We start from the raw sequence: 114359 nt of genomic DNA, 5'->3' as shown, positions 1-114359 counted from the left end.
GGTTGGTCTGGGGAAAAGGCGTTTTCATCCTTCATCCTCCTTGGGCAGCGGGGCGGCCGCACTCCAGTCCTTCAGCAGTCGGGCTGCCTGTTCAGGGCTGACCGCTTCGCTCAAGCTGAAGCCCTGCACGTTTTTCAACGGTGCGCAGGACACCAGGGCACTGCCCTGATCCTCAGGCGTGACGCCTTCGGCGCTGATGTCGATTGCCAGGTCCCGGGCGAAATTGACGATCGCCCGCAGCCGATTGGCGCCGTCTTCATCCTGAGCCGCATTGTCGATCAGGGACTGGGCGAGTTTGAGGTGATTGACCCGGTAGGTTTTCAGGTAGTCGAACGATGAGTATTCGGTGCCGAAATCATCGATGGCGATGGTCACACCCAACTCGCGCAGGCGCGGCAACGCATCGTTGTGTGTCCATTGGGTCTGGGCCAGTGTGGCTTCGGTGACATCGAAACGCAGATCCCATGGCGCCAGCTCCCAGCGGGCCGTGGTGCGCAACACGTCGTAGATCAGTTCGGGACCGGACTTGAGCTGTGCCAGGGAAATCTTGATCGCCATCACCGGTGGCGCCACTCCCTCGTTTTGCCACTGACGCATCTGCCAGCAAGCGTGATCGAGGATCCAGCGTCCGAGTGGAATGATTGCGCCGGTCTTTTCTGCCGCCGGTACGAAGGCCGACGCCGGCAGCAGGCCAAGCCTGGGATGTTGCCAACTGACCTGCGCGGCCATGCCGAGAATCTTGCCGCTGTGCAGGTCCACTTCCGGCATGTAATCGAGCTTCAGCCCTCCCTGGGTGAGGGCCGTCGTCAACTCTTCGGCAAGGACCATGCGCTCGGCCACCTCCCGGGTGATTTCCTCGGAGTGGAAGTGATACTGATTGCGTCCGGATTCCTTGGCGCGGTACAGCGCCATGTCGGCCTGTCCCAACAGGCTGTCGGCATCGAAGCTGGCGGGGCTATAGCTGCTGATGCCGATGCTGACCGAAATGCGCACGGCGTTGCCGGCCAGTTGATAGGGCGCCTGCAGAGCCTCGAGGATCTTGGTGGCCATGGCGGCGGATTGGGTCGGTTCGCTGACGTCCAGTTGCAGGATCGCGAATTCATCACCACCCAGACGCGCCACTACATCGTTTTCCCGAACGCCGGATTTGATCCGTTGTGCCACTTGCTGCAACAGCAGGTCGCCGACCGGATGACCGAGGGTGTCGTTGATTCGCTTGAAGTGATCCAGGTCCAGGTAAAACACCGCGAATGGCGCCGCCCCCCGACGTGCGGCGGCAAAGGCTTGATGCAGGCGTTCGATCAGTGTGGCGCGATTGGCCAGCCCGGTGAGGCCGTCCGTACGGGCCAGTTGGGCCATTTTCTCCTCGGCCACCCGGCGTTCGGTGATGTCGAGGATGATGCCTTCCACTTCCAGCAGCCGGCCGTCGTGGTCGCGCACCGGGATGTAGCGGTTCTCCACCCAGCGCCAGGTGCCCTGACCGGTGCGCAGGCGAAACTCGATCGAAGCGCCCAGGGCATGCCGGTCCAGCACCCGCGCCATGGCGGCATCGACATTGGCCTGATCGTCCGGGTGAATCAGCACCTGCGCCCAGTTGGCCGCCCCCACCAGATCGGCCGCGACATGTCCGTAGCGGGTGATGTTGTGGGAGATGTACATCAGCGGAAACGATGGCTCGCCGCGCAACCGGTAAAGGATGGTCGGGCTGTTCTGCACGATGATGTTGGCGTCGGACAGCTCCCGCGTGCGGTCCTGCACGGCTTGTTCCAGCAGGTTCATCTTCAGCGCGGCGTCTTCGGTCATTTGCCATTTGACGGTCAGAGCGCTGGCCATCTGGCGGATTTCGATCGCATCGAAGGGTTTTTTCAGGATCAGCAGGCGATCGTTCAGCGGCAACCGCTCGTCGATGTCTTCCCAGGAGTAGTCGGAGTAGGCGGTGCACAGGGCCACTTGCAGCTTGGGATCGACCTGCCAGAGCCGTTCGATGGTTTCCAGGCCGTCCCAGCCCGGTGGCATGCGCATGTCGATGAAGGCCATGGCGTAAGGACGACCAGCGGCCAGGGCGGCCTCGACCTTGTCCAGGGCTTCGCGCCCCTGAAAGGCCGAATCCAGCTCGAAATGTTCTTTTTGCGTGGCAGACGCGGTGGACGGGGTGCCGAACAGCAGGCTTTCGGTTTCGTCCAGGCTGTCGTCTTCAATCGTGGCGGGTTTGAGGATCTTCTCGAAATCGCCGTGGATCGACGCCGTATCGTCGACGATCAGTACGCGACGATTGATTTGCCCGAGTTGCGCACTCATGGCGCAATACCCGCAAGTTCACGCACGTTCGTCATCGGGAGCATCCTTTTCCCCTCATCACACGCCTGCGCGCAGGCCGATGGTGTCGTCCAGCGACTTGAGCATAGTTGCCCCTTCGGCACTTCGCCTTACCCGATGATTTGTGCGGTCTGCGCGAAAAAATCATCTAGCCTGTCACTGAGGCGCGGGCAAGCGAGGAGGTCTGCCGAGACGCCTGTCATGTCCACCGTTTCCCGTGAGGCCTCGCCATGGAAGAGCAATCCGCCCCGACTTTGACCCACCGGCCCACCGTGTTGCTGGTCGATGACGAGGAGTCGATCCTCAACAGCCTGCGCCGTCTGCTGCGTGGCCAGCCCTATGACGTGTTGCTCGCCACCAGCGGTACCCAGGCACTGGAAATGATGGCGCAACGCCCGGTCGATCTGGTGATGAGTGACGCGCGGATGCCCAACATGGACGGCGCCACCTTGCTGGCCAACGTTCACCAGCTGTATCCGGCGACCACGCGGATCATGTTGACGGGGTATGCCGACCCTTCGGCGATCATCAAGGCCATCAACGAAGGGCAGATCGACCGCTATATCAGCAAACCCTGGAACGACGAAGAAATGCTCCTGATCCTGCGCCAGGCGCTGGAACATCAACATCTGGCCCGGGAGCGCGAGCGTCTGGAGCAATTGACCCGGGTGCAGAACGACCAGTTGAAGTTGCTCAACAGCACCCTGGAAAAACACGTCAGCGCCCGTACCGCCGAGCTGCAACAGACCGCCGACATGCTCGACCTGGCCTACGAGGAGCTCAAGCACAGTTATGTGACCGGCACCGAAGTGTTCTCGTTGCTCGCCAACCTGCGCCTGCCGCCGGCCAAGCAGACCAACCGGCAGATCATTGAACTGGTGCGCGGCTACTGCAAGGTGCATCGTCTGGACGAAGCCGCCAGCCGTGACCTGACCATGGCTGCCGCGCTCTACAACATCGGCAAGCTGAGCTGGACCGACAGCATGATGACCACCCCCTCGGACCTGCTGCACAGCACCGAACGCGACCGCTATCGGGGTTATCCGAAGCAGAGTGAGTCGCTGCTGATGACCCTGGACCCGATGAAGGATGCCGCGCGGCTGATCCTGCACCATCAGGAGCATTGGGACGGCAGCGGGTTTCCCGACCGGCTCAAGGGCGAGGCCATTCCCCTGGGCTCGCGGCTGTTGAAACTGGCGGTGGATTTTGTCGAATTGCAGCGCGGTTTGATTCTCGAACGGCAGATGAACAGCGATGAAGCATTGCTGTACCTGCGTCAGTACGCGGGCAAGCTCTATGATCCCGAGCTGATCGAGGATTTCATCAAGGTGTGCGCGATGGTCAGCGATATCACCCTGACCGATCCGAGCGTCAAGGTGCTGGGCACCCGGGAACTGGCGGCGGGAATGATGCTGGCGCGCAACCTCAATGCCGATAACGGCATGTTGCTGCTCAATGCCGGCAAGGTGCTGAGTGCACTGCTGGTGGACAAACTGATCAGTTTCGAAGCCATGGAAGGTGGCAAATACAAGGTATTCGTAAAAGTGCCGGAGGAGGGCGAGGCGGCGCTTCTGGCCCAGTCTTGAGACCGTATGAGGTGACGCTGGCGCCGCCGGCATGGGATCCTTGCGGTTTTTCTCAAGGCCGGTGGCTGCCCCATGACCTCTGTATCCGCTGTTTCCCCCCGCATCATTCGTATTGCCGCCGCGCTGCTGCTCAACCCCGACGGCCAGACCCTGCTGGTGCGCAAGCGCGACACCACGGCGTTCATGCAGCCCGGCGGCAAGATCGAGGCCCAGGAGCTGCCGGTACATGCGCTGGCCCGTGAGCTGGAGGAAGAACTGGGGCTGGTGATCGATACGGCGCAGGCGACTTTTCTCGGCCAGTTCTCGGCACCGGCTGCCAACGAGCCGGGGTTTGTCGTGCAGGCCGAGATCTTTCAACTGACCATCGACGCCGACGTCTACCCGGCCGCCGAGATCGAAGAGGTGATCTGGATCGATCCGGCCACCGACGGCGATGTGGTTCTCGCCCCATTGACACGTGACCTGATCCTGCCGTTTTATCGAGCCTCGCTGACCGCGATCGCCTGATCATTCGTACAAAGGACTTCGTCATGATCCCGCTTCAAGACCTGCTGATTTTTGCTGCCGCTGCACTGCTGATGGTACTGACGCCGGGGCCGAACATGATCTACCTGATCTCCCGTTCGATCTGCCAGGGACGCAAGGCCGGAGTGACCTCTCTGCTCGGCGTGGTGGCAGGGTTCTTCGTGCATCTGTTCGCGGCGGCCGCCGGTTTGACCGCGGTGTTTCTCGCGGTGCCGATGGCCTATGAAGTGTTGAAGTGGGCCGGCGCGCTGTACCTGCTGTGGCTGGCCTGGCAGGCGGTGAAGCCCGGCGCGCGTTCGCCGTTCGAGGCGCAGCAACTGCCAGCGGATTCGTCGCGCAAACTGATCACCATGGGCTTTCTCACCAGCGCCCTGAACCCGAAAATCGCAGTGTTCTACCTTTCGGTATTTCCGCAGTTCATTTCGCCTGAACACGGCTCGGTGTTCACTCAAAGCATCATTCTCGGCCTGACCCAGATCAGCGTCAGTTTCAGCGTCAACCTGTTGATCGCGCTGTTCGCGGCGGGCATCGCTTCGTGGTTCGTCAGCAATCCGACGTGGCTGGCGGCGCAGCGTTACTTCATGGGTTTTGTGCTGGGCGGTCTGGCCGTACGGCTGATGCTTGAACAACGCCGGTCGGCTTGAACATGTGGATCGAACGGCTGGACGCCAGTCATGCGCTGGCCTATCGCGAATTGATGCTGGAAGCGTATGACCGGCATCCGCAGGCCTTCACCTCCAGCGTACGCGAGCGCGCGGCGATGCCCTTGAGTTGGTGGGAATCACGCCTGACCAGCAAGCTCGACGCGGTGTTTGGCGCGTTCGAAGAAGGCCGGTTGGCGGGCATTGTCGGCCTGGCGTTCGAGCCTCGGGAAAAGGCCCGGCACAAGGCAACGGTCTTCGGCATGTATGTGTCGGCTGAGTTTCGTCAGCGCGGGCTGGGCCTGAAACTGATGGAGGCCGTGCTGGGGGAAGCGCAGCAGCATCCGGCACTGAAAGTCATTCAACTGACCGTCACTGCCGGCAACGAGGCGGCGTTTCATCTGTACCAGCGCTGCGGCTTCGTCCAGTTCGGCCTGGAGCCGATGGCGGTGCGGGTCGGCGAGGACTACTTCGACAAGATCCACATGTGGTGCGCGCCTTTCGTGCCATCCGCCAGCCTTAACGAACCGCGCTGACCCCATCCAGCGTCGAGAACGACGTGTCCTTGGCCGTCAGCAGGAAATCGCGCATGTACGGCGCGTCCAGCATGTCGGCACGGATCGCCGCATACAGCGTCGCAAAAAGACCTTTCTCGCCCAGCCGCTTGGCCTTCACGTAACCCCGCGAGCTGTATTCATGCAGCGCCCAATGCGGCATGCCGCACACGCCACGGCCGCTGGCCACCAGTTGCATCATCATCACCGTCAGCTCCGAAGTGCGCACTTGCGCAGGTTCGATGTCGGCCGGTTCGAGGAAGCGGGTGAAGATGTCCAGCCGGTCGCGTTCAACCGGATAAGTGATCAGGGTTTCGGTCAGCAGGTCTTCGGGGACGATGTACGGTTTGCTCGCCAATGCGTGCTGGTTGGCGACCGCGAGCATCGCTTCGTAGGTGAACAGCGGCACGTAGGTGATGCCGGCAATTTCCAACGGATCGGACGTCACTACCAGATCCAGATCGCCCCGGGCCAACGCCGGCAGCGGTGCGAAGGAGAAACCCGAGGCCAGGTCGAGTTCGACTTCCGGCCACGCATCGCGGAACTGGTCGATGGTCGGCATCAGCCACTGGAAGCAGCTGTGGCATTCGATCGCCATGTGCAGACGCCCGGCGGTGCCACCGGCCAGGCGCGCGATATCACGTTCGGCACCGCGCAGCAGCGGCAGGGTCGCGTCCGCCAGTTGCAGCAGGCGCAGGCCGGCGCTGGTGAAACGCACGGGTTTGGTCTTGCGCACGAACAACGGCATGCCCATGCGTTCTTCCAGTTCCTTGAACTGGTGGGACAGCGCCGACTGGGTCAGGTGCAGGCGGTCGGCCGCATCGACCAGGCTGTCGGCTTCGCGCAGGGCGTGCAGGGTTTTCAGGTGACGGATCTCAAGCACCGCAGGCTCCATGAGGAAAATTTGTGATCAACACGAAAAGGTTGAGTTTGTCTCATGTTGTCCTGGCTGTCGACAATGGCGCCATCTTTTACGCAATGGAGAACACTCGACATGGCCGTGGCCCACACCCTTGGTTTCCCGCGCATCGGCGCCGACCGCGAACTGAAAAAAGCCCTCGAAGCCTACTGGAAAGGCGATCTTGATCAGGCCGCTTTGAATCAGGTCGGCCGTGAGCTGCGCGCCAAACACTGGCAACTGCAGAAAGATGCCGGCATCGATCTGCTGCCGGTCGGCGACTTTGCCTGGTACGACCAGGTGCTGACCCATTCGCTGACCTTCGGTGTGATCCCCGAGCGCTTCGATGGCGTGCGCGATGAACGCGGCCTGCCGACCCTCGACACACTCTTCGCCATGGCCCGTGGCGCCACGACCTCCTGCTGTGGCGGCGAACATGGCAAGACCCAATATGCGCAAGAACTGACCAAGTGGTTCGACACCAACTACCACTACCTGGTCCCGGAATTCACCGCAGACCAGTCGTTCAAACTGAGCTGGGAACAGCTGTTCGATGAGGTCGAAGAAGCCAAGGCCCTCGGTCACAACGTCAAACCGGTGATCATCGGCCCGCTGACTTACCTGTGGCTGGGCAAGGCGAAAGGCAACGACTTCGACAAGCTCGACCTGCTCGAGCGCCTGCTGCCGGTCTACAACGAAATCCTCGGTCGCCTCGCCGCGCAGGGCGTGGAGTGGGTGCAGATCGACGAACCGATCCTGACCCTCGACCTGCCGCAGGCGTGGAAAAGTGCGTTCGAACGCGCCTATCACATCCTTCAGTACTCGCCGCTGAAGAAACTGGTGGCGACCTATTTCAGCGGTCTGCAAGACAACCTCGGCCTCGCCGTCGGCCTGCCGGTACAAGGCCTGCACATCGACGCTGTACGTGCGCCGGATCAACTGGGTCAGGTGCTGGATCGACTGCCGACTTACAAGATTCTTTCGGTGGGCCTGGTCAACGGTCGCAACGTCTGGCGCTGCGAACTGGAGCAGGCGCTGGCACAACTGCAACCGGCCCAGGAGCGTTTTGGCGACAACCTGTGGGTCAGCAGTTCCTGCTCGCTGTTGCACAGCCCGGTGGATGTCGAGCGTGAGGACAAGCTCGATCCGGAACTGAAAAGCTGGCTGGCATTCGCCGTGCAGAAGTGCAGCGAAATCTCGGTTTTGCGTGATGCCTTGAACGATCCGCAAGCGCCGAAAGTGCAAAGCGCACTGGCCGAAAGCCGCGCCATCCAAGAAAGCCGCGCCCGCTCGCCACGCATTCACAAGGCCGACGTGCAGGCGCGGATCAACGCGATCGGCGCCAGCGACAGCCAGCGCCATTCGCCGTTCGCCAAACGCATCGCCGCACAACAGGCGCGTCTGAAATTGCCGACGTTCCCGACCACCACCATCGGTTCGTTCCCGCAGACCGGCTCGATCCGTCTGGCCCGTCAGGCGTTCAAGCAGGGCAAGCTGTCGGCCAACGATTACCACGATGCCATGCGCAGCGAAATCCGCCATGCGGTGCAAGTCCAGGAACGTCTGGGCCTGGATGTGCTGGTGCACGGTGAAGCCGAGCGCAACGACATGGTCGAGTACTTCGCCGAGCAGCTCGATGGTTACCTGTTCACCCGGTTCGGCTGGGTCCAGAGCTACGGTTCCCGTTGCGTCAAACCGGCGGTGATTTATGGTGATCTGTCCCGTCCGAACGCCATGACCGTCGACTGGATCACCTACGCCCAGAGCCTGACCGACAAGGTCATGAAAGGCATGCTGACCGGCCCGGTGACCATGCTGATGTGGTCGTTCCCCCGCGAAGACGTGTCGCGCAAAGTCCAGGCACAGCAACTGGCGCTGGCCCTGCGTGACGAAGTGGTGGATCTGGAAAACGCCGGGATCAAGATCGTCCAGATCGACGAAGCCGCGTTCCGTGAAGGCCTGCCGCTGCGCCGTGAGCAATGGCAGGAATACCTCGACTGGGCCGTGGACGCGTTCCGCCTGACGGCCTCGGGCGTGAAGGATGAAACCCAGATTCACACCCACATGTGCTACAGCGAATTCAACGACGTGATCAAGGCCATCGCCGACATGGACGCCGACGTGATCACCATCGAAACCTCGCGCTCGGACATGGAGCTGCTCGAAGCCTTCGAAGCGTTCGACTACCCGAACGACATCGGTCCGGGCGTCTACGACATCCACTCGCCACGGGTGCCGGACACGGCGGAAATGGTCAAGTTGATGAGCAAAGCCGTGAAGCGTATTCCGGCGCAGCGCTTGTGGGTCAACCCCGATTGCGGGTTGAAGACTCGTGCCTGGCCGGAGACTGAAGCGGCATTGGTGAACATGGTTGCGGCGGCACGGCAGTTGCGCAGTCAGTTGGCCTGACAAAGCGGGGGAGCGCATTGACCGCTCCCCCGTTCGTTTTCACAGGTTCTCGAAATGGATCAGTACCGACGAGCGCTTGCCGATGTCGGCATAAGGCAGGGAAGGATCGTCGGCGTGGGTCAATGACCGGTGTTCGGGCAGCTTCAAATGGGCCTTTTCGAATTCGCGAAAGCCGGGGGTTGCCTTGGAATAATGGAAGTGGGCATACCACAGCAGTCGTGGTGGTGCCTGTGTCCTGTCGCGGACTTCATATTCCTGCAGGTAATCGATACGACCGTCCTTGCGTTTGCCGAGATTTTTCAGTGGCTGAACCTTTTGAATATCCACGGCGTGCTGTCCGATCAGGTCGTCGAGCATGCCATCGGTCGGGTTCTTGCTGTTCAGTGACTGCTGGGTGCGCATTTGTCTTCCGCGAATCCGGACTTCGGTCGCTTTGCCGCGCAGGGTAGCGATGATCGGGTGCTGCGCATCGATCTGCTCGATACGTTGTGCGCGGCGAATCAGTTCGTCCGCTTCACTGACCATCATGTGTTCCAGGTCGACCGGGAGCATGTCTTGCCGGGCATGGTTGTTCACCTTGGTCTCGTAAGTCGGCAAGCGATCCAGTCGCGTGCGCGCCTCGGTGACTAACGCGTCCAGATTTCGCTCGATGGGGGAAGTCGATCGGGCAGGGGTGTTCAAGAGACGGTATTTGCCGTTGCTGCCCTGTTCCCACACCTCATCGACACCGCCCTTGCCGGTCAAGTGATAGCGGCGTGTCTGGGTGGTCGACTCCCAGTGTTCGACACCGATCAGTAATTGATCGTCTTCGGTGATGAAGATCTTTTTGTTGCTGCGCCCGGTGGGTGCGGACACTGTCGGCAGTTCAAGGGTTCTGCGGGCCCGGTCGGCCATTTTCTCGATGCCGGCCAGCAGGGCAGGGACGTCTTCCATGTAAAAATGTTGGGAGTAACTGGCCGTCCACGCGGTCATGGCTCGCCGAAACTGTGCATACGTATCGAGGCAGTCCTGCAGGATCTGATTGCGTTGGCCTCGGGTCGCGCCGGTCTCGGGCAGGCTGAACTGGATGTAGAGGGCACGATCCATCCCGGCGCGCAACTCTCGTGCCTGACTCTGCAGAAAGTGCCAGGACAGCTCGCTCAGGTTGTCGTAGCGCTGGACGATCTCCAGCAAGCTGCCGGTCTTGAGATAGAGCAGGTTGCTCTCGCTCAAGCGCTTGTTCAAACCCTCGACTTCGGCACGGAGATGCGCTTTGTCCCGGGGCAGGCTGATGCGTTCGTACCATTGGTTGAGATCGCGCATCAGGCTTTCGATCTCCTCGGTTTTTTGCATCGTTTCCAGGCGCAATCTGCGAATCTCCCGGTGAATGGAGATGTGTTCATCGAGCAGCTCTGCTGGCAGGTCGATCAGACGCTCGATCAGCGGGTCAATCCGGTCCAGCAGCGGGCTGACCTGGTGATTGACGTGATGAACGCGCAGTTGAACCCGATCAGTCACTTTCCAGGCGTCCAGGCTCATGCATTCGATGACCTTGCGTCGTTTGTTGCCATGGGTCAGAGGCAACAGATCGGTCAGTAACCGGTAACGCCGGCTGGCTATTTCGATATCGCCGATGCAGGCCGCATCGGCGGTCGCTCGCAAGGCCGGGCGTTGATCGAGGGGGGCGTCGTTGTAGCGGGTGATGGCGGCGTGGCTTTCGGCGAATCGGGCGTCGATCTGCCGGGCGAGGTCATCAGTCTGCCGGGTCAATTGGTGATGGCGACGAAACACCCGGTCACCCCACCAGCGTGGCAGACGTTGACGAATGCTCATGGGCCAGACAGGATCCAGCGCATCCGCGAGGTGCCCGAATACGTTGCCGCCTCCTGCGCCACCGCCGTCGAATGTCGTTCCATACACCCCGAAATGGGTGTCCCAGTTACCCGCTTCATCCAGAGCGATTGGCTGCTTGTAGGTTTTCTGCGAACTTCCGGCCAGGCGCCAGCCCCGTGAGTCCTTGCTCAGTTCGACCTGATAGATCCGTCCCTGACGGATAACAAAATCGCCGTCGGCATGTCGGTAGACGTTGCGAAACAGACCTGCGCTGGCCGGTTCCATGCCGCTCAGGAAAATGGGCTGCTGGCACTCGTAGCCGGCAAACCGCGCACTCAGATGTTGCGCGCTGCGCCTGTCGGGTACGTGAAACGTGGCAGGGCTGGCAGCCAATTTGCGCAACTGCCGGCCACGCGTCACTGTTGCGGCCCCGGTGCCTGCGCCTACGGTGGGCAGAATGTCCATCGCCGCATCGATCAGCGCCAGCAGCAACCCTTCGATTTCCGACAGTCCATCGCCCACAGCACCCCGCAGAAATGCAGACACGGCCTGATTGGCGCTGGTCCAGGCGTCGTACAGGCCAATGGCAGTGCCGACAAATGGCACGAGACTCAGCGCCAGTTTGATGTAGGTAAACACTCTTGAGCCGCTCAACGCGTAACGCTCACCAGCCAGGTCGGCATTGAAGTGCGAAGTGCTGCGATGGGCCTGGATCAGTCGCCCCATTTGCGCATTGAGCAGGTGCGCGGCCAAAGATGTTGTCGCCGGCCAGCGTTCACCCACTCCGATCAGGGCATCGAAACGCTTGAACACGGCTTGCCCTATACGGTGCTCGTGGGCGCGTACGTCGCCTTGCACAGCCCGGCCGGCCAGGTAACCAGACCATTTTTCCTGCATGCACAGGTTGAAGAGCGCCTTGCGCGCGGTTTCCAGATTGTCGTAGCGACGCAGACATTGCCCATCGGGGCTGTCGGTCAGGTACAGCAATGTTGTCCCGCTGACCTGTTCCTCTATGAAGCTCACGCCGGAGATCGTCACCGGGCCTTCGTTTGGTGTGTCCCTGCCGCCGGAAGTCAGCAGGGCCGGCAGCAAGACGATGTGCCTGTTATTCGCACGCCAGGCAGGGGCGGTATCGGCATCAATGGCGATGTCGAGGATTTGCAGGTCCTGCGCGTTGATGTGTTTTTGCAAGCGGGCGCATTCGCCTTGCAGTCTGAGTACCAACCGCCACGGTTCCAGCAGGCACTCGCGGCGATGTTCGTTGACGAACGGCGTGTCATCGTTCGATCCCATGAATACCTGGTGGATCAGGGTTTCGTAAGCTTTGGGCAGGTCCAGGTCGGGCAGTGTTCTGGTCAGGTAAGCCTTGGTAATACCGGCGGCCAGGATTTGGCGCTCGGTCTCGTCTGATGCGGTGACGTCGACTTTCATGAAGCCCAGGCGTAGCGCCAGGGGCTCCATGCTCATCGACGGTGTGTTGTCGATATTGCTCTGGGCGAGGGTTTCAAGGGACATCTTGCTGCGTGTCTTGCTGGGTACCAATACCAGTTTCTTCGGGGTGCCCGGCGCGCCAGGGGCGTTGAACGCATGGTGTTCCATCGCGACTGAATCGGGCAGATCCAATTGCACATCGAAAATTCCCTTGAGCGAAAAATCCTCGCGCAGGCGGGCTTGCAAATGTTTTCGGGTGAATTCGTCGCGCGGTGGCAGGGCCGTTTCCATCAGGGTCTGACTACGTTGCATGGCTTTGATGTATGCCTCGACCAGCCACCTGAGTTCGCTACGGTCGATCCCGGACAGATTGCTCAGCCAGTCCGGCAGGCTGGAGGCCAGAGCAGCGCTGGTGTCTTGTTCTCCAAGGTGCGACAAGGCCAGTTGCCGTGCGGCGCTGACGGGCACTTGCAGTCTGGCGACAAACTGCCGGCGCAAGGTTTCGAGATATTCGGCACGTAGCGCCGACCGGGGTGTTTCACTGTCGTTCCGGCGTAGGGCGCCTGCCTGCTCTTCGAACTCGACGGACACCTGATTCAGGACATGCTGCAACGGATCGCCTGTGATCCGGCTCAGTTGCAACATCAGCAACGGGTCTTGCTCCTGTACCTTGAACACCTCGCACTCCAGTTCACGACGATTGTCGAACCGTTGCAATCCGCCACCAGTACCCGGCCAATACAACAGCAGAGCATGAGGCGCAGCGGGATCCGACAGGGCGGCCTCGTGGGTGATGACCAGCGGTCCGTTGAGCGTCTGTCGGGAGGCGTTGGGCCGGTCGCGCGCCGATAGCGATATCTCGGCTGCGCACCAGTCGGCATCGGCGTCGCCGGAGGTGTCCAGAACAGACATCAGTGCCACGTACTGTTCTTCACTCAGTTGCTTGAGTGTGTGCTGCAGTCCGGCTTCGGCGAGCAGCCCTTTTTTGTGCGCCTGGTGCAGGGCGGTGAATTCGCGATCGAGGGTAACCGTATCCAGTGCGCGTTCGCGGTACAGCATGGCTTGAGCTGCCATATCGGCCGCCAGTTCAGCAGCTTCCAGACGCTGGAGCTGATCCTTGAACGCCTGGCGCTCTTCATTTCTGGCAACGGTTGACCAGATTTGCAGGGCGTCGCGCTGTCGCTCGAGTGCAGCCTGGCGCACTGGCCATGGAATATCGGTGGTCAGCGCACCGAACAACGGTTGCTCTTCATCCCGGGTCGCCGGCCTCCACTCCGGCACAGCAGGAGGGGAGGCCGGCGACCCCGCAATGCGCAGTTGGCGTTCCAGCCTGTCTGTCTGGTCCAGAGCCTGAGCGCCATGCTCGGCCAGTCCGGACTTGCCGGCCGAGCCCTGACGCAAGGTATTGATCCGGGCCTGTTGCATCTGGGCCAGCACGTCCGTCATGCCTGTGGTCAATGGCAGGGCTCTGGCACTGTATTCAAAGCGCAGCCCGGTTGTGAGCAGTCCGTTCGGAACGAGTCCCAGGCCAGACAACCAGGCCTCCATATCGCTGCGTCCGTCGAAGGACTGCAAGGGCACCGGATGATGGGGCAAATACAGGAGTTGCCGCCCGGATTGTCGGTCTCCGACGCTGATCACCCACGTACCGGGAATTTTGCCCCGGGAGTCGTTGCCGAGCACCAGCTCCAACCCTTCGCTATGCACGGGTTGATCACCCAGGCGTGGCGGGGACGACGAGGCATTCATGAGCAGCCATAACGGTTCTAAATGGTCGGCGGTCAGGCTGCGCTGCGCCAGCGCTACCTGAGCGGTTGCCTCCAGATGAGACTGGTACAGCCGGCCGGCCTGTTCACGACGTGAAAAAGCCGTCCCGGGCGCTCGGGCATTCCAGTACGACTCCCAGCGCCGGTTCAGTTCAGTTTCCGGGGCCAGCGCCGTGATCCGGACCAGCAATTGAAGGGGGGTAAGGGACGCCATCGCATGGTTGCTGTCGAGGCCGGTTACTGCACAGGGGCGGGCGAGCGTCGTTTCCGGTTGGTCTTTTGGATAGATGAAGGCAAGCAGCGGCGTGAAACCGACAAATTGCTCGGGGTATTTATCAGTCGCCGGAAAGAGAAGGCCTGAATCCCGCTCCCCCAGATCGAGCTCACGTTCCAGCAGGTCAGTCAGCGAAGTGCGGATGGACGGTACGCCGTCAAACAGGTCACGCAAACCATGACTGGCACTGCGCCAGCGATCCATGGCGCTGTGTAACAGCGCGCTGTCGATGTTTGTCGGCAAAGGCAGCGAAGCAGGCCAGACGTGCGGTGCAGGCATCGGGTGATCGGTAAAAATGTGTTCGGACATGCTCAAGTGGCTCGCGACGGGGAGCGGGAGATCCACTCCATATAACGAACCATTGAAAAGAAATGCCTGGGGCAGTGGTGTTGCATAGTTATCGCGCCTGGAAATGACCGCTCGGCACTCTTCATCAAACTGTCATCGAACTGTGGCAGCGCGCTTGAACAAACTTCATCAGACTCGCGCTCTACTGGGGTTCTGCGTTTCGGTGTTTTTCATGTTCAAGGGATTTTTTGCAATCGCGGCGTTGTTGGCCGCGGTTTTTTTCGGGCAGGCGTCTTATGCGGCGTCGCGTTGCGACGTCAATGTACCGACCGAACGGGTCGATCTGCAGCAGGTGAGCCTGGCGTACCAGAGCATTGGTCGTGCGTCGGATCCGGCGTTGTTGCTGGTGATGGGGCTGGGCGGGCAGTTGATTCACTGGCCTGACGAAGTGGTGATCGCCCTGTGTCAGCAGGGTTTTCGGGTGATTCGCTATGACAATCGTGACGTGGGTCTTTCGACCTGGCGCCAGGCGCCGGCCGAGGCCAACCTGACGTTTGAAGTGCTGCGTTACAAGCTCGGTCTGCCGGTGGCGGCGCCTTACAGCCTGACCGACATGGCCGAGGATGCGCTGGGCCTGATGGACGCGTTGCACGTCGAGCAATTCCACGTGCTCGGCGCGAGCATGGGCGGGATGATCGCCCAGCACCTGGCGGCCATGGCGCCGCAACGGGTCGAAAGCCTGACGCTGATCATGACCAGCTCCGGTGCCGAAGGCCTGCCGGCACCGAGCGCGGCGCTGGTGCAGTTGCTGTCGCGACGCGGCGCACCCAATCGCGAAGTGGCGCTGGAACAACAGGCCGATCTGCTGGCAGCACTGGGCAGCCCGACGGTCACCGATGATCGTCAGATGCTGTTGCATCAGGCGGCGGTGTCCTATGACCGGGCGTTCAACCCCGAAGGCGTGAAGCGTCAGATCATGGCGATCCTTGCCGAGCCGAGCCGCGTGGCATTGCTCAATCAATTGCGGGTGCCGACGCTGGTGGTGCACGGCACGGCCGACCCATTGCTGCCGGTGATGCATGGCGTGCATCTGGCGGCGCACATTCGCGGCAGCCAGTTGAAGCTGATTCCAGGTCTGGCCCATCGTTTCCAGGAGGCGTTCAAGGCGCCGTTGCTGGCGGCGGTGTTGCCGTATTTGCAGCAACACCGTGAAGACACTTCGCACTGGGCGCAGATCGAACCGGTGACCGAGCGCAATCTGCTCTAGCGGGTGTATCGTGCAGGTCTTTGGCCACGATTGAACGCGCGAGGTGAGTCATGAGTTCTGCCCTTAAAATCGATTTTGTCAGCGACGTGTCCTGCCCGTGGTGCGTCGTCGGTCTGTACGGTCTGCTGCGGGCGCTGGAGATTCTGCGCAACGAGGTGCAGGCCGAGATCCGTTTCCAGCCGTTCGAGCTGAACCCGAAGATGGGACCGGAAGGGCAGAACATCGGCGAACATATCCATGAAAAATACGGATCGACGCCAGAGCAGTCACAGAAGAATCGTGAAGTGATCCGCTCCCGTGGGGCCGATGTCGGTTTCAGTTTTCGCACCGATTCGAACAGCCGTATCTACAACACCTTCGATGCTCATCGATTGCTGCACTGGGCCGGGGAGGAGGGTTTGCAGTTGCCATTGAAAGAGGCGCTGTTCAAGGCGTATTTCACTGATGGCGGCAACCCGTCCGATCACTCGCAACTGGCGCAGATTGTCGAAAGCGTCGGCCTCGACCGACAGCGTGCCGAGGCGATTCTGGCATCCGACGAATTCGCCAGCGACGTGCGCAAAGAAGAGCAATTGTGGCTGTCGCGCGGCGTAAGCTCGGTGCCGACCGTGGTGTTCAACGGGCAATACGCGGTCAGTGGCGGGCAGCCGGTCGAGACCTTTGTCGGGGCGATCCGGCAGATCATGAGCGAGGCGAAGGGCGGCACGGTGAACTGATGCTGCGAGGGTTCCCGGGCACTGTCCGGGAACCGTGGCTAGCGGACGATCTTGTCCACGTGAATCCCCAGTTTTTTCAGTCGATACCAGAAACTGCGCTCGGAAATCCCGATCAACTGCGCTGCCGCAGCCTGCACGCCGTTGCTCTGCGCCAGCGCGGCGAGGATGTAGGCTTTTTCCACCTCGGCCAGTGCCGCTTCCAGGTCGGCCGGCACGCTGCCTTCAGCGACCAGGGCGCCGGGCTCGGTCGGCTGTGAGGCAAACAGATAGGCCGGCAAGTCCTGCTCTTCAATCTCTGCGCCGGACGCCACGATGGTCGCGCGTTCGACGCAGTTCTGCAGTTCACGAATATTGCCCGGCCACGAGTAGCGGGCCATTGCCTGCAACGCTTCGGCACTGAAACCGCTAAAGCGCTTGCCCGCCGCGGCGCCCAGGGTGTGAGCGAAATGCCGGGCCAGCGGCGCGATGTCTTCGACCCGCTCACGCAGGGCCGGCAACGGAATCGGGAACACGTTGAGGCGGTAATACAGGTCTTCGCGAAACTCCTTGTTGGCCACCGCATCCAGCAGGTTCTTGTTGGTCGCGGCGATGACCCGCACATCGACCTTGCGCTCGCGCGGATCGCCCACCGGTTCGATGATGCGTTCTTGCAAGGCGCGCAGGATTTTCGCTTGCAGCGCCAGCGGCATTTCGCCGATTTCGTCGAGAAACAGCGTGCCCTTGTCCGCCTGCTGGAAACGCCCGACCCGGTCCGCCACCGCACCGGTGAACGCGCCTTTGCGGTGGCCGAACATTTCACTCTCCAGCAGCCCTTCCGGGATTGCCGCGCAGTTGACTGCGACAAACGGCTTGTCGGCGCGGTTGCCGTGCTTGTGGATGGCCCGGGCGACCATTTCCTTGCCGGTGCCGCTTTCGCCGGTCAGCAGGATGGTGGCGTTGCTTTCGCGCACCGAGTCGATCGCGCTCAGTACCCGACGAAAGCTCGGGCTGTCGCCGACCAGGCTGTCGATCTGCTGGTGTTCGTCGAGCTCGGCGCGCATGCGCTGGTTGTCTTTGAGGATGTCGCGAAATTGCAGGGCCTTGCTGACGGTGATGTCCAGTTCATCGATGTCGAAAGGTTTGGCGATGTAGTCGAAGGCGCCGTTGCGCATCGACTGCACGGCGTTTTTCACCGTGCTGTAGGCGGTCATGACGATCACCGGCAACTGCGGGAAACGGTTTTTGATTTCCGCCAGCAGTTGCGGGCCGTCCATGCCGGGCATGCGCCAGTCGCTGATCACCAGATCGATGTCTTCGGCTTCCAGCACCTTGAGCGCGTGCAGGCCGTTGCCGGCGGTGAACACCACAATGTCGTTCTGACTCAAGGCCGATGCCAGCAGGTCGCAGAGCTTGGGCTCGTCGTCGACCACCAGTACGTTATGCGTCATCGCTGTCCTCGTCGAAATCTTCACCGTTGGCCGGAATGTACAGGCTGAACGTGGCCCCGGCATCTTTTTCGCTGACGCATTCGATGCGCCCGTCATGGCTTTCCATGATCGAGAACACCTTGGCCAGGCCGAGCCCGGTGCCGGACGCCTTGGTGGTGACGAACGGCGTGAAGATCCGCTCGAGCATGTCCGCTTCGATACCCTGGCCCGTGTCGCTGACGCTGATGACCGTATTGTGCTTATCGCTGTGGATGCCCAGGGTCAGGCGACCGCCGTCGGGCATGGCGTCGATGGCGTTGACGATCAGGTTCAGGCCGGCCTGCTTGAGTTGCCGCGCATCGGCATACAGGGTGGCGGCGGGAGCGCGGTCGTCGATCCGCACATCGATATTGTGGCTGGCCAGTTCCGGGGCGCAGAAGCCCACTAGCTCATCCACCAGCGGCCGCGCCAGTTGGGTCGAGCGTAGCGGCGCGCTGGGCTTGGCGAAGTCGAGAAATTCGGTGATCAGGTCGTTGATGCGGCTGACTTCGCTGACCACGTATTCCAGATGACGCTTGTCGGTCTCCGGCAGGTCGGCGCGCCGGTGCAGCAGTTGCGTGGCGGTCTTGATGATGCCCAGCGGGTTGCGGATTTCATGGGCCAGGCCCATCGCGACCTCACCCAGCGCATGCAAGCGGTCGCGGCGTCGCAGTTGCGATTCCAGGTGCTGCAACTCGCCGAGGCGTTCGCTCATGTGGTTGAAGGTGCTGCTCAGTTCCGCCAGTTCATCGCCGCCGGTGACGGGCAGGCGCTGACGGTAGTCGCCGGCGATCACCGCTTGCACGCCTTTGGCCAGACCGCGCAGCGGCATGGTCAGGCGCTGGGATACCAGCCAGCCCACCGCGAGCGAAGCCGCCGAGCTGAGGATAAAGATCAGGATGAACAGGTTGCTCTGGTTCACCAGCCCGACCAGTGTCGTGTGGCGCAGCAGACCGCTGAAGACCACGCCTTGCAGTTCACCGTTTTCGTTGAGAATCGGTCGGTAGATGCCGCTGTAGCGGTTGGTCGACTGCTCGATCGGCAACTTGGTGCTGCGCAGTTGGTCCTCGATTTTTGCAGGCACGATCGCCGGGTGATCTTCAAAACGCTGAGTGGAAAAGATTTCCGAGAAGTCGGCGCCCTTGGCCAGGTACAGGCGCAGATCCAGAGAGTGCACGTCGGCGACGCTGGTGAGGAAACTGTTATCGAGGTAGGTCACGACAATCAGTTTGTAGTCGGTGCCGTCCTGATCGCTTTCGAAGGTTGAAACCACGGCGCCGGTCGCCACGCCGCCGACCTGCAGAGTCTGCAGCACGGCTTTGGGCGCGGTGCTGATTTGCCGCACGATGTCATCGGCGGCAGTGCTGAATACCACTTTGTGATCGCTGTTGCGCACCAGGGCGACCACGTCGATGCCCATGGAGTCAGCGATGTCAGCGGTGAGCTTGTCGCGTCTGGACGACTGCCGGTCCGTGGGCGGGCGGGTGTAGCGCAGGAACAACTGTGCGACGCGGGCGTTGTCGCGCACGATCTCGCGAATCTCGTCCTCGACGATCTTGGTCGATTCCTGCAGCCAGATCCGCACGTTGCTGTCGAAAATCTGCGACAGGGTGGTGGCCGCCAGTTCCGCGGCGATCATGGTCGGGATCACGCTGACCAGCCAGAACGCCAGCACCAGTTTGCGTTGCAGGCTCCAGCCGGAGAGGGCGAAGGGTCGGGCGGTGGCGCGTCGGTCGTTGATCATCATGCTCGCTTATTGTTGTTCGCTTATCGCAGTCGCCATGGCCGGGTCGGTACGATCCGGGCGGATGAATAACTTCACCAGCCGCAGCAGTTGATTGAGCACGGGATGGCGGTGGCGGAAAAACACGGTGTTGCCGACGAACGAGCAACCCAGGCGCAGCTTACTGGCATAACCGGCCTGGCCGCACGCGTAGATCGGGATGCGGTGTTCAATACAGTAGCCGACATTGGCCAGCCAGCTGCGCATGTACAGTTTGTGCTCGCGGGTCCGGGCCAGATCGTGGGCAAAGAACTTGTCGACCAGCCGTTGTTCGTCCAGCAGCACCAGGTTGAACGCTACCAGCTCATCGCCGACCCAGTACAAAACGCAGGCGGCACGCTCGTCGAGGTGTTCCAGCACCTGGCGAAAGTACGCAGCCGGCAGGCACTCGAACGTCAGGTCGCTGCGGGCCAGGGTCGCTTCGTACAGACGCATCATGGTCGGCAGCAGGTCGTCGACCGAGCGCCGCCATTCGATGCGCGGGCCCGAACCACGCAGGGTCCGGCGCAAGTCCTTGCGGGTGGATTTGCCCAGGGTGCCGAGGTAGGCGTCGACCGATGCGAAGGTGATCGGCAGCTCGGCACCGGGCAACCCCGGCATGCTCTGCAACCCGGCCTCGCGACAGGCCTGGAGCCATTGCGGATTGCGGTGGGAAGCATCCTTGACCGCCAGCAGGCCGATTCCGGCCTGGTCCGCGTCCTCGCGAGCCAGTTTCAGCAGGCGCGCGAACAGGTCAGGCCAGCGGGTCTGATCAATAGACGGGAGGGTGCCGACGTGGCACTGCTCCGCCACCGGCGAACCGAGGGCGTACAGGCGGATGTCGAACAGCCCCGGCCAGCAATTGCGCAGCCATTGGCTCAAGCGTTTGCCGGTGCCCTGCAGGGTGGTGTCGAGCGAATAGGCGGTCGTGAAGGCCACGACCGCCGCAATCAGGTGGTTGTCTTCAAACAGCGCCAGGTAGCGCCACTGGAAGCCGTCGATGCCGGCCTGTTCGACGGCGCGATAATAGGCCCAGTCTTCGAGCTCCTCGGGAAAGCAGGCATTCCATGCGTCGCGATCAATCGCTTCGATGGTTGAAAAGGCTTGGGCCGTGATCACGTCGTTTCCTTAACCGGCAAGGCATATCGTTTTGCAGTCGACTCACGCCCGCTGCCGGTATTCCTCGGCCGGCAGGGAGGGCGCGGTGAGCGGCAGGTCGGTGCGGTGGTTTTGGACGAATTGCACACTCAGTTCCACGACGCGTCGGTACTGCAGGTCGACCGTGATCATGTGATAGCAGTCGTCCAGCAGGATCTTCACCACTTCGCCACCGAGCTTGCGTTCCACGTAGTCGGCGTTCCAGCGGCTGGTGATGTCGTCCTCGATGGAGTGCAGCACCAGGGCCGGCACCGTGATGGAAGGCATGCGTTTGCGCACCACGGCGTTCATCCGATGCAGTTCGCGCACGGTCACGCCCTCCATGGTCAGCAGGCCGGCCTCACTGCTGTGGCCTTCCTTCATCTGCCGTTCGACGATGGCCCGCAGGCGTTCATTCTTGATGCCGTAGGGTGGTTTCTCCTCGAACTTGCAGATGTGCACGCCGAACGGGATTTTCATCAGCAACGGCGTCAGGAACGCCAGTTTGTGGATGCTCCAGCCGTCGTATTTCAGGGTCGTGGAATACATCAGCAACCCGGCCACCTGACCCGGATGCTCGGACGCCACGTACATCGACATCACCGCACCCATCGACAGGCCGCCGACAAACACTTTGCTGTGCTGGCGACGGATGCCGACGAAAGTCTTGCGCACGCCTTCGTACCAGTCGCGCCAGCCGGTGGCCTGCAAATCGGCATTGCCGCCGCAGTGCCCGGCGAGGGTCGGCACGTACACCGTGCAACCGGCCTTGGCCAGTCCCACGGCGACCCGACGCAACTCCGTCGGGGTGCCGGTGAGGCCGTGGATCAACAACACCGCGACCTCCCCTGTGCCGAGAACGAAACCGGCGTCGCCTTCGCCCAGATCGATCCCGGCAGCGTTCATCGTTTCATCGCCCGGGCCAGCAGACGGTCGAGCAGGGCGATGCCCAGGTCGATTTCCGGGTAGCTGATTTCCAGCGATGGCGCGAGGGTGATCACGTTCTTGTAGTAGCCGCCCACGTCGAGGATCAGGCCCAGTTTGCGGCCGTCGATCTCGATGTCGCCTTTCATGCCTTCTTCGACCATGAAGTCCAGGGTGGCCTTGTCCGGGGTGAAACCGTCCGGGCCGCAGATTTCGCAGCGCAGGGCCAGGCCCAGGCCATCGACGTCGCCGATGATCGGGTAGCGTTTCTGCAGGTCCTGCAGGCCTTCGAGGAAGTATTTGCCCTTGGCCATGACCATCGCGCCGTAGTCGACTTCGCTGGTCATCTTGAACATTTCCAGGCCCACGGCGGTGCCCAGCGGGTTGGAGGCGAAGGTGGAGTGGGTCGAGCCTGGCGGGAAGACTTTCGGGTTGATCAGTTCTTCCTTGGCCCAGATGCCGCCCAGCGGGTTGAGGCCGTTGGTCAGTGCCTTGCCGAAGACGATCACGTCCGGTTTGACGTCGAAGTGTTCGATCGACCACAGCTTGCCGGTGCGATAGAAGCCCATCTGGATTTCGTCGACCACCATCAGGATGCCGTGCTGGTCCAGCACATGCTTGAGTTCGCTGTAGAAGTTCATCGGTGGAATCACGTAGCCGCCGGTGCCCTGGATCGGCTCGACGTAGAACGCTGCGTATTCGCTCTGGCCGACTTTCGGGTCCCAGACGCCGTTGTATTCAGTTTCGAACAGACGGGCGAACTGCTGCACGCAGTGGCTGCCGTACTCTTCCTTGGTCATGCCTTTCGGGCCGCGGAAGTGGTACGGGAACGGGATGAAGTTGGCGCGTTCGCCGAAGTGGCCGTAGCGGCGGCGATAGCGGTAGCTGGAGGTGATCGACGAGGCGCCGAGGGTACGACCGTGGTAACCGCCCTCGAAGGCGAACATCAGGCTTTTGCCGTTGCTGGCGTTACGCACGACTTTCAGCGAGTCCTCGATGGACTGCGAACCGCCGACGTTGAAGTGCACGCGACCGTCGAGGCCGAACTTCTTCTTGGCGTCCACGGCGATCATTTCCGAAAGCTCGATCTTGCCTTTGTGCAGGTATTGGCTGGCGATCTGCGGCAGGGTGTCGATTTGCTGTTTCAGCGCGTTGTTCAGGCGCGGGTTGGCGTAACCGAAGTTGACCGCCGAGTACCACATTTGCAGGTCGAGGTAGGCCTGGTCTTCGGTGTCCCAGACGTAGGAGCCTTCGCAGCGGCTGAAAATACGCGGCGGTTCGATGTAGTGAACGGTGTCGCCGTAGGAGCAGTACTTGGCTTCTTTTTCCAGAAGAATCTGGTCTTCCGCAGTAGCAATTCGAATATCAGACATGGTGGAAGAGTTCCTGTGTTTCTGTATTGAAAGTTTCCGAGTTGAAAGCTTCGGCATTGAAAGAGGTGGCGTTGGCGGCGCTGGCCTTTGGCAGCAGGGCCAGCAGCGCCGGCAGTTCAGCGAAGCTGTCGAAGCGGGCGTAAGGGATCGCGTTGCGTTCGCAGTATTCGGCGAGGCGACCCTTGGCGAAGACGAAGTCGGCGGTGGACGACACGCACATGTCGGACTGGCCGTCACCGATCACCAGCACCCGTTTGTTGCCGGGCGTGGATTTGCATTTGCAGTTGCCGGAGGCCGCGCGGCAGGCATCGCTGGAATACGGAAAGTCGATGCGCCAGCTTTCGTGATCCAGCTGTCGCAGGCGGTTGGCGAGGATCGGCAGCAGGGTCACGTAGTTGCGCGAAAGAATCCGCGCGATGCCTTGTTCGATGCCGTCGCTGACCACTTCGAACGATGCGCCCAGGCCGATGGCGTGGTCGACGAAGTCGGGGAAGTCCGGATCGATCTCGATGCTGTCGAAGAATTCCAGCAATTGGCCGGGCGTGGCCTTGACCAGCGAGAGCTGGCGGCTGAGGCATTCACGGGAACCGATTTCACCGGCCAGCCACTGGTTTTCGATCACTTCCCAACTCGGGTCGGCGAAGCGTTCGAGAATGCTGTCGATCACGTCGGTGCGGGTGATGGTCCCGTCGAAATCACACACGATATGCCAGTCAATCATCTGCATTACCTATTGGTCAGAGCGCGTTGTGTGCGCTTGCCGAGGGGTAGAGCAGGGACTGTGCCAAGTGCTTCGGCCCCCTTGTTGGCGGGGCTGATGAGGTGCTTTGGCGATTCGAAGCTACAATTTTTGTAGCTTGCTACAAACAACATGAGTGCTTGCGCGGTGGGCGGCATCCGGGGATTGATGCGCGCATGTTCAATTAAAGGAATGGCCTCATGAAGAGGAAGACACTGCTTTTACTGGCGGCGCTGAGCGCTTTTTCAGCAGGCGCAATGGCGCAGGGGATTACCGGGGAGGCGGGCGTGGGCCTGGGTTATCAGCCTCATGATCCCAGCGGCAGCCGTTATGAAACCCGACCGATACCGTATCTCGATCTGGACTGGGGCGATGTCAGCCTCAGCACCGACGATGGCCTGACCTGGAGCGCCTTGAAGGCCAACGGTTTCAGCGCCGGTCCGTATGTGAATTACCTGCCGGGCCGTACCTCCAACGGCGAATTGCGTGGGTTGCGCGATGTGCCCGACATGGCCGAGGCCGGTGGTTTCGTGCAGTACGCCCCGGCCGACTTCTGGCGGGTGTTCGCGTCCGTTGGCCAGGCCATCGGCGGTGGCGGCGGGCAGGGCGGCGTGCTCGGTCGGGTCGGTGGCGAGATCGGCTATCCACTGGGCGGCGGCGTGATCGGCAGCAGCAATCTGACCGCGCATTTCGCCAATGCCCGGCAGAACAACACGTTCTTCGGCGTCAGCGACAAGGAAGCCCTGGCCTCCGGCATCCGTGCGTACAACGCCGGCGGCGGCTTGCAGAATATTGCGCTGACCCAGAGTTTCGAGTTCCCTATCGCGCCGCAGTGGTCGCTGGTGGCCAGCGCCAGCTGGATTCACCTGACGAACTCGGCGGCCGACAGCAGCATTGTCAAAAGCGTCGGCGATACCAATCAGGGCGAGGTGCAGATGGCGATCGCCTATAAATTCAAGTGAGCCAGGCGGGAACTGGTCTGGCCTTTGCAGACAGCCGTGTCGAACCCATTGTTTCAGGATGTTCTTCATGGCTCGCCCTGTTTATCGTCTGCTGGCTCACTCGCTGTGGGACCTGATTCCCATCGCCCTCGGCCTGGCCCATTTCGCTTTTGTCGTGTGGCTGGTCACAGCCTTTCATGCGCTGTCCTGGTGGGCGTTGCTGCCTTTGGCGCTGGGCTATGCGGTGAGCCTGTCGTGGAGCATCAACAGCATTTCCCACAACCAGATCCACAACGCCTACTTCACGCCGGCGTGGCTCAACCGAGCCTTTGACCTGCTGCTGTCGGTGACCATCGGTTTCTCCCAGACCCTCTACCGCGACATCCACAACCGCCATCACCGGGGCAATTCGGACCGGCCGGGGGCGGATGGCAAGACCATCGATCCGCTGTCGATCTACCAGCGGGGCAAGGACGGCCAGCCCGAGAATCCCTGGGCCTACACTTTTTTGAGTTTCTTTCGCGACGACCCCAAGCCGATCTACGACGAGATGCGTCGCAAGCGTCCCGACGATGCGCGCTGGGTCAAAGTGGAAATCGGCGTGACAGTGGCGTTTTATCTGGGGCTGGCTGCGTATGACTGGCGGGCGGTGCTGGTGTTGTTGCCGTTCTGGTATCTGGGTCAGGCGCTGTCATCGCTCAACGGCTACTACGAGCATTTTGGCGGCAACCCGGATTCGCCGATTGCCTGGGGCGTCAGCGCCTACAGCCCGCTCTACAACCTGTTGTGGATGAACAACGGCTACCACGCCGAACACCACTACCGGCCGAAAATGCACTGGACCCGGGTCAAGGCCTTTCACCGGGAGATTGGCGAGCAGCAGCGGGAGGCGGGGGTGAAGGATATTCCGGTGGCCCATGGCCTCGGGTTTCTGGTGGCGCATCGCAAGGATTGAACCGTACACAACGTGGGAGCCAGCAGGCTCCCACCGTCGATTTCCTCAGTTTTCCTCGCCCTCGGCCAGCAGCGCAATGCCGCCCATGATCACGGCCACACCCACCCAGTGCAGCACGCTGATCTGTTCTCCCAGCCCCAGCCACGACCCCAGCAGTACACCGACGAACACCAGCGAACTGAGTGGAAACGCCAGGGACAGGCTGCTGCGTCGCAGAATCAGCATCCAGACAAAGAACGCACCGATGTAACAGGCAATCGCCAGCAGCACACCGGGTGCCTGAGCGACGTTGAGCAGCCATTGCAGGGTGAAGTCCATTTGCCCCAGTTGATCGCCGCCGACCTTGGTTGCGATCTGCCCGCCACTTTCCAGAATAATCAGCAACGCCCAGAGCACCACGGTGCCGAGGCGGCCGTGAAGCCAATCCATCGAGCCATTCCTTTTGAGTATCAGTTGAGAATCAGGCATGGCCGACACACACGAGCATCACGCCCGCCGTAATCACCAGTGTGCCCATCCAGCGACGGCGGCTGACGGTCTCGCCAAGGAACAGCTTGCCGGCCAGCACCACGCCGCAATACGCCAGCGCGGCGGCGGGAAACAACAGGCTCAGCGGCGCCCGGGACAGCGCTTCGAGCCAGACGAAAAACTCGATCACGTAGGCGCCGATCCCGCACCACAGCAGCGGTGCGTTGAACACCTGGCCCCAGAACGCGCCCAGCCGAAAACCGCCCTCAAGCTCAGGCAAACGGTCCAGGCCGAGTTTGAAACAGAGCTGGCCGATCACGTCGAGCACGATGGAAAACGCCACCAGCAAAATCACGGTCAAGGTCATGGGAACAGCTCCTCGAACAACTCGATCAACGCTTGATTGGTCGCCGAGTTGCGCAGCAGATCGGTTTCGCTCCAGCGCTCGGCCGGCGGCTGGTCGGACTTGGCTTCCCAGCGTTTGAACGCGTTGCTGAAGGCCGGGCGGGCGAACTCGCCACAGATGTCGATACCGAGGATGCGCTTGCTGGCGGCCAGGCTGCGGATCGCCTGGAGCAAGTGGCTCAGGCGCATCTGGCCCTGATCCCAATTGGTCGCGGCGTCTTCGCTGGCCAGCACGTCCTTGTCGATGGTGATCCAAACCGCCTGGGTGGGCAGGCTGGCGATCATCCGGTCGAGAAACGCTGTCCAGTCCTGATCGGCCAGGTTGTGCCAGTGCAGCAGGTTCTCCTGTTGCTGATGACCGGCGCCATCGCCGACCCGGCCCCAGACTTTCGACGGCGGGTGCTGCCACGGGAACAGCTGCAACACACCGCGTTTCAGGGCACCGAGATTGCCGCCCTTGATCTGCGGATTTTGCAGATCGTCGCTGCACGGCCCGAGGGTGACGATGCGTTCGATGTTCGGCAGTTTCAGCGCCTGATTGACCCACGAGCCGCAGTGGCGACGGGGGGCAAAGTGAACCCAGTCGGGATGATTGTCGAAGTGGATCAGGCTTACCGGCTCGGGCAGGTCAGTCAGGAAGGCCGGCGTCAGATGGTGATAGTCGCCGGAGCCGACGAAGAAGATTTCCGGTGCAGGGCCGCTGTGCCGGGGCCGCTCACGCAGGCGTTCGGTAAAGCGGCGAAAGGTCCGTTCGCTGGACCAGAGCCGCAGTTTCGGGCCGAGGTCGAGCAGGTCCAGGCGTTGGGCGCGGCCGCTGTCGAGCAGCCGCGCGATGGACGCCTGACCGGTCAGGCTGTGGTCGAGATCTAAAATGTTCAAGGTCGCAATTCACCCTTGGCAGACCCTCCCAGACACCGGCCTCATCGAACATGAGCGCCGGCCGGGCGGGCTTTCGGGGGTAAATGCAAGGGACGGGCCAGACCCTCTGCCACACGGCAGCTGTCAGGCGTGCAGACGTACCCAGACGCTGACCAGTACCGTCGCCGCCATCAGCCACGCGACAGCCGCCACGGCCAGTGAAGCTTCCAGACGCATCCGGTCAACCATCACGTACAGCGTCGCCAGGTACACGAAGTACGGAATGATCGACCACATGCCGAACACGATAGTGGTCTTCAGGTCGTCGACCGAGCGTCCCTTGCCGACGATGTAATGGGCGATCAGGGCGAAGGTCGGAAACAGCGGCACCAGGCCGGCGATGTAGTAGTTTTTGGTCTTGGCCAGCATGGCGAGGATCACCACCACCGCCGCACCGATCATTGCCTTGAAAATCAGATCCACATCGTTCTCGCTTAATGGCTCAGGCCGTATTTTTTCACTTTGTCGAACAGCGTGGTCTTGGCCATGCCCAGTTCCAGGCTGGCCTGGGTCAGGTTGCCGCCGCTGCGTTGCAGGGCGTCGCTGAGCAGGTTGCGTTCGAAGGCTTCGACCGCTTCGGCGAACGCCAGGCCCTGGCCGCCACTGCCGGCACCGGACTTCTTGAACGCTGGCAAACCGAGGGCGAAGCGTTCGGCGACGTTGCGCAATTCACGCACGTTGCCCGGCCAGTCGTGGCTCATCAGGCTGGACAGGGTCTGGTTGTCCAGCTCCGGCAGCGCGCGGTCGAAGCGCAGGGCCGATTGCTGGGTGAAGTATTCGAACAGTTGCAGGATGTCTTCGCGACGCTCGCGCAGGGGCGGCAGTTCCAGCGTCACCACGTTGAGGCGGTAGTACAAGTCGCTGCGGAATTCCCCGGCCTTGCTCGATTCGTCGAGGTCGGACTTGGTCGCCGCGATCACCCGGCAATCCACCGCCACGCTCTGGTTCGAACCGAGGCGTTCGAGGGTGCGTTCCTGCAACACCCGCAGCAATTTGATCTGCAGTGGCAGCGGCATGCTTTCCACTTCATCGAGGAACAGCGTGCCGCCGTCGGCGTGTTCGATCTTGCCGATCCGCCGCTTGCCGGCGCCGGTGAAGGCGTTGGCCTCGTGGCCGAAGATTTCGCTTTCGAACAGGTTTTCCGGCAGGCCGCCGCAGTTCAGCGCGACGAATTGTTTGGTGTGGCGGCGACTGAAGTCGTGCAGGCAACGGGCGACCAGTTCCTTGCCAGTACCGGTTTCGCCTTCGATCAACACGTTGGCCGAGGTGTCGGCGACATTGGCGATCAGTTCGCGCAGGTTCTGCATCGCAGGCGAGCGACCGATGATCCGTCCTTCAAGGGAGTCGCGCTCGGCCAGTTGCCGACGCAGGGATGTGACTTCGCGGGCCAGGCTGCGTTGCTCCAGCGCACGCCGGGCGACGTCCACCAGCCGTTCCGGGGAGAACGGTTTTTCCATGAAGTCGTAGGCGCCTTTCTGCATCGCGCCGACCGCCATGGAGATGTCGCCGTGACCGGTGATCAGCACCACCGGCAGGCTGCGGTCGCGTTGCTTGAGACGGGTCAACAGTTCCAGGCCATCGATGCCGGGCAGGCGAATGTCACTGATGACGATGCCGGCGAAATTGTCGCCGACCCGCTCCAGCGCTTCTTCGGCACTGCCGACGCCGATGCAGGGAATGTCTTCCAGGGTCAGGGCCTGCTGGCAGCCGAGCAGCACATGGGGATCGTCTTCGACGATCAGCACACTAAGGTCGTTGTTCATATTGGCTCGGCAGGAGTAGGGCTTACCAACGGTAAACTGAGGACGAAGGTGGTACCACCGCTGGCCGGGTGTTCGACACCCAGGTGTCCGCCGGTGGCGGCGGCCAGGCTGGCGGAGAGGGTCAGGCCGAGGCCCAGGCCCTGTTCGCCGGGTTTGGTGGTGAAGAACGGCTCGAACAGATGTTTGCGCGCTTCGGCGTCGATGCCGTGGCCGTTGTCGCGTACCCGCAGGCGATATTTGCCGTCGAATTCTTCGCCTTCCAGCCACAGCTCCGGCAGCGGTTGTGCCTGCATGGCGTCGAGGGCGTTGCCGATCAGGTTGACCAGAATCTGCTCCAGCCGTGTCTGGTCGATCTGCACTTGCTCATCAATGAACTGACGATGCACTTGCAGGGCGGCTTTTTCGACACGGGCACCGAGTACTTGCAGCGCGGCGTCCACGGCTTTGCCGAGGCTGGCGCGACCCTTGTCGTCGCCGCGCCGGGCGAACGAGCGCAGGCTGGCGGTGATCCGACCCATGCGGTCGATCAGGTCATTGATGGTTTTCAGGTTGGTGCTGGCGACGTCGAGCTGACCACGTTCCAGGAAGCGAATCGTATTGCCGGACAAGGTGCGCATCGCTGCCAGTGGCTGGTTCAGTTCGTGGGCGATGCTGGTGGACATCTGGCCGATGGCCGCGAGTTTACCGGCCTGCACCAGTTCGTCCTGGGCACGGCGCAAGGTTTCTTCGGCCTGACGGCGTTCGCGGATCTGACTCTTGAGCCGGTCATTGCTGGCGCGCAGGTCGGCGGTGCGTTCGGTAATCCGACGCTCCAGCTGATTGTTGGCTTCCTGCAGGGCTTCCCGGGCGGCGAGGCGGGTGGCGATGACCTTGCGACGCTCGTTCCAGGCAATCAGCAGGAACGCCACGAGGGCAAAGGCGACCGCCACCAGAATCCCCTGATTGATCGCTTCGCGCCGCAGGTCCTGCAACGGTGTGAGCAGGGTGAAATTCCACGGTGTGTCGCTCAGCGGCCGGGTTTGCGCCAGGTAACTGATGTTCTCCTCGTCGGCATCGACTTCGCTGTTGGCCGGGAAGGTCAGTTTTTCCACGCCTTCGGCCAGGGTTTCCCGGGCCAGCGGTTGCAGTTCGTTGAGCGGGAACCAGTAGTACTGGAGGCTGCGGGCGAGTTTTTCCTTGGTCTCGTCGCTCAATGGCACCACGGATTTCAGGCGGCGGGCCGGATCGCTGGAGAGAATGATGATGCCGTTCTCGTCACTGACGAAGGCTTCCAGGCGCGCCCGTTGCCAGCGTTCTTCCATGGCTTCCAGGCGCACTTTGACCACCGCGACGCCGATGATCTTGCCGTGTTCTTCCAGGCCGTGGGCCAGGTAATAGCCGGGTTCGCCGTTGGTGCTGCCGATCCCGTAGAAACGTCCGGGCTGGCCGCGGATGGCGTGCTGAAAATAGGCGCGAAACGACAGGTCTTCGCCGAGGTAGCTGTCGACATCGCGCCAGTTGCTGGTGGCCATGACGCGGCCGGTGGTGTCCATGACGTAGATGGCCCGACTGCGGCTGCGCCGGTTCAGGCCTTCCAGGTAATCGTTGACCGTTTGCCGGTGTTCCGGGGTCGGGTCGTCCAGCAACTGCGAAACGCTCGATTCGAGTTCCAGCAGGCTGGGCAGGTAGGTGTATTTGCTGATTTCGCTTTCGACGGCACGGGCGTTCAGTTCGAGCTGACGCTGGCCGTTTTCGCTGAGGCTGCGAATGCCGAAGTGTTCACTGATCCAGAAGCCGGCGTAACCCAACCCGACCATCAGGATGATGACCAGTGGCGGCAGGAACAAATGGCGGATCAGACGGGGTTTCACGGCAAGTGATGGCGTGGTTGCGCGATAGAGATTGGGGTCGCATTTCATCACAGATGCCTTGGGTCAACCACCCGGATTCCCCGACAGTTGCTGTCGGGGAGTCCGGCAGGTTTTTAGTGCTGCAGGATTTTCTCGAGGAAATGCTGCGCGCGTTCGGAGCGTTGGCTGATGTCGCCGAAGAACTCTTCTTTCTTGCAGTCTTCGATGATCTTGCCGGCATCCATGAAGATCACCCGGTCGGCCACTTTGCGGGCGAAGCCCATTTCGTGGGTCACGCACATCATGGTCATGCCTTCGTGGGCCAGTTGCACCATCACGTCGAGCACTTCGTTGACCATTTCCGGGTCCAGCGCCGAGGTCGGTTCGTCGAACAGCATGACGATCGGGTCCATCGCCAGCGCACGGGCAATCGCCACACGCTGTTGTTGACCGCCGGACAGTTGGCCCGGGTGCTTGTGGGCGTGAGCCGACAGGCCGACGCGCTCCAGCAGTTGCAGACCTTTCTTGGTCGCTTCTTCCTTGCTGCGGCCCAGCACCTTGATCTGCGCGATGGTCAGGTTTTCGGTGATGGTCAGGTGCGGGAACAGTTCGAAGTGCTGGAACACCATGCCGACGCGCGAACGCAGTTTCGGCAGGTTGGTCTTCGGGTCGGCGATCGACGTGCCGTCGACCACGATGTCGCCTTTCTGGAACGGCTCCAGTGCGTTGACGCACTTGATCAGGGTCGACTTGCCCGAACCGGACGGACCGCAGACCACGATCACTTCACCCTTTTTGACCTCGGTGCTGCAATCGGTCAGCACCTGGAAGTCCCCATACCACTTGTTGATGTTCTTGATAGAGATCATACGGCGAACCTTTTTTGCAGACGCTTGACCAGCACCGAGGCGGCAAAGCTGATGGTGAAGTACACGAGACCTGCGAAGATCAGGAACTCATTCGAGCGGCCAATGATGTCGCCACTGGCGCGCGAGGCGTTGAGGAAGTCCACCAGGCCCACGGTGTAGACCAGCGAGGTGTCCTGGAACAGGATGATGCTCTGCTGCAGCAGCAGCGGGGTCATCTTGCGGAACGCCTGGGGCAGGATGATCAGGCGCATCATCTGGCCGTAGCTCATGCCCAGCGCCTGTGCGGCACCCATCTGGCCCTTCGGAATCGACTGCACGCCGGCACGGACGATTTCGCAGAAGTACGCCGCTTCGAACATCATGAAGGCCACGATGCACGAGGTGAACGCGCCGATCGGGGTGTCTTCGCCGGTGATCCAGCGCAGCACGAACGGCACCGCCAGGTAGAACCAGGTGATGACCAGTAGCAACGGGATCGAGCGGAAATAGTTGACGTAGGCGCCGGCGAGGTTCGACAGCAGTTTGTTATGCGACAGGCGGCACAGCGCGAGTAGGGTGCCGAGAATGATCCCGCCGACCACGCCCAGCGCCATCAGCTTGAGGGTCATCAGCATGCCGTTCCACAGGCCGGGAATGGCCGGGACGATGCCACTGAAATCGAAGTCCATCATTTACCCCCTACGGAGATCAGGCCGGGCACGGAGACTTTCTTCTCGACCGCGCGCATCAGCAGCATCAGGCTCATGTTCAGGGTGAAATAGATCAGGGTCGCCAGGGTGAAGGCTTCAAACAGGTTGGCCGAGAACTCGGCGGTCTGTTTGGTTTGCGCCAGCAGTTCCATCAGGCCGATCAAGGACGCCACGGAGGAGTTCTTGAACACGTTCAAAAATTCCGAGGTGAGCGGCGGAATGATGATCCGGTAGGCCTGGGGCAGCAGCACGTTCCAGTAGATCTGCGGCAGCTTGAAACCCATGGCGCGGGCGGCGGATTCCTGGCCACGTGGCAGCGCCTGGATACCGGTGCGAACCTGTTCGCAGACACGGGCGGCGGTGAACAGGCCCAGGCACACGACAACGCTCAGGTAGGCCGAGGTGGTCGGGTTCAGGTCCTGCTTGTACCACTCCTGCAGATCCGGCGGCAGCAGGTCCGGTACCAGGAAGTACCAGATGAACAGCTGAACCAGCAGCGGTACGTTACGGAACAGTTCGACGTAGCAGGTCGCGATGCCCGATACGATGCGGTTCGGCACGGTGCGCATGATGCCCAGCAGCGAGCCCAGCAGCAGGGCGATGATCCAGGCCACGATGGCGATGGCGATGGTCCAGCCCAGACCGGAAATGAACCAGTCGAGATAGGTCTCGCTGCCCACGCCGGTGGACTTGAAGAACACGCCCCAGTCCCAGTTGTAATTCATTAGGGTCTCCCCTCGATTCGATCGATGTACAAGTGCCCGCCTGGGGAAGCTCCGTTCCCAGCCTGATCTTGACGGTCAGGCACACGCGATCGGCTCGACAGCCACCGGTTCGAGTGTTTCCAGAAAATGCCAGCAGGGAGTGACCATTCCCCGAGAAGGCAGGCGCCTCCTCAGGGAACAAGGTTAGTCAGAAATCAGGCTTTCTTGTCGTCGGCCGCTTTGTCGGTTGGCTCGGCGATCAGCTTCTTGAGCTCGTCGCTCATCGGGAAGTTCAGATTCAGGCCTTTTGGCGGAATCGGCGACATGAACCACTTGGTGTAGATCTTGTTGATCTCGCCCGACTTGTAGACGGAGACGATGGCGTCATCCACAGCCTTTTTGAACGGCTCGTCGCCCTTGCGCACCATGCAGCCGTAGATTTCATAGGACTGTGGAGTGCCGGTCACGGCCCAGTCGGTGGCTTTCTTGGCCTTGGCGGCTTCGCCTGCCAGCAGCGCGTCGTCCATCATGAACGCAACGGCACGACCCGATTCCAGCATCTGGAAGGATTCGCCGTGGTCCTTGGCGGAGATGACGTTCATGCCCATCTGCTTGTCGGCGTTCATCGCCTTGAGGATGCGCTCGGAGGTGGTGCCGGCGGTGGTCACGACGTTCTTGCCTTTCAGATCGTCGAAATCCTTGTACTGCGAACCGGCCTTGGACAGCAGACGGGTACCGATCTCGAAGATGCCGACGGAGAAGTCGACCTGTTGCTGACGCTCGACGTTGTTGGTGGTGGAGCCGCACTCGACGTCCACGGTGCCGTTCTGCACCAGCGGGATACGGGTCTGCGAGGTCACGAGGTTGTATTTGACCTGCAGGTTTGGCAGGTCCAGGTCTTTCTTGATCGCTTCGACGATGGCCAGCTGGATATCGTGGGAGTAGCCGACCGGCTTGCCGGAGGCGTCAGCGATGTAGGAAAACGGAATGGAGGCGTCGCGGTGCCCCAGGGTGATGGTGTTGGACTCTTTGATCTTCTTAAGGGTGCCGGTGAGTTCGGCAGCGAAAACTGGTGTGCTGATCAGAGCGGCAGCAATGGCTGCGCCCAGGATATGGGGAACGATGCGCATCAAATTTTCCTCGACATTGTTTTTTTTATGGAGCCGGTTGAGCGGGCCCTTTTGTGCTTCGAATGCCTGACGGCTCCTGCTGTGTTGGCGCAACAGGCATTCGTCGAAGGAGTGTAGAGCATGACTCGTGCCAGACCAGTTGCTACAAGTTAACTTGTTGATTTATTTGATGATTAAGGTTTTGTGATGGTGTTTTTATGCGTTTCTGATCCGGTTATCCGAATCGACTGACAGGTCGCGTTCGGAAAACCGAACGGCATTCGTCATCCCGTGTTTCAGCCGGGATGCAAAAAGCCCCTGAATCTCTCGATTCAGGGGCTTTTCGTTTTACGGGCGGATCGATCAGGCCGCTTCGATCTTGCGGTTCTGCTCGACCTTGTTCAGGTACGCCGCGAGTTTTTCCTGCTCGGCCGGGGTGGTGAACAGCCCCAGTTTGCTGCGGCGCCACAGGATGTCGTGGGCGGTGGTGGCCCATTCTTCGCTGCACAGGTAATCGACTTCACGGGTGTAGAGACCGCCGCCGATGTGTTCGCCCATGTCGGCGAGGGTGTCGACGCCTTCCAGCATGCGCCACGTGCGGCTGCCGTAGGTGGTGGCCCAGCGGCGGGCGATTTCGGTTGGCACGAAGTCGAACTTGTCGCGGATCAGCGCGCTCAGGGCCTGCGGCGTGGTCATGTCTTCGCCGCCCGGCAGGGTGGCGCTGGCGGTCCAGCTCGGACGCATCTGCGTGAAGAACGGCATCAGTTGCGCCATCGCCGACTCGGCGAGTTTGCGGTAGGTGGTCAGCTTGCCGCCGAACACCGACAGTAGTGGCGCTTCTTCGGTGCTGCCGGACAGCGCCAGGGTGTAGTCGCGGGTCACGGCCGAAGGATTGTCGGATTCGTCGTTGCACAGAGGGCGCACGCCCGAATAGCTGTGCAGGATGTCTTCCCGGCTGACTTGCTTCTTGAAGTGGGCGTTGACCACTTTGAGCAGGTAATCGGTTTCGCCGTCGGTGATCGCCACTTTGGCCGGATCGCCGGTGTATTCGCGGTCGGTGGTGCCGATCAGGGTGAAGTGGTTCAGGTACGGAATGGTGAAAACGATGCGCTGATCTTCGTTCTGCAGGATGTGCGCGTGATCGCCTTCGTACAGTTTCGGCACGATGACGTGGCTGCCCTGAATCAGGCGGATGCCGTACGGCGATTCCATCTTCAGGTCGTCACGGATGAACTTGGCGACCCACGGGCCGGCCGCGTTCACCAGTGCCTTGGCGGTGATCGAAAACAGGCTGCCATCGGCGCGTTCCAGGTTCAGGTGCCACAGGCCTTTGGCACGGCGGGCGCTGACGCAACGGGTCTGGGTGTGGACATGCGCGCCTTTCTCGCGGGCAGCCATGGCGTTCAATACGACGAGGCGAGCGTCATCGACCCAGCAGTCGGAGTATTCGAAGCCTTTGGTGATTTCGCTTTTCAACGCGCTGTCGGCGCCGAACTTCAGGCTCTTGGAACCGGCGAGTTTTTCGCGCTTGCCGAGGTTGTCATAGAGGAACAGGCCGGCACGGATCATCCACGCCGGACGCAGGTGCGGACGGTGTGGCAGTACGAAACGCATCGGCTTGACGATGTGCGGGGCCTTGGCCAGCAGCACTTCGCGTTCGGCCAGGGCTTCGCGCACCAGACGGAATTCGTAATGTTCGAGGTAGCGCAGGCCACCGTGGATCAGCTTGCTGCTGGCCGACGAGGTGTGGCTGGCCAGGTCGTCCTTTTCGCAAAGGAACACCGAAAGACCGCGACCGGCGGCATCCGCTGCGATCCCCACGCCATTGATCCCGCCGCCGATGACGGCGATATCGTAGATCTCGGAGATAGGGGGCGTACGCAAGGTAGATGTGGACATCGGCTGGCCTCGGGCTCTTTTGATTTTCTGTCTTGGAAATCGAACATGAATGTTCATTTGCGAAAATGGTAGCCCATAAAGACGCGCACAGCCAGCCGACTTCGATTGAAAAAACTCATCGAAGGGCGGAGAAAGGAAAATATTCGAACATTCGCGGGCGGATCGCCCTACGCGAGCGATTGATCGTTCCCACGTCGAGGCGTCGAACCGTCTGCGTGGGAATGCATACATTGACGCTCTGCGTCAGCGCTTGGGAGGGGACGCGGAGCGTCCCGGGCTGCGTTCCCACGCGGAGCGTGGGAACGAGAAATAAAAGGAGGGGGGGTTAAACGACTTCCAGGCGAATCTTGTGCTGGCTCAGCAGTTGCGCCAGGGCTGGCACCGGCTGCTGGTCGGTGACCAGGCAATCGATCAGGCTGATCGGGCCGAGGCGGATCATCGCGTTACGCCCGAACTTGCTGGAGTCCGCCGCGAGGATCACCTGCCGGGCATTGGCGATGATCGCCTGGGACACCCGCACTTCCTGGTAATCGAAGTCGAGCAGGCTGCCGTCTTCGTCGATGCCGCTGATGCCCACCAGCGCAAAGTCGACCTTGAACTGATTGATGAAATCCACGCTCGCCTGACCCACCACGCCGCCGTCGCGACGGACATTGCCGCCGGTGAGCAACACATCGAAATCATCCTTCGCGCTGAGCATCGAGGCGACGTGCAGGTTGTTGGTGATGATTTTCAGATGACTGTGATTGAGCAGGGCGCGGGCGATGGATTCGGTGGTCGTGCCGATGTTGATGAACAGCGAGGCGTGATCGGGAATCTGTGCGGCGATGGCTTCACCGATGCGTTGTTTTTCATCGCGCATCTGATCGGCGCGCATCGCGTAGGCGGTGTTTTCGACGCTGGAATCATAGGCGGCGCCGCCGTGGTAGCGACGCAGCAGATTGGCTTCCGCCAGTTGATTGATGTCGCGGCGGATGGTTTGCGGGGTAACAACGAACAGCGTGGCCATTTCCTCGATGCTCACATAGCCGCGTTCGCGGACCAGCTCGAGGATTTGCTGCTGACGGGGAGGCAGATTCATGGGGCTTCCTTTGGGCTGCCGTGCAAAATTTGCCCATGATGCCGCAGGAATCACCTCCCGACCAGTTACAACCAGATACGAGTACTCAGGTTGGCTTATTCAGCGTCTTCACGTGCCCAGTCACGGGTACGGCTGACGGCTTTTTTCCAACCTTTATAGAGCTTCTCTTTTTCGACTTCGTACAGGCTCGGTTCGAACTCGCGTTCGATCACTGCCTTGCCGCGCAGTTCTTCCAGGCTGCCCCAGAAACCGCACGCCAGACCAGCCAGGTAAGCGGCGCCCAGTGCAGTGGTTTCGCGCATTTGCGGGCGCTCGACCTGCGTGCCGAGGATGTCGGCCTGGAACTGCATGAGGAAGTTGTTCGCCACTGCACCGCCGTCCACGCGCAGGGCCTTGAGGCGTTCGCCGGAGTCCTGTTGCATGGCGTCGAGCACGTCGCGGGTCTGGTAGGCGATCGATTCCAGTGCTGCGCGGATGATGTGATCCACACGCACGCCGCGAGTCAGGCCGAACAGGGCGCCACGGGCATACGGGTCCCAGTACGGAGCGCCGAGACCGGTGAAGGCTGGCACCAGATAGACGCCGTTGCTGTCCTTCACTTTATTGGCGAAGTATTCGGTGTCGTGGGCGTCGTTGATGATTTTCAGTTCATCGCGCAGCCACTGGACGGTCGAACCGCCATTGAACACAGCGCCTTCCAGTGCGTAAGCCACTTCGCCGCGCGGGCCGCAGGCGATGGTGGTGAGCATGCCGTGCTGGGATTTCACCGCTTTGTCGCCGGTGTTCATCAGCAGGAAGCAACCGGTGCCGTAGGTGTTTTTCGCCTGGCCGGGCTCCACGCACATCTGGCCGAACAGTGCAGCTTGCTGGTCACCGGCGATACCACCGATGGCGATGCCGCTCTTGGTACGACCGTAGATTTCCGAGGAGGCTTTGACTTCCGGCAGCATTTCGCGCGGGATGTCGAGAATCTCCAGCATCTTCGCGTCCCACTCAAGTGTGTGGATGTTGAAGAGCATGGTGCGCGAGGCGTTGGTGTAGTCGGTGACGTGAACCTTGCCGCCGGTGAATTTCCAGATCAGCCAGCTGTCGACGGTGCCGAACAGCAGTTCGCCGTTGCGCGCACGTTCGCGGCTGCCTTCGACGTTGTCGAGGATCCACTTCAGTTTGGTGCCGGAGAAGTACGGGTCGGTGACCAGGCCCGTGGTGTCACGGATATATTCTTCGTGGCCGTCGCGCTTGAGCTGCTGGCAGATCTCGGTGCTGCGGCGGCATTGCCAGACGATCGCGTTGTAGACCGGGCGGCCGGTGGTCTTGTCCCAGACCACGGTGGTTTCACGCTGGTTGGTGATGCCGATGGCGGCCACCTGGTCGTGATGCAGACCGGCCTGGGCCAGCGCTTCGACCATCACGGCGCTCTGGGTGGCGAAGATTTCCATCGGGTCATGTTCGACCCAACCGGCTTGTGGGTAATGCTGGGCGAATTCGCGCTGCGCGGTGCAGACCACGTTCGCATCGCGGTCGAAAATGATCGCGCGGGAGCTGGTCGTACCCTGATCGAGGGCAATGATGTAGTTCTTATTCTGAATGTCGGTCATGTCGATTGCCTTGGACGAAATAAGGGAGAGTGGGCCTTGGCGCAGGTTCGAATGGGCAGGAACCTGCGCCGACTGTTTCAAGAAGTTCTTGGTTTGCCGTCAATGGCCGGTTCTGCATCCTTTGTAGCAGGTGTGGCGCCGGTCAGGTGACGGGCAATCAGCCCGCGATACCCGGCAGCGCCGAGGCAGGCACCGACAATCGGTGCAAAAATCGGAATCAGGAAGTACGGGATTTCACGTGCGCCGGTGAAGGAAATTTCACCCCAGCCCGCGAAGAAAGTCATCAGTTTTGGACCGAAGTCACGGGCCGGGTTCATCGCGAAGCCGGTCAGCGGGCCCATCGAGCTGCCGATCACGGCAATCAGCAGGCCGATCAGCAGCGGCGCCAGCGGGCCTTTCGGCAGGCCGTTGTTGTCGTCGGTCAGGGACATGATCACGCCCATCAGGATCGCCGTGATGATCACCTCGACCAGGAACGCCTGGGCAGTCGACAGCGCAGGGTTCGGGAAGGTGGAGAACACCGACGCCAGTTCCAGGCTGGCGGCCGAGCCACGAACCATATGGTGAGTTTGTTCGAAATCGAAGAACAGGTTGCTGTACAGCGTGTAAACCAACAGCGCGCCGCAGAAGGCGCCGGCAACCTGAGCGAGGATGTAGAACGGCAGTTTGCGCTTTTCGAAGTCGGCGAAAATGCTCAGGGCGATACTGACGGCAGGGTTCAGGTGCGCACCGGAAACCCCGGCGGTGAGGTAGATCGCCATGCTCACGCCGACGCCCCAGATGATGCTGATTTCCCACAGGCCGAAGCTCGCGCCCGCGACCTTGAGCGCGGCGACGCAGCCCGTACCGAAAAAGATCAGAAGTGCAGTACCCAGAAACTCGGCCAGGCACTGGCTCGAGAGCGATGGTTGCTGTAACGCAGTTGTCATTGAAAACCTCGGTTTTTGTTGTTGTCTGGCGCGTTTGCCGACAGGGCAAGGCGCGATTTTCGCCGGGGCAGGATCCCCATCCTGTTCCCGGTTTACTGCTGGGTGCTGCGGTGACGATAATTCTTACATTATTCAGATTCGAAAAAATATAGACAAGAAACAAAGCTGTCAAAGGTCGAAAGTGAACCGTCAGTCACAAATAAACTATCAGCCGTGTGAATGATCCTGCGGGTCACTGGCCTGACGATCCTGTTATCGGCCTGCAAGCCCCGGGAAACGTGGCGCGTGGTAGAGCCTTTTGTATGGCGATGGCCTAGAATCCGGCGCAGGATTTTTTGCCACTGCCGAGCCCGGAGCTGCCATGACCCCTGCGTTGGACTTGTTGAAAAAAGTTCGTGCCGAACATCGCGTGCACAGTTACGAACATGACCCCAAGGCGGCGTCCTACGGGCTGGAGGCCGCGGAAAAACTGGGCCTGGAGCCGGCGCAGGTGTTCAAGACGCTGCTGGCGGCCAGCGAAAAAGGTGAATTGCTGGTGGCGGTGGTGCCGGTCGTCGGAAGCCTCGACCTCAAGGGGCTGGCCCACGCCGCCGGCGTGAAAAAAGTGGAGATGGCCGACCCGGCCGCTGCGCAGCGTTCCACCGGTTACCTGTTGGGCGGCATCAGTCCGCTGGGGCAGAAAAAGCGCCTGCGTACTTTCATCGATAATTCCGCCCAGGCTTTTGCGACCATTTATGTCAGTGCCGGGCGACGTGGACTGGAAGTTGAGCTGGCGCCCGCCGTTCTGGCCGAGCACACCCAGGCCAAATTCGCCGACATCGGCCGTTCCTGAGGTCTGTATGAGGAAAATTGACCGGTTCTGTCACTGGCGATGAACGAGCCGTAGCGGCATGCTCCGTTGACGAATTCAGGGAGAACGTTATGCAGCTAGAGTTTCATCAGGTCGACGCCTTCAGTGATCGGCCGTTCAGTGGCAACCCGGCGATGGTCTATCGGCTCGACGCCTGGCTCGCGGACGACTTGATGCAGAAGATCGCCGCCGAGCACAACCTGGCGGAAACTGCGTTTCTGGTGCGCGAAGGCCAGGCCTGGCATATCCGCTGGTTCACGCCGACCACCGAGGTGCCATTGTGCGGTCACGCGACGCTGGCCAGCGCGTATGTATTGTTCGAGATCTATAAGGAAACGGCCGAGCGTCTGGATTTCACCTGCAAGTCCGGGCCGTTGAGTGTCAGTCGCGAAGAGGGTCGTTTGTGGCTGGATTTCCCTTCGATCGTGCCGTCGGAAATCGGTGTGACGCTGGATGTCGAGCGGGCGCTGGGCGTCGAAGCCGTGGACGTGCTCGGTTCCAACGAGCTGTTCGTGGTGCTGGAATCGGAGCAGGCGGTGCTCGATTGCACGCCGGACATGGTCGCCCTGGCCAAACTGCCTTGGCTCGGCGCCATCGTCACGGCCCGGGGTAACCAGCATGATTTCGTCTCGCGCTACTTCGCTCCGGCCATCGGTATCAATGAAGACCCGGTGACCGGCTCGACCCATTGCAGCCTGATTCCGTATTGGTCAAAACGTCTGGGCAAATCCAGCCTGACCGCGTGCCAGCGTTCGGCGCGGGGCGGGGAGTTGTTCTGTCGGCTGGAAGGCGAGCGGGTGAAGATCGGCGGAAATGCGACGCTGGTCGCCAGCGGCACATTGATGCTGGGCTGAGGCCAAAACAATGAGGGAGCCATCAGGCTCCCTCTTTGTTTTTGTGTAGATCAGTGTGCGGTGCTGTACCGGCGAACACCGTTTTCCACCGCCGGGATCTGCGCAGCCGTGCTGCCGGATGCCTGGAACAACACCAGATGCTCCGCCGCCACGCGAATCCCTACATCCACACCGACCTGATGGTCTGCGTGGCTCGGGAAGATCGACTCCAGTTGCGCGCCGGTTGGCAGTTGCAGGCGATACAGGGTCGAGGCGCCGAGGAAGGTCTTGCCGACGATCCGTGCTTTCAACCCGCTGTCCGGTGCATAAACAATGTCATCCGGACGCAGCAACACATCCACCGCACCGCCGATCGGCCAGGTGTAGGCGCGATTGCCGCGCAGTTCACCGAGTTCGGTGTGCACCGATTCCGGGCTGCCGAGCTGGCCGCGAATGAAGTAACCCTGGCCAATGAAGCTGGCAACAAACGGCGTCGCCGGTTCGTGATAGAGGTTGTAGGGCGTATCCCACTGCTCCAGCCGGCCTTCCTTGAACACACCGACGTGATCGCTGACGGCGAAGGCTTCTTCCTGGTCGTGAGTCACCAGAATCGCACTGGTGCCACGGGCCTTGAGGATGTCGCGCACTTCATGGCTGAGCTTGCGTCGCAGCTCGCCGTCGAGGTTGGAGAATGGTTCGTCGAGCAGCAGCAGTTGTGGCTCCGGCGCCAGGGCGCGGGCCAGGGCGACACGTTGTTGCTGCCCGCCAGACAGTTCGTGCGGGAAGCGCTTGCCGAGGTTCTTCAGGTTGACCAGTTCCAGCAGCTCTTCGGTGACGCGCTCCTTGTTCGGGTGCTTGCGAATGCCGAAGGCGATGTTGTCCGCAACACTCAGGTGCGGGAACAGCGCGTAGTCCTGGAACACCATGCCGATCCGGCGTTTCTCCGGGGCGAGGGTGAAACCAGCGCTGGAGATCACTTCACCGCCCAGCTGGATTTCCCCTTCGTGCACCGGTTCGAAGCCGGCAATGGCGCGCAGGGTGGTGGTCTTGCCGCAGCCCGAAGAGCCGAGCAGGCAACCGATGTCGCCGGCGTTGAGGTGCAGATTGAGGTTCTGCACCACACGTTGATCTTGATAGCCGCAAGCGAGGTTGCGCAGGTTCAGCAGTAATTCATGGCTCATGCGTGGTGATATGCCGGTTCAACGAGGAACTCGAGCAGGGCCTTCTGTGCGTGGAGACGGTTTTCTGCCTGATCCCAGGCGACGGAGCGCGGGTCATCAAGCAGGTCGAGGCTGATTTCTTCGCCGCGGTGGGCAGGCAGGCAATGCAGGAACAGCACGTCCTCGGCGGCCAGGTCGAGCAGGGCGCGGGTGACCTGGAACGGCGCGAACAGCTTGAGGCGCTTGGCGGTTTCCTCTTCCTGGCCCATGGAGGTCCAGACATCGGTGCTCACCAGATGCGCGCCGCGCACGGCGTCCTTCGGATCGCGGACGATGGTCACGCGATCACCGGCCTTGGCCAGGAATTCAGGGTTTGGCTCATAGCCTTCAGGGCAGGCGACGCGCAACTGGAAGTCGAACTGGATCGCCGCTTCTATATAGCTGTTGCACATGTTGTTGCCGTCACCGATCCAGGCCACGGTTTTGCCCTGGATCGAGCCGCGGTGTTCGAGGAACGTCTGCATGTCGGCCAGCAACTGGCACGGATGCAGGTCATCGGACAGGCCGTTGATCACCGGCACGCGGGAGTTGGCGGCAAATTCGGTCAGGGTGCTGTGGGCAAAGGTACGGATCATCACCGCATCGAGCATGCTCGACATGACGATGGCGCAGTCGCCGATGGGCTCGCCACGGCCCAGTTGGGTGTCGCGGGGCGAAAGGAAGATCGCCTGGCCACCGAGCTGGATCATGCCGGCCTCGAAGGAGATCCGGGTGCGGGTCGAGGATTTCTCGAAGATCATCCCCAGGACGCGGTTTTTCAGAGGCTCGAACAGTACGCCGCGGTTACGCAGGTCCTTGAGCTCAACGCCTCGACGGATCACGCTGACCAGCTCTTCGGGCGTGCAATCCATCAGGGAGAGAAAGTGCCTTGCGCTCATCATTGACTACCTTTTTGCTACAAACCGCAGATGCTCAAAGCCTTGTTTATCGGAACAACGGGCGAGACCTGCGGCGTAAGCCGCACGGGGCGACGAAATAGGGGGAGGCGCGATATTGACACTAAATGTCGCGTTTTTCCAATAGGCTACGATTTTTGCGGATTGTGCGGGGGTGACGAGGTCACACGAAGCGCTGGTTTGAAGCCGGATTTCCAACCCTTTGTACACTGGCGCCGCAGGGCTTGGCAATCAGGCGGGGCGGGGATGGAGCAGACCTGGTCGGTTTGCGACCGGCCAGCCATGGATTCGCCGGTCGGATGTCAGACCTGAAACATTTGCTAAAGCAAAGTGCTGGGTTATAAATAACTCACGAGCGACGCAGGAAGCCTCCGCATGGAATCGAAAGAAAAACTGTTAATGGAATTGCTGGGCCACACGGCTCGCTCACTGACTCATCTGACCGCTTCGGTCACCTCATTGTCCTTCGAACTGCTGCGCAGTGAAGACGAAGTGGTCAAGACGGCCGGCCGCCACATGATCGATCGCATGGCCACCATCAGCACCGGGCTCGACGAGCACTGGCGACTGATCGGCGAACTCACCGGGGTGCACGTCGCCCACGAGCAGATCGAAACCATCCAGGAAATCCAGCTGGCAGCGCCGCCCCAGTTACCCTCCAGTTGATTGCGTCGGGCTATCGGCTCGCCTGATGGTCGTCGATTCACAAGACGAACGTCGCTGGCGCCGCGCCCGGCCAAGCGCCATAGTTTTGTTCCCGCAGGCGTTATTACCTGCCCAGAACAAGACAGAGACTGGCCATGACCAAGACTCTCCACCACCGTGCCTGCCACCTGTGCGAAGCCATCTGCGGCTTGAGCATTGAAACCACTGAAACCGACGGCCAAGTGCAGATCACCTCGATCAAGGGTGACGCACTGGATACCTTCAGTCGCGGGCATATCTGCCCCAAGGCTGTGGCGCTGCAAGATATCCAGAACGATCCGGATCGCCTGCGCCAACCCATGCGCCGGGTCGGCAGTGAATGGTTGCCGATCGGGTGGGAAGAGGCTTTTGAGCTGGTGGCTGAAAAACTGTCGGCGATTCAGGCGCGTCATGGGCAGAACTCGGTTGCCGTGTATCAGGGCAATCCGAGTGTGCACAACTATGGGCTGATGACCCACAGCAATTACTTTCTGGGCCTGCTGAAAACCCGCAATCGCTACTCGGCGACCTCGGTCGACCAGTTGCCCCATCACCTGACCAGTTACTTGATGTACGGCCACGGTTTGCTGCTACCGATCCCGGATATCGATCACACAGACTTCATGCTGATCCTGGGCGGCAACCCGCTGGCCTCCAACGGCAGCATCATGACCGTGCCGGACGTGGAAAAGCGTCTGAAGGCGATTCAGGCCCGGGGCGGCAAAGTGGTGGTGGTCGATCCGCGGCGCAGCGAGACAGCGGCGATGGCCGACCAGCACCTGTTCGTGCGTCCCGGTGGCGATGCGGCGTTGCTGTTTGGTGTGCTCAACACCCTGTTCAGCGAGGGCCTGACAACGGACAGCCATCTGCCGGTGGACGGTCTGGACGACGTGCGCGCAGCGGTGGCGGCGTTCACGGCCGAGGCCATGAGCCCGCTGTGCGCCGTTCCTGCCGAACAGATCCGCCAACTGGCCCGGGACTTCGCCGCGGCGCCAAGCGCCGTCTGCTACGGCCGGATGGGGGTTTCCACCCAGGCTTTCGGCACGCTGTGCCATTGGGTCGTGCAACTGATCAATCTGGTGACCGGCAACCTCGACCGCGTGGGCGGTGCACTGTGCACCGAGCCGGCGGTGAATCTGGTGGCGTCCACTTCGGGCGGGCACTTCAACAAATGGCAGAGCCGTGTCTCGGGCCGTCCCGAGTACGGCGGCGAGCTGCCTGTCTCGGCGCTGGCCGAAGAAATGCTCACCGAAGGCGAGGGCCAGATTCGTGCGTTGATCACCGTGGCCGGCAATCCGGTGCTGTCGACGCCCAACGGCCGGCAACTGGAGCAGGCGCTGGACGGGTTGGAGTTCATGGTCAGTGTCGACCTCTATATCAACGAAACCACCCGTTATGCCGACCTGATCCTGCCGTCCACCTCAGCGCTGGAAAACGATCACTACGACACCACGTTCAACCTGTTCGCGGTGCGCAACGTTACCCGTTTCAACCGGGCGATCCTCGCCAAGCCCGAGGGCGCGCTGCATGACTGGGAGATCTTCGTCGGCCTGGCCAAGGCCTTTGCAGCGAAGACCGACAAGGAACTGAAGCCGACGATGCCGCCGGCGAAGATGATCGACATGGGTCTGCGCATGGGCCTGTATGGCGATGCATCCGAACACAAGTTGTCGCTGGCGACGCTGTTCGATCATCCGCACGGCGTGGATCTGGGGGCGCTGAAACCCAACCTGACACCGCGATTGAAGACCACCAATCAACGAGTCCAGGCGGCACCGCCGGAAATTCTTGCCGACCTTGCGCGCTTTTCCGCATTGCAGGCGCCGGCTGCCGATGAGCTGTTGATGATCGGCCGTCGCCATGTGCGCAGCAACAACTCGTGGATGCACAACTATCATCGACTGGTGAAGGGCAAGCCGCGCCATCAGTTGCTGATGAACCCGGAGGATCTCGCCAGTCGCGGGCTCAGCGATGGCCAGCTTGTGCGCGTAAGCTCACGGGTCGGACAGATCGAGGTTGAAGTGCTGGGCAGTGCGGACATGATGCCGGGCGTGGTCAGCCTGCCACACGGTTGGGGCCATGCGCGCCCGGGCGTGCAGATGGCGATTGCCAGCGGCCAGCCGGGCTCCAGCGCCAACGACCTGACCGATGAATGTCAGCTCGACGAGCTCTCGGGCAACGCGGCGCTCAATGGCGTGCCGGTGACCGTGGCAGCGGCTTGAGCAAGTCTGTCGGGGAGACCGAGCAGGGCGCTCGGGATTCCGTTACAATGCGCCACCGTGCCGACCCATGAGTCGGAAAGTTCAGCCGAGGTGCTCCATGGATATCATCGAAACGATTAAAGAGCAGATTGCCAACAACACCATTCTGCTTTACATGAAAGGCTCGCCGAATGCCCCGCAGTGTGGCTTCTCCGCGAAAGCTGCGCAGGCTGTGATGGGCTGTGGCGAGAAGTTCGCCTACGTCGACATCCTGCAGAACCCGGAAATCCGTGCCAACCTGCCGAAGTACGCCAACTGGCCGACTTTCCCGCAGCTGTGGGTCGGCGGTGAACTGGTCGGCGGCAGCGACATCATGGCTGAAATGTTCGCCAACGGTGAGCTGCAGACTCTGGTCAAGGAAGCATCCGCCAAGGCTGCTGCGGCCAAGTCCGAAGCCTGATTGGTTTCTGCCCGGATTTCGGCGAGTCTGAAGTCCGGGCAATAAAAAGCCCCGCCTCTCGAAAGAGGGCGGGGCTTTTTAGTGTCTCGAGTTTAGCGCTCGCTAATTACTCGTCTTCGCCCATCTGCGATTGCAGATAGTTCTCAAGACCGACTTTATCGATCAGGCCCAGTTGGGTTTCCAGCCAGTCGATGTGTTCTTCTTCGGATTCGAGAATGTCTTCGAGCAATTCGCGGCTGCCGAAGTCACCAACCGATTCGCAATGAGCGATGGCGGCCTTCAGATCGGCATGGCCGGTGCGTTCGATACGCAGGTCGCACTCCAGCATTTCCTTGGTGTGCTCGCCGATGTGCAGCTTGCCCAGGTCCTGCACGTTCGGCAGGCCTTCGAGGAACAGGATGCGCTTGATCAGCTTGTCCGCGTGCTTCATCTCGTCGATGGATTCTTTGTACTCGTGCTTGCCGAGCTTGTTCAGGCCCCAATCTTCATACATGCGCGCATGCAGGAAGTACTGATTGATCGCGACCAGCTCATTGGCAAGGATCTTGTTGAGATGCTGGATGACTGTTACGTCGCCTTTCATGATGGGAGTCCTGCCCTAAGTAGCGGTATATAAGGCGGAGTTTGAGCTTGGTACTTATAAGTGTCAAACCTAAGTTATTGAATAATATATGAAAATTAATCGGAATAAGAATGTTTGTGTTCCGCGTCTAGTCGCTAAGCAATTGATTTTCAGGCATAAAAAAACCGGACATAAGTCCGGTTCTTTGAAATGGGTGCAGTTACGCGGCAGTAAATTCTACAGGGTAGGGGATCGCGGCCTGGGCGGTTTGCAGCTTGGTCAGGGTTTCGCGTACCACTTCCTTCGCAAGGCAGGCACATTTGCCGCATTGGCTGGCTACGCCGGTGGCCTGACGGACTTCTTTATAGCTGCAGCAACCTTCATAGATCGCTTCGCGGATCTGTCCGTCGGTGACGCCAGTGCAGAGGCAAACATACATAAGTGAGAACCGTCGCTGGTTGTGGCTCAATTGCGATGGATCTTAATGTTAACGAGAATGATTGTCAAAGTGCTTTCCCAACGGTTTTCATCGCCAACGGCTGTGACTGACGAACGGTGGTGCATGGCTGAATGCCAGCCGGGATTTCGCGAAAAACCGTTAAGGACAGTCGAAAAACGCAGTGTATGATGGTCGGCCCTTGCGAAGGGGGTTCGTGTCACAGGGCTGTCGCCTGAGGGTGACAGGCTGACGCGAACCCTGAACTTCAAGTTTCTACACCAGGAGATATCAATGAGCGTACTCGTAGGCAAACAAGCCCCTGACTTCACCGTCCCGGCCGTACTCGGCAATGGCGAGATCGTTGACAGCTTCACCCTGTCCTCGGCCATCAAAGGCAAATACGGCCTGGTGTTCTTCTACCCGCTGGACTTCACCTTCGTCTGCCCGTCCGAGCTGATCGCTCTGGACAACCGCATGGCCGACTTCAAGGCACGCAACGTAGAAGTGATCGCTGTGTCGATCGACTCGCACTTCACCCACAACGCCTGGCGCAACACCCCGGTCAACAATGGTGGCATCGGCCAGGTGAAATACACCATGGCTGCCGACATGAAGCACGACATCGCCAAGGCCTACGACGTTGAGTCCGAAGGCGGCGTGGCTTTCCGTGGCGCGTTCCTGATCGACGACAAAGGCGTTGTCCGCTCGCAGATCATCAACGACCTGCCGCTGGGCCGTAACATGGAAGAGCTGATCCGTCTGGTCGACGCTCTGCAATTCCACGAAGAGCACGGCGAAGTCTGCCCTGCCAACTGGAAAAAAGGCGACAAAGGCATGAACGCTTCGCCAGAAGGCGTTGCGGCTTACCTGACCGAGAACGCTGCTGCCCTGTAAGGCGCAACGTCGAGGTACAAAAAAACCGGCTCTTGAGCCGGTTTTTTCATGCGCGGGATTTAATCCGACGACCCTCAGTCGTCGAAGTCTTCCCAGCCGCCCATCTGTTTCCAGCGGTTGACGATGCCGCAGAACAGCTCGGCCGTCTTTTCCGTGTCGTAACGCGCGGAGTGCGCTTCACGGCCATCGAAATCGATGTCGGCTGCCTGACAGGCCTTGGCCAGTACGGTCTGACCGTACGCCAGACCCGCGAGGGTTGCGGTGTCGAAACTGGAGAACGGGTGGAACGGGTTGCGCTTCATGTCCAGCCGCGCAACGGCAGCGTTGAGGAAGCCCAGGTCGAAGCTGCTGTTGTGGCCGACCAGGATCGCCCGTTTGCAACCGTTGGCCTTCAAGGCCTTGCGCACGCCACGGAAGATATCGGTCAGGGCCGTCTCTTCGCTGACCGCCATGCGCAACGGGTGATCGAGCTTGATCCCGGTGAACTCCAGAGCGGCCGCTTCGATGTTGGCGCCTTCGAACGGCTCGACACGGAAGAAGTAGGTGTGATCCGGGTAGACGAAACCCTTTTCATCCATGGCGATGGTGGTCGCGGCAATCTCCAGCAAGGCGTCGGTGGCCGAGTTGAAGCCACCGGTCTCTACGTCGACGACAACCGGCAGGTAGCCGCGAAAGCGTGCTGCCATTGGATGGCGCGAACCGCCGCCACCTTGACCGTCCAGTTCGTCGTCGAAATGGTCTTCACTCACGCGTGTTCCTCCAGCAGGCGCCAGCGCAGTTTTTCACCGGCGCGCAGCGGGATAACGGTCAGCTCGCCGAAGGGCAGGCTGGTCGGGGCGGTCCATTCTTCACGGACCAGGGTAATGCGATCGGTGTTCGCCGGCAGGCCGTAGAAACGCGGGCCGTTGAGGCTGGCGAAGGCTTCGAGCTTGTCCAGCGCATTGCGCTGTTCAAAGGCTTCGGCATACAACTCGATGGCGGCGTACGCGGTGTAGCAGCCGGCGCAGCCGCAGGCGGCTTCCTTGGCGTGCTGGGCGTGCGGCGCCGAGTCGGTGCCGAGGAAGAACTTCGCGCTGCCGCTGGTGGCGGCGTCGAGCAGGGCTTCCTGGTGGGTGTTGCGCTTGAGGATCGGCAGGCAATAGAAGTGCGGCCGGATTCCGCCTACCAGCATGTGGTTGCGGTTGTAGAGCAGGTGATGCGCGGTGATCGTCGCGCCAACGTTGGCCGAAGCCTCGTTGACGAACTGCACGGCGTCGCCGGTGGTGATGTGTTCGAACACGACCTTGAGCGTCGGGAAACGCTCGACCACACGACGCATGTGCTCGTCGATGAAGATTTTCTCGCGGTCGAACACGTCGACGTCGCCACGGGTGACTTCACCGTGGATCAACAGCGGCATGCCGACTTCGGCCATGGCTTCCAGCGCCGGGAAGATCTTGTCGATGCTGGTGACCCCGGAATCGGAGTTGGTGGTGGCGCCGGCCGGGTACAACTTGGCCGCGTGGACAAAACCGCTGGCCTTGGCTTCACGAATTTCTTCGGGCTGGGTACGGTCGGTGAGGTACAGCACCATCAACGGCTCGAAACGACTGCCGGCCGGGCGGGCAGCGAGAATCCGCTGGCGATAGCCGTCGGCTTCAGCGGCGTTGCGCACCGGAGGTACCAGGTTAGGCATGATGATGGCGCGACCAAAGGTGCGCGCAACATCTGCAACGGTATTGGTCAACACGGCACCATCGCGAAGATGAATGTGCCAGTCGTCGGGACGCAGCAGGGTCAGGCGGTCGGACATGAGGGGATTCCAGGCGGGTCAAACTGAGGCGAATGCTACCGGAAAAGACTCTTGCAGGCACTCGCTATCAAGTTTTGCGACGAGCGTCCGATATCCCATAGGTATGCCGTAAACATGTATGTATCGGTCTTTTTGTTGTAGAAGCCAATGGAGCCTCCCGTGCGCCAGCGTTATTTAGCCTTGCTCAGTGTGTTTGCCAGCCTTCCGGCGATGGCGCTGACCTACCAGACCCGTCTGGAGAACATTGAGTGGACGGTCGAGGGCGACAAGTTCGAATGCCGCCTGACGCAGCCGATCACCGATTTCGGCTCGGGCCAGTTCGTGCGCAAGGCCGGCGAGCAGGCGACTTTCCGCCTGAACGCCTACAACGCCATGCTCGGCGGCGGTTCGGCGACCTTGATGGCGGCAGCGGCGCCCTGGCAGCCGGGCCGTGGCGATATCAATCTGGGCACGGTCAGGATCGGCAGTGGCAATATCCTGTTCAACAGTTCTCAGGCGCAGGCCGGACAACTGATCAGCGGCCTGATGGACGGACGCAGCCCCGTGGTGCGCCATGCATCGGGCGATGGCCGTGTGTCGGAAGTGCGTCTGTTGCCGGTCAAGTTCAGCAAGGCGTTCAACGACTATCAGGCCTGCGTGGCGAAACTGCTCCCGCAGAATTTCGAGCAGGTCAAACAATCGCAGATCGGTTTCCCTGGCGAAGGCATCGAACTGGACGCCGCCGCCAAGGCCAAGCTGCAAGTCATGCTCGAATATATGAAGGCCGATCCGACGGTCAACCACATCGAGCTCGACGGCCACTCCGACAACAGCGGCAATCGCCTGACCAACCGCGAGCTGTCGCGCCGGCGCGCCCTGGCGGTGGTCGATTTCTTCAAGGCCAACGGCATCCAGGAATCACAGATCACCGTGCGCTTCCATGGTGAGCGTTACCCGTTGGTGCCAAACACCAATGCAGCCAACCGGGCCAAGAACCGTCGGGTCAACGTGCACCTTGCGCGGGTGGCACCGACCACCGCTCCTGCGCCTCAGGCCAGCACACCGGCCAACGCTGCGGCGACTTCCTGACCTGCCGGTCATCGTCGCCCTCTCGACAGATTCTGTCGCTTTGTCGTCTTAAGCTGTCGCGCCTCTGTAAATTATCGCGTTTGAGCGGTAGACTCCTCGGCTTTCCGTAGAACCCCGTGGAGTGATGGCATGGCGGACGTAAACAAGGTCGTTCTGGCGTATTCCGGCGGCCTGGACACTTCGGTGATCCTCAAGTGGCTGCAGGATACTTATAACTGTGAAGTCGTGACCTTCACCGCTGACCTGGGTCAGGGCGAAGAGGTCGAACCGGCTCGCGCCAAGGCTCAGGCCATGGGCGTCAAAGAAATCTACATCGACGACCTGCGCGAAGAATTCGTGCGTGACTTCGTGTTCCCGATGTTCCGTGCCAACACCGTTTACGAAGGCGAGTACCTGCTGGGTACTTCCATCGCGCGTCCGCTGATCGCCAAGCGTCTGATCGAAATCGCCAACGAAACCGGCGCCGACGCCATTTCCCACGGCGCAACCGGCAAGGGCAACGACCAGGTCCGTTTCGAACTGGGTGCCTACGCGCTCAAGCCAGGCGTAAAAGTGATTGCCCCTTGGCGCGAGTGGGACCTGCTGTCCCGCGAGAAGTTGATGGACTACGCCGAGAAGCACGCGATCCCGATCGAGCGCCACGGCAAGAAGAAATCCCCGTACTCGATGGATGCCAACCTGCTGCACATCTCCTATGAGGGCGGCGTGCTGGAAGACACCTGGACCGAGCACGAAGAAGACATGTGGCGCTGGACCGTCTCCCCGGAGAACGCACCTGACAAGCCGCAATACCTGGAACTGACCTACCGCAACGGCGACATCGTCGCTCTGGACGGCGTCGAAATGACTCCGGCCACCGTACTGGCGACCCTGAACAAGATCGGTGGCCAACACGGCATCGGCCGTCTCGACATCGTCGAGAACCGTTATGTCGGCATGAAGTCCCGTGGCTGCTACGAAACCCCGGGCGGCACCATCATGCTGCGCGCTCACCGCGCCATCGAGTCGATCACCCTGGACCGCGAAGTCGCTCACTTGAAAGACGAGCTGATGCCGAAGTACGCCAGCCTGATCTACACCGGTTACTGGTGGAGCCCGGAGCGTCTGATGCTGCAACAGATGATCGACGCCTCCCAGGTCAACGTGAATGGCGTCGTGCGCCTGAAGCTGTACAAGGGCAACGTGATCGTGACCGGCCGCAAGTCCGACGATTCGCTGTTCGACGCCAACATCGCGACCTTCGAAGAAGACGGCGGCGCCTACAACCAGGCCGACGCGGCGGGCTTCATCAAGCTCAACGCGCTGCGTATGCGCATTGCTGCCAACAAAGGCCGCAAGCTGTTCTGAGTCCTTCGGACCAGACGTGAAATAGCGGTCTTGTCGCTCTGACAAGACCGCTATGCTGCAAAACCCTTCTGTTTACCTGATCGTAGTGGATCAGCGTTCCCGAACTCATCTGTTGTACTGTGCGCATCGTATTGATGTACTTCGTGTCTCTGCGCCTCAATTTAAACTCTTCCCAATACACTGATGTTCAGCGAGTGAACGTCGTAAATAATACAGTACGTCGTTCCCATGGCTTTCCTTCCTCGCTTGAGCGATTTGGCGATGTTTTCTTTCGGTAAAATCTCTGACATATCATCCGTTAAAACGAGGAATATTCTGAGCGAGTGCTTGGCGGGTTGTGGGACTTTTTCCAGAAGTGTGTTTATTTTTGATTCGGTGTTCATGCCTCGAATGTCAATGATGCACAGCGTACTCAGCGGTTTTGGTAGTTTTACAGTCTGAATTTCGGTAGTTGATGGGTCAGTCGATTCGCCGGGGAAATCAGCGTTGTTATCTTCAAAAGCTTTCAGGAAGTTCTTGTCGTCACCAAAATCCGAAGGTGCATAAAGGGATCGGTAGTTGAAGTTCAAGGTGATGAAAAACAGGAACAGTAAATAGAATGGAAAGCTGATCAGAAACCAGATGTAGATTTCCCGTTCGTCATTGTCAAGGAAGGGCAGGGACACTGCTGCGGACGTTTCGGAGATGAACGCGAATATGGCAATGACACTGATGGGGTTGGTGATTTTCTTGTTGATCTTTAACATATTCTTTACTCATGAGTATGGTCTTTCTCTTTATGTTGGGTCGTTTAAGTTTCTGTAAGGGGGTGGAGATATTTTTGTCCCCGATGTCTGGTATTTATATTAAAAGTGGCCGGTTGGATATAAGTATGTTGTTTCGGTTTTTTGTCGTATCGAGTTTCTCTTGTCAGGGTTCGTTACTCGATAAGCGAGTGTCGCAGGTCAAATAATTTTCAAGTGGTCACTTGGTCTGGATGACTTGTCGCTATATTTATGAGTCTTTTCTGTAGGAGAAATCTTTATTGCCTGTAGGAAGTGTCTCTCGCTGCCAATGCAAGGGAACTTCGCTATGCCATGGGTGAAATGACTACGTTATTGTGCCGGTTCTAAAAATTCGAACAGCGAAACTGGACTTGCCCATGAATAAAGTGCTGATCGTGGATGATCACCCCGTCATTCGTCTTGCGGTGCGTATGCTGATGGAACGTCATGGCTACGAAGTCATTGCAGAAACGGATAACGGAGTGGATGCATTACAACTGGCTCGCGACCAGATGCCTGATATTGTCATTCTGGATATCGGTATACCGAAACTTGATGGACTGGAAGTCATTGCGCGTCTTACAACCAGTGCGATGCCTCTGAAGGTGCTGGTGTTGACGTCCCAGGCCCCGGGCCATTTTTCCATGCGCTGCATGCAGTCGGGAGCGGCGGGATATGTTTGCAAACAACAGGATCTGACCGAACTGCTCAGCGCTATCAAGGCTGTGCTGTCCGGGTACAGCTATTTTCCGAATCAGGCGTTGCACACCGTACGCACCAGCCTGGGCAATGCCAGTGAAGCCGACATGGTCGATCGTTTGTCCGGGCGCGAGATGATGGTGTTGCAGCAGTTGGCACGCGGCAAGACCAACAAGGAAATCGCCGATGGCATGTTTCTCAGCAACAAGACCGTCAGCACCTACAAGACGCGGTTGCTGCTGAAGCTCAATGCGCGTTCACTGGTGGATCTGATCGAACTGGCCCAGCGCAATGGCCTGGTCTGACCGCTTCAGTCGCTGACGGATCCTGGGCAGGTCGGCATCAGCTTGCAGCAGAAACGAAAAAGCCTCCGTTGCGGGAGGCTTTCAAATGTCAGAGATCAAAGTCGTAATCGGCCAATTGCTTCTGCAGTCGGCGTTCCTCAAGCATGTTATCGATGGTGCGGCGTTTGCTCAGGTTGGTCTTGGCGACCTCAACCACCGGTTCGTCGTCCGACTCCGCGACGAAATCGTCTTCTACGTCCACTTGCTCTTTGCTGGTGCTCATAAGGTTAACTCCAGGCTAAGGCTGCCTTTGGCGCTCCTTATATCGATATTCCAGCAGATCGTAAAAAAGATTTTTTCAATCGCAATATCAATAAACTTAATAGACGCTCAATCGTCCGAAGTTTTGTCCTTGTATTCGCACAAGTCTTCGATCCGACAGCTGCCGCACCGCGGCTTGCGGGCCAGGCACACGTAGCGCCCGTGAAGAATGAGCCAGTGATGCGAATCGAGCAGGTATTGCTTGGGTACAAACTTCATCAGTTTGTTCTCCACCTCGACCACGTTTTTGCCCGGTGCAATGCCGGTGCGGTTACTGACCCGGAAAATGTGGGTGTCCACCGCCATCGTCAATTGACGGAACGCGGTGTTGAGCACGACGTTGGCAGTCTTACGGCCGACGCCGGGCAGGGCTTCCAGCGCTTCGCGCGTCTGTGGGACTTCGCCATTGTGCAACTCGACCAGCATGCGACAGGTCTCGATCACGTTTTTGGCCTTGCTGTTATAGAGGCCGATGGTCTTGATGTACTCGGACAAACCTTCGACGCCCAAGGCATGAATGGCGGCCGGCGTGTTGGCCACCGGGTAAAGCTTCGCCGTCGCCTTGTTCACCCCGACGTCAGTCGATTGTGCGGACAGAATCACCGCGATCAACAACTCGAAAGGCGAAGAGTAGGCGAGTTCGGTCTTGGGTTCGGGATTATCCTCGTGAAGCCTGCGGAAGATCTCCAGACGTTTTGCGGCATTCATGGGTGATGCGTTTCCTCGGGTAGGGCGGCAGGGCGAGAACAGGCCTGACGGGCGGCGAGCACCAGCCCCAGCAGTATGAAGGCGCCGGGAGCCAGCGTCGCGAAATGCAGGCCGTCGCCGAACAGAATAAAACCTTGCCAGTGATCCGACAGGTGATGGCCGATGCTGCCCTGACCGAGCAGCTCGCGCAACACCGCCAGCACGGTCATCAGGGCGGTAAACACGCCACAGATTTTAAGACGCCATCGGGCTGGCAGTCGAAAGAATCCATTGTGTTCGAATATGACGCACTGCAGACCGATCAGGCCGGCGTACAGGCTGATCATCTGATGCCACTGCACAGCGGCGCGTTGCAGCAGAATATCGGCGCACCCGGCCAGGGTCGCGGCGATTACCAGACTGACCGGCAACAAGGTTTCACTGCTCAGGCGCGACCGCAGTGGTGCCATGCACAAGCCGTACATGCTCACCACAACGGCGAACATCATCAGGATCGCCAACGCGCCGGCCACTGAGTCAGTGGCGCCGATCAACAGCACCAGCATCATTGAGTTCGACAGGGTCGCTGATGCGTTCATGGCGCGCTCCCCTGCAGGGTCGTCCGGTGGTCGTCGAAGTAACGCAGGGCATCGTGGATGGCGTTGATGGCCGCGCGAGATGTGATGGTTGCGCCAGCGATCTGGTCGAATTGCCCCTGATCCTTTTTCAAGGCCCATCCGGCATCTGTCGGCTGGCTGCTGGATTTGCCGATAAACGCCTGCAACCAGCTATTTGGCCAGTCACCGAGATGCCCGCCCAGCGCCGGCGTTTCAGTTTGCTCAAGGGGTTTCACGCCGAGCAATCGGCCATTGGCATCGATGGCAATCAGCAGCTCGATGCGACCCGCATAACCCTCGGTCTGGCTGCGCAGCAGCACCGCCACGGGTTGGCCGGCCCTGGTCGCCCGATAACCGCCCAGCAACTCGCTGTGGCTCAGGTGGGTGTCGGTCAGCGCCAGAGGCTGTTCCAGAGGCTGATTGTCATAGGCGTCGACTGAAAGCACATCCAGCAGTTTGCGACTTTCGAGCTGGCGCTGTTCGGCGGCGATCTGCGGCGCATTGCTGCGTTGCACAACATAAGTCGCGCCGACACCAATCGTTGCCAGCAGCGCCAGGGTGATCAGGCTGCTTGTGCGGTTCATGGCATCACCTGCGACTGACGAGCGGCTGCAATGCGTTCCAGCGCCGGCACGCACAGATTCATCAGCAATACTGCGAACGCCACGCCATCCGGATAGCCGCCCCAGGTGCGAATCAGATAGGTCAGCAGGCCGACGCCCGCGCCGAACAACAAGCGGGCGAGCGGACTCTTTGCCCCCGACACCGGTTCAGTGACGATGAAGAACGCACCCAGCATGGTCGCGCCACTCAGCAGATGAAACAGCGGCGAGCCATGAGCGTCGGACCCCGAACCGTTCCAGCACAGCAGGCTGATGACGAACAGGCTGGCAAGCATGCCGACCGGTGCGTGCCAGCCGATCACCCGGCGCTGTAACAGGAACAATCCACCGGCAAGAAATGCCAGGTTCACCCACTCCACGCCATGCCCGCCGAAGCGGCCGAATGCCGGGTTGCTGGCAAACAATTCATCGATGGTCAGGCTTTTGTTGATGCGCAGGCTGTCCAGCGCCGTGGCCTGGACCCAGGCGTCCGGCGCCACGCCCAGGTTGAACACCTGTTCAATGGCCGTCGTCAGATCCATGCCATGGGCCGGCCAATGGGTCATCGGCTGCGGGAACATCACCATCGCGAAAGCAAAACCGAGCATGGCCGGATTGAAGGGATTTCTGCCCACGCCACCGTACAAATGTTTGCCCAGCAGCAGGCCCGAGCCGATCGCCGTGACCGTCAGCCACCACGGGCAGTAAGGCGGCAAGGCGATTGCCAGCAGTGTGGCGCTGACTACTGCGCTGCCATCGGTGAGAGTGGCTTGCACCGGCTGCCGGCGCAGACGAGTCACGGCGGCTTCGACGCTCAAGGCTGTGACGACGGACAGGATCAGGTTGATCAACACACCCCATCCGTAAAACCAGAACAACGCCAACAACCCCGGCAATGTCGCCAGCAAAACCAGCTTCATTGCCTGTTGCAGGCGTTCGTCTCTGGTTTCAATGGATGACATGGGCTTCTACCTGCCGCTCCGCCTCTTGCAGGCGGGTGCGGGCCTTGTCGAGGATCTCGGCTGGCGTGCCGTCACGTCGTTGCAGTTTGTTCAGGTCGGCGCGAGCGTAGGCCAGTTCGGTTTTCAGCTGACGAAGCTGGTTGTCGATCGGACGTTTCTCCACGCGCACAAGGTCGGGCAGCGGTTGATCGCTCGTGGCTTCGGCGTCGTGCAACGCTTGTTCGGCGTCACGCAGCGCTTGTTCCAGCGCTGCAATCTGCTCCGGCGGAGCCTCTGCGGTCTGCGCCTTTTTCAGCTCGGCACGGCGCATCGCCAACTGGATTTTCGCTCGTTTCAGGTCGGCGTCTTTTGCTGGGGCTGTCACGACCGGCGCAGGTGCGGCGCTGCTTTCCAGTTTCGCCAGCGCTTGTTCGGCGGCTTCGAACTGCTGTTGCAATACGATCAATTGCGACTGTTGTTCGAAGGTCGGCGGATGACCGAAGGCTTTCAACGATTTGTGCAATTGAGCGCGGCTCATCGCTACATCGATCTTGGCCTTCTTCAGCGCGGCGTCGGCTGTCGCGGCTTTCTGCGCACGTACCCGTTCAAGCGCCGCTTGCACCGGATCGAGCGTGGTGGCTGCGACTTCAACCTGCGCCGCACGTTTCGCACGGGCTTCGCGTTCGGCCTGCTTCTGCTGTTCTTCTCTTTGCAGCCGGGCGTTACGCCGTTCGAAGCGTTGCCGGGCGTGATCGCGCTTGGCGGTACGCGCCTGTTGTTCTTCGAGGCTGTTGGCCAGGCCGCCCACCACTGGCAGCGTTCCGAGCGGCAGCGGGTGCATCTCGATGCAATCGACGGGGCACGGCGCCACGCACAGATCGCAACCGGTGCACTCGTCGATGATCACCGTGTGCATCAGTTTCGCCGCGCCGACGATGGCGTCGATCGGGCAGGCCTGTATGCACTTGGTGCAGCCGATGCACTCGGCTTCACGGATGAACGCCACTTGCGGCGGTGCCGCGCCACGGCTGATGTCCAGCTCCAGCACCGGGACTTTCAGCAGTTCGGCCAGCGCCGCGATGGTTTCGTCACCACCCGGCGGGCATTTGTTGATCGGCTCGCCGTCGGCGATGCCTTCAGCGTAGGGTTTGCATCCGGGATGGCCGCATTTGCCGCATTGGGTCTGCGGCAGCAAGGCATCGATGCGTTGAATCAGACTCATGTTTTGATCAGTCCACTGAATCCGAGAAAAGCCACGGCCATCAATCCGGCGCCGATCAACTGGATCGGCAGGCCACGAAAGGGCAGGGGAATATCGTTGTCGGCCGTGCGCTCACGCAAATCGCTGAACAGGCTCAACACCAGCCAGAAACCCAGGCCGGCGCCAAGGCTCAGCGCAGTTGCATGAAACAGGCCTTTATCCGTTTGCGCGTTGATCAGCGTCAGCCCCAGCACACCGGCATTGCCCAGCAGCAACGGCCACAAACCGTCGAACGGCAGGGCGGGTCGCCAGCGCGCCAGCAACTTCAGCAACGGTGTGATCAGCAGGACGCTCAGCGGCAGGAATACGAATAGACGCAGGAATTCCAGTTGCAATGGCACCAGCAGCCAATGCCAGATCGCGTAACCCGCCACACCGACAATCAACATCAGACACAACGTCGCCAGCCCCAGCGCATGCACCTGACGGCGCTCGCCAGCCAGCAGCGGATCGACGCCCAGCGGCCGGTGCAACACGAAGTTGTTGATCAGCGCAGCACTGAAGAGCGTAAGCACGAGTTCGGTCATGGTTCTGCCGGTGAGAGCGGGCGGGTGTCACTTAAGATTAGGCATTATCCGGCGGCCATGACGGGTGGGCCAGATATGAAAAATCCCACAGGCGCACGGGGTACGCCTGTGGGATCGGTCAGTGCAGAACCTTACTTGATGCGCTGACCCGGCTTGGCGCCGCTGTCCGGGCTCAGCAGGTAGATTTCTTCACCGCCAGGGCCGGCCGCCATCACCATGCCTTCGGAGATGCCGAACTTCATTTTCCGTGGCTTGAGGTTGGCGATCATCATGGTCAGGCGACCGTCGAGTTTCGACGGATCCGGATAGGCGCTCTTGATCCCCGAGAACACGTTGCGTTGTTCGTCACCGATGTCGAGGGTCAGACGCAGCAGCTTGTCCGCCCCTTCAACGTGTTCGGCCTTGACGATCAGCGCGACGCGCAGGTCGACGGCGGCGAAGGTGTCGAAGTCGATTTCCGGCGACAGCGGATCCTTGGCCAGTTCGCCATTGCCGGCAGGCGCGGCGGCGCCGGTGTCGGTCTGGCTGGCGGTCAGGTCTTCTTTCGAGGCGTCGGTCATGGCTTGCACTTTTACCGGGTCGATGCGGGTCATCAACGGTTTGAATTCGTTCAACTGGTGGTTGGCCAGCAGCGTGGTGTGGTCGTTCCAGGTCAGCGGGGCGACGTTGAGGAACGCCTCGGCATCGGCGGCCAGCACTGGCAACACCGGCTTGAGGAAGATCACCAACTGACGGAACAGGTTGATCGCCGTGGCGCAGACCGCCTGGACTTCATCCTGCTTGCCTTCCTGCTTGTTCAGCGACCACGGTGCCTTGTCGGCGATCCAGGCGTTGGCGCGGTCGGCCAAGGCCATGGTTTCGCGCATGGCACGGGCGAAGTCGCGGGCTTCATAGGCGTCGGCGATGCTCGGCGCAGCGGCCAGGAATGCTTCGGTCAGTTCCGGTGCGGCGTTGGTGTCCACCAGCAGACCGGCGTTGCCCTTCTGGATGAAACCGGCGCAACGGCTGGCGATGTTGACCACTTTGCCGACCAGGTCGGAGTTGACCTTCTGCACGAAGTCTTCGAGGTTCAGGTCGAGGTCGTCCACGCCACGGCCCAGTTTGGCCGCGTAGTAGTAACGCAGGTATTCCGGCGACAGGTGATCCAGGTAGGTCCGGGCCTTGATGAAGGTGCCGCGGGACTTGGACATCTTCTGGCCGTTGACGGTCAGGTAGCCGTGCACGTTGATCCCTGTCGGCTTGCGGAAACCCGCGCCTTCAAGCATCGCCGGCCAGAACAGGGCGTGGAAGTTGACGATGTCCTTGCCGATGAAGTGGTACAGCTCGGCGGTGGAGTCCTTGCCCCAGAACGCGTCGAAGTCCAGCTCCGGCGTGCGGTTGCACAGGTTCTTGAAGCTGGCCATGTAGCCGATCGGCGCGTCCAGCCACACGTAGAAATACTTGCCTGGTTCGCCCGGGATCTCGAAACCGAAGTACGGCGCATCGCGGGAGATGTCCCACTGTTGCAGGCCGGCGTCCAGCCATTCGGCGATCTTGTTGGCCACGGCGTCCTGCAGGGTGCCGCTGCGGGTCCAGGTCTGCAGCATCTGCTGGAAGTCCGGCAGCTTGAAGAAGAAGTGCTGGGAATCCTTGAGCACCGGAGTGGCGCCGGAGATTGCCGACTTCGGATCCTTCAGGTCGGTCGGCGCGTAGGTCGCACCGCATTTTTCGCAGTTGTCGCCGTACTGGTCCTCGGTGCCGCATTTCGGGCAGGTGCCCTTGATGAAGCGGTCGGCCAGGAACATTTTCTTTTCCGGGTCGAAATACTGGGTGATCGAACGTTGGGCGATGTGTCCGGCGTCACGCAGCTTCAGGTAGATCTGGCTCGACAGCTCACGGTTTTCTTCAGCGTGAGTGGAGTGGAAGTTGTCGAAGTCCACCAGGAACTCGGCAAAGTCGGCGCTGTGTTCAGCCTGGACGTTGGCGATCAGTTGTTCCGGGGTGATGCCTTCCTTTTCCGCGCGCAGCATGATCGCCGAACCGTGGGCGTCGTCGGCGCAGACGTAAATGCACTGATTGCCGCGATGCTTCTGGAAGCGCACCCACATATCGGTCTGGATGTATTCCAGCATATGGCCAAGGTGAATCGAACCGTTGGCGTAGGGCAGGGCGCTGGTGACGAGAATCTTGCGTGGTTCGGACATGTGGGGCTTCGCTACTTGATGAAACGGAGGTCGGCCACTATAAAGCGCCGGGAAAGATATTTCACCCCTGCAAATCGTTGCCGGGCATGCCGTCCGGAGGACAGAAGGGGTAGGATACCCGCCATCTTTTCCCAGTCTTGTTATCGGAGTTGCCCATGAGCGCCGTCACTCGCGCAGCGGTGGAAGCCGTCCTCAGCCAATACACCGACCCTTACCTGAACCAGGATCCGGTCAGCGCCGGTTGCGTGCGCAACATCGAAATCACCGGTGATCGCGTCAGCGTGCAGCTGGAAATCGGTTATGCCGCCGGTCTGTTCAAGAGCGGCTGGGCGCAATTGCTGCAACTGGCCATCGAAAACCTCGACGGCGTAGTGTCGGCCAAGGTCGAGGTCAACAGCGTGATCGCCGCGCACAAGGCCCAGGCGCAGATTCCGGGGCTGGCCAACGTCAAGAACGTGGTCGCCGTGGCGTCCGGCAAGGGCGGCGTGGGCAAATCCACCACCGCCGCCAACCTGGCGCTGGCACTGGCCCGTGAAGGCGCGAAAGTCGGGATTCTCGACGCCGATATCTACGGCCCGAGCCAAGGCATCATGTTCGGCATTCCCGAGGGCACCCGCCCGCAGGTCAAGGATCAGAAGTGGTTCGTGCCGCTTCAGGCCCATGGCGTGGAAGTCATGTCGATGGCCTTCCTGACCGACGACAACACGCCGATGGTCTGGCGCGGGCCGATGGTCTCCGGCGCGCTGCTGCAACTGGTCACGCAAACCGCGTGGGGCGACCTGGATTATCTGGTGATCGACATGCCGCCAGGCACCGGCGATATCCAGCTGACCCTGGCGCAGAAAGTCCCGGTGGCTGGCGCCGTGATCGTCACCACGCCGCAGGATCTGGCGCTGCTCGACGCACGCAAGGGCGTGGAGATGTTCCGCAAGGTCAACATTCCGGTGCTGGGCGTGGTGGAAAACATGGCCGTGCACATCTGCTCGAACTGCGGACACGCCGAGCATCTGTTCGGTGAGGGCGGTGGCGAGAAGCTGGCGACCCAGTTCGGCGTCGAACTGCTGGCGTCGCTGCCATTGTCGATGCTGATCCGCGAACAGGCCGATGGCGGCAAGCCGACGGTGATTTCCGAGCCGGACAGCCAGATCGCTATGGTCTATCAGGAACTGGCCCGCCACGTTGGCGCGCGGATCGTGTTGCAGGAAGCGGCATCGCCGGCGATGCCGAACATCACCATCAGCGACGATTGATGCCTGTGGTTTAAACAAAAACGCCCCGGTGCTTAAGCACCGGGGCGTTTTTCATTCCGCGACAGAGGTCAGATGCGCAGCCCGCCGTCCATCTCCAGAATCCGGCCGGTGTAGTAGTCGTTCTCGAAGATGTACGCCGCCGAATGGGCGATCTCTTCCGGCTTGCCCATGCGCTTGAGCGGAATGCCCGAAGTCATTTTCTCCAGCGCTTCCGGTTTCATGCCCAGGGTCATCTCGGTTTCGATGAAGCCCGGCGCGATGCCGGCCACACGAATGCCGTAGCGTGCCAGTTCCTTGGCCCAGGTCACGGTCGCTGCCGCCACACCGGCCTTGGCGGCGGAGTAGTTGGTCTGGCCGACGTTGCCCGCGCGGGAGATCGACGAGATGTTGATGATCGCGCCACTGTTCTTCAGCTCGACCATTTTCGCCGCCACTTCACGGGTGCAGAGGAACACGCCGGTCAGGTTGACGTCGATCACCGCCTGCCATTGGGCCAGGCTCATCTTGGTCATTTCGCCGTCCTTGACCTTGAGCAGCAGGCCGTCGCGCAGGATCCCGGCGTTGTTGATCAAACCGTGAATCGCGCCGAAGTCCTCGGCGACCTGGGCAACCATGTGCGTCACTTGCTCTTCATTGGCGACGTTGCACAGATAGCTGCGCGCCTCGACGCCCTTGGCCTTGCAGGCCGCGACGGCGTCATCGAGTTTTTCCTGGTTCAGGTCGACCAGTGCCAGCTTCGCGCCCAGGCCTGCGAAATACTCGGCCATCGAGCGGCCCAAGCCTTGGCAACCGCCAGTGATAATGATTACTTTGTCGTTGAGTTGCATTCGCATGTCCCCGAGAGCAGGTCAGAGTGGTGTCCTTTAGAGAGCCTCTCGATCTGCGCCTGACATAGCCCGGCTGCACATGAGAACTGCCCCTGTGGCGACTGATACTTATCCGTGTCGCCCGTCCGTTTTTTCGACGGATTCTATTTAAGGAGTCATAAATTGAGCGTTGAAGCGGCTAAGAATGCCCGAGAATTGCTTCTCAAGGAATACCGTGGCGTGCTGTCGACCCACTCCAAATCGATGCCCGGTTTTCCGTTCGGCTCCGTGGTTCCCTACTGCCTGGACGAGCAGGGCCGGCCGCTGATCCTGATCAGCCGCATCGCCCAGCACACCCACAACCTGCAGAAAGATCCGAAGTGTTCGCTGCTGGTGGGCGAGCGCGAGGCCGATGACGTGCAAGCCGTCGGTCGCCTGACCTATCTGGCCGAGGCTCAAAAGCTCGAAGATGCGGCTGCCATCGAAGCCGCCGCCGAGCGCTACTACCGCTATTTCCCCGACTCGCAGAATTATCACAAGGCCCACGATTTCGACTTCTGGGTGCTCACTCCGGTACGTCATCGCTACATCGGCGGTTTCGGCGCGATCCACTGGGTCGATCACCTGACCCTGGCCAACCCGTTCGCCGGCAAGGCCGAAATCAGCATGGTCGAGCACATGAACAGCGACCACGCCAAGGCCATCGCGCATTACGTCGACCTCGCCGGGCTGCCGAAAACCGTCCCGGCGCAAATGGCCGGGATCGACACCGAAGGCATGCACCTGCGCATCGGTCAGGCGCTGTACTGGCTGCCGTTTCAAGCGCCTTGTCATACGCCGATACAAGTGCGCGAAGCCTTGGTTTCTCTGGCTCACGCCGAGGTCTGGCCAAAAAATGCGGTGGCCGACGCTTGAATTCACGAAAGGGCGACGTCATCTAAGGCTTACTGCAAGGCATTTCTTGCGTTGAGGAAACTTTGATGCGCCCTTTTTTGTTGCTCTTTCTGCTGTTCCCGGTGTTGGAGCTGTTCGTATTCGTCAAAGTGGCAGGTTCGATCGGATTTTTCCCGGCCCTGCTGCTGATCATTCTCGGCTCGATGTTCGGCGTATTTGTGCTGCGCGTCGCCGGACTGGCAACCGCCCTGCGTGCCCGTGAAAGCCTGAACCGCGGCGAACTGCCCGCGCAAACCATGCTCGAAGGCCTGATGCTGGCCCTGGCCGGCGGCCTGTTGATCCTGCCGGGTTTCATCAGCGACGTGGTCGGTCTGGTGCTGCTGCTGCCATTCAGCCGTCGTCTGGTCGCCAACAAAATGCGTCAGCGCGCCGAAGAACAGGCCATGCGTCAGCGCGCGTTCGCCGATGACCTGCAACCTCGCGGCGGTCCCGCACCGCGCCAGCCTCTGGGTCGCGAAGGCGATGTGATCGAAGGCGAGTTCGAACACCGCGACACCCAGTAACTTCTGCATCGACACGGCACCTTCGGGTGCCGTGTTCGTTTGTGGGGCCAATTCATGAAGCCGCAGTGAAATTTTTTTAGCACCGCCCTTGTAATAAGCTTATGCGCCCTTATGTATCGGTCACCGAAAGGTTTCCGACATTTGAGTCGGACAGACTTCCGCGGTTCGCTCGACGAGCCGCAACCGGCGCAGGCCGGATTCGTTAAACCCGCCGGGACTACACCGGCCGATGAAAACCACAATTAGGAGAGATCGACAATGAAGCTTCGTCCTCTGCATGACCGCGTCGTTATCCGTCGCAGCGAAGAAGAAAAGAAAACCGCTGGCGGTATCGTCCTGCCAGGTTCGGCTGCTGAAAAAGCCAACCACGGTGTGATTCTCGCTGTAGGCCCGGGCAAAGCTCTGGAAAACGGCGAAGTGCGCGCACTGTCCGTTAAGGAAGGCGACAAGGTTGTGTTCGGTCCTTACTCCGGCAGCAACACTGTGAAAGTCGACGGCGAAGACCTGCTGGTAATGAGCGAGAACGAAATCCTCGCTGTTATCGAAGGCTGATTACCCCCGTTCATTTTCCCGCTACTACAAAGTATTTAAGGAATATCGATCATGGCTGCTAAAGAAGTTAAATTCGGCGATTCCGCCCGCAAGAAAATGCTGGTTGGCGTAAACGTCCTGGCTGACGCGGTAAAAGCGACCCTGGGCCCGAAAGGCCGTAACGTGATCCTCGAGAAGAGCTTCGGCGCTCCGACCATCACCAAGGACGGCGTTTCCGTCGCCAAGGAAATCGAACTCGAAGACCGTTTCGAAAACATGGGCGCGCAGCTGGTCAAAGACGTTGCCTCCCGTGCCAACGATGACGCTGGTGACGGTACTACCACCGCTACCGTTCTGGCTCAGTCGATCGTCAACGAAGGCCTGAAAGCCGTCGCTGCCGGCATGAACCCGATGGACCTGAAGCGCGGTATCGACAAAGCGACCATCGCTGTCGTTGCCGAGCTGAAAAAACTGTCCGCGCCATGCACCGACACTAAAGCGATCGCTCAGGTTGGCACCATCTCCGCCAACTCCGACAACTCCATCGGCGACATCATTGCCGAAGCCATGGAAAAAGTCGGTAAAGAAGGCGTGATCACCGTTGAAGAAGGCTCGGGCCTGGAAAACGAACTGTCGGTTGTAGAAGGCATGCAGTTCGACCGTGGCTACCTGTCCCCATACTTCGTCAACAAGCCAGAGACCATGGTTGCCGAGCTGGAAGGCGCGCTGATCCTGCTGGTCGACAAGAAGATCTCGAACATCCGCGAAATGCTGCCAGTACTGGAAGCCGTTGCCAAAGCCGGCCGTCCACTGCTGATCGTTGCCGAAGACGTTGAAGGCGAAGCCCTGGCGACTCTGGTAGTGAACAACATGCGTGGCATCGTTAAAGTCGCAGCCGTCAAGGCTCCAGGCTTCGGCGACCGTCGCAAGGCCATGCTGCAGGACATCGCCGTTCTGACCGGCGGTACCGTTATCTCCGAAGAGATCGGCCTGAGCCTGGAAAGCACCACTCTGGAACACCTGGGTAGCGCCAAGCGCGTGACCCTGTCCAAGGAAAACACCATCATCGTTGACGGTGCTGGCGTTGAAGGCGACATCCAGGCGCGTATCGCTCAGATCCGTGCCCAGGTTGCCGAGACTTCCTCGGACTACGACCGTGAAAAACTGCAAGAGCGTCTGGCCAAGCTGTCCGGCGGCGTTGCAGTGATCAAGGTTGGCGCCGGTTCCGAAGTAGAAATGAAAGAGAAGAAAGCCCGCGTTGAAGACGCCCTGCACGCAACCCGTGCAGCCGTTGAAGAAGGCGTGGTACCTGGCGGTGGCGTTGCGCTGATCCGCGCTCTGAACGCGATCATCAACCTGAAAGGCGACAACGCCGACCAGGACGTAGGTATCGCTGTTCTGCGTCGTGCCGTTGAAGCACCGCTGCGTCAAATCGCTGCCAACAGCGGCGACGAGCCAAGCGTTGTGGTCAACGAAGTCAAGAACGGCAAAGGTAACTTCGGTTACAACGCTGCGACTGGCGAATACGGCGACATGATCGAAATGGGCATCCTGGACCCAACCAAGGTAACCCGTTCCGCTCTGCAAGCTGCATCGTCGATCGGCGGTCTGATCCTGACCACCGAAGCTGCTGTTGCTGACGCACCGAAGAAAGACGGTGCTGCTGGCGGCGGTATGCCAGACATGGGCGGCATGGGTGGCATGGGCGGCATGATGTAAGCCAGCCTTACCCCGAAACGAAAAACCCCGCCTGCGATGAGCAGGCGGGGTTTTTTATTGCCCTGATTTTATAGGCAGAGCTTCAAGTACTCAGGCGTTTGCCGGTTGTGCCTGCGTGACCGCTTCCGCTTTGACGATCGGGCGATAGAGCACCCAGTAATACGACCCCAGGCAGATCAACCAGCAGAAAATCGCCGTCCACACGTTGTGCGAAAAAAAGTGCGCGCCCTGCATCATCCGGCTGATCGAGAACACCGAGCCTAGCGCAAAGGCAAAGATGAATGCCTGCCGCGCCAGTCGCGGGCGACGGTCACGCAGCACGAAGAACAGCGCAAACAAGGTGAAACCCGTTGCGGCATGGCCACCGGGCCAGCAGCGTCCGGGCTTGTCGGTCGGCGGGCGGTGATCCAGCAGTTTGCTGTAGGTTTCATGGCCGCCGAACTGCTCAAGGCTCCACGGGCACTGCACGGCAGTCACGGCTTTCATCGGTGTCACGAATGACGTTGCCAGGCCCAGCGACAGCACCAGGCAACCCAGCTCACGCTTGAAGGGCTTGAGCCGCGCGATGAAGAACGCCGCAATGAAACCAATGACGGAAAACACCGAAAACGCGATCACCACCTGTTTGGCGCGGTCGTGAAGGATGTTTTCCAGGAAGTAACTGTGGCGCCCGATGAAGTCGCCGGCGGCGGGGTCGTAAAACATCCGGGCCAGGTTCATGTCCAGATCGGTCAGTTCGAGCAAGACCAGAATGGCGGCCGCGACGGCGGGTATCCCCAGGCACAGCCAAAAGTTCAGCGGGCGAGGGGCAGGGCGTACAACGCTTGATGACATGAGGGATCCAGAACGGGAAAACGCCCCGGGGCATCAGCCCGGGGCGCTTCGATTAACGATCGCTGACTTGCGCGGCACCCTCCTTGGGCGCTTTCCAGCCAAGCAGCTGTTGCTTGAAGCCATAACTGGCGGTTTGGTAATACGTGATGGCGCGACTCACCAGCGGGTCGTCGCTGTTGACCCGGGACTCGCGGCTTTCGGTCAGTGCGTCGTCATGCCGGCGCAGGCCCTGGCGTGGACTGAGGATCGCCAGATCCTTGCCGTCGAACAGCCCCAGATGCTGATAGTTGCCCACCACGACCCGAGGCGGCAGCGGGTTGTCCTGCAGCAGATTGCGACCGAAGAAGGTCGATTGGTAATCCAGGTTCAGCAGCCCCAGCAGAGTCGGCGCGAGGTCGATCTGGCTGGCCAGTTGCGCGTTCTCCCGTGCTTCGATCAGCTTCGGTGCATAGATGAACAGCGGGATCTGGTAGTTGGTGATCGGCAGGTCTTCCTTGCCCGCGCTGCCGGCGGTGTGGTCAGCAACGAAGATGAAGATCGTGTTGTCGAACCACGGCTTCTCACGCGCCTGCGCCAGGAACTGGCCGATGGCGTAGTCGGTGTACTTCACCGCACCATCACGACCGTTGCCGGACTTGATATCGATCCGGTTATCCGGATAGGTGTACGGACGATGGTTGGAGGTGGTCATCAGCTGCAACAGGAAAGGCTGCTGCTTGGCGTAGTCGGCGTCCGCCAGCTTCAGGGTCTGTTTGTACAGATCCTCGTCAGCCATGCCCCAGGCGTTCTTGAAGTGAATCTCCGACTCATCGACGCTGCTCTGATCGACAACGCGATAACCGTTGCCACTGAAGAACGCGTTCATGTTGTCGAAGTAGCCACGCCCGCCGTACACGAACACGCTGTCATAGCCGACAGCGCTCAATTGCTGGCCGAGGCTGGCGAAACCGCTTTCGCGACCGATGCGCTTGACGATCGAACGGCCCGGCGTCGGTGGAATGGCCAGGGTGATGGCTTCCAGTCCACGGTCTGTGCGAGTGCCGGTGGCGTAGAAATTGTTGAAGTACAGGCTCTGCTTGCGCAAGGCGTCGAGGTTCGGCGTCAGGTTGCGGCCATCACCATTGCTGCCCAGGTATTTGGCGCTCAGGCTTTCGATGGTCACCAGCACGATGTTCGGCTTGCGGGTGACGCCGGGGTTATCGATATTGCGACGGATGTCCTGCGGATCCTGGCCGACGAAACGGGCATTGGGCTCGTTCAGTTCGGCACGAATCTGACCGGCAACCTTGTCCGCTGGCAGGCTCTTGTAGAACTGGCTGTAGTCCAGTTCGTTGTTACGGAACGCGGCGAAGAACTGATACGGGCCATTGCTCGCCAGTTCATTCTGATAGGCGTTGCCGCCCTGGGCACGCGGTGCGTCCTGACTGACCAGTTGCAGGCTGAGGCCCGCCACCACCAACAGCGCCAAGGCATTCAGCAGCCGACCGCGCAATGGCGGTAGCGGAGCGTTGAGCGCTGCATTGAATGCCTTGCGCAAGACAAGACTCAGCCCCACGGCCAGAACCGCCAGGATGCTCAGCAACTTGCCGATCGGATATGACTCCAGCACGTTGTTCAGCACTTCGTCGGAGTACACCAGGTAGTCGACGGCGATGAAGTTGAAGCGCACCCCGAACTCATCCCAGAACAGCCATTCGGCCACCGCCGTGAACAGCATGGCGTACAGGCTGACGGTCAGCAGTCCCTGCAGGAACCAGCGGTGACCGCGACGGCGCCACAAGGCCGGCGGGCACAGCAGCAGATACAGGCCCATCGGCAAAGCGGCATAGGCGAGGAAGCCCAGGTCGTAGACCAGACCGACACCGAACACGGACAGCGCACCGCCACCGGCCTCATCCAGATGAGTCAGCAGCAGTACGATACGGGTGAGGAGAAACACGACCAGCCAGGCACCGGTGACCAGCAGCAGATAGCGCATAGGCGCTGTCTTGAAGAAACCCATTGTTTTCTTTTCCTTTTATCAATGGCGCGGGAGTTTCGCGAAGCCACTGTAATGAGGTTGTGAACCGATAGTGAAAACTTTGTTAAAGATTTATGTTGGTTGAGCAAATCGATCTGTCGGGGCTGCAACCCTAGCCCTGAGCCGAAGTTGGCCGTAAGCTGCGCGGGCCATGACGGCCGTTACTGTGTACGGAAGAGGTGCCCATGCGAATTCTATTGGTCGAAGACAACCGCGATATCCTGGCCAACCTGGCCGATTACCTGGGCCTGAAGGGCTATACCGTCGATTGCGCCCAGGACGGTCTGTCGGGCCTGCATCTGGCGGCTACCGAGCACTATGACCTGATCGTGCTCGACATCATGTTGCCCGGCATCGACGGCTACACCCTGTGCAAACGCCTGCGCGAAGATGCGCGCCGCGACACGCCGGTGATCATGCTCACCGCCCGCGATCAACTCGACGATCGCCTGCAGGGCTTCAAGTCCGGGGCTGACGATTACCTGGTCAAACCCTTTGCGTTGTCGGAACTGGCCGCGCGGGTCGAAGCTGTGATGCGCCGGACCCAGGGCGGCGGTCGCCGTTCCCTGCAGGTCGGTGACCTGAGCTACGACCTCGACACACTCGAAGTGACCCGCGAAGGCAAGCTGCTCAAGCTCAACCCGGTCGGCCTCAAGCTGCTCGCGGTGCTGATGCAGAAGAGCCCGCATGTACTGCGTCGGGAAATTCTCGAAGAAGCCCTGTGGGGCGATGACTGCCCGGACAGCGACAGCCTGCGCAGCCACGTCCACCAATTGCGTCAGGTGATCGACAAGCCGTTCGCCAAACCACTGCTGCACACTGTGCACGGCGTGGGTTATCGCTTGGCTGAGGGCCGCGATGGAGTTTAAGCAAAGCCTTGCCCAGCGGATCATCATCGCCTTTGCGCTGATGAGCGCACTGGTGGCAGGGGCCTTCGCCATGGGCATCGTCGCGACCGTGCACCTGGTGGAAGAAAAACTGATTTCCGCAGGACTGGGCGGCGACTTGCAGCGCCTGTTGTTGATGGACAACGTCTCGGACTGGAGCCATCGGCCGGAGCCGGATCAACTGTTCTATTTCAGCGGCGGCCCGGGTGACTTCGAGTTGCCCAAGGATCTGCGGCATCTGGATTCCGGGTTCCACGAAGTCTTCCGCGAGCAGCTGTCGTATCACGCGATGGTCGAAATCGTCGACGGCCGGCGCTATGTGCTGCTGCAGGATCAAAGCGATTTCGAAGAGCGTGAGCGCGTACTGTTTGCCGTGGTGCTGGTGGGCTTCGTGCTCAGCCTGGCGCTGGCGGTTTTCCTCGGCTGGGTGCTGGCACGCAAGGTGATGGCGCCGGTGGTCCGGCTGGCGCGTCAGGTGCGTCATCGCGATCAGTTGCTGGGGCTCGCACCGCCGCTGGCGCCGGACTACGCCGCCGATGAAGTGGGTGAACTGGCGGTGGCATTCGATGCGACGCTGGGGCGTTTGCGTCAGGCGCTGACGCGTGAGCGGCTGTTCACCAGTGACGTCAGCCATGAGTTGCGTACACCGCTGATGGTGCTGGCCAGTTCCTGTGAGCTGCTGCTGGAAAACCCGGGCATCGATCAGCGCGGCCGCGCCCAGGTCGAACGCATCGCCCGTGCCAGCGAAGAAATGCGCGAACTGGTGCAGACTTTCCTGATGCTGGCCCGTGCCCAGCGCGAAGATGCGGGGGCAGCGCCCCAGCACAGTCTCGGCCAGGTGGCGGACAATCTGTTGGGCCTGTGGCGCGAGCCGATCGAGACCAAGGGCCTTAATCTGATTTTCGAACCGGGCAACCCGCCGGATACCCGCTACAACGCCACCCTGCTCAATGCCGTGATGGGCAACCTGCTGCGTAATGCGTTGCACTACACCGAGCATGGCTTCATTCGGCTGACGCTCAATGACAACGGCTTTGTGGTCGAGGACTCGGGCGTGGGCATTCCCGAGGAGAAGCGTGAGGCGATGTTCCAGCCCTTCGTACGGGGCAGCGAAAAGCGTGGAGAGGGTCTGGGGCTCGGTCTGTCATTGGTGCAGCGCATCTGCGAGAACCAGGGCTGGAGTGTCACATTGAGTACGATGGAGCCCAATGGCTGCCGTTTCGAGGTAGATCTGGGCAAACAGGAACCCCTCCCAAATGGCACAAAAAAGCTGCCAACCTGAACGAATCCTGTATAACCTTGAAATAGTTCGGGGGTTTACGCGACGTTTTTTTCACAAAGGGATGACCTGACGCTGACACTCCCGTGCCTAAGGTGGAGCTATCAGCATTCAGGAGTCCCGACGATGGCCGGCCCGATCAAACTCGATTTTTCCGAAAAGTACGACGACAACCACGCGCAGAAATACCTGCGCAAGCATCAGGATGGTCTGGGGCGTCGTTTGTCCAACTGGCGAGATCAGCAGTTGGCTCGCAAGGCACTGACCCTGGTCGGTGAGCCGGGGCTGGTGCTGGATCTGCCGTGCGGTGCCGGGCGTTTCTGGCCATTGCTGGCAGAGAAGCCCAATCGGGTGATCATCGGGGCAGACAATTCCGAGTCGATGATCAAGACGGCGATGCAGGCCCAACCGGCGGATGTGGTGAAACGGGTACAACCCTTGCACACTTCGGCGTTCGACATTGCGTTGCCTGACAACTCCGTGGACAGCATTTTCTGCATGCGTCTGCTGCACCACATCGGCGAGGCCGAGCATCGGCAGACGATTTTGCGTGAGTTCGAACGCGTTACCCGGGACAGTGTGATCATTTCGTTGTGGGTAGATGGCAATTTCAAGGCCTGGAAACGCAAGCGCGCCGAGAAAAAACGCGGGCAGGAAGGTTACCAGAATCGATTTGTGCTACCGGCCGCTACGGTTGAAAAGGAATTCGAAGAGGCAGGATTCAGGATCCAGGAACAACTGGACTTTATTCCGCTCTATGCCATGTGGCGAGTTTACGTACTACGCAAGAGGTAAGAGGATGGCAGTGCAATTTGCAGCAGAAACGGGAGTCGCTCCCCAGGATCGCTTTGACTACTACTGGAACCAGCGCGGTGAATGGGTGGAAGAACCCAACGTGCGTCGTGGTGGTGAAAGTGGTGTACAGCGGGTGGTGGGGCGCGATGGTCAACTGCTGTATGCCAAGCGCCAGACAGGCCATATCTATCGCAGTTGGCTGCACCCGTTCGGGCGACCGACTGTTTTGCGTGAACTGGATGCACTGACCGGTGTAACGAAACTCGGCGTCCGGGTGCCGGAAATTGTCTTTTGCGGTGCTCAACCTGACCCGCAACACAAGTGGCGGGCGTTGCTGGTCACCAAGTCGCTGGACGGCTTTCAGGAGCTTGAACAGTGGGAAGCGGCAGGCGGCCGCGAGCAGTACGGTGAAGCGGTGTATGAGCGTGTACTCAAGGATCTCGCGGAGAACCTGGCTCGCATGCACAAGGGTCGCTGGCAGCACAGCTGCATTTACATCAAGCACGTATTTGTCCGCGTCACCGGCGAGGGTGAGTCAGCCAAAGTCGAAGTGGCCCTGATCGATCTGGAAAAGTGCCGTCAACGCCTGACCGCTCATCGCGCGGCCTCCCATGACATGAAACAATTGCGCCGCCACTCGTCGTTCAGCCCTACGGACTGGAAGAAACTCGTCTATTTTTATGAGACGGCGTTTGGCAGCGCTATCAAAGGTTTATAGCGATGAAACTAGAAATTGCGCGAGGTTTGTTTCTGGTAGGAGCCTTGGCAGTTGCATCTTTGGCGGTGGCGGCCTGGGAACAGCCACGCATGCAAGTGATCGGGGCATCGACCAACGATGCCCATTGTCCGATGCCGCGGGTGGCGAAAGCCTCTGCGGCAACCAAGCCCGACCATGATTTGCTGCTGTTCATGTTCGGACTTTCTCAAGGGATGAGGCCGCAGAGTTGAAACGTCTACAAGAGCCAAAGGCCTCGCACATGCGAGGCCTTTTTTTATGCTTGCGTGGAAGTGGCGGTCAGGTGGAGGGTTTGGGATCGGGTTTGGCCAGCACGGTGTAGACGCAGGGCAAGACGAACAACGTAAACAACGTCCCGATCGACATCCCGGTGGCAATCACCGTCCCGATATCGAAGCGGCTCACCGCACCCGCGCCACTGGCGAGGATCAACGGCACCATGCCGAACACCATGGCAGCGGTGGTCATCAGGACGGGTCGCAAGCGAATCGCCGCCGCTTCCTCGACCGCTTCACGGGGCGTCAGGCCCTTTTCCTTGCGCAGTTGATTGGCAAATTCGACGATCAGGATCCCGTGTTTACTGATCAGGCCGATCAGTGTCACGAGCCCGACCTGGGTGTAGATGTTCATGCTCGACCAGCCGAGGAACAGCGGAATCAGCGCCCCGCAAATCGACAGCGGTACGGTCACCAGGATCACCAGCGGGTCGCGGAAACTCTCGAACTGCGCCGCCAGCACCAGGAAAATGATCGCCAGCGCCAACGCGAAGGTGACCCACAGCGCGCTGCCTTCCTGTACGAACTGCCGTGAAGCGCCGCCGTAATCGAAAGCAAAACCGGCGGGTGCCTCTTCCCGGGCGATCTGCACCACGCTCTCGATGGCCTCGCCCATGCTGACCAGTGGGAACCCGGACAGCTTCGCCGCATTGAGCTGCTGGAACTGGTTGAGCTGTCGCGGTCGTGCCCGGTCGGTCACGGTGATCAGGGTCGACAGCGGCAACAACTCGCCCTGGGTGTTTTTCACGTAGTAATTGTTCAGCCAGTCCGGATTGTCACGGTAGGCCCGTTCAACCTGGGCGATGACCTTGTAACTGCGACCCTCGATGGTGAAGCGGTTTATCTCCGCTTCGCCAAGCAGGGTGGCGAGGGTGCCGCCCAGATCCTGCATCGACACGCCCATCTGCGCCGCCTTGGCGCGGTCGATATCGACCACCACCTCCGGTTTGTCGAAGGCCAGGTCAAGGTCGACGAACGCGAACTTGCCCGACTCCATCGCACGCTTCTTGATCCGGTCAGCCACCTGCAGCAACAGCTCGTAGTCATTGGCCGTGTTGATCACGAATTCGAACGGAAGACCCTCGCCGGTGCCGGGCAGGGAAGGCAGGTTGAAGCCGAAGATCTGCAACCCCGGGATGTTGCCGAGTTTGCCCTGCACCTCGGGAAGAATCTGCATCTGTGTACGGCTGCGTTCGTTCCACGGTTTGAGCAGGAAACCGCCGATACCGGTCTGTACACCGTTGTAGCCGTTGATCTGGAACGAGGAGTAGTACTCCGGGAACTCCTTGAAGATCTTCACGAACTCGTCGGTGTAGGTGTTCAGGTAATCAAGGTTGGTCGGCTGCGGCGCGTTGGCCATCATGAAAATGATGCCTTGGTCTTCATCCGGCGCCAGTTCCGATTTGGTGAACTTGAGCAGTACCGGAATCAGGCACAGCACGATCACTGCGAACACCAGCACCACTGGCCGGGTGTTGAGGGTGCCGTGGAGCATGCTCTGATAGCGTCGCTTGAGGTTTTCGAAGATCCGGTCGAGTCGGTGGGCAAGTCCGCTGGGGTTTTCTTCATGTCGCAACAGAAAGGCACACATCATCGGTGACAGGGTCAGGGCGACGATGCCGGAAATCACCACGGCCCCGGCCAGAGTCAACGCAAACTCCTTGAAGAGTGCCCCGGTCAGCCCGGTGAGGAAACCGATCGGCGCATACACCGCTGCCAGGGTGATGGTCATCGAGACCACCGGCATCGCGATTTCCCGGGCGCCCTCAAGTGCGGCGTCCAGCGGTGTCTTGCCTTCTTCGATATGCCGGTGGATGTTTTCCACCACGACGATGGCATCGTCCACCACCAGACCGATGGCCAGCACCATCGCCAGCAGGGTCAGCAGATTGATCGAGTAGCCCATCATCTGCATGAAGAACATCACGCCGATCATCGACAGCGGAATGGTCACTACCGGGATCACCACTGAACGCAGGGCGCCGAGGAACAGGAACACCACCACGATCACGATCAGCACCGCTTCGAACAGGGTTTTCACCACTTCGTCGATGGAGGCCTGGATGAACAGCGTCGCGTCGTAGGCGATCTCGCTCTTGAGGTTGGGCGGCAACTGGGCCTCCAGCTCGGGCATGATCTTGCGCACTTCCTTGATCACGTCGAGCGGGTTGGCGCCGGGCGTCGCCTTGATCCCGATGTACACCGAGGGTGTACCACCGAAGGAGCTGATGGAGTTGTAATTCTCCGCACCCATTTCCACCCGCGCCACATCGCTGAGCAGCACACGGCTGTCACCACTGACCTTGAGCGGAATCTTGCCGAAGGCCTCGGCCGACTTCAGTTCGGTGTTGGCGTTGATACTGGTGACCACGTACTCGCCTTTTACCTCGCCGGCGGCGGAGAGGAAGTTGTACTGGCGCACCGCGTTGCTCACGTCGCTGGCGCTGAGGCCGAAACCGGCGAGTTTCACCGGGTCGATCCACAGGCGCATGGCGAACACCTGGTTACCCAGAATCTCGGCTTCGGCCATGCCTGGCAGCGTCGCCAGTTTTGGCTGGATCACCCGCGACAGGTAGTCCGTGATCTGCGGGTTGCTCAGTTCCTTGCTGAAGAAGCTGATGTACATCAGTGCCGAGGCATCGGCGGCTTCCTTGCTCAGTACCGGGTCTTCGGCATCCTGTGGCAGTTTGTTTTTCACCTCGTTGGCCTTGGCCAGCAGTTCGGTGAACAAGCGGTCGCTGTTGGAACCGATGCGTGCGTAGATCGAAATCACCGAGAAGTTCTGCCGACTGACCGAGGTCATGTAGTCGATGCCCTCGGCGCTCGCCAGGCTCTGCTGCATCGGCTGGGTGATGTAGCCCTGGATGGTTTCGGCGTTGGCCCCGGGGTAGGCGGTGGTCACCGTGATCAGGGCGTTTTCCATTTGCGGGTACTGGCGCAGCGGCAGCTTGCTCCAGGCCTGGAAGCCCAGCAGCACAATCAGCAGGCTGACCACGGTGGCGAGCACCGGGCGGCGAATGAACGGATCGGTAAAGGCCATGAGGATTCCTTGATCAGTCAGCGCGGCGCGGACTGTTCTGCTCGCCGAGGGTCTTGTCGTCACTGATGGCGATGTGCGCGCCGTTGTCCAGTTTGATCTGGCCGGCCGTCACCACTTGTTCGCCGCTCTGCACGCCCTTGTTGATCATCACCAGCCCCTCGCGGCGCTCACCGGTTTCAATGAAACGGCGCTCGGCGATCAGTACCGGTTGGCCCTTGTCGTCTTTCTCGACACTGCCGTCCTCGGCTTTCTTCTGCCCGACCACGTAGATCGAGTTGCCGTAAAGGGTGTAGGTGATCGCGCTTTCCGGCACGACGATGTGCTTCTGCGGGTCCGGCAGCAGCACTTCAAGGCTGGCGAACATGCCCGGCAGCAACTTGCCGTCGGGATTGGCCAGCGTCGCGCGGACCAGAATGTTGCGGGTGGTGCTTTCGACAATCGGGTTGATCGCGCTGATCGCGCCAGGGAAGTTCTGCCCGGGATAGGCGGCAACCGAAATCTGCACTGGCTGACCGATGGCCAGCTTCGGCACAGATTGCTCAGGCACATAGAAGTCGGCGTAGAGGCTGCTCAGATCCTGCAGGGTGGCGATTTTCGTGCCGCTGGCGAGATAGTCACCGACGTCGACCTGACGGATGCCGATGGTGCCGCTGAACGGTGCGGAAATGCGTTTTTTTGCCAGCGATGCATTGAGCTGATTGACCGTGGCCTTGTTCTTTTGCAGGACCGCCGAGAGTCGGTCGTACTCGCCTTTTGAAATGGCACTGCTGCCAACCAGCTGGCTGCCACGGCCGAAGTCCAGTTGCGCCAGACCGAGGTCGGCCTTGGCGGTTTCCAGCAGTGCGGATTCGACGGCGCTGTCGAGTTGCAGCAACGGTTGCCCGGCCTTGACCTTCTGGCCTGATTCGAACTTGAGTTCGGTCACGGTGCCGGCGACTTCCAGGCTCAGCTCGACACCCTGCAGCGCCTTGAGCGTGCCGACGGTAGGCAGGCGCATCTGCCACGGGCGCTCGGCGGCGGTGGCCACGGCGACGCTGATCGGCGGCTTCGGTTTGGCAAAGCCCTGGATCATCGTGTAGATCGAGAAGGCCTTGTAACCGGCGAGGAGCAGAACGATCAGCAGTACAACACCCAACATGATCAGCATGCGGCGACGCAGCATATTCCAGTTCCTTGGAGAAAATCAGGCGAGACAGGCGGGCACATTACCCCGACTCCGGCAGGGATTCCAACTGCCAGTTTTTACAGGGTGTGATGGAGGAAGGTGTAGAAAAGCGGTGCCGCCGACCGAGCGGTCGGCGGCGAATTTCAGGCCATCAGATGAAGATGGTTGTCCCAGAGCCCTGCGGGCAAATCCAGCGGTTTGGCCAGCAGTTCGTCCTGGCGGCAATCGTAATAACGGCAACGTCCTTGCCCCGAGGTCACGACAAAACCGTCCTTCACCGCACCGACACCGGCGCAGTCGGGTAACGGTGCATCGAGGCGTACTTCGCCGCTGTCCAGATCCCAGATGAAGAAGCGGTTGCCACGCGGTGCGGTCAGCGCCACCAGACGCAGGTCGCTGTGCACGGCGACGCTGGCGGTGTAATGACCCATCGACTGCAACTGATGCTCCGGCACCGGGAACGGCACGAACGGCTGGCCCGGACGTTTGATCGCCAGCAACTCGGAACGCTCCTGGGAAGGCCCCATGAATTGCTGGCCGGCGACGATGGTGCCGTCGCTGGCGATCCCCAGGTGCCGCACGCTGTTCATCGACTGGGCGAGGGTTTCCTTGCTCAGCAGGGTGCCGTCGCGTTGCATCAGGACCAGGCTCGGTTCCATGGCGTCGAGGTTCATGTCGACCCGGCTTTCGGCTTCGGTGCGGATCCCGCCGTTGGCCACCACCAGGGTTTCACCGTCGGGCATCCACGACACTTGATGCGGGCCGAGACCGTGGGTGGAAATCTCGCCGCTGTGCACCAGCCGTTCACCCTCGAACTTGTACACCCCGAGCAGGCCGCGGCCCGGATCGGTGGTGTCGTTCTCGGTGGCGTACAGGTAATCGCCGCTATGGTGGATCACCGCGTGGCCGTAGAAGTGCCGGTTCGGCTGCGAGGTCACGGTTTGCAGCAAGGCACCGTCGCGCAGGTCGATCAGGTAGCTCTCGGTGCCCGGACGCCGGGCGACGAACAGCGCGATCGGCAGCGTCGGGTGATTGATGATGTCGTGGCAGCGCTGGCCGACTTCAGTGGCGAACACTCGCGTGCCGTCCAGTCGATAGCCGACGGCGTAGTGCTTGCCGTCGGTGTCGTCCCGCGCCGACAGCAGCAGCGGGCTCTGATCCTTGCGCTTGAACAGCGTCCAGCCGCCCAGTGTCACTGCTCCCAGCAGCAAACTACCTAAAGTCAGAGCCTGGCGTCGCAGCATGGCACTTGCCCTCATCAGTCACCGTCGTTGGCGTTGAAGCCCAGTTGGATGCCCAGCGCCTTGGCCAGTTCGCCTTCGTGCAGGCGATGGACGACGTTGAGGCTGTCGTAGATGTCGTTGAGCTGCTGGCGACCGGCGTCGTCTTCGAGCATTTCGGTCAGCGAGCGCTGAGTGCTGCCGAACAGTTTGAGCGAGGCTGCGTAAGCGGCGTCGATCTTGTCCGCCAATGGTTTCTGCTCAGTTGGCAGCAAGCCGCGCAGGCCTTTGTTGTCGACGCCTTCCCAAACGGTCTTGGCGGCGGCGAGGCTGGCTTCCATGGCCGTCAGAGACGACTGGCTGCGCCACGCATCGGCCTGGAACGGTTGCGGTACGCCTTTGCTCTGGCGGCCCATTGGCGTACCGAGCTTTTTCTTCAGGGTGTCGAGGGCGGTGACCTGTACCCGCAGCAGATCAGCGATCGCTTCGTGGGAGTCGGCGTAGCGCTGGTTCGGGAACTTGCTCATCTGCGCAAGCATGCCGTCGGTGTTGTTCCAGCTGCTGAGGATCTCTTCGGCCAGGAGTTTCTGGCGCTCGCCGATGGCCACCAGCAGCGGGCAGTACTTGGCTTTCTGTGCGTCGTTGGCCACGTCAGGCTTGGCGTCGAACAGGATGTACTCGTAGGCCGACAGGCCCTGGACCACGACGCTGGATTTGGCCAATGCAGCGGCATCGATCTGCGGCTGGGCGGTGACCAGTTGCTCGACCTGACGGCCGACCAGGTTTTTCTTGTCCGGCCAGAACTGCACCTGCCACGAGCGATTGCCCTCGGCCAGTGGACCGATCAGCAGCGGTTGCAGCTCGGCCCAGGCTTTCTGCGCGTGCAGGAAGTCGGCGCGGGCGGTTTCCAGGTTTTCCTTGCCCTGGCAGTAGGCGAGGGCGCTGACAGCCAGTTGCTTGTCGGCTTCGACCCAGCGGGTGTAAGTCGGCAGGATCACCGATTTGGCGATGGCGGCGGAGGTGACGGCTTGCGGATCCTGCGGCGAGCACGCGCCGAGGGCCAGTGCGGCAAGGCTGGTGAACAACAGCTTGGGACGGAACATGTCGGGCTCCCGATTCTTTTAAGTGTTTAAAGTGAATTCAAAAACGCCAGCAGCGCGGCACGCTGCTCGGCATTGAAAGACAAAACCTGTTGCTGCGCCGCCCTGGCTTCGCCGCCGTGCCAGAGCACGGCTTCGAGCAGGTTGCGGGCGCGGCCGTCGTGCAGAAACTGAGTGTGACCGCTGACCGCCTGCGTCAAACCGATGCCCCACAACGGCGGCGTGCGCCAGTCGCGGCCGCTGGCCTGGAATTCGGTGCGGTTGTCGGCCAGGCCTTCGCCCATGTCATGCAGCAGCAGATCGCTGTACGGGCGAATCACTTGATTGGCCAGTTCAGGTTCGGCCGCGTTGGCGGCGGTGGTGTATTTCGGCGTGTGACAGGACTGGCAGCCAGCCTGGAAAAACAGATTCTTGCCGGCCAGCACCTGGGCATCGTTGACGCCACGGCGTGCAGGAACGGCGAGGTTGCGGCTGTAGAACAGCACCAGGCGCAGGATGTTGTCGCTGACTTCAGGTTCACCGTCCGGGCCATTGCCATTCGGCGCCTGTTTGCAGGCGATTTGCGCGTCGGTGCAGTCATCAAACGGTCTCAGGCTCGTGGTGAGGCCCATATCACCAGAAAACGCGTGAACATTTTGTTGATTGAGGTTCGGTTGGCCGGCTTTCCAGCCAAATCGCCCCATGACCGTCTTTTGCTGTGCGTCATCCCAGACCCGGTTGGGCCGGCCGTTGATGCCGTTGTTCTCTTTGGCTTGCGCGGCGGCGTTGGCGAGAATCGCTTCCTCGGGGATCGCTTCGAGCAGACCCAGGCCGATCATCGGTGGCGCAACGCGTGCGGAGAAACGTGTGTCCGGGTGCATCGGGCCGTAGCCGAGCTGGGTGATCTGCAAGACCGGCTTGCGCAGCTCGATTTCGGTGCCGTCCTTGAAGCGCACCGGCACTGGCGTGTAATCGACCCGCACCTTGCCTTCCGGCGCAACGCCGGGCACGGCCATGTCCTGGAACTGCCCACCGTAGACCGGCTCCGGCACCACGCCGACCTGCTCGATCAATCTGGCGTACTGCGGCGCATCGGGAATCGACAGGCGCACCAGCATCGATACGGCGTTGGGCGCATCCGGCGTCGGCGGATGGCCGCGGCCGTCCTTGATGTGGCAGCCCTGGCAGGCGTTGGTGTTGAACAACGGGCCGAGGCCGTCGCGGGCGGTGGTGGTCGACGGTGCGATCACCCAAGGGCTGCGAAAGAAGCTGTTGCCGACGCTGAAGTCCACCCGACGCGAGGGCGGAAGATTCGCGGAGGGCAGGGAAAATGAATTCTGATCCGTCTTGCGTACCGTCGCGGCACCGCCGGAGCGGGCTTCGCCGGGCTCGGCCTTGGTGAAACGCGGGGCGTCATCGCAGGCACTCAGGCCCAGGGCCAGAAACAGTGCGGACAAGCGAAGAGGCAGCGAGGGCATCAGACTTCCTGCAAGAGGGGCGAATTTAAAGGCGCAAAGTCTAACAGGGCGAGGGGGTTTGAATAAGAGGAATTATCGTTTGCTTGATACACGTCAGGTCAGCCAGAACGAACAAGGCGACCCGGAGGTCGCCTTGTTCAGTCAGACGCGCTTGATCAGAACTCGTGATCAGCGTTGTCCGGGTTCAGGTCGCTGATACCCAGCTTGCCGGCCGCCGTTTCGATCGAACCGGTCTGCTTGACCAGCGAGGCGATGGCGTCACGAACGATCTGGTTGCCAGCGGTGTTGCCGGCGGCGATCAACTGGTCGTAGTGCTCACCCTTGTTGGCGTGATCGACCATGACCTGGATCTTGGCTTCGGTAGCGGCCAGATCGGCTTTCAGGGCGGTGTCGGCAGCCGGGTCAACCTTGGCCACCAGCGACGACAGGCTGGCGCCGGTCATTTTGGTGCCGTCGACGCGGGTGTATTCGCCCAGGTAAACGTTACGAATGCCTTTGGCATCGTAGAAGTGCGAGTTGTGGGTGTTGTCGCTGAAGCAGTCCTGTTCGTCTTCCGGGGAGTTCGCTTCCAGGGACACCTTCATGCGCTCGCCAGCCAGCTCGCCCAGAGACAGGCTGCCCATGCCGAACAGCATTTTGCGCAGGCCGCTTTCGGCCGGTTCGGCTTCCAGGGTGGCGCGGTAGTTGTCGGCCACGTTCGGCTTCCAGTTGCCGACCATTTCTTCCAGGTCGCTGACCAGCAGTTGGGTCACGGCTTTCAGGTAGGCACGACGACGATCGTTGTGACCGCCGGTGGCGCCAGCGCCTTCCAGGTAATCCGAAGCTGGACGGTTGCCGGCGCCAGGGCCGGTGCCGTTCAGATCCTGGCCCCAGAGCAGGAATTCGATAGCGTGGTAGCCGGTGGCAACGTTGGCTTCGGAACCGCCCAGCTCGTTCAGGCTGGCGAGTTTTTCCGGAGTGATGTCCTTGACGTCGACCTTGTCTTCGCCGACCTGTACTTCGGTGTTGGCGATGATGTTGGCGGTGGCGCCCGGGTTGCCCAGTGCGTGTTCGTAGGATTTGTCGACGTAGTCGATCAGGCCTTCGTCCAGAGGCCAGGAGTTAACCTGACCTTCCCAGTCGTCGATGATGGTGTTGCCGAAGCGGAACACTTCGCTCTGCAGGTAAGGAACGCGGGCGGCAACCCAGGCTGCACGTGCGGCCTTCAGAGTGTCGGCGTTCGGCTTGGCGAGGAAAGCGTCGATAGCGGTCTGCAGGGTTTTCGCGGTGGATTCGGCATCGCTGTAAACGGCGAAGACCATGTCGGCGTAGTGCGCGACCACAGCCTTGGCAGCGGCCTCGTCGACTTTACCGGCAGTGGCAGGAGCCGCCGGCGCGGCGGTGCTGGCGGCTGGCGTCGGCGCTGCTGGAGCGGCGGCCTTGTCTTTGCCTTCGCCGCAACCGGCGAGGGAAATAGCGATGGCCAGCAGACTGGCGGTAGCCAGAGGCATACGAATCATGGCGAACATCCTGCTTCGGTAATTGAGTGGACAGGCGCGGGGGTGCGCAAAAGCTGCGACATAATGCAAATCTTTCGCATTATGTGTAAAGGGTTGTGGCTGGAAATATTTCCTATTCGCGCGGGGTTTGCGCTGGATCAACGGTGCCGGGCACAAGGCGTGTGGCGGCCCTTGCCGGCAGCGTTCAGAGGATCGCCGCGTTGCTGCGCTGGGCCTGTTTGAGATAAACGCTCAACTCCCGCGCCGGCAGCGGCTTGCTGTAGTGATAGCCCTGACCTTCATGGCAGCCTTCGGAGATGATGTAGGTCTCCTGTTCGGCGGTTTCCACGCCTTCTGCGATCACCTGCATGCCCAGGCTCTTGCCCAGTTGAATGATGGCGCGAACGATGGTCGCGTCATCGTCGTCATCCAGCAGATCCTGGACGAAGCTCTTGTCGATCTTGATCTTGTCCAGCGGCAGACTCTTGAGATAGCTCAGCGAGGAGTAGCCGGTCCCGAAATCGTCGATGGCGATCAGTGCGCCGGAGCGGCGCAGGCTCAGCAAGTGCTGGGCGGCGGTGCTGATGTCTTCCATCAGGCCGGTTTCGGTGACTTCCAGTTCCAGGCTGCGCGGCGGCAGGCGATACATCTGCAACAGGTTGTTGACCACTCGCGGCAACTCGGCGTGGTGCAGTTGCACGGTGGACAGGTTGACCGCCATGCGCAGGTCGACGAAACCCTGATCGTGCCATTCGCGCAGTTGTTTGCAGGCCTGATCCAGCACCCACTCGCCGATGGCGATGATCGTGCCGTTCTGTTCGGCCAGCGGAATGAACAGGTCCGGCGGCACCAGTCCGTGCTCCGGATGTTGCCAGCGGATCAGGGCCTCGACACCGACCACGCGGTGATCGCGGTAGCTGATCTGTGGCTGATAGACGAGGTAGAACTGATCCCGCAGCAAGGCATCGCGCAGGTCTTTTTCCAGTTCGCGACGGCGGCGCATTTCGCTGTCGACGCTGGCGATATAGAACTGATAGCGGTTGCGCGAGCGGGTCTTGGCCAGGGTCATGGTCTGCTCGGCTTTCTGCAACAGCTTCTCGGTGCTGTCGCCGTCCTCCGGGAACAGGGTGATGCCGATGGTGGCGCGCAGGCGGATTTCCTGATGGTCAAGGGCGAATGCCGCTTCCAGATCATCGAGGATGCTTTGCGCCAGTTCCGCCGCTTCGTAAGGTTGTTCGATGTCGGCCTGTACCAGGGCGAACTGGTCGCCGCCCAGGCGGGCGAGGGCGCCGAGACGGCCGCTATGGGCGCGCAGGCGATCAGCGAGGGCCAACAGCAATTGGTCGCCGGTCTGGTAGCTGAATTGTTCGTTGATGCCCTTGAAGTCATCCAGCCCGACGCACAACACCGCGACCCGGCGCTGCAGCTTGCCGGCGTCCACCAGAATCTTGTCCAGCTGTTGCTGCAATTGCTGACGGTTCGGCAGGCCGGTGAGGAAGTCGTACTGGGCCATGCGCAGCAGACTGTTTTCCGCTTCGTGGCGCAGATGGGTGTTGCGTTCGATGGATTCGAGCAACTGGTTGGCGGTGTTGATCCAGATGCCGAGTTCGTTTTTCTCGTGACCCTTGAGCTGTGGAATCTTGTGTTCGCTGGGGCGGTCCGGGTTGATTTCCGTGAGGTGCTCGATGATCCGCGACAGCGGCTTGGTCAGCAGCCAGTGATAGACCAGATACAGCACCAGGCCCATGGCCAGGGCGCGCAATACGCCGGAAATGAAGATGATCACTGAACTGACGATGAAACCCTGACCGTAGGTGGCGGTGTCGAGGGTGATACTCAGGTCGCCGTAATATTCGCTGTAGGGGCCGCGACCCACCAGTTGGGTGGTGAACGTGCGCTCCTGGCCGAGAATCAGGTCGGTCAGCCAGCGGCTGTTGGAATGCTGCAATTCACGGGATTTCTGCGCGAGCATCGCTTCGTTGGGATGCCCGATGGAGGCCTGGCGCACGGCGTCGTCCTGGAACAGGCCTTCGATCACCTGCATGCCCATCTCCCGGTCCAGGCTGTAGACGGCCTGGGTTGAAGGATCGCGGAACATGTCGAGGATGCGTTCGGCATCGCTGGCGACGGCCTGGCGTGTTTTATAGGCATCGAAAACGATCTGCGCGCAGCTCAAGACTACGCCGACGATCAATGCCGACAGGAGCACGACCCGGAGCAACTTCACCGACAAGCTGTTCTTGAGTTCCAGCTTCAAAGGGTTATTCCTTGTTCCGTGCGGGTAGCGTCAAGTTGCCATGAGTATTGGCAATCCCGTGTTGGCAGTCAAAGGGACAATCGAGCCGCGGAAAATTTGTCCGTGGCCTTGGCCGAAATGCTGCTGCCTGGAGTATTTGCCCTGGTTGTACTGTGTCGGTAGTTTTGGCCTCCAACTTGAGGGGCGTCGGACATTTTTTCCTCTGTTTGATGTTAGTCCGCTGTGGCTCGGGAGCAAGGGGACAAGGGCTGCTTTGCGTGTGGGAAATGGCCCTGTTTGCGATCAGATTCACCTTCGTGTTTTTCGCCGGCATAAAAAAACCCGGCAATAGCCGGGTTTTTTGTCTGGCGCGCAGCTTAAGCGGTGAAGGTCTTGCCTTCGAACTGCTCGGCCACGAACTTCCAGTTGACCAGGTTCCAGAACGCCTCGACGTACTTAGGACGCAGGTTACGGTAGTCGATGTAGTAAGCGTGTTCCCAGACGTCGCAGGTCAGCAGCGGGGTGTCGCCGCTGGTCAGCGGGTTGCCGGCGCCGATGGTGCTGGCCAGGGCCAGGGAACCGTCAGCCTTTTTCACCAGCCAGCCCCAGCCGGAACCGAAGGTGCCGATCGAGGTTTTGCTGAACTCTTCCTTGAACTTGTCGAACGAACCGAAAGCAGCGTTGATGGCTTCAGCCAGTGCGCCGGTTGGTTGACCGCCGGCGTTTGGCGCCAGGCAGTTCCAGTAGAAGGTGTGGTTCCAGACCTGAGCGGCGTTGTTGAAGATGCCACCCGAGGAAGTCTTGACGATTTCTTCCAGGGTCTTGCCTTCGAACTCGGTGCCTGGCACCAGGTTGTTCAGGTTCACGACGTAGGTGTTGTGGTGCTTGTCGTGGTGGAATTCCAGGGTTTCCTTGGAAATGTGCGGCTGCAGGGCATCGTGTGCGTAAGGCAGCGGCGGCAATTCGAAAGCCATGATGATTCTCCTAATCAGGTCTGTTGCGGTGAGCGCAAGGCCGATCACGGGCGGCCAGAAATGCACCGGCGAGTTTTTACTCTTTGCGGCGCAGGGTTCGGATCATAGCACCGGGGGTGCGGCATAACCACGCAACAACTGTGTGGGATAGAGGTTCCAGAGCCTTTTGGAATAAATCACGAAGCCAATATCAATTGCCCGGCCACCGTAAACATCATCACCGCCACCAGCAGATCGAGAATTCGCCACGTACCCGGCCGTGCCAGCCACGGTGCCAGCCATGCCGCGCCGAACGCCAGAGTGAAAAACCACAGCAGCGAAGCGCTCGCCGCGCCCACGACATAAGCGCCGGGCACTGACTGTTGCGCGCCAAGGGAGCCGATCAGCAGCACGGTGTCCAGATAGACGTGCGGGTTGAGCAGGGTCACCGCCAGTGCACTGAGCATCACCGCGCGCAATGAACGCACGGTCTGGTTTTCACCCTGTTGCAGGCTCTGTTTCGAGCAGGCCCGGCGCAACGCCTGGCTGCCGTACCAGATCAGGAACACCGCGCCGCCCCAGCGGGCAACCGCCAGCAACGTCGGGTTCTGCGCCAGCACCGTGGCCAGACCGAACACGCCCGCCGCCACCAGCAGCGCATCGCAGGCGACGCACAGCGCGGCAACCGGCAGGTGATGCTCACGACGCAGGCTCTGGGCCAGGACAAAAGCATTCTGGGTGCCGATCGCCATGATCAGCCCGAACGCCACCAGCAAACCGTTGGTATAGCTTTGCCACATGACAATTACTCCGCGTTGGCTGCGAGATCGCGCAGCACTTGCATGGCGCGTTCGGCGTCGGCCTGACCGACGAACAAATGGTCGTGGTAGTAGCCGGCAATCACGTTGCAGCTGATACCGGCCTTGCCCAGTGCGGTGGCGAATGCGGCGGTCAGGCCGACGGCTTCCAGCGCCGAATGCACGTTCAAGGTGATCCAGGCCGCAACGTAGTCGAAACTGAAACCGGCGCGTTCGGCGTGGGACCGTTCCAGAATCACCGTCAGGCCTTCCTGTTCGCGGAAACTGCCCACGACCTCCAGACCGCTCGGCAACTGACCGTCGCGCAAGGTGCAGAACACGTATTCGCCGGCATTGAGCTGCGGGCTCATGCTGCGCAGCAGGGTGGTCAAAGAGGTTTCGCCAGCCATGGGGGTGGTCCTTGATAAAGAGTGCTTGCTGGCTATTCTCCGGGCAGACGCTGTATAAGAAAAACCAATAGTGCTGATCGCTCATTAGGAAAACTGATGTTCGACTACAAATTGCTTTCCGCTCTGGCCGCCGTGGTCGAGCAGGCCGGATTCGAACGGGCGGCGCAGGTGCTGGGCCTTTCGCAATCGGCGATTTCCCAGCGGATCAAACTGCTGGAAGCGCGGGTTGGCCAGCCGGTGCTGGTGCGAGGGACGCCGCCGTCACCCACCGAAATTGGCCGGCGTCTGCTCAACCATGTGCAGCAAGTGCGCCTGCTCGAACGGGATTTGCAGACGCTGGTGCCGGCGCTGGACGAAGAGGGCCTGCCGGAACGACTGCGTATCGCGCTGAACGCCGACAGCCTCGCCACCTGGTGGGCCGAGGCGGTGGGCGACTTCTGCGCCGAGCAACATCTGTTGCTGGACCTGATCGTCGAAGACCAGACCGTCGGCCTCAAGCGCATGCGCGCCGGTGAAGTGGCGGCCTGTGTCTGCGCCAGTGAACGGCCGGTGGCGGGCGCCCGCAGTGTGTTGCTCGGGGCGATGCGCTATCGGGCGCTGGCCAGCCCGGCATTCATCGAACGGCATTTCCCCGACGGCGTGCGGGCCGAACAACTGCCGCGCACCCCGGCGCTGGTGTTCGGTCCGGACGACTTTCTGCAACACCGCTACCTTGCGTCCCTCGGTGTCGATGGTGGTTTCGAACATCATTTGTGTCCGTCATCCGAAGGTTTTATCCGCCTGACCGAAGCCGGGCTCGGCTGGGGACTGGTGCCGGAATTGCAGGTGCGCGAGCAACTGGAACGCGGCGTATTGCGCGAACTGTTGCCAGATAAACCGATCGACGTGCCGTTGTACTGGCATCATTGGCGCAATGGCGGCCAGTTGCTGGGGTTGTTGACCGACCAACTGGTGCGTTCGTCGTCGCAATGGCTGGTGCCGTTGGACTGACGGCCAGCGTCAAGACTCACGAATCAGGCAAAACGAAAGACAGCGGAGCTCTACATGAAAATTCTGGTCACCGGCGCAAGCGGCTTCATTGGCGGACGCTTTGCGCGTTTTGCCCTGGAGCAGGGCCTGGACGTGCGGGTCAACGGTCGCCGGGCCGAAGGTGTCGAGCATTTGGTGCGTCGGGGTGCCGAGTTCGTTCAGGGCGACCTGAGCGATCCGGAACTGGTGCGTGCGCTCTGCACCGACGTTGAAGCCGTGGTGCATTGCGCCGGCGCGGTCGGGTTGTGGGGCCGTTATCAGGACTTTCATCAGGGCAATGTGCAGGTCACCGAAAACGTGGTCGAAGCCTGCCTCAAACAACGGGTGCGGCGCCTGGTGCACCTGTCGTCGCCGTCGATCTACTTTGACGGCCGCGACCACCTCGGCCTGACCGAAGAGCAAGTGCCCAAGCGCTTTAAGCACCACTACGCGGCGACCAAGTATCTGGCCGAGCAAAAGGTCTTCGGCGCTCAGGAGTTCGGCCTCGAAACCCTGGCCCTGCGCCCGCGTTTCGTCACCGGCGCCGGGGACATGAGCATTTTTCCGCGCCTGCTGAAGATGCAGCGCAAAGGGCGTCTGGCAATCATCGGCAACGGCCTGAACAAGGTCGACTTCACCAGCGTGCACAACCTCAACGAAGCGTTGTTGAGCAGTCTTCTGGCGGCCGGTTCGGCACTGGGCAAAGCCTACAACATCAGCAACGGTGCCCCGGTGCCGCTGTGGGATGTGGTCAATTACGTGATGCGCAAAATGGAAGTCCCACAGGTCACCAAGTACCGTTCCTACGGGCTGGCCTACAGTGTGGCGGCGCTCAACGAAGGCGCATGCAAACTCTGGCCGGGACGTCCCGAGCCGACCCTGTCGCGGCTGGGCATGCAGGTGATGAACAAAAATTTCACCCTCGACATCAGTCGCGCCCGGCATTATCTGGACTACGATCCGAAAGTCAGTCTCTGGACGGCCCTCGATGAGTTCTGTGGCTGGTGGAAGGCCCAGGACATTCGTTGATACGAAGTGCTGAACCCAGCCACGGGTTGGGGGTCAATCCCTGCGGCTGCGGGGTTTATACTGCGCCGCAATCAGCCATTACCGGGTTTCACAAAGGTTGCCTCAATGTCCATGCGTAACGATGCACACGACGACGATTTCGACGATGTTCCGAGCCTGCGTGCCGACACACTCGATGACGACGATTTCCCTACCACCACTCGCACTTCCGTGCATTCGCGCACGCCACCCGTGGTCAAGGTCAAGTCGGCCAGCACCGGGCCATTGTGGGCGCTGGTCGGCGCATTGTTCTTTGCCTTCATCGGTCTGGCCTGGTGGAGTTTCCAGCAGATCTCGCTGATGGAGCAGCAACTGGTGGCGACCCAGGAAAGTTTCGCGCGGATCAGTGAAGAAGCGGCGGGGCGCCTGCAGGACATTTCCGGCAAGGTCGTGGCCAGCCAGACCAACGTCAACACCGACAGCGAAGCCCTGAAGCTGCAGATCAAGCAGTTGCAAAGCGCACTGCAGGATCAGAGCAAACAGCAGCAGGGTGTGGCGGGTCAGGCGACGGATCTGGACAAGCGTCTGGCGCAGATGACCGCCCAGACCACTGAACAGCAGAACGCCAACACTCAGTTGCAGGCTCAGGTCAAAGCCCTGAGTGCAGAGCTGGCAACGCTGAAAAGCACGCCGGCCGACACCAGCAAGGTCGATGCCCAGCTGAAAAGCTTCGATGCACAGGTCAAGGGTTTCGATGCGCAGTTCAAGAGCCTCGGCGCCGACATCACGGCCCTGAAAAAACAGGGCGGGTCGAACGCCGCGATCGATCGTCTGGAGCAGGAAATCGTTGTGCTCAAGAGCGAGCAGGACAACCGTCCGGCTTCGGCACAGGGCGGCTCCAGCACCGCCGAGTTCGATGCGTTCCGTGGGCAGATGACCCGCAACCTCAACACCCTGCAGGCGCAGATCCAGAACCTGCAACAGCAGATCAACGCCCGGCCGTGAGCCCCTTCTGTGGCGAGGGCGCGAACGCCCTCGCCACACACCCATCGCAACATTCAGAAGCTTTCTGAATATCCATACCTGCCGTCAGGCCGTCTACGCTCTTGAAACACCAACAAGAACGAGGGATGCGTCATGGGGTTTGTGCAAAAACTGGCCTGGCTCGGCGCGGTGCTGTTTTTGAGTTTCGGACAGGCCAATGCGGCCACGGAAAAGGATGACAGCAAGGCCGCCATCGCCTTGCTGGAAAAGGCTCTGGCCTACTATCACGACAATGGCGACAAGGCGTTCGCGGCGTTCAGCCGCCAGGGCGAATTCGTCGACAAGGATCGCTACGTGTTCGTGGTCGATACCAAGGGCGTGATGCTCGCCAGCGGCGGGCCGTCTTCGGCGCTGATCGGCCGGGACGTGAGCGAAGTGCTCGGGCCGGATTTGCAGAAAGCGTTCAAGGACGCGCTGAAAGTGCCGGAAGGCAACGGCATCCAGCAGGCCGAATATCGCTGGCAGAATCAGGCCGACGGCAAGGTCGAGCGCAAGCATGTGTTCTATCAGCGCATCGGCCAGCGGATTCTGGCGGTCGGTTACTACTTGCCGCGAGCATCGGCAGAACAGGCGAAATCATTGCTCGACAAAGCCGCCACTGATTTGACCAAGGACGAAAAGGGCACGCTGATGGCGGTCAACTCGCTCAAGGGCGGTTACCTGCAGGACGACCTTTACGTGTTCGTGGTGGACCTGAAAACGCAACGTTACGTCGCCCACGGCACCAACCTGCGGTTGATCAATACCGACTTCGCCAAGGTCAAGGACCCGGAAGGCAAACCGGTGGGCGAGCCGATTCTGGCGCTGATCGGCAAACAGGATGAAGGCGAGTATGAATATCGTTGGAAGAACCCGGTGACCGGCAAGGTCGAGGACAAACATGCCTACCTGAAGAAGGTCGGGGATTTCCTGGTGGCGGTCGGTTATTACAGCGCTTGATCCCAGTGGGCTCCCACGCAAGGCGTGGGAGCTATCGGCATCGGTCAGCGGGCGCCGTGTTCACGCCCGCGCAACAAACGGTTCGGCATGGCAAGCGCCGCTGCCAGCCCGAGCAGCGACACCCCGGCGCTGACCATCAGCAAATGCCGGAACGTCACCAGCAACTCGGCACGCAAGGCATTCTGCGCATCGCCGGGTGCCGCGTTCAGGCCATCGAGCAGCACATTGCCGGAATGACCTTCGCCGATCAGCGATGCGCCGGTCAGGTGAGCAAAACTGGAGTCCTGCAACAACGCCAGCAACAGTGCTGACATCAACGCCACGCCCACCGCACCGCCCAAAGAGCGGAACAGGTTGGTGGTGCTGGTGGCGACGCCAATGTCCTTTTGCTCGACCGAGTTCTGCGTGCCGACCAGCGAGGTCGGGAACTGCATGCCCCCGGCGATACCGCTGAGCAACATGAACACACTACTGATCAGCGTCGCATCGGGCGGGCTGAAGGCCATGCCGAGGATCGAGATCGGCATCAGCAGCGCACCGGTGAAAATCTGTGGCTTGTAGCGCCCGGTAATCGACGTGCGACGACCGGCGAAATAGGCACCGATCGGCAAACCCATCGCCAGTGGCAACAAGTGCAGGGCCGCGCTGTCCGCCCCGGCGCCAGTCACGCTCTGGAAGCGCAGCGGCATCAGCACGATCAACGAAATCGCTTGAAAGCTGCAGAAGAAAATCGTGCACCAGCACAGCAGGGCGCTGCGGTTGGTGAACAGGTGCATCGGCAGCAACGGCTCCCGGGCACGTCGCTCATGCCAGACGAACACCGCCAGCACCGCCACAGCACAAGCGAACAGACCGAGGACTTCACTGCTGCGCCACGCATGGCCTTGGCCGACCTGAGTGATCGCCAGCAACAATGCCGTCAGGCCGATGATCATCAGCAGTGTGCCGAGGTAGTCGATGACCGGTTTGCGCTGGGGAATCGGCAGGCCGATCAGATTGCGTCGCGCTACCCAGTAGGCGCCGAGGCCCAGCGGCAGGTTGATCAGGAACACCCAGCGCCACGACAGGTACTCGGTCATGTAGCCGCCCAGCACCGGACCGGCAACACTGGCCACTGCGTACATGCTGGAGAAGTAGCCCTGATAGCGCCCGCGCTCCCGGGGCGGGACGATGTCGCCGATGATCGCCTGGCTCACCGAAATCATCCCGCCGGCACCGATGCCCTGGAAGATCCGCGCCAGCACCAGTTGCTCCATGCTCTGAGCCATGCCACAGAACAGCGAGGCAAGGGTGAACAGGCCCATGCCGAACAGCATCAGTTTGCGCCGCCCGTACAGATCACCGAGCTTGCCGTAGATCGGCACCGCCACGGTCATCGCCACCATGTAGCCGGAAATCACCCAGGCCAGCAGGCTGACGTCCTTGAATTGCGCGGAGATGGCCGGCATGGAAACGGCGACGATGGTCTGGTCCAGCGCGCCAAGAAAGATCGCCATCATCAGCGCGACCAGCACGCTGCGAATGGCCGGTTTGGGCGTTTCGGGATGGTTGAGATTGGTCACGGGCAAAACCTGCGGGCAGTGAGTGTCCCGCAGATCGTCAGGCGAGCGGGGATGCTCGCCAGTGTAAGTCGGTAGCAGGCTATTCGATAGCCTCATAAGGAAGTCCGACGTAATTTTCTGCAATGGTTTTTTGACCCGCCTCTGAACTGACAAAGTAGTCCAGTTCCGAAGCACTGATCCGCTGGCTGAAATCATCGTGTTCGTCGAAACGGTGCAGCATCGAGGTCATCCACCAGGAGAACCGCTCGGCTTTCCACACCCGACGCAGGCAGATTTCCGAATACTTCTCCAGTAAATCAGTGCGCCCTTCGCGGTAAACCTTCAGCAGAATCCTGAACAGGGTGCTGACGTCGCTGGCCGCCAGGTTCAAACCCTTGGCACCGGTCGGCGGAACGATATGCGCCGCATCCCCCACCAGAAACATCCGCCCGTACTGCATCGGCTCGACCACAAAACTGCGCAGCGGCGCGATGCTCTTTTCAATCGACGGACCGGTCACCAGCTTCTGCGCCAGATCCGCCGGCAGGCGATTGCGCAGTTCATCCCAGAAGCGCTGATCCGACCAGTCGTCGACGTTCTCCTCGGCCGGCACTTGCAGGTAATAGCGGGTGCGGGTTGCCGAACGCATGCTGCACAGGGCGAAGCCGCGCTCGTGACGGGCGTAGACCAGTTCGTCGTGAATCGGTGGTGTGTCGGCGAGTATCCCCAGCCAGCCGAACGGATAAACCCGTTCAAAGACCTTCAGGCATTCCGCCGGGATCGACTGTCGGGCCACGCCATGGAAACCATCGCAACCGGCGATGTAATCGCAATCGACGCGCCAGGTTTCGCCGTCCTTTTCAAACGTGACGAAGGCCTCGTCGCTTTTCATGTCACAGGGAACGACATGGCTGGCTTCGTAGATTGTCTGTCCGCCGGTCTCCCGACGAGCGGCCATCAGGTCGCGGGTGACCTCGGTCTGGCCATAGACCATCACGGTTTTTCCACCGGTCAGCGCCTGCAGATCGATGTGCACCCGACGCCCGTCGAGGGCCAGTTCGAAACCACCGTGGACCAGCCCTTCGGCGTCCATCCGCTGACTCACGCCAGCCTCGCGCAACAGCTCTACCATGCCCTGTTCAAGGACCCCGGCGCGGATTCGGCCGAGTACATAGTCAGGTGTCTGGCGCTCGATAATCAGGGTGTCGATGCCGGCGTTGTGCAGCAGTTGGCCGAGCAATAATCCGGACGGACCGGCGCCAATGATGGCGACTTGGGTTTTCAGCGTTTTCATTGTTTTTATGACTCGCAAGCTTCACGCGACAACGGCCGGTGAATGATTTTCAGGATTCGAGTGCTTGCATTTTTCCCTTGCGGGTCTGTCAATTGAAGGTGAAAACTGAGCCGATACCTGTACATTCTGCCAATCGGTGCGATTATCGCCCGCAACCTTCGAGGCCTGGATTGAAGTGATGAACAAGCCTGACCTGCCTTCGATTCCGGTGTTCAAGCTCTACGGTGAAAGCCTGGACTGGCCAACCCCTGACTTGCTGCACTGTGAAACCATTTCCAAACGCAGCCGCGAACATCAATGGGAAATCAAACCCCACCGCCACGCCGATTTGTGCCAGTTGCTCTTCGTATTCAAAGGTCAGGCAGAGCTTGAAATCGAAGGCCAACGCACGCAACTGAACGAAACCGCGATCCAGATCCTGCCGCCGTTATCGGTGCATGGTTTCCGTTTTTCCGAGGACGTCGAAGGATTTGTCGTCACCCTGGCCACGCCGTTGATCAACCATTTGCAGGCGCAACTGGGCAGCGCGGTGCAGGCTTTGGCCCAGGCCGAAAGCTACCCGGCGGGCAAGGACGCGGACTACCTCAACAGTCTGTTTGCCGCGTTGCAGGCCGAGTACAACGGTCATCAACCGGCGCGGGAAATGCTCATGCATTCGCTGGTCAGCGTGATCATGGTCTGGGTCAGCCGCCAGGCGATCCACCGCCACAACGCCACGCAACGCCCGCAGCGTCAGCGCGAATACCTTAATGGCTTTATTCAACTGGTAGAGGAGACGTACCGACAGCACGTCAAGGTCGAGGACCTGGCCCATCGCCTGGGGATTTCCGTCTCGCACCTCAACGGCACCTGCCGCGAACTGGCGGGGCAGCCGGCGTTGCAGATCATGCATGAACGTCAGTTGCTGGAAGCCAAGCGTCTGCTGACGTACACCAGCATGACCATTTACGAGATGTCCGACGTGTTGGGTTTTTCCGATCCGACCAACTTCACGCGCCTGTTCCGGCGCCGGGTGGGGATCTCGCCAAAGGCGTTCCGCGACCGCTTGAAGGCCGAGCAGAACGACGACGCCTGACGTCCTGTATCAGCGCAGGGCGTTGAGGGTGGCGTTGTGAGGGATGCAGCGCTCGAAGTTGCAGCTCGCGTACTCACGGGGCAGTTGCCGCAACTGCTCCACGCGCCATGCCGCGGTGCCGTACAGCGCCAGCGTGGCCGCGCAGGTGATGAAAATCGCGAGGTATCTTCTTGTTCTGGTGCTCATGATCATGGCGTTGACCTCTGAACGAATACCCTTGGGTACTACTTTCAGCATAGGTCAGCGCCGTGGAGTTGCCAGCCGCGCGGCGAACGGGTTTACAAGCCGACATCCCATTGCGGGTTTTCGGGAAACCGCAGTACCAGGAAATCCAGCATGCTGCGCAGCGCCACCGGCATGTGTTTGCGCGAGGCGTACACCGCATAGATGTTCATCCGCCGAGGCTCGGCGTGCGGCAGCAGGCGCACCAGTTCCCCGCTGTGAATATGTACGCCGGCCTGATAGGTCGGCAGCATCGCCACCCCGGCACCGGCCAGTGTCGCGCGCAGCAGGGTGCTGGCCTCGTTGGCGCTGATGTTGCCCTGCACCGGCACCGACACCGGTTCGCCATCCTCCTCGAAATGCCACAGGCTCTTGCCGAAATAGGAATGGGTCAGGCAGTTGTGTCGGCTCAGATCTTCTACGCGCTGCGGCTGCGGGTGTTCCCGCAGATAGGCAGGTGCGGCGCAGACCACCGAGCGGCAGACGGTCAGGCGCCGGGCGATCAGGTTGGGATCGAGATCGTTGCTGGTGCGGATCGCCAGGTCGATGCGCTCGTCCACCAGATTCACCGTGCGGTCGAGCATTTGCAGGTCGATGTTGACGCCCGGGTAGCGTTTGACGAACGCGGCCATGGCATCGGCCAGTTGTGCCTGGCCGAACGAGGTGCTGACGCTGATCCGCAACAACCCCCGTGGCGCATCGTCGGGTTCGCTGACGGCGGCCTGCATGTCGCTCGACAGTTCGAGCATCTGCCGGCAGCGCGGCAGGATCTCGTTGCCGGCGGCGGTCAGGCTCAGTTTGCGCGTGGTGCGGTGCATCAGGCGCGCGCCGACCCAGTCTTCCAGTTCCGCCAGATACCGCGACACCACTGGCCGCGACAGGTCCAGGTGATCGGCCGCCGCCGACTGGCTGCCCAGATCCACAACCGTGACAAACACCCGCATTGCTTGGAGACGATCCATGATTTGCCCGCTTTCAGAAACAAACTATGTTTAAGCATCGCATTTTTTGTAATGAGTCTGGCAACTAAGCTCTGTCCCATCGCCAAGCACGGCATATGAACAGCGGAGCAACCCATGATCGGCTTCACCACTCTCAAGCGCGTTTTACTGGCCACCGCCACCCTCGGTTTTGCTGCCCACGCAGCGGCCGCGAACCTGAGCCTCGATGTCTACAACCCGGGCACCAACGCAATCTTCCCGGTGACCTCGGTGCTGGTCAGCGGCGAGAAGGACGCGATCCTGGTGGACGCCCAGTTCGGCAAGTCCCAGGCCGAGCAAGTGGTGGAAAAGATCCGCGCCAGCGGCAAGCAACTGACCACGATCTACATCAGCCACGGTGACCCGGATTACTACTTCGGTCTCGACACCCTGACCAAAGCCTTCCCGAATGCCAAGGTACTGGCTTCGCAGCCGACCGTTGATCACATCAAGCAAACCGTCGACGGCAAACTGGCGTTCTGGGGCCCGAAAATGGGCGCCGACGTGCCGGCCAAAACCATCGTGCCGGGCGTGCTCAAGGGCGACAGCCTGATGCTTGAAGGCCAGAAACTGCAGGTAGTCGGCCTGGAAGGCAAGCAACCGGATCGCAGCTTCGTGTGGATTCCTTCGCTGAAAGCCGTGGTCGGTGGTGTCGTTGTCGCCGAGAACATCCACGTGTGGATGGCCGATACCCAGACTGCACAATCCCACGCCGACTGGCTGGAAACCCTGCACTCGATCGAAACCCTGAAACCGAAAACCGTGGTGCCGGGTCACTACCTGGGTGACAGCGCCCGCTCGCTGGCGGCCGTGAAGTTCACTGCCGACTACATCAAGGCGTTCGACGAAGAAACCGCCAAGGCCAAGGACTCTGCCGCGCTGATCGCCGCGATGAAAAAGCGCTACCCGAAGCTGGGCGAGGAAAGCTCGCTGGAGCTGAGCGCCAAAGTCGCCAAGGGCGAGATGAAGTGGTAACCCGATTCTGAAAAACGCAGCACTCTCAAGCCAACTGGAGAATGTCATGAGCAAGATCGCAATCATTGGTGCCACCGGCCGTGCCGGCAGCCAATTGCTGGAAGAAGCCCTGCGTCGCGGCCACAGCGTCACCGCCATCGCTCGGGATACCTCGAAGATCGGCGCCCGCGCCGGTGTGGTCAGCAAGAACGTAGACGTTTTGAATGCCGCCGCGCTGCAAGACGCCGTCGCCGGTCACGATGTGGTGATCAGTGCCGCGCATTTCGCCACGGTCCCGGCCAGCGCGCTGATCGGTCCGGTGAAACAGGCCGGGGTGAAACGTCTGCTGGTGGTCGGCGGTGCCGGTTCGCTGTTGCTGCCGGACGGCACCCGAGTGATCGACAGCGCCGGTTTCCCGGCCGAGTACAAGGCTGAGGCCAGCGCCGGTGCGGCGTTCCTTGATGCGCTGCGTCAGGAGAAGGAGCTGGACTGGACGTTCCTGTCGCCGTCGGCGCTGTTTGTCGAAGGCGAGCGCACCGGCAAGTTCCGCGTTGGCAAGGATGACTTGCTGGTGAGCGCCGAAGGCCAGAGCTCGATCACCTTTGCCGACTACGCGATTGCGCTGATCGACGAAGTGGAAACGCCGAAGCATTCGCGGCAGCGGTTTACTGTCGGTTACTGATGTAACCCGATCAAACGTTCCCACGCCTTGTGTGGGAACGTTCAGTAACAGGCTCACCGCGTATGAGCCTGCTCCACCAACCACCCCATCAATTCCTGCAACTTCGCCGACGGCTCCGACGCCGGCGCCACGATGTAATAGCCCAATCCCGTCTTCACCTTCAGATCGAACGGCATCACCAGTCGCCCGGCGTTCAAGTCATCGCCGATCAACGACCAGTCGCCGATCGCCACCCCAGTCCCGTGGGACGCCATCGACATCGCCTGATCCAGGGTTTCGAAATGCTGACCGCTGCCGATGTTGCTCAAGTGCAGTTCGGCGGCCTCCAGCCACAGCGTCCAGTCGTCATCGGTGTGCGTCGGGTGCAGCAGCAAGTGCTGTTGCAAGTCGGCTGGCGTGTGCAGGGCCGACGACCCCTTGAGCAGCCCCGGTGAACAGACCGGCGTCAGTTGTTCATCGAACAGGTGCAAGGTCGCGGGCGAGTCGTGGGGCGCGGTGCCGTAGGTCACTGCGGCGTCGAACTGCTCGCGATGAAAGTCCACCCCGTGCTGCAACGACGCCGTGAGTTTCACCGGCACGTCCGGGCGCTCGCGCTGCCATTGCAACAGCCGCGGCAACAACCAGCGCATCACGCAGCTTGGCGCCTTGAGTTGCAGGGTTTCGCGTTTGGCGCCGATCAGCTCCACCGAGTCGCCGATCAGGCTGAACACCTGCTGCACCCGTGGCAGCCATTCGCGACCTTCGGCCGTCAGTTCCAGGCCCCGGGCCAGGCGAATGAACAACTCATAGCCCAGATGTTCTTCAAGCCCGGCGATCTGCCGGCTCACCGCACCTTGGGTGATGTGCAACTGCTCGGCGGCCCGGGTGAAGTTGCAGCACTGCGCGGTGATCAGAAACGTGTGCAGGGCGGGCAGGGGAGGCAGTCGTTTCATGTGGATCCAAGGTATGACGTGAGGACATGGCTAGTATGAGCTTTTATCGATTGTTGCGGCTACGGGTCGCCCGTTTCAATGAGGCCAATCACCGGTTCCTTTAAAGCCCGGTGCCTCAACGAACAAGAAGGGCAAAGACATGGCGACGTGTGGCGAAGTACTGGTCAAGTTACTCGAAGATTATGGGGTCGAGCAGGTGTTCGGCATTCCCGGGGTGCATACCGTGGAGCTGTATCGCGGGCTGGCCCGTTCGAGCATCAACCACGTTACCCCACGCCACGAGCAGGGCGCCGGTTTCATGGCCGACGGCTACGCCCGCACCAGCGGCAAACCGGGCGTGTGCTTCATCATCACCGGCCCCGGCATGACCAACATCACCACCGCCATGGGCCAGGCGTACGCCGATTCGATCCCGATGCTGGTGATCTCCAGCGTGCAGTCGCGCAGTCAACTGGGTGGCGGTCGCGGCAAGTTGCATGAACTGCCGAACCAGAGCGCACTGGTCGGCGGTGTGGCGGCGTTCTCCCACACCCTGATGTCGGCGTCCGAGTTGCCGGGCGTGCTGGCCCGTGCGTTTGCGCTGTTCCAGGCCGGGCGTCCGCGTCCGGTGCACATCGAAATTCCGCTGGATGTGCTGGTCGAAGAAGCCGATGAGCTACTGGCCAGCGTGCCGGTCAACATCGACCGCGCCGGAGCTGCGCCAGCCGCCGTGAGCCGCATGACTGAACTGCTGGCCGGTGCCCAGCGTCCGCTGATCCTCGCCGGTGGCGGCGCCATCGATGCCGCTGCCGAACTCACCGAACTGGCCGAACTGCTCGACGCGCCAGTGGCCCTGACCATCAACGCCAAAGGCATGTTGCCGTCCAATCATCCGCTGTTGATCGGTTCGACCCAGAGTCTGGTGGCGACCCGCGCCCTGGTGGCCGACGCCGACGTGATCCTGGCGATTGGCACCGAACTGGCGGAAACCGACTACGACGTCACCTTCGCGGGTGGTTTCGAGATCCCCGGCAAACTGCTGCGCGTCGATATCGATCCCGACCAGACCGTGCGCAACTACCCGCCTCATGTGGCGCTGGTGGCGGACTCGCGCAACGCGGCGCAAGCATTGCTGAGCGCGTTGTCGCACAAGCCGCTGGCCGAGCGCCGCAACGACTGGGGTCAGGTGCGCGCCGCGCGTCTGCGTGAAGACCTGGCCGCGACCTGGGACGCCCCGACTCTGGCCCAGACCCGTTTCCTCGAAACCGTGCTGCACGAACTGCCGAACGCGGTGTTCGTCGGTGACTCCACGCAACCGGTGTACACCGGCAACCTCACGTTCAACCCGGAGCGTCCGCGCCGCTGGTTCAACTCGTCCACCGGTTACGGCACCCTCGGTTACGCCTTGCCGGCAGCCATCGGCGCCTGGCTCGGTGGCCCACTGGAACACGGCGCTCGCCCGCCGGTGGTGTGCCTGATCGGCGACGGCGGCCTGCAATTCACCCTGCCGGAACTGGCCAGCGCCGTGGAAGCGCGCACGCCGGTGATCATCCTGCTGTGGAATAACCAGGGTTACGAAGAGATCAAGAAATACATGGTCAACCGCGCCATTGAGCCAGTGGGCGTGGACATCTACACCCCGGATTTCATCGGTGTCGCCAAGGCCCTGGGTTGCGCGGCGGAAGCGATCAGCTCCGCCGAACACCTGCGCGGTGCCCTGCGCGCCGCCACCGATCGTCAGGGCCCGACCCTGATCGAAATCGACCAGACCCAATGGATGAAGGCGGTGGCCAAATGATGAATTTCCCGACCACACTCGACGGTCTGTACATCAACGGCCAATGGGCCGCCGGCCGCGAGCACCTGCGCGTGATCAACCCGGCCACTGAAGCGCTGCTGACTACGGTCAATGGCGGTGATGCAAACGCCGTCAACCAAGCGGTAACGGCCGCGACTGAAGCCTTCAAGGACTGGTCGAAAACCACCGGTGCCGAGCGCGGCGCGATCCTGCGCAACATCGCCAATGGCGTGCGCAACGGTCGTGATCACTTGATGAAATTGCAGTCGAGCAACAACGGCAAACCGCAGTTTGAAGCGGGCATCGATGTCGACGACGTGATCGCCACATTCGAGTACTACGCAGAACTCGCCGAAGGCCTCGACGCCAAACTCGACAGCGATGTGCCGCTGCCGAGCGACGATTTCAGTGCACGTCTGCGCCGCGAACCGTGTGGTGTGGTCGGGCTGATCGTGCCGTGGAATTTCCCGATGGTCACCACCGCGTGGAAACTCGCGCCGGCCTTGGCCGCCGGTTGCTGCGTGGTGCTCAAGCCTTCGGAAGTCACGCCGCTGCCGGAACTGGAACTGGCGGCGATCATCGCCGAATCCGGTCTGCCCAAAGGCGTGTTCAACCTGGTGTGCGGCACCGGCCTGGCGGTCGGTGCGCCGCTGTCGGCGGACCCGCGCATCGCCAAGGTTTCCTTCACCGGCAGTAACGCCGTGGGTGTGCAGGTGATGCAGCGCGCCGCGGAAACCGTGAAGGGCGTGAGCCTGGAACTGGGTGGCAAATCCTCGCTGCTGATCCTGGAAGATGCCGACCTGGATCTGGCGGTGGAGCTGGCCTGCGGCGGTGGTTTCTTCAACGCCGGGCAGATGTGCTCGGCCACCAGCCGGGTGCTGGTGGCCGATGAACTGGCCGATGAATTCCTGATTCGCTTGAAGGCCCGCGCGGAAAAAATCCGTGTGGCCGACCCGTTCGATCCAGAAGTCGAGATGGGCGCACTGGTCAATCAGGCGCAGTACCAGCGTGTGCTCGGTCATATCGACCGCGGTCTGAGCGCCGGTGCCAAGCTGATCTGTGGCGGCAATCGCCCGGCGGATCTGCCGCGCGGTTATTTCTTGCAGCCGACGATCTTCACCGAGGTGCCCCTCGACAGTGCGCTGTGGTGTGAAGAGATCTTCGGCCCGGTGATCTGCGTGCGCAGTTTCGCTTCGGAAGCCGAGGCGATTGCCCTGGCCAACGACAGCCAGTTCGGGCTGGTCGCCAGCGTGGTCACGCGCAATGCCGAGACTGCGGATCGAGTCGCCAACGCCTTGCAGGCGGGGCTGGTGTGGCTCAACGCGCCGCAGGTGATCTTTCCGCAGACGGCGTGGGGCGGCTACAAACAGAGCAGCATCGGTCGCGAACTGGGGCCGTGGGGCCTGGCGGCATTCCAGGAAATCAAGCACGTGATCCGCGCGCTCTGAATGCCCGAAAAAGGTCAGCGCATGCCTCGCAACGAGGCATGCGCCGGCGTCATGGCTCCAATGAGTTTTTATCGATAGTCAGGTGTTTTGCACGACCTCAGGATGAACCCGCTGATCACGTTCAGGCCCTTTGAAATCGGGGGCTTGGGCGGTTCCGATCACGCACGGCAAGGGTTGCGGTCAATCTCATACTTACAAGAATAATGGGAGTCCTAAATGGGCGAGCACGATCTGAACAGGCGTCAATTCATCAAAACCGTCGGCGTGGCCTCGGTGGCTGCGGCGGCCATGAGCATGCCCTTCATCCGGGCCAGTGCCAGCGACACCCGTTTTGCCGGCAAGACCCTGCGCCTGCTGACCTGGTCCGATGACACGGGTCTGGCCGCACTGCGCAACATCGCTGCAACGTTCGAAGCCAAGACCGGCGCCAAAGTGATTGCCGACCGCACCGGCAGCACCTCGGAAATGGTCGCCAAGCTCAAGGCCGGCGGTGACCGTCCGCAGTACGACATCATCACTCTGGCCGGTGTTGGAGCTGAAGGTCTGGCCGCTGCCGGGCTGTTGGAAAAACCCGATCTCAACCGCATTCCCAACCTGATCGATGTCCCGGAAAAATACCGCACCGGGGCCAACGGTCACGGCATCGGTTACCTGCTGTGGTGCAACAGCCTGGTCTACAGCACCCGCACCCAAAAGGAAGCGCCGGACAGTTACGCCGCGCTGTGGGACGCCGATCTGGCACCGAACATTTTCCTGCCACCACCAAACTGGACCGAGGCGATGGACCTGATCATCATCGCCGCCAAACTGGCCGGTGGTGACGAGCACAACATCGAGCCGGGCTTCAAGAAACTCGCGGAGTTGAAAGACCGCGTGGTGACCCTGGGCGAAAACCCCAACCAGATCGCCGAGCTGTTTCGCACCGGTTCCCTGGACATGGGCGGCCTGTATGCCCCGGCGTTTTTCCCCAAGCAGATCCGCGACCCGAACTACGGCCTCGGCGCCACGTTCGGCATGAAAGAAGGTTTCTATACCGACCTGATGCTCTCGGTGATGCCGAAGAACCGTCCGGGCGACACCGACCTGGCCTACGCCTTCATCGATCACTCCCTCGACCCGCTGGTGCAGGGCAAGATGGCCGAAGACATCTTCAACGGCCCGGTCAACGCCAAGGCGATCATCTCCGCCGAAGCGCGCAAGAGCCCCTTCATCCTCACGCCGGAGCAGATCGCGGAGAAGGCGATCATGCACGACAACGCCTTCCTGGCGACCGTGCATGACCAGTGGATTCGTCGCTACACGGAAATCTTTTCTTCCTGACGCCGACCTTCCGGGGCACCGCATGATCGGGGTGCCCGGGAGATTCGTTTTCCATTGACGAGATCATTGCTATGGAACATCAATCCCTGACCCAACCGGTCGGCGCGGGTGACGTGCGCCCGGCGCGCGGTGTTTCGCCAACCGCGCGGGCGTGGTTTTTTCTCACGCCGTCGATGCTGTTTCTAGGTGTGCTGATTGCCGCCAGCCTTTTGGTGTTGCGCATGAGCGTCGGTACCAAGGGCGCGGAGTGGTCCGGTTTCAGCCTGGCCAGTTACGCCCAGTTGCTCGAACCCTACTACCTCAAATCGTTGCTGCTGACCTTGCGTCTGGCGCTGATCAGCGCGGTGATCGCCGTAGTGCTGGCGATCCCGGTGGCCTACACCATGTCGCGCCTGACTTCACCGTTCGTGCGGCGGATCTTCCTCGCGGCGGTGCTGTTGCCGTTGCTGGTCAACCTGCTGCTGCAAAGCTACGGCTGGCTGGTGATTCTCGGCCCCGGCGGCATGCTCAACCAGACGCTGATGGGCCTCGGTCTGATCAAACGCCCGATCATGTTGCTGTACAACCAGAACGGCGTGTTGATGGGTCTGGTGCAGACCGCGTTCCCGCTCGCTGTGCTGCCGATTGCCAGCGCCATGCGCGGTGTCGCCCGCAGCTACGAAGAAGCTGCCGCGACGCTTGGCGCCAGTCGTTTCCAAGTGTTCCGTCAGGTGGTGTTGCCGATGAGTCTGCCGGGGATCATCACCGGCGCGACGCTGGTGTTCGCCTACAACGCCAGCAGCTTCGTGGTGCCGCTGTTGCTCGGTGGCCGTCGCGTGCCGATGCTCGCGGTGATGGTGCATGACCAGATCGCCCCGCTGATGAACTGGCCCGCCGCATCCGCCGCTGGCGTGGTGCTGATCGTCACCACGCTGGCGATCATGACCCTGTCCGAATACATCACCGGCCGCCGTCGCCGTCTGCTGGAGGCTTCGCAATGAGTGCCCTGATCAAGAAGCGTCAGTCGCTGTTGCCGGGAGACACCGGCAAGTTCGCCGGTATTCTTTCCGGGATCATTTTGTTCCTGGCAGTGTTGCCGATCCTGACCATGATCGTGATGTCGTTCAGCGGTGCGTCGAACCTCGACTTCCCGCCGAGCAGCTACAGCCTGCAATGGTACAAGGCGGCGTGGCACACCTTTGTGTCGCCGGACGCCAGTGATGTGCTGAGCCTCGGCCAGGCCATGGGCACCAGTTTGCTGGTGGCGTGCCTGACGATGATTTTCGCCACGCTGATCGCGGTGCCGGCGGCCTACGCGCTGACCCGTTGCGAGTTCCGCGGCAAGGGCGTGGCGCTGCAATTGATGTCGCTGCCGCTGGTGTTTCCGATGGTGGTGCTGGGACTGGCCTTGCTGCTGGTGTTCGACAGCCTGCCGTTCCACATGACCACCTCGCGGCTGGTGATTGCTCACGTGATTCTGGCGCTGCCGTTCGTGGTGAAGAACTGCACCGCGGCCATGCTTTCCATCGGCAGCGAAGTCGAAGAGGCCGCGCAGATGCTCGGCGCCTCGCCGTTGCGGGCCATCGTCGATGTGGTGGTGCCGCTGATGAAATCGGGGATTCTGGCGGGGATGCTGCTGGCGTTCATCGTCTCGTTCAACGAATTCACCGTGACCTATTTCCTCTACACCATCGACGTCATGACCGTGCCGATCTGGATGTACAGCCGCACCGTGTCATCGCTCGACCCTACTGTGTTCTCGTTTGCCGTGCTGATCGTGCTGATCGACTTCGTCCTGATCTGGGCGCTGGAGAAGCTGGTGGGCGAGGGCGGCGTTTCCTTTTGATTGTGAGGTGCAACATGACTGGACTGATTCTGGAAAACGTCGAGAAACACTACGGCTCGGCCTGCGCGGTAAAAGACGTCAACCTGCATTTGCCCGAGGGCAAACTGGTGTGCTTCCTCGGCCCGTCGGGCTGCGGCAAGACCACGTTGCTGCGAATGATCGCCGGGCTGGAAACCCTTACCGGCGGCGAGATTCGCCTGGACGGCGAGGACATCGGCCACACCCCGGCGCACCTGCGCAACTTCGGCATGGTGTTCCAGTCGCTGGCGCTGTTCCCGCACATGACCGTGGGCGAGAACATCGCCTATCCGCTGAAACTGCGCGGTGTGAGCAAGGCTGATCAACAGGCGCGGGTGGTGGAGTTGCTGGAGCTGATCCAGCTGCAAGCGATGATCGACCGCCCGGTGGCGAAACTCTCCGGCGGTCAGCGTCAGCGGGTGGCGATTGCCCGGGCGATTGCCTCGCACCCGAAAATCCTTTTGCTCGACGAACCGCTGTCGGCGCTGGATGCCAAGCTGCGTGAGTCGATGCAGGTGGAAATCCGCCAGCTGCAACAACGCCTGAACATCACCACCATCATGGTTACCCACGATCAACGCGAGGCCATGACCATGGCTGACATCGTGGTGGTGCTGGGCGAGCATCGGGTGCAGCAGGTGGGTACGCCGATCGAAATCTACCGCCATCCGGCCAACGAGTTCGTCGCGGATTTCATTGGCTCCGGCAATATCTTCCCGGCCACCGCGCTGGGCGATGGCAAGGTCGTGCTGCCGGGCGGCGATGCCCTGCAAGTGCCGATCTGCAGCAGCATCGTGGTCGGGCAGAAAGTGAAGATGTTGATTCGTCCTGAAGACCTGCAACTGTCGGCGCCCCAGGCCACGGCAGGCAATCGCCTGCTGGGCAAGGTGACGTTTGTGCGGGATATCGGCGCGACTATCGAGACTACGGTGGAATGTTCCGGGGTGACCTTCACGGCGCTGAGCACGCCGTGTCAGGGCATCGGGCTGGGGATCGGGCATCCGGTGTCGGTGACGTTGCCGAGTGAGGCGTGTCGGGTGTTGGGCGCCTGATCAGACCGTGAGTCGCAAGCGCGCCAGATCCCTTAGCGGCGGCGCGCCGAACAACCGGCTGTACTCACGACTGAACTGCGACGGACTTTCATACCCCACCCGATACCCCGCCGCCGATGCCTCCAGCCCTTCAGCCAGCATCAGGCGCCGCGCCTCTTGCAGGCGCAGTTGCTTCTGATACTGCAACGGACTCATCGCCGTCATCGCCTTGAAACGGTGATGCAGGGTCGAGACGCTGAGGTTCACTTCCTTCGCCAGATCATCAATGCGCAGCGGTTGTTCGAAGTTGCCGTTGAGCCATTTGATCGCCTGGCTGATGCGATGGCTCTGGCTGTTGGCGATGGCGATTTCGTACAGCCGATGGCCCTGCGGGCTGCGCAACAGGCGATAGAGAATTTCCCTACGGATCAGCGGCGCGAGCATGGCGATGTCTTTCGGCGTGTCGAGCAGACGGGCCAGACGCAACACCGCATCGAGCATCGCGCTGTCGATCTTTTCCACATACAGACCGCGCCCGGTCGGCCGGGTCGGCACGCCCATGGGCCCGGCGTCGGCGATCAGCGCGGTGATTTCCGCCGGGTCGATGTCCAGGCGCACGGCGAGGATCGGTTCCAGAGGCGAGACATTCACCACCCGACCGCTCAACGGCATCGAAACCGAGACCACCAGGTAATTCAGCGGGTCGTAATTGAAGTACTCGTCCGCCAGCCGCACCTCTTTGCGCCCCTGGGCCATGATGCACAGCGCCGGTTGCGCGAGCACCGGGGCGAAGTCATGGGATTGGGTGTGGCGCGACATGAACAGCGAGCCGACGGCGGTGGCATAACTGCCATCTTCGGATGTGTTGCGGCGGATGATGGCCGCCAGTTCCGCGCGCTGCTTTTCCATGTCGGCATCGGGCGGCGCCTGAAAACGATCGAATGACGTCATGCACAGCCTCCTCGGCAAGGGATGGAATGGGAGCAGAGCATAAGTTTGTGCAAGCGCAAGCGGTAGACACATCCTGCGAAATGCTTGCCTGATCCTGCATGGCGTTGCTTGCCTGCCCAGACATGACAGGGCGCATTCCGGAAAACTTGCTCGAAACCGGTGTGACAGGACGGTGACAGCAATTCACGATCTGTTACAGGTATGAAAGACAGTCTCGCAGGATTGTGCAACGCGGCGGCAGGAATCGACTAACGGCGAACGCTGCCCGGCCCTTAACCTTGGATCCTGTCGCAGCCCGTCCCCGGCTGCCACGCGACTCCCTGGGAGGGTTGAACATGTCCAAGCAGATTCCCGTCAGTCATATGGCCTTCGTTCGAGCGCGCGCCGGGCGCTCGGCGGAACTCGGCATGCGCCTGAGCGCGCTGATCGAACCGTCCCGTGCCGCCGCCGGTTGCCTGAGCTTTTCCTTGCAGCATTCGCAGTGTGATCCGGAGCTTTGGCTGGTTTCCGGTTTCTGGAATAACCAGCAGTCGATGACCGCGTATTTCAGCAGCCCGTCGATGGAAGTCTTTGCCGAGCTGGTGCAGGACCTGGTGGTCAACAGCCTGGATTTCCACACGTTTAAAGACGTGTCGGCGGCGCAGGCGCTGGGTCAAAGTTGCGCGCCGATACACAAACTCGCCGGTTGAGGGTTTAATGGCCAGCCTATTTGACTGAGCCAGGACCTGCGACATGGCACGTAAAGAGTTCGAACACTTCGAAGCGGTTTCCGCTGTAGTCCCCGTCGAGTTGGGCAGCAACAAGGGTTATCACGCGGCAATCGCGGTCAAGGCCCTGGTCGACGGCGGTGCGCCACGCTTTCACAAACTGTTGAATGACCAGGTCTTCCCTGGTGCCATTGCCGCCGATGAAGCGGCCATCAATGAGCTGGACAAGCTCAAGGGCGTCACTGATGACGCCGAGCTGATCTGGTAACCGCGTTTACTTGACGGCGCCCGGGCGCCACATCTTGAACAATGCCTCCGGCCCCAGCTGGAAGTAGTCCGCCGGCCCGCCGCCGCGCAGAATCGGTTCTGCGGCGGCGGTGTCGTAGATCCCGTCCTTCAACAGCCATTTGGCGATGTGCACGGCGACCACTTCGCCGAGCACCAGCCAGCTCGGCACCGTCTCGCCGTCGGCCCGCTGCAACTGAATGATCTGCGTGACCTTGCACTCGAAGGACACCGGGCTTTCGGCCACACGCGGCACGGCAATCACCTTTGACGCCACCGGCGTCAGCCCCGCCAGTTCGAACTCGTTGACCTCGGGCGCGACGGCTGCGCAGCTCTGGTTCATCTGCTCGGCCAGCGGCCGGGTCGCGAGGTTCCAGACGAACTCGCCGGTCTGCTCGATGTTGTTCAGGCTGTCTTTGCGCCCGACACTGGAGAACCCGATGATCGGCGGAATGTAGTTGAACGCGTTGAAAAAGCTGTAAGGAGCCAGGTTCAACCGGCCCTCGGCATCCTGCGAAGAAATCCAGCCGATGGGGCGCGGACCGACGATCGCGTTGAACGGATCGTGGGGCAGGCCGTGGCCGTTGGCCGGTTCGTAGAAATGGATGTCATCGGGCATGGCGGGGTGTTCCTGAAGGCTTTTATAAGCGGCCAATAGTGCAAGTCCGGTCCGCGAAGATCAAATGCCGACCTTTGGAAATGAACAAGCCCGGCAATGGCCGGGCTTTGGTGTTTGCATTGCGCCGATCAGCTAATGGCTGCGGCAGTACCGGTTTTATCGAAACCGTCAGCAGCGATGGCAGCGGCGGTGCCGGTTTTATCGAAACCGTCGGCAGCGATGGCAGCAGCAGTGCCAGTCTTGTCGAAGCCATCGGCAGCAACCGCTTTGCCAACGTTGGTTTTATCGAAACCATCGGCAGCGTAGGCGCCCGAGTGGCTGGTTTCGATAGCGGCGCTGGCGCCGGAAATGAAATCGGCGGATTTGGTTTTGTCCGAGCCATCGGCGGCGAAGGTGTTGGCGGCCAGTACGGACAAGGTCAGGGCGAGGATCAGTTTGGTTTTCATGGTCGTTCTCCAGATTCGAAATTCGTTGGCGATGTGTTTCGCATGGGGTTCATGCTACGCCAACTAAATTGATTAAAAAGCGCAAAATAATGCTAAAAACAATCGATTAACTTGATATTAAGGGCGACGCATTCAATTCGCTTTCGTCGTCGGAGCGAGCGTCGCGCAGGTCATCGATCAGGTAGGTGCAGGATGCAGCAGGGGCATTAACCGGTGATTAATCGCCGCTTTTGGCTTGTGTGACAGATTTTTCATACATTCCCGACCGGTTTTTCACCCTCGTAACGCCAGTCTGCCGGCGGCCAGAAAACCAAGAACCGGCCGTCACACACTGGAGCTTTACCTGCAATGAACAAACTGCCTCAAATCACCCTGGCCTTCTGGGTCATGAAAATCTGCGCGACGACCCTGGGGGAAACCGCGGGGGATTTGCTGTCGATGACCCTGAACGTCGGCTACGCCATGAGCTCGCTGATCCTGATCAGCGTGTTCGTCCTGACGTTGATCACGCAGCTGATGTCCAAGACTTACAAGCCGCTGCTGTACTGGATCGTGATCCTGTCGACCAGCACCGCCGGCACCACCATGTCCGACTTCATGGACCGCACGCTGGAGCTGGGTTACGCCACAGGTTCGATGATCCTGATCGCGATCCTGCTGGCGATCTTCGCGGCGTGGCGCCTGAGCGGCGATTCGCTCAACGTCACCAAGGTGCAGAGCTTTCGCGGCGAGATGTTCTACTGGATGGCGATCCTGTTCTCCAACACCCTGGGCACCGCGCTCGGCGATTACCTGGCGGACGATTCGGGCCTGGGCTTTGCCGGTGGCGCGCTGTTGATCGGCTCGGCGATTGCGGTGGTCGTATTGCTCAAGTACTTCACGAAGATTTCGGCGGTGGCGCTGTTCTGGGTGGCGTTCGTGCTGACCCGGCCGTTTGGCGCGACCCTGGGCGACTTGATGACCAAGTCCCATGAGAAGGGCGGGCTGGACTTCGGCACCATCGGTTCGTCGGCGGTGCTGGCGGGGATTCTGTTGGTGATGATCGTGGGCGCGTCTTATGCGCAGAAGCGCTATGGCAGCAAACAGAGTGTTGCCGAATTGTCCTGATCGGGAAATCGGACAGGTAAGAAACGCGCGAAGGTCTTGCACCTTCGCGCGTTTTTTTGCGATCAGTCAGTGACGATGCGCGAATGTTTCTGGGTGTCTTTCATGGTGATGTACACCAGCAGGGACACCGCGATGCACGCAGTCACGTACCAGTAGTAACCGGTTTCCATGCCGATGCTCTTGAACCACAGCGCGATGTATTCGGCGGTGCCGCCGAAGATCGACACGGTCAGTGCGTACGGCAGGCCGACGCCCAGGGCGCGGATTTCGGTCGGGAACAGCTCGGCCTTCACCACGGCGTTGATCGAGGTGTAACCGCTGACGATGATCAGCGCCGCCATGATCAGGAAGAACGCGCCCCACCAGGTCTGGATGGTGTGCAGGGTCATCAGGATCGGCACAGTGAAGATCGTGCCCAATACACCGAAAGCGATCAGGATCGGACGACGACCGATCTTGTCGGACAGGCCGCCGATGATCGGTTGCAGGCACATGAACAGGAACAGCGTGGCGGCGGAAATGGTGGTGGAGTCGGAGATGCTCATGCCGACGGTGTTCACCAGGTATTTCTGCATGTAGGTGGTGTAGGTGTAGAACGCCAGCGTACCGCCCATGGTCAGGCCGACCACGGTGAGCAGTTCTTTCGGATGGCGCATCAAGGTGCGCATGGCGCTTTCCTTGGACTTCTCTTTCTTGGTGAACGACTCGGTTTCTTCCATGCCACGACGCAGGTACAGCGCAACGATTGCGCACAGCGCGCCGATGGCGAACGGGATACGCCAGCCCCAGGCGTACAGCTGTTCAGTGGTCAGCATGTTCTGCAGCACGATCAACACGCCCAGCGCGATGAGCTGGCCCGAGATCAGGGTCACATACTGGAAGCTTGAGAAGAAGCCGCGACGTTCCTTGGTCGCCATCTCCGACAGGTAAGTCGCGGAAGTGCCGTACTCGCCACCGACCGACAGGCCTTGCAGCAGACGGGCGAAGACCAGCAGGATCGGCGCGCCGATGCCGATGGTTTCGTAGTTCGGGCTGAGGGCGATCAGCAGGGAGCCAAAGCACATCAGGTACACCGAGGCCATCAGTGCCTTTTTACGTCCGACCTTGTCGGCGTACAGGCCCATCAGCCAGCCACCGATCGGGCGCATCAGAAAGCCCACGGCGAAGATCGCGGCGGTGTTCATCAATTGGGCGGTGGTGGAACCGGCGGGGAAGAAGGTCTTGGCGAAGTACAGCGAGAAGGCGGCATAGACGTACCAGTCGTACCACTCGACCATGTTGCCGACGGAACCGCTGAAGATCGACTTGATGCGACTGGCGGTGGTTCGTTCTTTGACCGGCACGGCAGCCGACCCAAGAGGCAGGGCGTTGGAGTTATCCATTGAAGGATCCTTCGTTTAATTGTTTTTGTGGAGCGCGTTGAAACGCAGCCTGCGAGGGCTATAGCAGGAGCTGTGCCAACGGGGGGAGGGCCGGTTTAGAGGGGGTAGGAGGAATTGTTGAGCGGGTTTTTGCCGATGATCAGGAATGAATGAGCGGATTTCCGCTCATTCAGGTACGAACATTTCCCGGGTCAGACCATGGCGCTGCATCTTTTCATTGAAGGTGCGGCGTGGCAGTTGCAGCTCTTCAAGTACGGCTTTCACATCACCCTTGTGCCGGGTCAACGCCGCCCGCAGACACTGCGCCTCAAACGCCTCTTGCTGCGCCGCCAGCGACTGGCCCGGATCGATGCCCTGCACCGGTTCATCCAGCCCCAGCACCTGCCGTTCGGCGACGTTCGCCAGTTCCCGCACATTACCCGGCCAGTCATGACTCAGCAGGTGGCTCAATTGCGCGCCACTGAGCGGCGGGAAGGTCCGGCCCAAGCGTTGGGCGGCGCTCTGGGCGAAGGACTCGAACAACAACGGAATGTCTTCCCGACGATCACGCAACGGCGGCAGGCGCAATTCGGCGACGTTCAGGCGATACGCCAGGTCTTCGCGAAAACGCCCGGCCCGCGCTTCATCCAGCAAATCGGGTTTGGTCGCCGCGACGATCCGCAGGTCCACGCGAATACTCTGGTTCGACCCCAGCCGCTCCAGCTTCTGCTCCTGCAACACCCGCAGCAGTTTTACCTGCTGGGCCAGCGGCATGCTTTCGATTTCATCGAGAAACAGCGTGCCGCCATCGGCGTATTCCAGCTTGCCGATGCGCTTGCCGGAGGCCCCGGTGAACGCGCCGCTCTCATGCCCGAACAACTCGGCTTCGAACAACTGCTCGGGGATCGCCGCGCAGTTCAGCGCCACAAACGGCTTGTCGGCGCGCGGGCCGAAGTCGTGCAGGCAGCGGGCGACCAGTTCCTTGCCGCTGCCGGTCTCGCCACGGATCAGCACGTTGACCGGCAGCGTCGCCAGATCCAGCACCTGTCGGCGCAAGGTCTGCAAGCCACGGGATACACCGAGCAACGTCGCATCCAGTTTGGCGCGGTTGTCGGCCAGTTCGTGCAGGGCACGGTTTTCCAGCACCAGCCGACGCTTGTCCAGCGCCCGGCGCAGGCTGCCGAGCAA

General features: G+C 60.8%; 106 protein-coding genes (2 of these 106 only partly in view). 44 read left to right on the top strand and 62 right to left on the bottom strand.

Going from position 1 to position 114359, the window contains the following annotated elements:
• Positions 1-28 carry the 5' portion of a putative bifunctional diguanylate cyclase/phosphodiesterase gene (locus AC1RME_RS17795; protein ID WP_096818519.1) on the bottom strand. 1847 nt of this gene lie to the left of the window's left edge, so only the first 28 of its 1875 coding nucleotides appear in the window; its start codon is at positions 26-28; its stop codon lies off the left edge, out of view.
• Complete coding sequence (locus AC1RME_RS17790) at positions 25-2298, bottom strand: GGDEF/EAL domain-containing response regulator (protein ID WP_096818517.1); 2274 nt, start codon at positions 2296-2298, stop codon at positions 25-27. The genes AC1RME_RS17795 and AC1RME_RS17790 overlap by 4 nt, the downstream gene beginning before the upstream one ends.
• Before the next feature lie 248 nt (positions 2299-2546).
• Between AC1RME_RS17790 and nosR the strand changes: the two genes are divergently transcribed.
• The 4 genes from nosR to AC1RME_RS17770 all read left to right on the top strand — a co-directional run bounded on the left by nosR (position 2547) and on the right by AC1RME_RS17770 (position 5604).
• Complete coding sequence (gene nosR / locus AC1RME_RS17785) at positions 2547-3902, top strand: response regulator c-di-GMP phosphodiesterase, NosR family (RefSeq protein ID WP_096818516.1); 1356 nt, start codon at positions 2547-2549, stop codon at positions 3900-3902.
• Positions 3903-3974: 72 nt separating this feature from the next.
• Positions 3975-4409 carry an NUDIX hydrolase gene (locus AC1RME_RS17780; RefSeq protein ID WP_096818514.1) on the top strand — a complete coding sequence of 145 codons (435 nt, stop codon included), beginning with the start codon at positions 3975-3977 and terminating at the stop codon, positions 4407-4409.
• Between the two features lie 23 nt (positions 4410-4432).
• Complete coding sequence (locus AC1RME_RS17775; RefSeq protein ID WP_096818512.1) at positions 4433-5071, top strand: LysE family translocator; 639 nt, start codon at positions 4433-4435, stop codon at positions 5069-5071.
• Positions 5072-5073: 2 nt separating this feature from the next.
• On the top strand, positions 5074-5604 hold the full coding sequence (locus tag AC1RME_RS17770) for a GNAT family N-acetyltransferase (protein WP_096818511.1): 531 nt from the start codon (positions 5074-5076) through the stop codon (positions 5602-5604).
• On the opposite strand, the gene metR is transcribed toward AC1RME_RS17770, so the two are convergent.
• On the bottom strand, positions 5588-6505 hold the full coding sequence (gene metR / locus AC1RME_RS17765; RefSeq protein ID WP_096818509.1) for a transcriptional regulator MetR: 918 nt from the start codon (positions 6503-6505) through the stop codon (positions 5588-5590). The two genes, AC1RME_RS17770 and metR, sit on opposite strands and share 17 nt — an antisense overlap.
• Positions 6506-6616: 111 nt before the next feature.
• Here metR and metE point away from each other — a divergent pair, with 111 nt between their 5' ends.
• A complete protein-coding gene (gene metE / locus AC1RME_RS17760; protein ID WP_096818507.1) occupies positions 6617-8929 on the top strand; it encodes a 5-methyltetrahydropteroyltriglutamate--homocysteine S-methyltransferase in 2313 nt (770 codons plus the stop codon).
• A gap of 39 nt (positions 8930-8968) precedes the next feature.
• Here the strand turns inward: metE and AC1RME_RS17755 are convergent, their stop codons facing one another.
• Positions 8969-14521, bottom strand: a complete 5553-nt coding sequence (locus AC1RME_RS17755) for a dermonecrotic toxin domain-containing protein (RefSeq protein WP_493091583.1) — start codon at positions 14519-14521, stop codon at positions 8969-8971.
• 211 nt (positions 14522-14732) lie between these two features.
• Between AC1RME_RS17755 and AC1RME_RS17750 the strand changes: the two genes are divergently transcribed.
• Both AC1RME_RS17750 and AC1RME_RS17745 read left to right on the top strand, forming a co-directional pair.
• Positions 14733-15767 carry an alpha/beta fold hydrolase gene (locus tag AC1RME_RS17750; RefSeq protein WP_493072500.1) on the top strand — a complete coding sequence of 345 codons (1035 nt, stop codon included), beginning with the start codon at positions 14733-14735 and terminating at the stop codon, positions 15765-15767.
• 50 nt (positions 15768-15817) lie between these two features.
• Positions 15818-16483 carry a DsbA family oxidoreductase gene (locus tag AC1RME_RS17745; RefSeq protein ID WP_096818503.1) on the top strand — a complete coding sequence of 222 codons (666 nt, stop codon included), beginning with the start codon at positions 15818-15820 and terminating at the stop codon, positions 16481-16483.
• Between the two features lie 38 nt (positions 16484-16521).
• On the opposite strand, the gene AC1RME_RS17740 is transcribed toward AC1RME_RS17745, so the two are convergent.
• From AC1RME_RS17740 to AC1RME_RS17715, 6 genes are read right to left on the bottom strand one after another with little or no spacing between them, the layout of a single operon-like run.
• Complete coding sequence (locus AC1RME_RS17740) at positions 16522-17910, bottom strand: sigma-54-dependent transcriptional regulator (RefSeq protein WP_096818501.1); 1389 nt, start codon at positions 17908-17910, stop codon at positions 16522-16524.
• Positions 17900-19672: an ATP-binding protein gene (locus AC1RME_RS17735; protein WP_176504811.1), complete on the bottom strand. Its 1773-nt coding sequence runs from the start codon at positions 19670-19672 to the stop codon at positions 17900-17902. Before AC1RME_RS17735 ends, AC1RME_RS17740 begins: the two co-directional genes overlap by 11 nt.
• 9 nt (positions 19673-19681) lie before the next feature.
• Entirely contained in the window at positions 19682-20809 is a 1128-nt protein-coding gene (locus tag AC1RME_RS17730) for a GNAT family N-acetyltransferase (RefSeq protein WP_493091582.1), read from the bottom strand.
• A 42-nt stretch (positions 20810-20851) separates the two neighbouring features.
• The gene (locus AC1RME_RS17725) at positions 20852-21733 is read right to left on the bottom strand and encodes an alpha/beta hydrolase (RefSeq protein WP_493091581.1); all 882 of its coding nucleotides are present in this window, start codon (positions 21731-21733) and stop codon (positions 20852-20854) included.
• Positions 21730-23124 carry an aspartate aminotransferase family protein gene (locus tag AC1RME_RS17720; RefSeq protein WP_096818493.1) on the bottom strand — a complete coding sequence of 465 codons (1395 nt, stop codon included), beginning with the start codon at positions 23122-23124 and terminating at the stop codon, positions 21730-21732. The genes AC1RME_RS17725 and AC1RME_RS17720 overlap by 4 nt, the downstream gene beginning before the upstream one ends.
• On the bottom strand, positions 23117-23845 hold the full coding sequence (locus AC1RME_RS17715) for an HAD-IB family phosphatase (protein ID WP_096818663.1): 729 nt from the start codon (positions 23843-23845) through the stop codon (positions 23117-23119). The genes AC1RME_RS17720 and AC1RME_RS17715 overlap by 8 nt, the downstream gene beginning before the upstream one ends.
• Positions 23846-24063: 218 nt before the next feature.
• On the opposite strand from AC1RME_RS17715, the gene AC1RME_RS17710 reads away from it, so the two are divergent.
• Together AC1RME_RS17710 and AC1RME_RS17705 are read left to right on the top strand one after the other, a co-directional pair.
• Complete coding sequence (locus AC1RME_RS17710; RefSeq protein ID WP_096818491.1) at positions 24064-24825, top strand: MipA/OmpV family protein; 762 nt, start codon at positions 24064-24066, stop codon at positions 24823-24825.
• Between the two features lie 67 nt (positions 24826-24892).
• Positions 24893-25759, top strand: a complete 867-nt coding sequence (locus AC1RME_RS17705; RefSeq protein ID WP_493072502.1) for a fatty acid desaturase family protein — start codon at positions 24893-24895, stop codon at positions 25757-25759.
• 45 nt (positions 25760-25804) lie between these two features.
• Here the strand turns inward: AC1RME_RS17705 and AC1RME_RS17700 are convergent, their stop codons facing one another.
• The 14 genes from AC1RME_RS17700 to AC1RME_RS17635 form a co-directional block, all read right to left on the bottom strand.
• Positions 25805-26188, bottom strand: coding sequence for a DMT family transporter (locus AC1RME_RS17700; protein ID WP_373874115.1), 384 nt, complete (start codon positions 26186-26188; stop codon positions 25805-25807).
• A 31-nt stretch (positions 26189-26219) separates the two neighbouring features.
• A complete protein-coding gene (locus tag AC1RME_RS17695) occupies positions 26220-26594 on the bottom strand; it encodes a DMT family transporter (RefSeq protein ID WP_085730163.1) in 375 nt (124 codons plus the stop codon).
• Positions 26591-27511, bottom strand: a complete 921-nt coding sequence (locus AC1RME_RS17690) for an arginase family protein (protein WP_493091580.1) — start codon at positions 27509-27511, stop codon at positions 26591-26593. Before AC1RME_RS17690 ends, AC1RME_RS17695 begins: the two co-directional genes overlap by 4 nt.
• Positions 27512-27634: 123 nt before the next feature.
• On the bottom strand, positions 27635-27964 hold the full coding sequence (locus AC1RME_RS17685) for a GlpM family protein (RefSeq protein WP_173861349.1): 330 nt from the start codon (positions 27962-27964) through the stop codon (positions 27635-27637).
• A 20-nt stretch (positions 27965-27984) separates the two neighbouring features.
• Positions 27985-29313: a two-component response regulator AauR gene (aauR, locus tag AC1RME_RS17680; RefSeq protein ID WP_493091579.1), complete on the bottom strand. Its 1329-nt coding sequence runs from the start codon at positions 29311-29313 to the stop codon at positions 27985-27987.
• Entirely contained in the window at positions 29310-31211 is a 1902-nt protein-coding gene (gene aauS, locus AC1RME_RS17675; RefSeq protein ID WP_096818478.1) for a two-component sensor histidine kinase AauS, read from the bottom strand. The genes aauR and aauS overlap by 4 nt, the downstream gene beginning before the upstream one ends.
• A 65-nt stretch (positions 31212-31276) precedes the next feature.
• Positions 31277-32011, bottom strand: a complete 735-nt coding sequence (locus AC1RME_RS17670) for an amino acid ABC transporter ATP-binding protein (RefSeq protein WP_007953170.1) — start codon at positions 32009-32011, stop codon at positions 31277-31279.
• Entirely contained in the window at positions 32008-32679 is a 672-nt protein-coding gene (locus tag AC1RME_RS17665; RefSeq protein WP_096818476.1) for an amino acid ABC transporter permease, read from the bottom strand. Before AC1RME_RS17665 ends, AC1RME_RS17670 begins: the two co-directional genes overlap by 4 nt.
• Positions 32679-33425, bottom strand: coding sequence for an amino acid ABC transporter permease (locus AC1RME_RS17660; protein ID WP_096818474.1), 747 nt, complete (start codon positions 33423-33425; stop codon positions 32679-32681). The genes AC1RME_RS17665 and AC1RME_RS17660 overlap by 1 nt, the downstream gene beginning before the upstream one ends.
• Before the next feature lie 194 nt (positions 33426-33619).
• The gene (locus AC1RME_RS17655; RefSeq protein ID WP_192558884.1) at positions 33620-34534 is read right to left on the bottom strand and encodes a glutamate/aspartate ABC transporter substrate-binding protein; all 915 of its coding nucleotides are present in this window, start codon (positions 34532-34534) and stop codon (positions 33620-33622) included.
• A gap of 342 nt (positions 34535-34876) precedes the next feature.
• The gene (gene glpD / locus AC1RME_RS17650; RefSeq protein WP_096818470.1) at positions 34877-36412 is read right to left on the bottom strand and encodes a glycerol-3-phosphate dehydrogenase; all 1536 of its coding nucleotides are present in this window, start codon (positions 36410-36412) and stop codon (positions 34877-34879) included.
• Positions 36413-36737: 325 nt separating this feature from the next.
• Positions 36738-37493 (bottom strand): DeoR/GlpR family transcriptional regulator, encoded by a 756-nt coding sequence (locus AC1RME_RS17645; protein ID WP_007953179.1) that lies wholly within the window; start codon positions 37491-37493, stop codon positions 36738-36740.
• A 95-nt stretch (positions 37494-37588) separates the two neighbouring features.
• A complete protein-coding gene (gene glpK / locus AC1RME_RS17640; RefSeq protein WP_493091578.1) occupies positions 37589-39091 on the bottom strand; it encodes a glycerol kinase GlpK in 1503 nt (500 codons plus the stop codon).
• Positions 39092-39168: 77 nt separating this feature from the next.
• The gene (locus AC1RME_RS17635) at positions 39169-40020 is read right to left on the bottom strand and encodes an MIP/aquaporin family protein (protein ID WP_085730171.1); all 852 of its coding nucleotides are present in this window, start codon (positions 40018-40020) and stop codon (positions 39169-39171) included.
• Positions 40021-40381: 361 nt separating this feature from the next.
• Here AC1RME_RS17635 and ybaK point away from each other — a divergent pair, with 361 nt between their 5' ends.
• Together ybaK and AC1RME_RS17625 are read left to right on the top strand one after the other, a co-directional pair.
• Positions 40382-40852: a Cys-tRNA(Pro) deacylase gene (gene ybaK, locus AC1RME_RS17630; RefSeq protein WP_096818466.1), complete on the top strand. Its 471-nt coding sequence runs from the start codon at positions 40382-40384 to the stop codon at positions 40850-40852.
• 89 nt (positions 40853-40941) lie between these two features.
• Positions 40942-41724, top strand: coding sequence for a PhzF family phenazine biosynthesis protein (locus tag AC1RME_RS17625; RefSeq protein ID WP_085730173.1), 783 nt, complete (start codon positions 40942-40944; stop codon positions 41722-41724).
• Between the two features lie 50 nt (positions 41725-41774).
• Here AC1RME_RS17625 and AC1RME_RS17620 read toward each other — a convergent pair whose 3' ends face one another.
• Both AC1RME_RS17620 and argF read right to left on the bottom strand, forming a co-directional pair.
• A complete protein-coding gene (locus AC1RME_RS17620) occupies positions 41775-42884 on the bottom strand; it encodes an ABC transporter ATP-binding protein (protein ID WP_493091577.1) in 1110 nt (369 codons plus the stop codon).
• Positions 42881-43801: an ornithine carbamoyltransferase gene (argF, locus tag AC1RME_RS17615; RefSeq protein ID WP_096818463.1), complete on the bottom strand. Its 921-nt coding sequence runs from the start codon at positions 43799-43801 to the stop codon at positions 42881-42883. Before argF ends, AC1RME_RS17620 begins: the two co-directional genes overlap by 4 nt.
• 393 nt (positions 43802-44194) lie before the next feature.
• Between argF and plzR the strand changes: the two genes are divergently transcribed.
• The 3 genes from plzR to grxD all read left to right on the top strand — a co-directional run bounded on the left by plzR (position 44195) and on the right by grxD (position 47164).
• On the top strand, positions 44195-44485 hold the full coding sequence (plzR, locus tag AC1RME_RS17610; RefSeq protein ID WP_085730176.1) for a PlzR type 4 pili assembly inhibitor: 291 nt from the start codon (positions 44195-44197) through the stop codon (positions 44483-44485).
• A 134-nt stretch (positions 44486-44619) separates the two neighbouring features.
• Complete coding sequence (locus AC1RME_RS17605; protein WP_493091576.1) at positions 44620-46725, top strand: molybdopterin oxidoreductase family protein; 2106 nt, start codon at positions 44620-44622, stop codon at positions 46723-46725.
• Between the two features lie 97 nt (positions 46726-46822).
• Positions 46823-47164, top strand: coding sequence for a Grx4 family monothiol glutaredoxin (gene grxD, locus AC1RME_RS17600; protein ID WP_003227729.1), 342 nt, complete (start codon positions 46823-46825; stop codon positions 47162-47164).
• Between the two features lie 106 nt (positions 47165-47270).
• Here grxD and bfr read toward each other — a convergent pair whose 3' ends face one another.
• Positions 47271-47747, bottom strand: coding sequence for a bacterioferritin (gene bfr / locus AC1RME_RS17595; protein WP_102620761.1), 477 nt, complete (start codon positions 47745-47747; stop codon positions 47271-47273).
• 199 nt (positions 47748-47946) lie between these two features.
• Complete coding sequence (locus AC1RME_RS17590) at positions 47947-48165, bottom strand: bacterioferritin-associated ferredoxin (RefSeq protein ID WP_003227725.1); 219 nt, start codon at positions 48163-48165, stop codon at positions 47947-47949.
• A gap of 291 nt (positions 48166-48456) precedes the next feature.
• Here AC1RME_RS17590 and AC1RME_RS17585 point away from each other — a divergent pair, with 291 nt between their 5' ends.
• The gene (locus AC1RME_RS17585) at positions 48457-49059 is read left to right on the top strand and encodes a peroxiredoxin (protein ID WP_003227723.1); all 603 of its coding nucleotides are present in this window, start codon (positions 48457-48459) and stop codon (positions 49057-49059) included.
• A 74-nt stretch (positions 49060-49133) separates the two neighbouring features.
• On the opposite strand, the gene rnt is transcribed toward AC1RME_RS17585, so the two are convergent.
• Entirely contained in the window at positions 49134-49808 is a 675-nt protein-coding gene (gene rnt / locus AC1RME_RS17580) for a ribonuclease T (protein ID WP_085709496.1), read from the bottom strand.
• Positions 49805-50851, bottom strand: a complete 1047-nt coding sequence (pyrC, locus tag AC1RME_RS17575; protein ID WP_095190451.1) for a dihydroorotase — start codon at positions 50849-50851, stop codon at positions 49805-49807. Before pyrC ends, rnt begins: the two co-directional genes overlap by 4 nt.
• A gap of 159 nt (positions 50852-51010) precedes the next feature.
• On the opposite strand from pyrC, the gene AC1RME_RS17570 reads away from it, so the two are divergent.
• Positions 51011-51919 carry a flagellar protein MotY gene (locus AC1RME_RS17570; RefSeq protein ID WP_096818459.1) on the top strand — a complete coding sequence of 303 codons (909 nt, stop codon included), beginning with the start codon at positions 51011-51013 and terminating at the stop codon, positions 51917-51919.
• A gap of 129 nt (positions 51920-52048) precedes the next feature.
• Positions 52049-53266, top strand: a complete 1218-nt coding sequence (locus AC1RME_RS17565; protein ID WP_096818458.1) for an argininosuccinate synthase — start codon at positions 52049-52051, stop codon at positions 53264-53266.
• 161 nt (positions 53267-53427) lie between these two features.
• On the opposite strand, the gene AC1RME_RS17560 is transcribed toward AC1RME_RS17565, so the two are convergent.
• On the bottom strand, positions 53428-54012 hold the full coding sequence (locus AC1RME_RS17560; protein ID WP_493091575.1) for a hypothetical protein: 585 nt from the start codon (positions 54010-54012) through the stop codon (positions 53428-53430).
• Between the two features lie 395 nt (positions 54013-54407).
• Here AC1RME_RS17560 and AC1RME_RS17555 point away from each other — a divergent pair, with 395 nt between their 5' ends.
• Entirely contained in the window at positions 54408-55034 is a 627-nt protein-coding gene (locus tag AC1RME_RS17555; protein WP_085730184.1) for a response regulator transcription factor, read from the top strand.
• A gap of 88 nt (positions 55035-55122) precedes the next feature.
• On the opposite strand, the gene AC1RME_RS17550 is transcribed toward AC1RME_RS17555, so the two are convergent.
• The 8 genes from AC1RME_RS17550 to metG all read right to left on the bottom strand — a co-directional run bounded on the left by AC1RME_RS17550 (position 55123) and on the right by metG (position 62152).
• Entirely contained in the window at positions 55123-55296 is a 174-nt protein-coding gene (locus AC1RME_RS17550; protein ID WP_096818454.1) for a PA3496 family putative envelope integrity protein, read from the bottom strand.
• A 107-nt stretch (positions 55297-55403) separates the two neighbouring features.
• Positions 55404-56042, bottom strand: a complete 639-nt coding sequence (nth, locus tag AC1RME_RS17545) for an endonuclease III (protein WP_096818452.1) — start codon at positions 56040-56042, stop codon at positions 55404-55406.
• Positions 56039-56620, bottom strand: coding sequence for an Rnf-Nqr domain containing protein (locus AC1RME_RS17540; RefSeq protein ID WP_493091574.1), 582 nt, complete (start codon positions 56618-56620; stop codon positions 56039-56041). The genes nth and AC1RME_RS17540 overlap by 4 nt, the downstream gene beginning before the upstream one ends.
• A complete protein-coding gene (locus tag AC1RME_RS17535; protein ID WP_493091573.1) occupies positions 56617-57222 on the bottom strand; it encodes an RnfABCDGE type electron transport complex subunit G in 606 nt (201 codons plus the stop codon). The genes AC1RME_RS17540 and AC1RME_RS17535 overlap by 4 nt, the downstream gene beginning before the upstream one ends.
• A complete protein-coding gene (locus AC1RME_RS17530) occupies positions 57219-58202 on the bottom strand; it encodes an RnfABCDGE type electron transport complex subunit D (protein ID WP_096818445.1) in 984 nt (327 codons plus the stop codon). The genes AC1RME_RS17535 and AC1RME_RS17530 overlap by 4 nt, the downstream gene beginning before the upstream one ends.
• Complete coding sequence (gene rsxB / locus AC1RME_RS17525) at positions 58189-59403, bottom strand: electron transport complex subunit RsxB (protein WP_096818443.1); 1215 nt, start codon at positions 59401-59403, stop codon at positions 58189-58191. The genes AC1RME_RS17530 and rsxB overlap by 14 nt, the downstream gene beginning before the upstream one ends.
• Positions 59400-59969 carry an electron transport complex protein RnfA gene (locus tag AC1RME_RS17520; RefSeq protein WP_096818441.1) on the bottom strand — a complete coding sequence of 190 codons (570 nt, stop codon included), beginning with the start codon at positions 59967-59969 and terminating at the stop codon, positions 59400-59402. Before AC1RME_RS17520 ends, rsxB begins: the two co-directional genes overlap by 4 nt.
• Before the next feature lie 131 nt (positions 59970-60100).
• The gene (gene metG / locus AC1RME_RS17515; RefSeq protein WP_096818439.1) at positions 60101-62152 is read right to left on the bottom strand and encodes a methionine--tRNA ligase; all 2052 of its coding nucleotides are present in this window, start codon (positions 62150-62152) and stop codon (positions 60101-60103) included.
• Between the two features lie 155 nt (positions 62153-62307).
• On the opposite strand from metG, the gene apbC reads away from it, so the two are divergent.
• Positions 62308-63402: an iron-sulfur cluster carrier protein ApbC gene (gene apbC, locus AC1RME_RS17510; protein ID WP_096818437.1), complete on the top strand. Its 1095-nt coding sequence runs from the start codon at positions 62308-62310 to the stop codon at positions 63400-63402.
• A gap of 68 nt (positions 63403-63470) precedes the next feature.
• Here apbC and AC1RME_RS17505 read toward each other — a convergent pair whose 3' ends face one another.
• On the bottom strand, positions 63471-64229 hold the full coding sequence (locus tag AC1RME_RS17505) for an SDR family oxidoreductase (RefSeq protein WP_085709540.1): 759 nt from the start codon (positions 64227-64229) through the stop codon (positions 63471-63473).
• Positions 64230-64391: 162 nt separating this feature from the next.
• Here AC1RME_RS17505 and AC1RME_RS17500 point away from each other — a divergent pair, with 162 nt between their 5' ends.
• The 4 genes from AC1RME_RS17500 (at position 64392) to groL (ending at position 67915) form a co-directional block, all read left to right on the top strand.
• On the top strand, positions 64392-65123 hold the full coding sequence (locus AC1RME_RS17500; RefSeq protein WP_096818435.1) for a HugZ family pyridoxamine 5'-phosphate oxidase: 732 nt from the start codon (positions 64392-64394) through the stop codon (positions 65121-65123).
• A gap of 65 nt (positions 65124-65188) precedes the next feature.
• A complete protein-coding gene (locus tag AC1RME_RS17495) occupies positions 65189-65665 on the top strand; it encodes an FxsA family protein (RefSeq protein WP_096818434.1) in 477 nt (158 codons plus the stop codon).
• 258 nt (positions 65666-65923) lie between these two features.
• Positions 65924-66217, top strand: coding sequence for a co-chaperone GroES (locus tag AC1RME_RS17490; protein ID WP_007916610.1), 294 nt, complete (start codon positions 65924-65926; stop codon positions 66215-66217).
• Between the two features lie 51 nt (positions 66218-66268).
• Positions 66269-67915, top strand: a complete 1647-nt coding sequence (gene groL / locus AC1RME_RS17485; protein WP_096818431.1) for a chaperonin GroEL — start codon at positions 66269-66271, stop codon at positions 67913-67915.
• Between the two features lie 90 nt (positions 67916-68005).
• On the opposite strand, the gene AC1RME_RS17480 is transcribed toward groL, so the two are convergent.
• Together AC1RME_RS17480 and AC1RME_RS17475 are read right to left on the bottom strand one after the other, a co-directional pair.
• On the bottom strand, positions 68006-68749 hold the full coding sequence (locus AC1RME_RS17480) for a phosphatase PAP2 family protein (protein WP_096818429.1): 744 nt from the start codon (positions 68747-68749) through the stop codon (positions 68006-68008).
• 52 nt (positions 68750-68801) lie between these two features.
• The gene (locus AC1RME_RS17475; protein WP_096818427.1) at positions 68802-70751 is read right to left on the bottom strand and encodes an LTA synthase family protein; all 1950 of its coding nucleotides are present in this window, start codon (positions 70749-70751) and stop codon (positions 68802-68804) included.
• A gap of 203 nt (positions 70752-70954) precedes the next feature.
• Between AC1RME_RS17475 and colR the strand changes: the two genes are divergently transcribed.
• The 5 genes from colR (at position 70955) to AC1RME_RS17450 (ending at position 74678) form a co-directional block, all read left to right on the top strand.
• The gene (gene colR, locus AC1RME_RS17470; protein WP_065258608.1) at positions 70955-71638 is read left to right on the top strand and encodes a two-component system response regulator ColR; all 684 of its coding nucleotides are present in this window, start codon (positions 70955-70957) and stop codon (positions 71636-71638) included.
• The gene (locus tag AC1RME_RS17465) at positions 71628-72938 is read left to right on the top strand and encodes a sensor histidine kinase (RefSeq protein ID WP_096818425.1); all 1311 of its coding nucleotides are present in this window, start codon (positions 71628-71630) and stop codon (positions 72936-72938) included. The genes colR and AC1RME_RS17465 overlap by 11 nt, the downstream gene beginning before the upstream one ends.
• A gap of 123 nt (positions 72939-73061) precedes the next feature.
• Complete coding sequence (locus AC1RME_RS17460; RefSeq protein WP_096818423.1) at positions 73062-73730, top strand: class I SAM-dependent methyltransferase; 669 nt, start codon at positions 73062-73064, stop codon at positions 73728-73730.
• A gap of 4 nt (positions 73731-73734) precedes the next feature.
• Positions 73735-74448, top strand: a complete 714-nt coding sequence (locus AC1RME_RS17455) for a lipopolysaccharide kinase InaA family protein (protein WP_096818422.1) — start codon at positions 73735-73737, stop codon at positions 74446-74448.
• Positions 74449-74450: 2 nt separating this feature from the next.
• Positions 74451-74678 (top strand): hypothetical protein, encoded by a 228-nt coding sequence (locus AC1RME_RS17450; RefSeq protein WP_096818421.1) that lies wholly within the window; start codon positions 74451-74453, stop codon positions 74676-74678.
• A 67-nt stretch (positions 74679-74745) separates the two neighbouring features.
• On the opposite strand, the gene AC1RME_RS17445 is transcribed toward AC1RME_RS17450, so the two are convergent.
• The 10 genes from AC1RME_RS17445 to AC1RME_RS17400 form a co-directional block, all read right to left on the bottom strand.
• On the bottom strand, positions 74746-77781 hold the full coding sequence (locus tag AC1RME_RS17445) for a multidrug efflux RND transporter permease subunit (RefSeq protein WP_096818419.1): 3036 nt from the start codon (positions 77779-77781) through the stop codon (positions 74746-74748).
• A 13-nt stretch (positions 77782-77794) separates the two neighbouring features.
• Positions 77795-78943 (bottom strand): efflux RND transporter periplasmic adaptor subunit, encoded by a 1149-nt coding sequence (locus AC1RME_RS17440; protein WP_096818418.1) that lies wholly within the window; start codon positions 78941-78943, stop codon positions 77795-77797.
• A gap of 146 nt (positions 78944-79089) precedes the next feature.
• Entirely contained in the window at positions 79090-80190 is a 1101-nt protein-coding gene (locus tag AC1RME_RS17435; protein WP_096818416.1) for a DUF1513 domain-containing protein, read from the bottom strand.
• A gap of 14 nt (positions 80191-80204) precedes the next feature.
• Positions 80205-81269 carry an imelysin family protein gene (locus tag AC1RME_RS17430; RefSeq protein ID WP_096818414.1) on the bottom strand — a complete coding sequence of 355 codons (1065 nt, stop codon included), beginning with the start codon at positions 81267-81269 and terminating at the stop codon, positions 80205-80207.
• A 26-nt stretch (positions 81270-81295) separates the two neighbouring features.
• Positions 81296-82723 (bottom strand): di-heme oxidoreductase family protein, encoded by a 1428-nt coding sequence (locus tag AC1RME_RS17425; protein WP_096818413.1) that lies wholly within the window; start codon positions 82721-82723, stop codon positions 81296-81298.
• A gap of 155 nt (positions 82724-82878) precedes the next feature.
• Positions 82879-84222 (bottom strand): imelysin family protein, encoded by a 1344-nt coding sequence (locus AC1RME_RS17420; RefSeq protein ID WP_096818411.1) that lies wholly within the window; start codon positions 84220-84222, stop codon positions 82879-82881.
• 184 nt (positions 84223-84406) lie between these two features.
• Complete coding sequence (locus tag AC1RME_RS17415) at positions 84407-86458, bottom strand: putative bifunctional diguanylate cyclase/phosphodiesterase (RefSeq protein ID WP_096818408.1); 2052 nt, start codon at positions 86456-86458, stop codon at positions 84407-84409.
• Positions 86459-86814: 356 nt separating this feature from the next.
• Positions 86815-87411 carry a superoxide dismutase gene (locus AC1RME_RS17410; protein WP_003227660.1) on the bottom strand — a complete coding sequence of 199 codons (597 nt, stop codon included), beginning with the start codon at positions 87409-87411 and terminating at the stop codon, positions 86815-86817.
• A 176-nt stretch (positions 87412-87587) separates the two neighbouring features.
• On the bottom strand, positions 87588-88190 hold the full coding sequence (locus tag AC1RME_RS17405; RefSeq protein ID WP_065258596.1) for a LysE/ArgO family amino acid transporter: 603 nt from the start codon (positions 88188-88190) through the stop codon (positions 87588-87590).
• Positions 88191-88195: 5 nt separating this feature from the next.
• Positions 88196-88597, bottom strand: a complete 402-nt coding sequence (locus AC1RME_RS17400) for an ACT domain-containing protein (RefSeq protein WP_007953258.1) — start codon at positions 88595-88597, stop codon at positions 88196-88198.
• Between the two features lie 96 nt (positions 88598-88693).
• Here AC1RME_RS17400 and AC1RME_RS17395 point away from each other — a divergent pair, with 96 nt between their 5' ends.
• The 4 genes from AC1RME_RS17395 to AC1RME_RS17380 all read left to right on the top strand — a co-directional run bounded on the left by AC1RME_RS17395 (position 88694) and on the right by AC1RME_RS17380 (position 92596).
• On the top strand, positions 88694-89587 hold the full coding sequence (locus AC1RME_RS17395; protein ID WP_096818404.1) for a LysR family transcriptional regulator ArgP: 894 nt from the start codon (positions 88694-88696) through the stop codon (positions 89585-89587).
• Between the two features lie 54 nt (positions 89588-89641).
• Positions 89642-90634, top strand: coding sequence for an NAD-dependent epimerase/dehydratase family protein (locus tag AC1RME_RS17390; RefSeq protein ID WP_096818402.1), 993 nt, complete (start codon positions 89642-89644; stop codon positions 90632-90634).
• Between the two features lie 105 nt (positions 90635-90739).
• Complete coding sequence (locus tag AC1RME_RS17385; protein ID WP_096818401.1) at positions 90740-91618, top strand: ATPase; 879 nt, start codon at positions 90740-90742, stop codon at positions 91616-91618.
• A gap of 132 nt (positions 91619-91750) precedes the next feature.
• Positions 91751-92596, top strand: a complete 846-nt coding sequence (locus AC1RME_RS17380; RefSeq protein WP_096818399.1) for a cache domain-containing protein — start codon at positions 91751-91753, stop codon at positions 92594-92596.
• 44 nt (positions 92597-92640) lie between these two features.
• Here AC1RME_RS17380 and AC1RME_RS17375 read toward each other — a convergent pair whose 3' ends face one another.
• Together AC1RME_RS17375 and pobA are read right to left on the bottom strand one after the other, a co-directional pair.
• Positions 92641-94158: an MDR family MFS transporter gene (locus tag AC1RME_RS17375; protein ID WP_096818397.1), complete on the bottom strand. Its 1518-nt coding sequence runs from the start codon at positions 94156-94158 to the stop codon at positions 92641-92643.
• Between the two features lie 79 nt (positions 94159-94237).
• On the bottom strand, positions 94238-95422 hold the full coding sequence (pobA, locus tag AC1RME_RS17370; RefSeq protein WP_493091599.1) for a 4-hydroxybenzoate 3-monooxygenase: 1185 nt from the start codon (positions 95420-95422) through the stop codon (positions 94238-94240).
• Positions 95423-95609: 187 nt separating this feature from the next.
• Between pobA and AC1RME_RS17365 the strand changes: the two genes are divergently transcribed.
• Entirely contained in the window at positions 95610-96506 is an 897-nt protein-coding gene (locus tag AC1RME_RS17365) for a helix-turn-helix domain-containing protein (protein WP_096818393.1), read from the top strand.
• A 9-nt stretch (positions 96507-96515) separates the two neighbouring features.
• Here the strand turns inward: AC1RME_RS17365 and AC1RME_RS17360 are convergent, their stop codons facing one another.
• The gene (locus tag AC1RME_RS17360; protein ID WP_085730216.1) at positions 96516-96743 is read right to left on the bottom strand and encodes a hypothetical protein; all 228 of its coding nucleotides are present in this window, start codon (positions 96741-96743) and stop codon (positions 96516-96518) included.
• Positions 96744-96784: 41 nt separating this feature from the next.
• Positions 96785-97690 (bottom strand): LysR family transcriptional regulator, encoded by a 906-nt coding sequence (locus AC1RME_RS17355; protein WP_096818391.1) that lies wholly within the window; start codon positions 97688-97690, stop codon positions 96785-96787.
• A 114-nt stretch (positions 97691-97804) separates the two neighbouring features.
• Here AC1RME_RS17355 and AC1RME_RS17350 point away from each other — a divergent pair, with 114 nt between their 5' ends.
• Together AC1RME_RS17350 and AC1RME_RS17345 are read left to right on the top strand one after the other, a co-directional pair.
• Complete coding sequence (locus tag AC1RME_RS17350) at positions 97805-98683, top strand: MBL fold metallo-hydrolase (RefSeq protein WP_096818389.1); 879 nt, start codon at positions 97805-97807, stop codon at positions 98681-98683.
• 46 nt (positions 98684-98729) lie between these two features.
• Entirely contained in the window at positions 98730-99344 is a 615-nt protein-coding gene (locus tag AC1RME_RS17345) for an NAD(P)-dependent oxidoreductase (RefSeq protein WP_096818388.1), read from the top strand.
• 53 nt (positions 99345-99397) lie between these two features.
• Here the strand turns inward: AC1RME_RS17345 and AC1RME_RS17340 are convergent, their stop codons facing one another.
• A complete protein-coding gene (locus AC1RME_RS17340; RefSeq protein ID WP_096818386.1) occupies positions 99398-100276 on the bottom strand; it encodes a LysR substrate-binding domain-containing protein in 879 nt (292 codons plus the stop codon).
• A gap of 139 nt (positions 100277-100415) precedes the next feature.
• On the opposite strand from AC1RME_RS17340, the gene AC1RME_RS17335 reads away from it, so the two are divergent.
• The 6 genes from AC1RME_RS17335 (at position 100416) to AC1RME_RS17310 (ending at position 107716) form a co-directional block, all read left to right on the top strand.
• Positions 100416-102053, top strand: coding sequence for a 5-guanidino-2-oxopentanoate decarboxylase (locus AC1RME_RS17335; protein WP_096818384.1), 1638 nt, complete (start codon positions 100416-100418; stop codon positions 102051-102053).
• Positions 102053-103501, top strand: a complete 1449-nt coding sequence (locus tag AC1RME_RS17330; RefSeq protein ID WP_176504810.1) for an aldehyde dehydrogenase family protein — start codon at positions 102053-102055, stop codon at positions 103499-103501. Before AC1RME_RS17335 ends, AC1RME_RS17330 begins: the two co-directional genes overlap by 1 nt.
• Positions 103502-103717: 216 nt before the next feature.
• Positions 103718-104821 carry an ABC transporter substrate-binding protein gene (locus AC1RME_RS17325; RefSeq protein ID WP_011335694.1) on the top strand — a complete coding sequence of 368 codons (1104 nt, stop codon included), beginning with the start codon at positions 103718-103720 and terminating at the stop codon, positions 104819-104821.
• Positions 104822-104892: 71 nt separating this feature from the next.
• Positions 104893-105801 carry an ABC transporter permease gene (locus AC1RME_RS17320; RefSeq protein WP_007960163.1) on the top strand — a complete coding sequence of 303 codons (909 nt, stop codon included), beginning with the start codon at positions 104893-104895 and terminating at the stop codon, positions 105799-105801.
• Positions 105798-106646: an ABC transporter permease gene (locus tag AC1RME_RS17315; RefSeq protein WP_064599073.1), complete on the top strand. Its 849-nt coding sequence runs from the start codon at positions 105798-105800 to the stop codon at positions 106644-106646. Before AC1RME_RS17320 ends, AC1RME_RS17315 begins: the two co-directional genes overlap by 4 nt.
• 14 nt (positions 106647-106660) lie before the next feature.
• Entirely contained in the window at positions 106661-107716 is a 1056-nt protein-coding gene (locus tag AC1RME_RS17310; RefSeq protein ID WP_096818382.1) for an ABC transporter ATP-binding protein, read from the top strand.
• Here the strand turns inward: AC1RME_RS17310 and AC1RME_RS17305 are convergent, their stop codons facing one another.
• On the bottom strand, positions 107717-108646 hold the full coding sequence (locus AC1RME_RS17305; protein ID WP_096818380.1) for an AraC family transcriptional regulator: 930 nt from the start codon (positions 108644-108646) through the stop codon (positions 107717-107719). It abuts the gene before it with no gap.
• Positions 108647-108981: 335 nt separating this feature from the next.
• On the opposite strand from AC1RME_RS17305, the gene AC1RME_RS17300 reads away from it, so the two are divergent.
• Complete coding sequence (locus tag AC1RME_RS17300; RefSeq protein ID WP_085709576.1) at positions 108982-109335, top strand: putative quinol monooxygenase; 354 nt, start codon at positions 108982-108984, stop codon at positions 109333-109335.
• A gap of 43 nt (positions 109336-109378) precedes the next feature.
• Positions 109379-109621 (top strand): hypothetical protein, encoded by a 243-nt coding sequence (locus tag AC1RME_RS17295; protein WP_096818378.1) that lies wholly within the window; start codon positions 109379-109381, stop codon positions 109619-109621.
• A gap of 6 nt (positions 109622-109627) precedes the next feature.
• Here AC1RME_RS17295 and AC1RME_RS17290 read toward each other — a convergent pair whose 3' ends face one another.
• Positions 109628-110257, bottom strand: a complete 630-nt coding sequence (locus AC1RME_RS17290) for a flavin reductase family protein (RefSeq protein WP_085709577.1) — start codon at positions 110255-110257, stop codon at positions 109628-109630.
• 128 nt (positions 110258-110385) lie between these two features.
• Positions 110386-110703: a hypothetical protein gene (locus AC1RME_RS17285; RefSeq protein WP_085730226.1), complete on the bottom strand. Its 318-nt coding sequence runs from the start codon at positions 110701-110703 to the stop codon at positions 110386-110388.
• Between the two features lie 348 nt (positions 110704-111051).
• On the opposite strand from AC1RME_RS17285, the gene AC1RME_RS17280 reads away from it, so the two are divergent.
• On the top strand, positions 111052-111810 hold the full coding sequence (locus tag AC1RME_RS17280) for a COG4705 family protein (RefSeq protein WP_493091572.1): 759 nt from the start codon (positions 111052-111054) through the stop codon (positions 111808-111810).
• A gap of 62 nt (positions 111811-111872) precedes the next feature.
• Here AC1RME_RS17280 and AC1RME_RS17275 read toward each other — a convergent pair whose 3' ends face one another.
• Positions 111873-113192: an MFS transporter gene (locus AC1RME_RS17275; RefSeq protein ID WP_096818372.1), complete on the bottom strand. Its 1320-nt coding sequence runs from the start codon at positions 113190-113192 to the stop codon at positions 111873-111875.
• Between the two features lie 165 nt (positions 113193-113357).
• Positions 113358-114359 carry the 3' portion of a sigma-54-dependent transcriptional regulator gene (locus tag AC1RME_RS17270; protein ID WP_493091571.1) on the bottom strand. 327 nt of this gene lie beyond the right edge of the window, so 1002 of the gene's 1329 nt are visible here — the last part of the coding sequence; the start codon falls outside the window, past its right edge; the stop codon is at positions 113358-113360.

Source organism: Pseudomonas sp. GW822-FHT03F08 (assembly GCF_058801265.1).
This window is presented reverse-complemented; position numbering and strand designations above follow the sequence as displayed.

Bases quoted from the DNA above. Each gene is read 5' to 3' on its own strand.
- AC1RME_RS17790 (WP_096818517.1), bottom strand. From the start codon at position 2,298: ATGAGTGCGCAACTCGGGCAAATCAATCGTCGCGTACTGATCGTCGAC.
- nosR (WP_096818516.1), top strand. From the start codon at position 2,547: ATGGAAGAGCAATCCGCCCCGACTTTGACCCACCGGCCCACCGTGTTG.
- AC1RME_RS17780 (WP_096818514.1), top strand. From the start codon at position 3,975: ATGACCTCTGTATCCGCTGTTTCCCCCCGCATCATTCGTATTGCCGCC.
- AC1RME_RS17775 (WP_096818512.1), top strand. From the start codon at position 4,433: ATGATCCCGCTTCAAGACCTGCTGATTTTTGCTGCCGCTGCACTGCTG.
- AC1RME_RS17770 (WP_096818511.1), top strand. From the start codon at position 5,074: ATGTGGATCGAACGGCTGGACGCCAGTCATGCGCTGGCCTATCGCGAA.
- metE (WP_096818507.1), top strand. From the start codon at position 6,617: ATGGCCGTGGCCCACACCCTTGGTTTCCCGCGCATCGGCGCCGACCGC.
- AC1RME_RS17755 (WP_493091583.1), bottom strand. From the start codon at position 14,521: ATGTCCGAACACATTTTTACCGATCACCCGATGCCTGCACCGCACGTC.
- AC1RME_RS17750 (WP_493072500.1), top strand. From the start codon at position 14,733: ATGTTCAAGGGATTTTTTGCAATCGCGGCGTTGTTGGCCGCGGTTTTT.
- AC1RME_RS17745 (WP_096818503.1), top strand. From the start codon at position 15,818: ATGAGTTCTGCCCTTAAAATCGATTTTGTCAGCGACGTGTCCTGCCCG.
- AC1RME_RS17740 (WP_096818501.1), bottom strand. From the start codon at position 17,910: ATGACGCATAACGTACTGGTGGTCGACGACGAGCCCAAGCTCTGCGAC.
- AC1RME_RS17735 (WP_176504811.1), bottom strand. From the start codon at position 19,672: ATGATCAACGACCGACGCGCCACCGCCCGACCCTTCGCCCTCTCCGGC.
- AC1RME_RS17725 (WP_493091581.1), bottom strand. From the start codon at position 21,733: ATGAACGCTGCCGGGATCGATCTGGGCGAAGGCGACGCCGGTTTCGTT.
- AC1RME_RS17720 (WP_096818493.1), bottom strand. From the start codon at position 23,124: ATGTCTGATATTCGAATTGCTACTGCGGAAGACCAGATTCTTCTGGAA.
- AC1RME_RS17715 (WP_096818663.1), bottom strand. From the start codon at position 23,845: ATGATTGACTGGCATATCGTGTGTGATTTCGACGGGACCATCACCCGC.
- AC1RME_RS17710 (WP_096818491.1), top strand. From the start codon at position 24,064: ATGAAGAGGAAGACACTGCTTTTACTGGCGGCGCTGAGCGCTTTTTCA.
- AC1RME_RS17705 (WP_493072502.1), top strand. From the start codon at position 24,893: ATGGCTCGCCCTGTTTATCGTCTGCTGGCTCACTCGCTGTGGGACCTG.
- AC1RME_RS17700 (WP_373874115.1), bottom strand. From the start codon at position 26,188: ATGGATTGGCTTCACGGCCGCCTCGGCACCGTGGTGCTCTGGGCGTTG.
- AC1RME_RS17695 (WP_085730163.1), bottom strand. From the start codon at position 26,594: ATGACCTTGACCGTGATTTTGCTGGTGGCGTTTTCCATCGTGCTCGAC.
- aauR (WP_493091579.1), bottom strand. From the start codon at position 29,313: ATGAACAACGACCTTAGTGTGCTGATCGTCGAAGACGATCCCCATGTG.
- aauS (WP_096818478.1), bottom strand. From the start codon at position 31,211: ATGAAATGCGACCCCAATCTCTATCGCGCAACCACGCCATCACTTGCC.
- AC1RME_RS17670 (WP_007953170.1), bottom strand. From the start codon at position 32,011: ATGATCTCTATCAAGAACATCAACAAGTGGTATGGGGACTTCCAGGTG.
- AC1RME_RS17665 (WP_096818476.1), bottom strand. From the start codon at position 32,679: ATGGACTTCGATTTCAGTGGCATCGTCCCGGCCATTCCCGGCCTGTGG.
- AC1RME_RS17660 (WP_096818474.1), bottom strand. From the start codon at position 33,425: ATGAATTACAACTGGGACTGGGGCGTGTTCTTCAAGTCCACCGGCGTG.
- AC1RME_RS17655 (WP_192558884.1), bottom strand. From the start codon at position 34,534: ATGCGCATCGTTCCCCATATCCTGGGCGCAGCCATTGCTGCCGCTCTG.
- glpD (WP_096818470.1), bottom strand. From the start codon at position 36,412: ATGTCCACATCTACCTTGCGTACGCCCCCTATCTCCGAGATCTACGAT.
- AC1RME_RS17645 (WP_007953179.1), bottom strand. From the start codon at position 37,493: ATGAATCTGCCTCCCCGTCAGCAGCAAATCCTCGAGCTGGTCCGCGAA.
- glpK (WP_493091578.1), bottom strand. From the start codon at position 39,091: ATGACCGACATTCAGAATAAGAACTACATCATTGCCCTCGATCAGGGT.
- AC1RME_RS17635 (WP_085730171.1), bottom strand. From the start codon at position 40,020: ATGACAACTGCGTTACAGCAACCATCGCTCTCGAGCCAGTGCCTGGCC.
- ybaK (WP_096818466.1), top strand. From the start codon at position 40,382: ATGACCCCTGCGTTGGACTTGTTGAAAAAAGTTCGTGCCGAACATCGC.
- AC1RME_RS17625 (WP_085730173.1), top strand. From the start codon at position 40,942: ATGCAGCTAGAGTTTCATCAGGTCGACGCCTTCAGTGATCGGCCGTTC.
- AC1RME_RS17620 (WP_493091577.1), bottom strand. From the start codon at position 42,884: ATGAGCCATGAATTACTGCTGAACCTGCGCAACCTCGCTTGCGGCTAT.
- argF (WP_096818463.1), bottom strand. From the start codon at position 43,801: ATGAGCGCAAGGCACTTTCTCTCCCTGATGGATTGCACGCCCGAAGAG.
- plzR (WP_085730176.1), top strand. From the start codon at position 44,195: ATGGAATCGAAAGAAAAACTGTTAATGGAATTGCTGGGCCACACGGCT.
- AC1RME_RS17605 (WP_493091576.1), top strand. From the start codon at position 44,620: ATGACCAAGACTCTCCACCACCGTGCCTGCCACCTGTGCGAAGCCATC.
- grxD (WP_003227729.1), top strand. From the start codon at position 46,823: ATGGATATCATCGAAACGATTAAAGAGCAGATTGCCAACAACACCATT.
- bfr (WP_102620761.1), bottom strand. From the start codon at position 47,747: ATGAAAGGCGACGTAACAGTCATCCAGCATCTCAACAAGATCCTTGCC.
- AC1RME_RS17590 (WP_003227725.1), bottom strand. From the start codon at position 48,165: ATGTATGTTTGCCTCTGCACTGGCGTCACCGACGGACAGATCCGCGAA.
- AC1RME_RS17585 (WP_003227723.1), top strand. From the start codon at position 48,457: ATGAGCGTACTCGTAGGCAAACAAGCCCCTGACTTCACCGTCCCGGCC.
- pyrC (WP_095190451.1), bottom strand. From the start codon at position 50,851: ATGTCCGACCGCCTGACCCTGCTGCGTCCCGACGACTGGCACATTCAT.
- AC1RME_RS17565 (WP_096818458.1), top strand. From the start codon at position 52,049: ATGGCGGACGTAAACAAGGTCGTTCTGGCGTATTCCGGCGGCCTGGAC.
- AC1RME_RS17560 (WP_493091575.1), bottom strand. From the start codon at position 54,012: ATGTTAAAGATCAACAAGAAAATCACCAACCCCATCAGTGTCATTGCC.
- AC1RME_RS17555 (WP_085730184.1), top strand. From the start codon at position 54,408: ATGAATAAAGTGCTGATCGTGGATGATCACCCCGTCATTCGTCTTGCG.
- AC1RME_RS17550 (WP_096818454.1), bottom strand. From the start codon at position 55,296: ATGAGCACCAGCAAAGAGCAAGTGGACGTAGAAGACGATTTCGTCGCG.
- nth (WP_096818452.1), bottom strand. From the start codon at position 56,042: ATGAATGCCGCAAAACGTCTGGAGATCTTCCGCAGGCTTCACGAGGAT.
- AC1RME_RS17540 (WP_493091574.1), bottom strand. From the start codon at position 56,620: ATGAACGCATCAGCGACCCTGTCGAACTCAATGATGCTGGTGCTGTTG.
- AC1RME_RS17535 (WP_493091573.1), bottom strand. From the start codon at position 57,222: ATGAACCGCACAAGCAGCCTGATCACCCTGGCGCTGCTGGCAACGATT.
- AC1RME_RS17530 (WP_096818445.1), bottom strand. From the start codon at position 58,202: ATGTCATCCATTGAAACCAGAGACGAACGCCTGCAACAGGCAATGAAG.
- rsxB (WP_096818443.1), bottom strand. From the start codon at position 59,403: ATGAGTCTGATTCAACGCATCGATGCCTTGCTGCCGCAGACCCAATGC.
- AC1RME_RS17520 (WP_096818441.1), bottom strand. From the start codon at position 59,969: ATGACCGAACTCGTGCTTACGCTCTTCAGTGCTGCGCTGATCAACAAC.
- metG (WP_096818439.1), bottom strand. From the start codon at position 62,152: ATGTCCGAACCACGCAAGATTCTCGTCACCAGCGCCCTGCCCTACGCC.
- apbC (WP_096818437.1), top strand. From the start codon at position 62,308: ATGAGCGCCGTCACTCGCGCAGCGGTGGAAGCCGTCCTCAGCCAATAC.
- AC1RME_RS17505 (WP_085709540.1), bottom strand. From the start codon at position 64,229: ATGCAACTCAACGACAAAGTAATCATTATCACTGGCGGTTGCCAAGGC.
- AC1RME_RS17495 (WP_096818434.1), top strand. From the start codon at position 65,189: ATGCGCCCTTTTTTGTTGCTCTTTCTGCTGTTCCCGGTGTTGGAGCTG.
- AC1RME_RS17490 (WP_007916610.1), top strand. From the start codon at position 65,924: ATGAAGCTTCGTCCTCTGCATGACCGCGTCGTTATCCGTCGCAGCGAA.
- groL (WP_096818431.1), top strand. From the start codon at position 66,269: ATGGCTGCTAAAGAAGTTAAATTCGGCGATTCCGCCCGCAAGAAAATG.
- AC1RME_RS17480 (WP_096818429.1), bottom strand. From the start codon at position 68,749: ATGTCATCAAGCGTTGTACGCCCTGCCCCTCGCCCGCTGAACTTTTGG.
- AC1RME_RS17475 (WP_096818427.1), bottom strand. From the start codon at position 70,751: ATGGGTTTCTTCAAGACAGCGCCTATGCGCTATCTGCTGCTGGTCACC.
- colR (WP_065258608.1), top strand. From the start codon at position 70,955: ATGCGAATTCTATTGGTCGAAGACAACCGCGATATCCTGGCCAACCTG.
- AC1RME_RS17465 (WP_096818425.1), top strand. From the start codon at position 71,628: ATGGAGTTTAAGCAAAGCCTTGCCCAGCGGATCATCATCGCCTTTGCG.
- AC1RME_RS17460 (WP_096818423.1), top strand. From the start codon at position 73,062: ATGGCCGGCCCGATCAAACTCGATTTTTCCGAAAAGTACGACGACAAC.
- AC1RME_RS17455 (WP_096818422.1), top strand. From the start codon at position 73,735: ATGGCAGTGCAATTTGCAGCAGAAACGGGAGTCGCTCCCCAGGATCGC.
- AC1RME_RS17450 (WP_096818421.1), top strand. From the start codon at position 74,451: ATGAAACTAGAAATTGCGCGAGGTTTGTTTCTGGTAGGAGCCTTGGCA.
- AC1RME_RS17445 (WP_096818419.1), bottom strand. From the start codon at position 77,781: ATGGCCTTTACCGATCCGTTCATTCGCCGCCCGGTGCTCGCCACCGTG.
- AC1RME_RS17440 (WP_096818418.1), bottom strand. From the start codon at position 78,943: ATGCTGCGTCGCCGCATGCTGATCATGTTGGGTGTTGTACTGCTGATC.
- AC1RME_RS17435 (WP_096818416.1), bottom strand. From the start codon at position 80,190: ATGCTGCGACGCCAGGCTCTGACTTTAGGTAGTTTGCTGCTGGGAGCA.
- AC1RME_RS17430 (WP_096818414.1), bottom strand. From the start codon at position 81,269: ATGTTCCGTCCCAAGCTGTTGTTCACCAGCCTTGCCGCACTGGCCCTC.
- AC1RME_RS17425 (WP_096818413.1), bottom strand. From the start codon at position 82,723: ATGCCCTCGCTGCCTCTTCGCTTGTCCGCACTGTTTCTGGCCCTGGGC.
- AC1RME_RS17420 (WP_096818411.1), bottom strand. From the start codon at position 84,222: ATGATTCGTATGCCTCTGGCTACCGCCAGTCTGCTGGCCATCGCTATT.
- AC1RME_RS17410 (WP_003227660.1), bottom strand. From the start codon at position 87,411: ATGGCTTTCGAATTGCCGCCGCTGCCTTACGCACACGATGCCCTGCAG.
- AC1RME_RS17405 (WP_065258596.1), bottom strand. From the start codon at position 88,190: ATGTGGCAAAGCTATACCAACGGTTTGCTGGTGGCGTTCGGGCTGATC.
- AC1RME_RS17400 (WP_007953258.1), bottom strand. From the start codon at position 88,597: ATGGCTGGCGAAACCTCTTTGACCACCCTGCTGCGCAGCATGAGCCCG.
- AC1RME_RS17395 (WP_096818404.1), top strand. From the start codon at position 88,694: ATGTTCGACTACAAATTGCTTTCCGCTCTGGCCGCCGTGGTCGAGCAG.
- AC1RME_RS17390 (WP_096818402.1), top strand. From the start codon at position 89,642: ATGAAAATTCTGGTCACCGGCGCAAGCGGCTTCATTGGCGGACGCTTT.
- AC1RME_RS17385 (WP_096818401.1), top strand. From the start codon at position 90,740: ATGTCCATGCGTAACGATGCACACGACGACGATTTCGACGATGTTCCG.
- AC1RME_RS17380 (WP_096818399.1), top strand. From the start codon at position 91,751: ATGGGGTTTGTGCAAAAACTGGCCTGGCTCGGCGCGGTGCTGTTTTTG.
- AC1RME_RS17365 (WP_096818393.1), top strand. From the start codon at position 95,610: ATGAACAAGCCTGACCTGCCTTCGATTCCGGTGTTCAAGCTCTACGGT.
- AC1RME_RS17360 (WP_085730216.1), bottom strand. From the start codon at position 96,743: ATGCTGAAAGTAGTACCCAAGGGTATTCGTTCAGAGGTCAACGCCATG.
- AC1RME_RS17355 (WP_096818391.1), bottom strand. From the start codon at position 97,690: ATGGATCGTCTCCAAGCAATGCGGGTGTTTGTCACGGTTGTGGATCTG.
- AC1RME_RS17350 (WP_096818389.1), top strand. From the start codon at position 97,805: ATGATCGGCTTCACCACTCTCAAGCGCGTTTTACTGGCCACCGCCACC.
- AC1RME_RS17345 (WP_096818388.1), top strand. From the start codon at position 98,730: ATGAGCAAGATCGCAATCATTGGTGCCACCGGCCGTGCCGGCAGCCAA.
- AC1RME_RS17340 (WP_096818386.1), bottom strand. From the start codon at position 100,276: ATGAAACGACTGCCTCCCCTGCCCGCCCTGCACACGTTTCTGATCACC.
- AC1RME_RS17335 (WP_096818384.1), top strand. From the start codon at position 100,416: ATGGCGACGTGTGGCGAAGTACTGGTCAAGTTACTCGAAGATTATGGG.
- AC1RME_RS17330 (WP_176504810.1), top strand. From the start codon at position 102,053: ATGAATTTCCCGACCACACTCGACGGTCTGTACATCAACGGCCAATGG.
- AC1RME_RS17325 (WP_011335694.1), top strand. From the start codon at position 103,718: ATGGGCGAGCACGATCTGAACAGGCGTCAATTCATCAAAACCGTCGGC.
- AC1RME_RS17320 (WP_007960163.1), top strand. From the start codon at position 104,893: ATGGAACATCAATCCCTGACCCAACCGGTCGGCGCGGGTGACGTGCGC.
- AC1RME_RS17315 (WP_064599073.1), top strand. From the start codon at position 105,798: ATGAGTGCCCTGATCAAGAAGCGTCAGTCGCTGTTGCCGGGAGACACC.
- AC1RME_RS17310 (WP_096818382.1), top strand. From the start codon at position 106,661: ATGACTGGACTGATTCTGGAAAACGTCGAGAAACACTACGGCTCGGCC.
- AC1RME_RS17305 (WP_096818380.1), bottom strand. From the start codon at position 108,646: ATGACGTCATTCGATCGTTTTCAGGCGCCGCCCGATGCCGACATGGAA.
- AC1RME_RS17300 (WP_085709576.1), top strand. From the start codon at position 108,982: ATGTCCAAGCAGATTCCCGTCAGTCATATGGCCTTCGTTCGAGCGCGC.
- AC1RME_RS17295 (WP_096818378.1), top strand. From the start codon at position 109,379: ATGGCACGTAAAGAGTTCGAACACTTCGAAGCGGTTTCCGCTGTAGTC.
- AC1RME_RS17290 (WP_085709577.1), bottom strand. From the start codon at position 110,257: ATGCCCGATGACATCCATTTCTACGAACCGGCCAACGGCCACGGCCTG.
- AC1RME_RS17285 (WP_085730226.1), bottom strand. From the start codon at position 110,703: ATGAAAACCAAACTGATCCTCGCCCTGACCTTGTCCGTACTGGCCGCC.
- AC1RME_RS17280 (WP_493091572.1), top strand. From the start codon at position 111,052: ATGAACAAACTGCCTCAAATCACCCTGGCCTTCTGGGTCATGAAAATC.
- AC1RME_RS17275 (WP_096818372.1), bottom strand. From the start codon at position 113,192: ATGGATAACTCCAACGCCCTGCCTCTTGGGTCGGCTGCCGTGCCGGTC.